This is a genomic window from Bacillus sp. FSL K6-0073, assembly GCF_038006085.1.
Lineage (GTDB): Bacteria > Bacillota > Bacilli > Bacillales > Bacillaceae_G > Bacillus_A > Bacillus_A cereus.
Map to the genome: position 1 here is coordinate 173,015 of NZ_JBBOUN010000004.1, position 115,343 is coordinate 288,357.

Below are 115,343 nucleotides of genomic sequence, written 5' to 3' on the forward strand. Positions count from 1 at the left end.
AATTTTATAACACCTCAAGCTGAAAAGTTCATGTATTTTTGACAGAAGACAGCTTATTTTTTCGTTTTGGGGGGGATTTGTATTTCTTAGCTTAATGGTGATGTGGTGCTACCTATTAGAGGATACTTCATAACCTTAGCTTAATAGCGATGGGTACTGCTCCTTTATGAAGATTTTTGCAGTTATACATTAAATCCTAACAAAGGCCATTATACATTCGCTGAAAGAGTATCAGTACATTTACTATTTTAGTTTAGTTGCATTCGGATAAATGTTCCAATCCTGTGAACTTTCAGGCTTGAATATATTTAGATAATAGCTATTATCTAATTAATTTATCATTCCAAATGGAAATAAATCAACAATTATTATCTGAATTAGTTTCCCTCAAAGATCCAAACAAGATTGTGGTTGCTGTCTGTTACTATTTTCACTTAGTTATCACGTATAATAACCAAGAATATTTTGATGGTAGTATGAATGATGTTTGAGGAATAAACAGAAAAAACAATTATGAAGTGAAAGTAATTTGAGCATGTATATCATATGCATTTAGATCTGGGGGTTTGTTTAATAAAAATATTTACGTCATCTTACACATAAGTATTAGAATATTTGCAAAATTGAAAAATATTCCAAATCCATATACACCATAATAATAAAATCTTAGGAGTTGGAGGATTTCGAAAAATTCCTAATATCATCATTAAAACTAAGAAACCTGAATTCTATATTTTTATAGATTCAGGTTATTTCATTTCTTTAGAAACCTTTGGTAGTTACATATTTGCGTAAGGAAAATTCATTTCATTATCTATACATCGATAGTTATTAAATCAGTGAAAGACACTCATTAGAGTGCATATGTTACAAAAAAATCTCCTTCATTTTACTGAGGACTTAATATTTTTTGAAATTAAATTTCAAATAAAAAAATAATAATTGAAATTAAGTTTCAATAATGCTATTCTATATTTGTAATAAAGAAAACGTTTCCGTGAAAGGATATAAATAAAAAATTTCCATGAAAAAGGGTGGTATATATGTTAGAAAATTTAACAACAGAAGCTCGTAATGATAAAACCATGAACTTAGATGAGATGTCGATAATAGAATTTCTTACAATCATGAATGAAGAGGATGCAAAAGTAGCTGACAGAGTAAAGTTGGAACTCCCGCAAATTGCAACAGCAGTAGAAGCAATTATAGAGGCAAAAAGAAAAGGGGGGCGCTTAATCTATCTTGGTGCTGGAACAAGTGGTCGCATTGGTTTGCTAGATGCTGTTGAATGCCCACCAACTTTCGGGACAGAACCTGAAGAAGTAGTTGGATTAATTGCTGGCGGTGAGAAAGCTTTTATTAAAGCGGTAGAAGGTGCAGAAGACAGTAAAGAATTAGGAATTCAAGATTTAAAGGACATTCATCTAATCAATGCAGATGTTGTAGTTGGAATTGCAGCTAGTGGACGTACCCCATATGTGATTGGCGGTTTAGAATATGCGAATTCTATTGGAGCACAAACAATAGCAGTAAGTTGTAATAAAGATTCTGCAATTGGGAAAGAGGCAAACATTGCGATTGAAGTTAATAATGGTCCAGAGGTATTAACCGGGTCTACTCGATTGAAATCTGGAACTTCTCAAAAACTAATTTGTAATATGCTTTCAACCGCATCCATGATTGGGTTAGGAAAAGTATATGGGAATTTAATGGTAGACGTCCAATTAACAAACGAAAAGCTTATAGAGCGTGCAAAACGTATTGTAATGGAGGCTACATCCTGTGACTATGAAACAGCTGAATTATATTTAGCAAAAGCTGATAATAAGCCCAAGATTGCAATTGTAATGATCTTAGCAGGTTTTTCAAAAGAAGAAGCTATACAGCGATTAGAAGAGACTCAAGGTTTTATTCGTCAAGCAGTTAAATAGCCAAAACGAGCGAGGTGTTTATCATGAGTAAATATAATAATATAGCATTAGAAATATTAGAAGCCATTGGTGGAAGTAATAATGTATTATCTTATACAAATTGTATGACACGTCTTCGAATCACACCGGTAAATCGCGATCAAATTAATGAAGAAGCTGTAAAAAAAGTTAACGGAGTTCTTGGAGTTGTTGATGATGAGACCTATCAAATTATTCTTGGGCCAGGTGTTGTTACAAAAGTAGCAGAGCAATTCAACATTGTTGTAGCGCAAGGGAAGGAAGAATCTGTTAGTTCGACAACATCTTCTGCTGAAGATTTACAAACAAAAGGTGCCAAAATAAAGGCCGAACAAAAGAAAAAGAATAATACACCTTTCAAATCTTTTCTAAGAAAAATCGGAAATATCTTCATTCCTTTAATTCCAGCCTTTGTTGGAGCGGGTTTAATTGCTGGTATTGCATCGATTTTATCAAATAATATTACGGCGGGGAATTTAGATAGTGCTACATGGCAGCAGTATGTAACCATTTTTAATGTTATTAAAAATGCAATATTTAGTTACTTGGTTATTTATGTAGGGATTAATGCTGCAAAAGAATTTGGAGCAACTCCATCTCTAGGTGGAGTCATTGGTGGGGTGACTCTTTTAACGGGAGTGACATCAAACCTTCCAATAAACAACATATTCAACGGTGAACCATTATCACCAGGACAAGGTGGGGTACTTGGTGTTCTATTAGCTGTTTGGATATTATCAATTGTCGAAAAACAATTACGTAAATTTGTTCCAGATGCAGTAGACATTATTGTTACACCAACAATTGTATTGTTAATCGTGGGATTGATTACAATTTTCTTGATTATGCCATTTGCTGGTTTTATATCAAATAATTTAATTGGTGCAATTAATTGGGTATTGGTACATGGTAGTGTATTCTCAGGGTTTGTGCTTGGAGCGGCATTTTTACCGCTTGTTATGTTAGGTCTACATCAAGTATTAATACCAATTCATATTGAAATGATTAATTCAACAGGTGCAACACAATTACTTCCTATTCTTTCAATGGCAGGTGCTGGGCAAGTTGGGGCAGCAGTTGCATTATGGGTTCGCTGTAAAAAGAATAAATCATTAACAAATATGATAAAAGGTGCACTTCCAGTTGGTGTCCTTGGGATTGGTGAACCACTTATTTATGGTGTAACATTACCGTTAGGACGTCCGTTTATTACCGCTTGTATAGGCGGAGGTATTGGTGGAGCAGTTATAGGTCTATTAGGACAAGTTGGTGCAATTGCAATTGGGCCTTCTGGTATGGCACTAGTTCCATTAATTGCAAACGGAGCATGGTTGAACTATGTTATTGGATTATTTGCAGGCTATGCTGCTGGATTTATTCTCACATATTTCTTTGGTGTACCAAAAGAAGCAATGGCGGAACAAGAATAATAGTGTGGAATTTTTTTGAAGCATGATTAACCCTTTGGGTAGTCGTGCTTTTTTCTTTCTAAAACAGTAGACTCCTTCCTCATAAACGAGAAGGTGTGAAACATCAACTTTAGATATGTGATGTATGCCGGTAGGCGTAAATGTAGGTTTTTTTGTATACTATAGATATCGGATAAGATTCAATTACAAAAACTTGTTCTCGTTACATTTACAAAAATTCGTAAAATGGTAAGTAAAACCCAGTGAGAGTAATAGGTGAATTTTTTATAGAAGAAATAAAATGATAGAGTTAAATAAAAAATGGAAAGAAGTTGGAATGATTGACGGTAAATAGTATTCGAACACAAATAGAATTAGTTCTAGATGAACTACCTGTCTCCGAGAAAAAGATAGCACAGTATATTCTTTCTCACACAAAAGAGGTAACTCAAATGACAATACATCAATTAGCGAAAGATGCAGAAGCAAGTAGTGCAGCTGTTGTTCGCTTTTGTCGGTCATTAGGGGTAACGGGTTTTCCAGACTTGAAAGCACGTTTATATGCTGAAATACAGCATATACATCATGTCGGTTATTTTGATATTGAACCTGATGAAAAAGTGCAATCGATAATTGATAAAACATTATCTAATACAGCACAAACCCTTCATGATACAGTGGGGCAATTAGAAACGAAATCTATTGAAAAAGCAGTTGAATTCCTAAAAGGCGCGGAAGTTATATACATTTATGGAGTAGGTGCATCTTTTCTTATTGCAGAGGATGTAGCGCAGAAATGGATTCGTTTAGGCAAACAAGCTTATGCAATTTCAGATCGTCATTTGTTAGCAGTTGCAATGGCTACGCAATCAGAAAATGCATTATTTTGGGGGATTTCTTATAGTGGGGAAACAAGTGATGTAATAGAGTTAATGAAAGTAGCCAAAGGGCTAGAATTAAAAACAATTAGTCTTTCTCGATTAGGAACTAGTCCAATTTCTGAGTTAGCAGACGTATCTTTATTTACGGCTCGCGCACCTGAGGCGAAAATCCGCAGTGCGGCAACTAGTTCTCGATTTGCTCAACTATTAGTAATTGATGTTATTTTCTTCACTTACTCATCATCTCAATATGAATTGACAGTAAAACAATTAGAAAAGACAAAACACACGATACAGCAACTAAATGAATAAAAGAATTTTTTGTAGGAAAATCTGAAGTTAGACACATAAGGAACGGAGAAAGTTTTAAAATGAAAATAAAACAACAAAAGTCTAAAAGTTTATGGAGAAAAAGAATGTTTATATTTTTTATAATAGTTTTAACTTTAGTTTTTGCCGGGATTAGTTATTGGAATATTTCACCAGTTCCAAAAGCATTTTTAATCAAAAAAGCTTTTGAGGGTGGAGTATTTGAACCCTTCACCAATTATGAAAATGCCTTAAAAGAAACAGTAATTGTTAAGGACATTAATTATAATTCTAAATTTCCAGACGGTACTTTAGATATTATTTATCCAAAAAATCATAGAGAAAGAACTCCTGTTATTTTTTGGGTGCATGGAGGGGGATTTGTCGGAGGAGATAAATCAGATATTACAGGCTATGCGGTAGAACTGGCAGCTCATGGTTATACAGTAGTAAATATAAATTATGCTCTTGCTCCTAAAAAACAATATCCTACACCAGTACTGCAATTAGGTGAAGCTTATGAATATATAAAAGCAAATACTAAAAAATATGACTTGAAATTAGATCGTGTATATTTTGCAGGAGATTCTGCTGGAGCACAAATATCTGGTCAATTCGTAAATATTCAAACATCTACAGAATATGCGAAGTTAGCTAGAATTGACCCTATTGTTGACCCTACAACAATAAAGGGTGTATTGTTATTTTGTGGTCCATATAGTATGTCTGGATTAGCTAAAATAGAATCAACTAAAGAAATACAAGAATTTATGCGTACTGCTGGTTGGGCGTATTTAGGTGAAAAAAATTGGGAAGGGTTAAACGAAACGAAAATAGCCTCAATTTTAGATCATGTTACAAAAAATTACCCACCAACTTTTATAACGGATGGTAATACTGCATCATTTGAAAATCAAGGGAAAGCATTAGTTTCTGCTTTACAAAGTGAAGGTGTAGTAGTAGATAGTCTTTTCTTTGATAAAAATATTTCTGGTAAGTTAGGACATGAATTTCAATTTAAAATGAATACTTCAGCAGGTCAAGATACTTTCAACAAGGTTCTTGAATTTTTAAATAAAACTAACTAGTATACATATGATTAATATAAAGATAAAGCCCACTCTATTTTTAAAATAGAGTGGGCTTTTACTATAGATTTTTCTTTGAGATTAATTGCATAGTCTTTCATTTTTGCTGTGCTACAAGTGAAAGTGTTACTTAAATACTTTAACTTTTAATTGTGCCCGTATCTATTATTTTAACATTTGTTTTAACATTTATTTTTGCCTTTGATAAAACATGTAACCAGTCTTTTTTTACTTTTTTCCATTCTTGATATTGGAAAGCTCTAGCATATAAAGCAAGGCCTAGCGGATCAATTTGGTTTTTTTGTATATCCTGTAATATGTTTTGTAATTTATTATCCAACTCTTGTTTGATTTCTTGCTCTAATTTAATTATGTTTTTCTTATTATCGAAGCGATTCGTAATTAGATTCCCATTGGTTTTTTCGATTAATGCTACATTCATGTTTACATGTATATTAAAGATAAACTTCCCTTTTTTAAAATTAACGTTTATCTTTCTTTTTGCATCTTGTACAAGAATAGAAGCGTTAGATTTTTGATTTGACTTTTTAGGAGAAAGAGCTAAGTGTAGTATCATCCGACCAGTTTTTTTTGATTTATTTAAAAGATTGAACAACTTCACATCCTTTTTAGAAATTCTAGTTAAGTATCTTCCATACTGATCTAAAAATGCAATTCCTATAGTATCAATTTCATCATTCGTTTTCTTAATTATAGGCAGTGATTGTGTTAGCCCCTCTTCATTTTTTTCCCGCATTAGTTGTTCAATTGTAGGAGAAACAGCCTGATTGTTTTGAACAGAAGAGTTTACTAATTTATTGATATAAGAGGGAAGAGCAGGTTTATCGAGGCTTTTAACTTTAAAGAAATCTTCTGCTAATCCATCAATGAGTATTACCTTAGCATTAATGTTGGAATAAGGATCTCGATAAGAAGAATCAAGTTGCCTTATCCAATTTGCTTCTTGTGCGAAATTTTTCCCAATTAAAATGATTTCAGCTTTAGATGACGTGACGAATCCTGTTAACTTTGTATCTATTTTACTTATTCCATTATATACAGTTGATGCTTGAACCCAATGTTCTACAGTATCATTTTTCTTCTGAGGATGAAAGATGGGGATACTTGTGCCTATCCGTATTTGCCCATTAGCTGTCTTATCTAGGGCAATTAAGAGAATTAAAGAGGCTTTTTCTAAGGGAACCCTCTCGTTACAACCGATTAGATACACACAACAAATTGCAATAAATATGCTTTTCCGAATCATAACTCTTCCCTCCTATGAAACCAAGTAAAAAGAATGCTGTAAAAGTAAAAGAAGATTGGTAATAGAACAAAGAAAATAAAATTTAAAATATCCATAGAAAAATATATGGATTTTAGCTCACTTACATCAGGATTAAAAAGGATAAAAAAAATAACTATTAGTAAGACAGAACTCAAAGGAAGCAATTTACTAGTTAGCTTATTTTTAAAATTTGTTATGGAATGTAAGCTGAAAAATAAATACGGATATACAGTGGTAGAAAACACTATTAAATAGTAAGCAATATATATAATCTCTAACCTTTCTAAGAAAGAAAACTGAATCCCTTTTAATAGATGAAATACAGGCCAAATGACTGTTTTTATACCTTCAGGACTAAAGTATGTATAAGAAAGAATGGTAACATATAAATAAAAGAACATCGTTCCCGTATTGGCTAGGATGATTCCTTTTATTGCCTTATCTTTTTGTTTTAGAAATGGATATATAAAATACGCAATTTCTAATCCAGCGTAAGGGGTAATGGTTTCTTTTACGCCTTGTACAACAGGATATAAGCCGTCTTTTAAGATTGGTAAAAGGTGTAGTGGATAAAAATTTTGTTGTAATGAAAAAATGAGAAATATTGGCATCCAAGCTGTAAAGAAAAAAACCACCATAGAATAATTAACAATACCTCTAATGCCATTTGCTACTAAAATAATAAAAGGAATCAGTAATAATATAACAATTTGATAAGATGGGGTAGAAGGGAAAATCCATACCTTTACAATTTCAGTTGCTTTTAATATAGTGTTAAATCCAGCAAAAAATAAATAAAAAATATATAGAATAAAAAATATACTTCCGAACCATTTTCCAAAATACATTGTAAGAATCTGTAGAAAGTTCTTATCAGGGTTTTTTTGTAATACTAAAATAATGAGTACCCCAATCATAGAAGTAACCATCCATCCTAAGATAATAGAAATCCAACCATCTGTGCTAGCGGTATTGGCAAGTGGGCTTGGCATAATCAGCATACCTGATGCAAATTGCAGTGAATGGATAAAAACAATATACTCAAATAAATTTAAGTTGCGAAATTTTACATTTTCCATATGGACCACCTTCTTTTAATGTTAGCTTTGTCGCTTTTTCTGTTTGGGTTGTCCTGTACTAGAGCGGTTAGTAAGCATGGAATTGGGAAAGCGCACAAAAGAGTCTTTTAAATTTTGTAAACGAAAAGGTGCAATAGGAAGACCGTATGGTGTACCATATGAGTTTATTGTCGAAAAATGGGCTAATAAAATCATTAACCCACTTACCACACCAACAATCCCATAACAGTAAGCAAGTAACATTATTGGAAAACGAATAAGACGAATACAGCTTGATAATTCATAGTTAGAAACGATAAAAGATGCAATGGCAGTGATAGATACAATAATAACCATAATATTGCTGACAAGTCCTGCTTGAACAGCTGCCTGTCCAATTACAATCCCACCAACAATCCCAATTGTTTGTCCAATAGGTTGTGGGAGACGTATCCCAGCTTCTCGAAGCATTTCTAATGTGACCTCCATGATGAAAGCTTCTAACAAGGGTGGAAAAGGAACTTTTATTCTTGAAGATGCAATAGAAGTGTATAAGTCTAAAGGAATTGTTTCAAAGTGAAATGAAACCATTGCTATATATAGTGCCGGTAAAAATACAGCTATAACAAATCCTAAAAATCTTAATAAGCGAAAAAAAGATGCAATGAGCCAGTGCGTATTATAATCATCAGGTGTTTGAAAAAAACCAATTAAATTCATTGGAACAATCATTACACTAGGAGATCTATCAATTAACACTGCTATTTTTCCATCAAGAATATGTTGAGAAATGGAATCAGGACGTTCACTTAAATATGATTGAGGAAAGGGAGTCCAATTTTGATCTTTTGTAAAGTTAGATAATTCTCCAATACTTAAAATTGTATCAGTTTTAATTTTCACAATCCGTTTTTCAACCTCCTGTACTACTTCTTCGTTGGCTACATCCCCTAAGTAAATTATGTATACAGAAGTAGTAGCACGTTCTCCAATTGTTAATTTCTTAATTTTTAACTCAGTAGAAGGAATATATCTACGAATTAATCCTATATTTTTAGAGGCATTTTCAATAAACCCATCATGGGAGCCTTTAATTGTAACTTCTGAAACAGGTTCTTGAATTGATCTTTCTGCCCATCCTTTTGTATTTATAAGAAGAGCTTTTTTTTCTCCCTCCATGAATAGTACACATTGTCCCTCAAGTATTCCCTTTTTAATTTCATTCCATGTATATACTGTTTTTGAATAGGTAGCAATTACATTAAAATTAAATACCTGTATGTCATCAGTTATTTCTTGTAATAGTGGTGTAATAACATGTTCTTTCAATGCAATCCCGTCTGTAAGACCTTCAAAATAATAAAGTGAAATGCTGGTTTTAGTTTTTAACTGTAGAGGATGTTCAATTAAATCCGCACAAATATCAAAAATTTCTTCCAGTGTATTCTTAACTTCTTGCAAGGTGTTTATTTTTATGTTTTCAATAATTTCATTATTTTTATTTAAGGACATGATTCACACCTTCTTTATTTATAGATATAGGGTATCTTTATTATTTTTATATACTCACATTTTATTCATAAGATTAGTTTATTTTCAGAAAGAAAATTACTTGATAATGAGGAATTGAATCAAATGGCATCGGTACTAGTGATGGAGGGAATAGAATATATTTACATGGCAGATACTCTAGATCTTTAATATTCTGCATTTCAACTCAAGTTATTTCGACAATGAGTAATAAGAGAGACTGTTCAGTAAGAAAAATGAAATATAAGGTACCTATACTTCATCCTGCAAACAAAGTAAAAGAATTCTGTACAGAGCAGAATTCTCTTACAAGAACATTTTTTAGCATTCAATTTCTTATGTAATGGAATAACATTATGTAAAAGGGTGATGTTTTTTGAAATATTTAATTTATAAAAATAAATTGATAATAAAACTAGTTTTTATAAGCTTTATGGGCGAAACTGTAGTAAGCACTATTATAGGATAATGAATTTAGGGAATGTAGTACTTTGTATATTAGTAATAGGGATTAAGTAGTAAATGTTTGAGTGGTGACAATTTGGGTCATTAATACATTTATTGATCATGATAAGAACATTTTGGAGGTGTATTATGTTAAATGGAAAATGTTCAAAGGATTTCATAATGGATGAATATTTGAGTGGTGCTGGATTAGATCCAAGTTTAATTGGCCCACGTTACCACCAATCCCATCATTTATTTTACCAACAGGACCAGTTATAGTTGGAACATTTTTTAGATCATCAGATTTAGGTAGTGTAGTAGTACTTAATGGTGGTCTTTATCCTTTTGTGACTATGGATGAATCAGTACTAGGATCGTTTAGTCTTGCAGGAGATTGATTACAACTAATGTTAGTAGAACATATTTAATAGATAGTTATGTACAATTACAGGTAGATAGTAATTCTGGAAATGCTAGGTTATTTAATAACGGAGTAGCAATAACAAAAAATATTACAAATAAAGCACGCCCAAATGTTAATTCTATTTTTTAGATTTTCATTTTCTAAATGCTGGAGATGTAATTACATTGGTAGCATTAAATTCTACTGGAGGGGTAACTTTAGATGTTGTTTCGATTAATAATCTTAACTTTTTTCAAACGTATTTAAGGTTAATATTGCTATAAAATAGTATAAATATTGTTATTTTATAGTAAATGAATTTTATTTTGGATAGGTCGGATATCGATGAGATTTTTTGTTCATGGATTTTTTAACCTTTTTATTTACAGTGTTTTGAATGTATAATTTAGTTATATAAATTGAGGATATCAAGAGAATTAGAGGAAAATCAATATTTAAAGGAATTCGAATGCAAATTAATATTTATTAGTTTACATTTATAAACAAAAAAGTACGAAGTCTTATAAAAGACTTCGTATCAATAACAGACTAAAGTACAGTTCATCGGAAACTGAAAGGGAATTTCATTTATATTATTATAATTCATTTATTCCCATTTTTGTTAATGGATTAGATGATATGTACAATTTCATATTTTATTGTCGCTATAAGCAAAGAAATATAAGTTGTTGTTGTTTTAAAAAATTTTCTTTTTATTGTCGGTGAGCTAGCTTATGTAAGATCAAATTCTTTAAGCGCCTAGATATATTTCTATTCATTATACGCAAAAAAAACAATTCAGCCAATACAGCAACTTGAACCCATATCTTCAAATGTAGTCTCATTAATTTTATCGTAAATTTAAATGAATAAACATAAAAAAGTTCTTTATATAAAATATATAAAGAACTTTTTTAAAAGGATATAACCCTTTAGGTAGATTAAGTGATGGATATTAATTGTAACATAAATATTCATCATTTAATAGAAGAGCACAAGAAAGATAAACGTAAGAGTCAATGGTAAGTGTACTGGAATGGATCAGCGGTTTATGCTGATCCATGAGCAAGGAAAGAAAAAACATAAACTTCCTGTTTATATGTTTTAAAAGAATACAATTTATTATTGTATTCTTTTTTCTATGTTTTTCTATTTTTTAGTTGTCATGAAAACATGACAACTAGTATCTTATAAACCCTTATTATTACTGGCTTTCTTCACTTTGCCCTTCACAATTTTATAGATAGGACTAAAAGTTCTGCAAGGAACAGGTCATATTTTTAAGAAAACCATACAAAAATCTTCACCCTTAATATCAAAAAATTGGTTTTATTTTAAGTTGAAAATGCTCTTTAATTGTTTATTTTTTACACTTGTAATGAAAATTTTTTGCATTAAGGGATTTAGTTTTAACGTACAGAATCTGTAAAATATTGATGATGATTCATAAAGTAACAGGTATGTATAAATAAAGTAGGTATTAATGTACACCTTTTTAAAATATGTTTCATACATATATTAAGTATCGATTTATTAAATCAAGTGCAATTAATTCAAAAAGTTGGTGGAGAAATGAATAAGTTCGATAAATGTAATCATATTCCTTTTCCATGTGCATTTCCTATTCCTGAACAAGGACCTACAGGTTCTACGGGCCCACAAGGGCCAACAGGTCCCGCTGGGACAGGAAGAGGACCACCTGGGCCAACAGGATCTACAGGGGTTACTGGCCCAACAGGACCTTCAGGTGGACCACCTGGGCCAACGGGACCCACTGGAGCTACTGGACTACAAGGGATTCCAGGAGTTACTGGTCCAATTGGGCCAACAGGACCCCAAGGAGTTCAAGGAATTCAAGGGGAACCAGGACCAGACGGACCGACAGGACCCCAAGGAGTTCAAGGAATCCAAGGGGAACCAGGACCAGACGGACCGACAGGACCCCAAGGAGTTCAAGGAATCCAAGGGGAACCAGGAACAGACGGGCCAACAGGACCCCAAGGAGTTCAAGGAATTCAAGGGGAACCAGGACCAGACGGACCGACAGGACCCCAAGGAGTTCAAGGAATCCAAGGGGAACCAGGACCAACAGGACCGAATATTCCCCCTACATTTCTTAATGTAGGTAAATTATTTACGGAAACTGTTGAATCTTTAAATTCAATAACCAATTATCAAACACCTGTATTAATAACTCAATCTACTTTATCATTTGATTCCTCAACTGGTATTGCAACAATTTTCAATTCAGGTATTTATAGTATAGAATGTTATATTTCTACTAGCTTAGAAAATACAACTACTCCAATAGTATTTGCAATTGCTATTAATGGAGTAACTAATGTGAACCAAAGTACAGGAATTCATGTTCCTGGTAGTCAAATTTCTTTAGGAATTGTTCGCAATTTAGCTGCAAATACTACTATACAATTACTAAATATTAGTAATGGACCAGTTATACTTTCTCCTGACATAATGGTAACTGGTTTAAGAAGACCAATTCTTATATTTAATATAATTAGACTTGCTTAAAAAATGTTTGTAACTATGCATAGAATTACCATTTTTACCGTTTAATTCATTCAAAAAACTTTTAAAAGGAAACTTAAAAATCTTATCGTTTAAAAATGATAAAAAGCATAAATTATTAATTTATTTATTTTAAACACAATATTAAAATAAAACATTTTATATTAATAAGGTTTACTTTATTTGTACTTTAAATGATTTTACTCCAAATAAAGTTTGTGAATCCTTTGTAATTTATCTTAAAATTATTTTCGTTATTAAGTTATAGAGTGTTAGAAGCAATCTTCGATATACTATAACTATCTATCACTAACTAATTTAAGGACTTTACCTATTAAAAACCTCTTTATATATGATGAAGTGACCCAATGAAATAAGACAAGGAAAAAACACCTCTTATACCGTATTTAATTTAAATACGAGTATACGGAGGTGTTTCTTTTATGGGAACGAGAAAATCTTATTCAGAAGAAATTAAATGGAAAGCAATCGAGCTGAAAAAACAAGGATACACAAATAAAGAAATTATGGAACAATTAGGAATTAAAAATAAAGCACAGATTAAAACTTGGATGAAGTGGCATCGTGAAGGTGAAACGTATCGTTTTAGTCGCCCTGTAGGAAAACAAAGTACGCTACAAAAGGCTAGTGAAGAAGGTATAACTGAAATCGAGAAGCTTCAGATAGAGAATCGGAAATTAAAAATGCAACTAGATATTTTAAAAAAGTACCAAGAAATCGAGAGGTGTTTGTTAAAGAAGTAGTTGTAGAAGTAGTGGAGTTGATGAAAGATGAGTACTCCATTAAAGAAATATGTATATTAATTGATATACCTCGTTCTACTTATTATCGATGGAAAAATAAAGGGAAAGATATAAAGGAAGCAAAATTAGAACAGGCTATTTTGACAATTTGTATGACAAATCACTTTCGATATGGACATCGAAAAATTTACAATGTAGGGTTAAAAGAAAGAGAAGAACCTGGATCAATGGAGAAAGTAGAATTGTTGTAGAGAATCTCTTAAATAGAAACTTTCAAGCTAACAAGCCAAATGAAAAATGGGTTACAGACATTACATATTTGCCATTTGGTACAGCGATGTTGTATTTATCAAGTATTATGGATTTATATAACAATGAAATCATTGCGTATGAAATAAGTAACAGACAAGACGTAACACTTGTCTTAAACACAGTTGAGAAGGCGATCAAACTAAAACAAAATACTCAAATTATACTACATAGTGATCAAGGGGCCGTGTATACCTCCTACGCTTTCCAAACGTTATCTAAAGAGAATGGCATTACCACAAGTATGTCCCGTAAAGGAAATTGTCATGATAATGCCGTAATAGAATCTTTTCATTCCTCATTGAAATCTGAATTGTTTTACTCCCAAGAAAAACAAATACATTCAACTTCTACTCTCAAACAACTCATTCACGATTACATTGAGTATTATAATACGGAACGTATTCAAGAAAAGTTTGTAAATGTCAAGCTAAACATGTACATTTTCGCTTGTTTAAGCATGTACAAAATCAATCATTTTCTTTGCTAAAATGATCTTTAATTCGATAGGGTTGTCCTACAATACTGACCACTGTGGCATGATGTAAGACACGATCCAGTATGGCATTGGCGAGTTTAGGGTCCTGGAATACTTCGTCCCAAGACTTGAAGTTGATATTGGTCGTTAGGATGGTACTACGCTTTTCATAACGCATATCGATTAATTGAAAGAACAATTTTGCATCCTCCGGATCAATAGGCAAGTATCCAATTCCATCAATAATAAGTAATTTATATTTTGTATAGTGCTTTAAACGAGATTCTAGGCGATTTTCAATCTTGGCACGTTTCAAATTTTGAAGTAAATCATGACATTTAATAAAATAAGTACTTGTTCGCTTTTTAGCTGCTGCTATACCAATAGACGTGGCCAAATGGGTCTTACCAACACCACTAGGTCCTAAAAATACTATGTTTTCTTGTTGCTCTAAGAAACGTAGAGAAATAAAATCTAAGATTTGTTGTTTATTAATACTCGGCTGGAATTCGAAATCAAACTCATCACCCTCCTTTCGATGGGGAAATGCGCCCATTTTCACCATAGAATGAATCATATTTTGTTCTCGTACATCAATCTCATAGTTTGTCAGATTAACCAGTGTTTCTACGAAGGATAATTCATTATTAATGCTAAAATCGACTATGTCGCCTAAATGTTGTGCCATTTGTTTTAATTTTAAATACTCTAGGTTTGTTGTTAATTGTTGATAGCTATTCTTAATTTCTATATACCTCACCAATTACTGATAAATTTTGTTTCGCCAAATTGTCAATGTTCGGATATTTTGGTAGTGACTTAGCCAATGCTTTTTTATAATGTTCTTCTTTATAATTGAGCTTAGATTGGCTGATTTTATGTTGTACAATTAACTTCATGTTATGATAAACATATATTTGATTATCATATACTTGTAGACCGACGTTCTTACCTTGATATTCAGCTGGAACTGAGTATTGATTCGATTTGTAAGATATCATGCCTGATGTATTAATTTTTACAAGTTTATGCTTAATCATATAGGAATCTCTTATCGCGCTCTTCGGGAGTGGTTGTAGGAGGTTCTTTTCCTGTTTTAGGGCAAACACGGGAATCTTACCAGTCCCTTGATGAAATGTTTGATTAATTCTTGCACATAATTTTTGCACAAATTCATGTAAATCTTTAAAAGTGAATCTTCCTTGATAAGCGTGAATTTCGTCTAGAAGTTTCATTGGCGCTTCTACTTTCCCTTTGGTATTTGGTCGCCCTGCGATACAAGGTTGTACCTTAAATCCAAAATCCTGAGCGAATTGGGCAAACTTATTGTTAATCGTTCCTGTAAAGTGTTCTGTTCGAGCTTCATCCATTACCGTCTTCATATTATCCCTGACAATTACCTTCGGTACACCACCAAACATTTCAAATGCCTCTGTCATAAATGACATTAAAACACTTTGTGATTTTGAAATATCCAAATGAAAGACTTTAAATCTCGAGTAAGACAATAAAAGTACAGCTACATTCACATATACGATATCGCCACTTTTGGTTTCAAATCTTATACTTTCTTTCCAATCTAATTGAGCTTGTTCTCCTGGAGGTGTCTCATAACGGACACCCACTGAATGACCTGATACAATACGCTTTCCCTCATCAAAATATTTTCTAAATTCAGGCTTTCTATTAATATAAGAACGAAATGCAGACTGTGAACATTTTAAACCGTGATTGTCTGTTAGATACTGCCATAACACTCGTTTGTAGTAGAAGATTTGTTTAGAATCACTAGATAAGAGAGCTGCAATCACTTCATAATATGTATCGATTTTCGATGTTTTATTTTTTGTTCCTTTTGGTGTAAAACCATTCAAATACTTATCTATGGTACGCCGATCCACATTCAATTCTCTGGCTAATTGACTTTTATTTATCTTCATTTTTAAGTTCCCCATTAGTTTTTTCAAATTTGGTAAGTCTGAAAGACTTTTAACCTCAAATTCTGTTTGAATATCTAGCTTAATATACATACTAACCACCTCAGGGTCAGTATGGAGAATCTAATTGAAAATGTACATATTTATTCAAGCGTTAATGTACATATTTAAGTTAGCATTTATAAAAAGTTAAACTACCTGTCTCCTATAGAATATAAGAAACAGGTAGCATAGGTGTTTTTTTCATGTACCAAATTCGTGGGTCAGTTCAGATTATTCAAATCGTATAATTATGGAGAAACTCGGAATTAAAAATGTTTCCCAAATTAAGACATGGATGAAATGGTATCGTACAGATCAAACGTATCGTTTTCAACAACCTGTAGGAAAACAATATTCTTATGGAAAAGGACCAAAAGAGCTCAGTGAATTAGAACAACTACGTTTAGAAAATAAGCATCTAAAAACAAAATTACTTGTATGGGGAAAGTATCTGGAAATCGAAAGGGGCTGAAACCAGAAACTGTAGTTACTTTATGGAAAAATGTAAAAACAAAAATAACGATAAAAGAATTGTGTAACGTATTAGAATTACCCCGTTCCACATTTTATCGCTGGTTACAACGAACGGAAGATTGGAAAGATGATATAGAAGAGAAAGTAAAGGACGTCTGTCTTAGGCATAAATTTCGGTATGGATATCGAAGAGTGACCGCTACTCTTCAAAAAATGGGACTGTGTGTCAATCATAAAAAAGTATTACGAATCATGAGACAAAATCACATTCTTTCAAAAGTACGTCGAAAGAAAAAGAAATATATCAATGGTGCGGAACCAATGGTAGCCCCTCATCGATTGGAGCGTGAATTCGATGCATCCAGACCAAATGAAAAGTGGTTTACAGATGTGACGTATCTCTTATTTTGGGAGCGTACCTTGTATTTATCAACGATCATGGATGCCTTTAATCGTGAAATTATTAGTTGTGTCATCAGCGAATCACAAACACTGACATTAGCGATGAAGACATTGAAACAAGCAATGAGAGGACGAAGAGTAAAAGATGTCCTTCTTCACTCGGGTCAAGGAAGTATTTATACAGCAAAAGAATTTCAAGCGTATGCCAAAGAAAACGGCATGATCACCAGCATGTCCCGGAGAGGAAATTGCCATGATAATGCCGTCATGGAAAGCTTCTTTGGTCATTTGAAAAGTGAAGCTTTCTATTCACAAGAGATAACAAAAGTATCCAACACAACTGTGCGAAAGATTGTGCTAGAATACATTCATTACTACAATTGTGTGCGAATTCAAGAAAAATTAAACCACCTATCCCCTAAAGAATTTAGGGAACAAGTGGTTTAGGTGTTTTGATTGGTGTCCCGTTTTCGGGGTTCACTTCATTTTTACCCATCCCCTCGAAAAGGGGGAATAAGAAAAAAGACCCCTAATCAAAGTGTTTTCTTGACTAGGAGTCTTCCCTTTACAGGTGATAATACAAAAAATGGCGAAGACTTATAAATTAAATTTAAAAATAACCCAAATACTTAATTTGATGGAACCTCCTCAAAATATTATTTGAAACTTCTTGTTTCCACTAACTTAGGATTTGATTTATCTGTAATATCATAAACCTTTACAATTAGATTACTACCAAATATGCCTTCGACTTTAGCTGTACCTTCTGCCTTTACATCATTATTTTCAAATTTAATTCCATTTAAATTATTTTTTTGAGAAGTTGTTAACTTATTCCAATAATTTTTTGTTTTATCACTAAAAGGGTATTGTTTCCAAGCACCCATACCATTTGGAGCCCAATATGATGCAGTTCCCTTTATTGTAGTCACAGGATTACTCCCTACACCGGTAAACGTAATATCTCCCCAAAAATTCCTTTGTTCCAATATAACGTCTGCTTTATATGTTTTTTGGGGTGGAACTTCAATGGATTGTGAAGGTGCTTCTATTGTTTTTTGCTCAGCTTTTGTTTGTGTCTCTGTAGTAGAAGAGTTGAATCCTGCGTTTACTGTTATACCGTTATTTAAGATCAATGGAATGTTAAATATGTTACTCGAACCTCCCACATTAAAACCTTTTGTTGTTGCTGTCGCTATTGATTCTGTTACACTTTTGGTATATTTAGCTGTTGAAAACTTATGGGTTTGATCAGTAGTATTCTCAAACACATTTTCTCCCATGTATTCAACGATTTTACTATCAAAGTTCAATTTATTTGTGGTATCCGTAATACTAAAATCAACTTTTGTCTCAACACTATCTGGCTTTGCCTTAAAAGTTAGTGTAGGCCAGGATTCAATTTTTGTACCTGCAATTTCATTAGTATAATAGTATGTCCCTATTTTCTTTAATTCAGATTGGACATCTGTAATACCAACTCTTACATTTTCATTAACACTAGTTGGAGTATTTTCTGCTGCTAATGCACTACCAGGTACAGATATACAAGGTATGCCAATCGAGGTGGCTAACATCAATGCTACCATAGGCTTCTTCATTTTTTTCTTCATCTTGAACTCACTCCTAATACTTCATTTTTTGAAATCGTTTTCAATTAGATTTTAACACAATATTCAGTTCTGATTTATTTTGGTATTTGAATATTTTGTGAAGTATAAAAAACGGAACGTGAAAGGCATTCTCCTACACAGTGATCAAGGATTCCAATAAGGGGTATCTTTGCCTATCCCCGAAAAAGACCTGCGGTATTATTTTTCATTTGACATACTACCGCAGGTCTTTTCGGAGCTTGGGCAAAAACATCCAAAATAAAATTACTAATTTGGGATATCATAAAATTAGGTGAAATAAAGAATTCAAATAGGGGGTAAATAGTCATGGTTTATATAAAAAAATATGTTGTAATTTTGTTAAGTTGTTTACTTAGTGTAATCTTCCCTTTAACAATACTTGCTAAAACGGAGATGAACGCAGAGCAGCGGACTTTTTTAAGTTTTGAAAGTAAAATTTCAGATCTAATTATTACTAGTATGGAATTATTAGATAACATGGAGAAAATGAATGGGAAATTGAGTGAGGAAGAATTATATAATTTAGCATTAAATGTGAGGGAGGAATTTGCAACACGTTCTAAAGTCTTGTCCCAAATTAAGGTGCCAGAAGAATTACAAAATAATATACAATCTTCCTTAGAGACGGTTAAAAAGGACTTATCAATTGGACTTACGGAATTAGAAGAGAGTATGCTCTGTTTTGCTAAATATCTTGCAGGTCGTGATCAAATTGTTTATGACGAATATATTCAAAGAAAAAATACTGGATTTCGTTACATAAATGGTGGGTTAACTTCACTATCTACGGTAGCCCTACAATTAAATATCCCAACATCCAAATCTGGCAGTATAAAAAAGGCCTGGAAAAAACATTTAAAATAATTGGTGGGATATTAATCCCCTCCAATTTAGTATCGAATGGAATCAATAGTGTGTATTTGGTATAGCCACCAAATATCATCATAATATAATTATGGTGATTGAATGTTACTTGGGTGTTTTCACATCGAGGATTTGGGCAAAAACACCCATTACCGAATTTATCAACGAAATTCCAGAATAAAGGTATCAGGATGAACATTTTACCAGTTGCCTGAAAACATATCAATTTTTATGGGCGTTATGGATTTAGTAAGCCTTCAACGGTCGTAAATTTAGAGACAATCATTAAGAACATCAATAAAGATGATATTTTAACCAGGTTAACTTAAGCAGATTTGGGCGCAGCCGAGATACATGTAATTTTTGAGTTATGGTCTTATTTTTACTTCCAGACTTGATTTTTTGAACTTATAAGTATCGTCTTATTTATTTTTATTAGTCGTTGTAGTGATGGAAGGGGCCTATTGTGAGAGTAGAAGCAGTCATTTTGTCTTATTTTCCCGAAGGATGGACAAAAACACGCGTAAAGGGACCTTCGTTTTTTAAAACAAAGATCCTTTTACGGGATATACCCTTACTAACAATCATTTCAATTATATTTTACAATTGTTTATATTATGTCACATTATATAAACAAGGTCCTCTACAATGGATAATTTGACAATCATAATTATTTTCTAAAGAAATCCATGTATTTGATTGAATAAAATTATAATTCATTCAGTTACCCATTCCCTTCTTCAAAATATCAAAAAATTTAAAAGCACCCTATAATGGGTTAATGTGGAGTTAGGGCGTTGTATACGTTACTTTATGTTCATCATATAAGTGTGTGTATAACTAAATAAGCCTTTTTTTATTTTTGGGCTACTAAAACCCCTGCTTAAAACAGAGATCCTTAAATAAGGGGATTAAGATATCAATCTCCATTTTAATCACACTATACACTTCGTTCCCCCTATTCATTCTAAAAAATAGATTGTATTAAGTATTCCTAAGAATTTTTGAGCCATTTTGGTGTACAATCGAGATACGTGTATTAACTATACTAAATAAAACCATAGACCTTATAGTTCTTTAAGTAAGGCTTATGGTTTTTTATTTATCTTCAAATAAATTATAACTATATTGATTTTTCAGAGTATTTAAAGTATTTTAAGGTGGGGGTGAATGAAGTGTACTAAGTACAGATAACAATTCTAAGTACATTGTTAATTGCTTAAGTATTGGGGGGATATTGTGAAAGTAGAACAGGTCATTTTGTCAAACGGAAAGACGCGATATATGCTAGTCGATAAGGATGGAGAGCCTATTCAACCTGTTCTTCATTATTTACGGTTCAAAGATAATAGTAATGCTGCACGAAATACCTTACGGTCTTATTGCTTTCATCTGAAATTATTTTTTGAATTTCTAGAGCAAGAAAAATTGGATTACCGTGAGATTGGTATTGATCAGATGGCATCCTTTATGGGGTGGCTACAAAATCCATATGGGAACAATAAAGTAGTATCTATTTCCATTTCGCCCCTACCAAGAAAGCCAAGAACAATTAATACTGTTTTAGCTACTGTAACAGGGTTTTACGATTATTTAATGCGTCATGAGGATTATTCTATTCAATTATCAGAACGCCTAAAAAAACAAATAACCGGCTCTCGTAGAAATTTTAAAGATTTCTTATATCATATTAACAAAGATAAAAAATTCACAGCTCATATTCTCAAAGCTAAAGTACCAAAAGAAAAACCGAAGGTTATTTCTAAAGAACAAGTTACAAAACTAATTTTCTCCTGCTCAAACATACGTGATCGCTTTCTTATCCAATTATTATGGGAAAGTTCTATGCGAATCGGTGAAGCTCTTTCCCTGTGGCTTGAGGATTTCAAAGTTGATGCAAGAAAGATTCATATTTGTGATCGTGGCGAACTTGAAAATTTCGCGGAAATTAAAACTGTATATAGTCCAAGAATAATTGATGTATCTGAAGAATTAATGGATCTTTATTTTGAATATATAGCTGAAATACATACAGATGAAGTAGATACTAACCACGTTTTTATTAAGTTATCAGGAGAGAATAAGCACCGCCCTTTAGAGTATACGGATATTGTATCTTTATTTAATCGATTAAAACAGAAAACAGCTATCCATGTAACACCTCATATGCTTCGCCATACTTCACTGACCGAATTACGAAAAGCTGGATGGAAAGATGAACATTTGATGAAACGTGCGGGACATGCCCATATTCAAACCACAATTCAAATGTATGTTCATCCAAGTGATGATGATCTAAGAAAAGATTGGGAACGTGCACAAGAGAGAATGAAGATAAATTCACAGAAAGGTGATAGTTAGAAATGAGTATAATGGGAGCAGCAATCGTAAAGGAAAAGCAGGAAGAAATCAACGATTTCTTAATAGGCTATTGGGAAAATGATATATGGAGTGCCGATTATTCAGCCTTTGATGAGTTTCGACAAACCATCTGGGATAAGACATATAAAAAAATTGATTTTTCTTGTTTTAAATCCAAGATTAAAGCTGAAATAAAGTTTTTTATTTTAAATCGTTTGAAGGTCGATGATGTACGTTTATATCAGACGGTAATTAAACGATATGCAGCATCATTCAAACACATTGCAGAGTTATTAAATCAGTTCTATCCCTATATCAAAAGTATTATTGATATAGATTTAAACAGAGCAATAATTCAACTTCGTTCTATGTTAGTTCAAAAAGGATTAAAAATTCGAGAGGATGGCTCACTTACCAAGTATGAAACCTTCTTAAAAGTGATTTATTTATTTTATAAAGATTATTATGATGAACGTGATGAGTTTGAAAAAGACATTTGGGATATCAGGAAAATAGCAAAGTCAAAAGTGGTTGAACATGAAGCACATTATCTATTAAATTTTACAGCTATTCCAAGCCCGTTTCGTAACATGATTAAACGTTACATCAAGTTTCGAATTCAGTATGTATCTCACGGACAAAGTTGCCTTGATATTCGTTCTATCAGTCTTTTTTTAAATTTTATATATGAAAAATATCCAAACTGGAATGATCTATCCTTATTATCTCGCAAGGATATGGAAAATTACCGAGACTGGCAGAGGATAGAACAAGAACTGCATCAAAAAGCACAACGGAATTATTTAATAACTCTACGAGTTTTTTTGGAAACCATAGAAAAATTACAATATATAGAATCTCCTAAAATACCAGCATCTTTACTATTATTTAAGGAAGATATTCCCCAACTTCCAAGACGTACTGAAAACGATATTAAATATATCCCGGAGGGAATCCTTCAACAATTAGAAAGCCATTTAGAGCACCTTACTCCTAAAGAATATATTCCCGTAGTAATATTACTTCGAGCAACTGGTTGGCGTATCTCTGATATTCTCACCCTTCATTATGATACCTGTTTAGAACAAACAGCACAGGGCTGGTATTTGTGTGGTGATATTATGAAAACACAAGTCTTAAATCATCGTGTACCTATTACAGACGATGTAGCAGCTATTGTACAAACAGTAATAGAGTGTATGAAGAAAAAAAGCAACCTGGACAATAATCCAAAAAAATTCTTATTTGTTCGGCTTTCTGGTAAACGAAAAGGTCGTCCGCCAGAATCTCGTAGAATTCAAAATAGTTTAAATAAGCTTGCCAAGTCGAAAAATATTATTGATGAGAAAGGAAACGTGTTCCATTTTAAGAGCCACGCCTTCAGGCATACTAAAGGAGTTGAATTGATTAATAATGGAATGAATATCTTACATGTCCAAAAATGGTTAGCCCATGCTTCACCGGAAATGACTCTTACCTATGCGAAAATATTAGATACAACACTAAGAAAATCATGGGAAGACGCTACAGCAAAAGGTTTATTTCGAATAAATGATTTTGGCAAACCAGTAAAAGTACATCCTTCGGATATTGAAAATGAAGATATAATTGAATGGGAATATATTCGTTCGAATTTAGATGCAGTCAGGATGCCACTGGGTTATTGTACAAAACCGATTAAACAGCCTTGCCCTACGCAATCCGATCCCTGTTTATCTTGTCGTAATTTATGTACAACTCCAGAGTTTGCAAGAGAATATGAACGTCAAATAAAAGATACAGAGGCCGTTATAGAACGTGGGAAGACTATAAATCGTCCTGTATGGATAGAAAAGAATCAGGAGAAATTAGAGCGTTTAAAACCAATATATGAACTTCTAATACAAGGTAAAATTCATCATAAAGCTGGAAAAAAGGGACGAGAATATGATCGAGAGGAATTTAGTGTATATGGCCACAAATAACTATAAAAATACCAAAGGTATTAAAGACTTCTCAAAACTCAAAAGTGAATTAACTTTAACTAAAGTCAATCAAGCTATTCAAATGTTAATAAAAAATAAAGAAAAAATTAATTTTAATAGCGTTTCAACGACAGCCGGAGTATCAAAATCATACCTATATAATCATTTAGATATCCGTGAACGTATAAATAAACTTCGTGAGCAACAACAAGGCCTATCTTCTCCTAAGCAAGTTAAACGCGAAATAACCGATACCAATAAAGATATATTACTCGCCGCTAAAAACAAACGTATTAAACAATTGGAGGACGAAAATAAAAAATTAAAAGAAGAAATGATGCGCCTACGAGGTAAGATTTATGAAGGATAATTTACCTTACGTTGAATATATGTATTCAACGTAAGGACCCTATCAAATTAGGGTTTAAATTTTCTTAGTTAAGATAATATACGTATCTCGGCTGTACCCCTATACGGTTTCTCAACACTCTGAGAAAGAAGTTTTTGATACATGATTATATTATAAAGATAACACTCAAATTAAGAATATCATATTTATCAGAACTAAAAACACGATTTTTCCCTTTGTAAAACGGAAAAATCGTGTTTTTAGTTTAAGAGTAGAAAAATTATAATAGTATATGTATTTTATAAAGAAAATTTGATAATTGTATGCATTTTCCAAACCAGGTGTAAAATAAAAAATTCTATTCTTCCTATTCATTTTTCTATTTTGATGAGGATAAAAAATAGGGCGCCAATACATAGTGGCGCCGTTAATTAGGGGGAAAAAATTTGAATACAAATCAATTACCAAATCGATTCATCTTAATGGTCTCATATATTTGTTAAGAAAAACACATATATTTCTCCCTTTGCTAAAAGGAGAAATATATTGATTTTTGTATACCATTGTAGTTTATATGACAATTCAAAGTATCCTGACTACATAATTATCCCCTGACATTTACTAATAGTAGATTATTTATAGAGGATAAATGTACCTGAGGAATACGATAAACCGGCGGGTGAAGATGCAAGATTAGGAGGAGTGTTTTGGTTTAACGCTTGCATTGTCATTCTGTTTTTCTAGGTTTAAGATGACAATTTGAAAGGGAAGTTTTTTTCTCAAAACAATTTTTCTTTGCACTCGTTATTTTTCCCGTTATGATTTTTTCGGTTTTGTTGCAAAGTTTCTTAACAGATAATTCTAACGTTAAATGGGGGGTGAATAAAATGTCGAATTTTATCTAAATTTGTTGTTTTTTCGTTTTTTTATGCTAATCTTATAATTACAAAGAGAGAATAAACAGAAAACCTTGTGAATTAAATTTACGGAATATTTAGCGTTGTTGATTAGTTTCTTAATATTAGAATTTTTCTAGCAATGTTATTTTTTCAAAGATTAACTGTTTTTTGACTTATGTATAGGAATCACCACCTTTAATATTAAGCGAACATAATTTCTTGGAACTCTTATTCTGTTATTACGTTAGCCTTAAAGAAGGTACGAGTACTTCGTCAACGAACAGAATCAGTTTATACGGTTCTGTTCTTGTTTATATATAAATACCAAAAAAGGAAGTGAATTTTATTGAAAAAGATAAGAAGTCTAGGAAATAAGTTAGTACTGCTATTAATGCCCTTTTTCATGTTATTTCAGATTTTCCAATCTCCTATTGTGGCTTATGCTGCTGAAAAGGATACAAGAGGTGATGCCATACTTGATTTTCTATATACTTTATCTTTTGATGACAAAGGACAATTACTTTACAACGGAAAAGTTGTCCCTACAAAAGAAAGTGATTTAGAGTTAGTTAAACAAGCAATGGACTTATCTAAATCTAAATCTATTAACGATTCGGTTGTAAATTCATTAGAAAGTTTCGAACACCGAGCAAATGATGAATCATATGTGATTTTTGAGGGTACGATTGACGGAAAAGACCTGAAAATCGAATTTATACGTCGCATACCGTATGAGCGGTGGGATAGTGGTAAGATGACATATGCGTCGGAATATAAAATAAATGGACACTTGGCTTTCTGTTTAAATCATCCACTTCGAACACCATCCGAAGGTTATCAAATGCCTTACCCTGATAGTAATAGCATAAGAAACCTAGATGAAGTTACAAAAGCGTTATATTATGGTATCGGTGGGCCAGGGAGTATCTTTGGAGATTATGATAAACTAAGTCAAAGCGAAAAAGATAATGCTATCATAGCAACATCTTTATTAACATCTGCTTTTCTAAATGAAGGTGATGATATTGACGGCTTTGACTACGATAGTGTAAACAATGTAACTTACTATGACCTTGTTGACAGAGGCTATGGGTTCAGTGATCGTAAAGAGTATAAAGATCTTTTGAATAAGGTTAAAAACTCAACAATATCACCTTACTCGAATATTATGTTTTCAAATGAAACACCAACAGTTAAATATGATTCTGATAAAAAAATCCAATACACAGACGAAATCGAATTCAAAGCATTTTCAGAGAACACTATTACATTCACTTTGCCACAAAGTGTTTCGTTGATTAACCACACTGACAATAAGACCTATACAGGAAAAGTTACATTAAAGGGTGGAGATAAATTTCATTTTGAAGCAACATTCAATAGCTCAGCGACATTAAATACTGGAAAAATAAGAGGTTCGCTTCCTGATTTTACACCTTGGATGACTAAATCAAACACTCTAGAAGATGGTTTTAGGGTACAGCCATTAGGTGGATTAAATATTTATCTTGATCCAGCGAATTTAACAAGTCTAAAAGTGAAGTTTGAATCTCGTGAGGGAACTATGGAAATCACCAAAGAAGATGCGGCTGATGGCAATGTGAAAATTCCAGACGCTGAATTTACTATTTACGATAAAGGTGGAAATGAAGTAGTAAAAGGAAAAACCGATGAAAATGGTATAGCGACCTTCCCAAATTTACCTTTTGGTGAATACACATACAAAGAAACAATTGCACCGAATGGTTATGTGCTTAACGAAGAAGTCTTTTCCTTTGAAATTAAGAATGATGGAGAAATAATTAAACATACAGTAACCAATAAGAAAATTACGGGAACTATGGAAATCACCAAAGAAGATGCGGCTGATGGCAATGTGAAAATTCCAGACGCTGAATTTACTATTTACGATAAAGGTGGAAATGAAGTAGTAAAAGGGAAAACCAATGAAAATGGTATAGCGACCTTCCCAAATTTACCTTTTGGTGAATACACATACAAAGAAACAATTGCACCGAATGGTTATGTGCTTAACGAAGAAGTCTTCTCCTTTGAAATTAAAAAAGATGGAGAAATAATTAAACATACAGTAACCAATAAGAAAATTACGGGAACTATGGAAATCACCAAAGAAGATGCGGCTGATGGCAATGTGAAAATTCCAGACGCTGAATTTACTATTTACGATAAAGGTGGAAATGAAGTAGTAAAAGGGAAAACCAATGAAAATGGTATAGCGACCTTCCCAAATTTACCTTTTGGTGAATACACATACAAAGAAACAATTGCACCGAATGGTTATGTGCTTAACGAAGAAGTCTTCTCCTTTGAAATTAAAAAAGATGGAGAAATAATTAAACATACAGTAACCAATAAGAAAATTACGGGAACTATGGAAATCACCAAAGAAGATGCGGCTGATGGCAATGTGAAAATTCCAGACGCTGAATTTACTATTTACGATAAAGGTGGAAATGAAGTAGTAAAAGGGAAAACCAATGAAAATGGTATAGCGACCTTCCCAAATTTACCTTTTGGTGAATACACATACAAAGAAACAATTGCACCGAATGGTTATGTGCTTAACGAAGAAGTCTTCTCCTTTGAAATTAAAAAAGATGGAGAAATAATTAAACATACAGTAACCAATAAGAAAATTACGGGAACTATGGAAATCACCAAAGAAGATGCGGCTGATGGCAATGTGAAAATTCCAGACGCTGAATTTACTATTTACGATAAAGGTGGAAATGAAGTAGTAAAAGGAAAAACCGATGAAAATGGTATAGCGACCTTCCCAAATTTACCTTTTGGTGAATACACATACAAAGAAACAATTGCACCGAATGGTTATGTGCTTAACGAAGAAGTCTTTTCCTTTGAAATTAAGAATGATGGAGAAATAATTAAACATACAGTAACCAATAAGAAAATTACGGGAACTATGGAAATCACCAAAGAAGATGCGGCTGATGGCAATGTGAAAATTCCAGACGCTGAATTTACTATTTACGATAAAGGTGGAAATGAAGTAGTAAAAGGGAAAACCAATGAAAATGGTATAGCGACCTTCCCAAATTTACCTTTTGGTGAATACACATACAAAGAAACAATTGCACCGAATGGTTATGTGCTTAACGAAGAAGTCTTCTCCTTTGAAATTAAAAAAGATGGAGAAATAATTAAACATACAGTAACCAATAAGAAAATTACGGGAACTATGGAAATCACCAAAGAAGATGCGGCTGATGGCAATGTGAAAATTCCAGACGCTGAATTTACTATTTACGATAAAGGTGGAAATGAAGTAGTAAAAGGAAAAACCGATGAAAATGGTATAGCGACCTTCCCAAATTTACCTTTTGGTGAATACACATACAAAGAAACAATTGCACCGAATGGTTATGTGCTTAACGAAGAAGTCTTTTCCTTTGAAATTAAGAATGATGGAGAAATAATTAAACATACAGTAACCAATAAGAAAATTACGGGAACTATGGAAATCACCAAAGAAGATGCGGCTGATGGCAATGTGAAAATTCCAGACGCTGAATTTACTATTTACGATAAAGGTGGAAATGAAGTAGTAAAAGGAAAAACCGATGAAAATGGTATAGCGACCTTCCCAAATTTACCTTTTGGTGAATACACATACAAAGAAACAATTGCACCGAATGGTTATGTGCTTAACGAAGAAGTCTTTTCCTTTGAAATTAAGAAAGATGGAGAAATAATTAAACATACAGTAACCAATAAGAAAATTACGGGAACTATGGAAATCACCAAAGAAGATGCGGCTGATGGCAATGTGAAAATTCCAGACGCTGAATTTACTATTTACGATAAAGGTGGAAATGAAGTAGTAAAAGGAAAAACCGATGAAAATGGTATAGCGACCTTCCCAAATTTACCTTTTGGTGAATACACATACAAAGAAACAATTGCACCGAATGGTTATGTGCTTAACGAAGAAGTCTTTTCCTTTGAAATTAAGAAAGATGGAGAAATAATTAAACATACAGTAACCAATAAGAAAATTACGGGAACTATGGAAATCACCAAAGAAGATGCGGCTGATGGCAATGTGAAAATTCCAGACGCTGAATTTACTATTTACGATAAAGGTGGAAATGAAGTAGTAAAAGGAAAAACCGATGAAAATGGTATAGCGACCTTCCCAAATTTACCTTTTGGTGAATACACATACAAAGAAACAATTGCACCGAATGGTTATGTGCTTAACGAAGAAGTCTTTTCCTTTGAAATTAAGAATGATGGAGAAATAATTAAGAATACCGTAAAAAATGAAAAGATACCAGAAGATGTTAAAGAAAAAGAAAAAGCTAATCCATCGGATTCTGATTTACCACAAACAGGGCAAAATTCAACTCTATCAATTATGATAGGGGGATTGGTATTATTCAATGTAGCTGCAGGTTGGTTCATCTATAATAGAAGAAAAAGCTACTAATTAATCCAATCTATTAAAAAACATTTAAAAGAGCAGTAGAGTTACTGCTCTTTCTCATTGAGGGGAGAAAATGGATGCGTAAGGTCGATTTAGACAACCGTTCGCAGGAAAGACGGAAAAAGAAAATTAAAATAAATCTCATTATGGTGATTGTATTATTAGTGAGTCTAGCGTTGATGGCATACCCAGTAGGGGAAGATTTTGCAGTGCACTATTTGACACAAAAAAATCTTCAACAACTAAACGAAAATCAAAGAACTATGGATAAAGAAAAATCAAAAGAACAACAACGGAATATGGATCAACGAGACATCGATAAAAAAGAAATAACGTATAATTTTGCTGATGTTACTCCTATTTCTATGATGGACATCGTAGAAGCAATCAATAAGAAAATGCCCGTGGCTGGTACAATTAAAATTCCAAGTGTAAATATCAACCTGCCGATTATTGAAGGTGTATCAAATAGTTCGATGGTAACAGGTGGCGGAACTTTAAAGCCAAGCCAAGTGATGGGAAAAGGAAATTATGCTCTTGCTAGTCACAACATGAAGAATTCGAAGTTGTTATTTGGGCCACTAGAAAAAATATCAATCGGGACAAAAATCTATCTATCCGATGGGAAGGACACTTATGAGTACGTTGTTACAAAAAAAGAAGTGATAAACCCGAGCCAAACCGATGTCATAAAGGATAAGGACGGAGAATCATTGGTTACGCTGATTACTTGTACGAACAATGGTAAAAAACGAATAGTTGTAGTTGGCAAACTAGTTAAATAATTTAAAGAAGGTGGAATGAAATGGCTGAAAAATCAACCAAAGATCCTTTTCAAGACGAGATCTCAATAATCTTAAAAGAAGTGTAAATGTCAAGATAAACATATACATTCCCGCTTGTCTAATGACAGCCCTTGTTGGGCACGTTATAACGGTTCTGTTGCAAAGTTTTCTAAGCGAAGTTAAAATTTAAAGAAAATGACTCGAGGAGCATGATATATGAGATATTTTAAAGGAAAACAATTCAAGAAAGACATTATTTTGGTAGCCGTTGGCTACTATTGTCGTTTTTCTTTAAGTTATCGCGATGTATCTGAAATTTTGAAAGAACGTGGTGTATCGGTTCATCCCACACCCATCATGTGATGGGTTCATGAATATGGAATTCTCATTTATCAGATTTGGAAAAAGAAAAACAAATCTGCACAACTATCTTGGCACTTAGATGAAACCCATATCAAAGTGAAAGGTGAATGGCGGTATCTCTATCGAGCAATCGATAAAGATGGACACACATTGGATATTCAACTTCGCAAAAGACGAGATTATCAAGCGGCATATGCTTTTATGAAAAGACTAGTGAAAATATTTGGAGAACCAACGGTTCTCACAAAAAATAAGGAGCCCGCGTTATTTTGCGCGTTTAACAAATTAAAAAACAAGGCTTCTGCAAGAATACCACTCACCGTACAATCAAACATTTGAATAATCTCATTGAACAGGATCATAGGCATATCAAGCGACGTTTTGCCAAATCAGCAGAACTCCAAAGTTATTCGTCATGCTTCACGTACCTTGAAAGCCATTGAAACCGTTCACGCTCTATATAAACGAAAACGAAGTTTGCAACAACCAAACTTCGTTTTTTCAACGTACAATGAATTACATCAATTATTAACGAGCGCATAAAATCTATCTGCAATCTTACCAACTTTTTATCTACTAAGAATCTTTGCAACAGAACCTTTCAAACCAATGACAAATCAAGTTTAGAGTATCCTTGCCCATTCTCTGAAAAAAAGGGAGATACAAAGTATTCAAATAAATTATCATTAAACGTTTTGGCTTATCTGGATTAGGTGGTACTAGTAAAACCAACTTAGTTATAATCATAGCAAGTTTTCTTAGTTCATTCGAAAGATTGACTTGGCTAAACGGATTTTCACATAAAAGTTCATTTTGTTACATTTTTTCTTCTTAAATTCTATTTCAAAAATAATTTTCCACAATATCAAACTTCTATCTTTTTTGACAACGATTGTTCATTGATTGATATTTTATGTATTATAAAATTTTTCAAGTTATAGTCAAAATAACCAATTAACTTTTTGTATAGTTGGTACTCTAATCATTTTTTATATTCTAATAATGATCTATTTCAAGGAATGATTGGGGATAAGGATAGCAACTTCCTTTCATATTTTGGTTGAATGAATATTTTATAGGTGCAGTTTTCTAAGGTATATCTTCAGCTCTATTTTTTTAATAAATCAATATTTATTTTAATTAACGAAATACTCTGAACTCGTTTTCGAAATAGACATTATATCATAAATATTAGTATGCAACTATTCATATTTATATAAATAGTTTAAAGGTAAGTGTATATTTAATTTTGTAATTATATTTATATTTTACTTATATTAAAGGAGGAAAATTTATGAAAAAAACTGTTGTAACATTGTTTGCTGCAGGAACAATGTTAGGTGCGCCTTTTTCAACTGTATTTGCAGAAGAACAAGTATCCCAAAAAGAAGTAATGGATAAAATGGAAGTGCAACAAAAAAATTGGAATGAGGAACAAGGAAGTCCATCATTTCTTTCAGGTGAATTATCTGATAAGAAGGTAGAAACTCAAAAAGCAGTGAAAGAGTTTCTTGAAGAAAATAAAGAATTATTTAGGGTAAATCCACAAACGGATCTAACACTAAAAGAAGTGAAATCTGATGATTTAGGTATGAAACATTATGTTTATACAAGGTCTGTAAATAAAGTACCTGTTGATGGTGCACAATTCATTGTTCATACAGATAAAGAGGGTAAGGTAACCACAGTAAATGGAGATGTTCATCCGGCTGCTGCAAAAAGTTTGAAAGGTAATACACAAGCAAAGATTACAAAAGAAACAGCTCTTTTAAATGCTTGGAACCATATTAAACTTACAAAAAATGATACATTAGTAAAAGTAGATGGAAATACATTAGACCAAGTGAAAGAAAACTTAGAATCTACGAATGAAAAAGCAGATTTAGTTGTATACGAAAAAGACGGAGGGTATTTTCTAACGTTTAAAGTGCAATTGCAGTTTATCAAACCTTACGGAGCTAATTGGCAGATTTATGTGAATGCGGAAAATGGAACAATAGTAGATTCATATAACGCAGTTACAGATGTAGAGAGTGCGCAAAAAGGGTATGGACGTGGAGTATTGGGGGATCGAAAAGAATTGAATACAACATTTGATAGTGTAAAGAGAAAATACTATCTAAAAGACACAACAAAGTCTATGAATGGAGGCTATATTGAAACATTTACGTTAAATCATAGTGATGCAGATTATGCAGTTAACTATCGTCTACTTGATGCTGATAATGCTTGGATAAATAAAGATCAGGGTCCTGCGGTCGATGCTCATTATCATGCTGGAATAGTCTATGACTACTACCAAAATATTCACAATCGTAACAGTATTGATGGGAGAGGGGGAAAAATTCGTTCTGGCGTGAATTATGGAGTGAATGTAAACAATGCATTTTGGAATGGACAGCAAATGATTTATGGAGATGGAGATGGAAGTGAATTCATTCCACTTTCTGGTTCTCTTGATGTCGTCGCACATGAATTAACTCATGCCGTGACACAGTATTCAGCAGGTCTTCGATACGTAAATCAATCAGGTGCATTAAATGAATCTTTCTCTGACGTATTTGGGTATTTTGTTGACCCTGCAAATTGGGATATAGGAGAAGCTGTATATACGCCTGATATTTCTGGAGATGCACTTCGTAGTTTATCAAATCCCGAAAAATATGGACAACCTTCTCATATGAGAGATTATCAAATACTTCCGGCGACTAAGGAAGGTGATAATGGAGGGGTACATATTAATAGTGGAATCCCGAATAAGGCTGCATATCTAACAATCGATGCTATTGGTATAGAAAAAGCAGAAGAAATTTATTATCGTGCGTTAACAACATATTTAATGCCAACAAGTGACTTTAAACAAGCTCGTACAGCTTTATTGCAATCTGCAGCAGATTATGATGGTTATGATAGCGCAACATATAAAGCGGTAGAAACGGCTTGGAATCAAGTGGGAGTAGAATAACATAAAATTCATCTATAAAATTTAATTATAAAAGGACCTAATTCTTTCTATATATAAGTAATATTATTCCCTTTAGGTAGACAGTGTAAAAAGGACTATGTGAATACATGGATGTTACACTATTACTTAGAGGGAATTTTCATAACTAAAAAAGCTCAACATTTAATACATATTCAGAAGAATTAAAGTTATTTAAACGGAGAAGGAAGTTACGATATGATAAAGAAAAAATATCAGATTAGAAGCTCTATTCAGCTTGAAAATTGGGTAGAAAAATATAAAGAATATGGTGAGGAGTACGGATACTCGTGGGAGAAATAATAGAATGAAAGGGGTTCTGTTGCAAAGTTTCTTAAACCTAGTTACAATCTAGAAAAAAGAGGCGAGGAGAATCACACATGCGATATTTTAAAGGGAAACAATTCAAGAAAGACATTATTTTGGTAGCCGTAGGCTACTATTGTCGTTTTTCTTTAAGTTATCGCGATGTATCTGAAATTTTGAAAGAACGTGGTGTATCGGTTCATCCCACAACCATCATGCGATGAGTTCATGAATATGAAAATCTCATTTATCAGATTTGGAAAAAGAAAAACAAATCTGCACAACTATCTTGGCACTTAGATGAAACCTATATCAAAGTGAAAGGTGAATGGTGGTATCTCTATCGAGCAATCGATAAAGATGGACACACATTGGATATTCAACTTCGCAAAAGACGAGATTATCAAGCGGCATATGCTTTTATGAAAAGACTAGTGAAAATATTTGGAGAACCAACGGTTCTTACAACAGATAAGGCGCCCGCGTTATTTTGCGCGTTTAACAAATTAAAAAAACAAGGCTTCTGCAAGAATACCACTCACCGTACAATCAAACATTTGAATCCTCTCATCGAACAGGATCATAGGCATAGCAAGCGACGTTTTGCCAAATCAGCAGGACTCCAAAGTATTCGTCATGCTTTACGTACCTTGAAAGCCATTGAAACCGTTCAAGATCTATATAAACGAAAACGAAGTTTGCAACAACCAAACTTCGTTTTTTCAACGTACAATGAATTACATCAATTATTAACGAGCGCATAAAATCCATCTGCAATCTTACCAACTTTTTATCTACTAAGAATCTTTGCAACAGAACCTTAATTTTAATATTGACAATAGATAGGCGTAAATTGAACATAAGAAGCAAAACGAAAAATTTAAGTAGCTGATTGAACATAAGTCCGATATTGTACTGGGCTTATGTTCTTTAGTTTTTACTCAATTCTTTTATGGAAGGCATTTTTCTGTATAAAAAATAGGCTCCATTAATGGAGCCCCAAACGAACTAAAAGAAAGAACAGACATACAATAATATATCATGATTTTCAGCTGATAAAAATTCAATTTTCACTTTTGAAAAGAGTAAAAAAACGTTAAAAATCTCACAGATGTATTATTATATTTCATGCGTTAGTATTATGTCATTAAACCTATTAGATTGGAAAACAAGTCTCTTATCGAACTATTTGAGAAATACTTCCTTTTTAAATATTAGGTTAGTTTCATGTCATTTGAATATAATGGTGTTAAAAAAATTAGCTCGATTCCTAAAAAAATAGACATGTTGATTAACAGTAGGAAAGCAATTATTACTCTGGGGTCCATCTGCTATATCGATTATATAACAAAAAATTTGTATAAGTATATAACGACTTCTTTAAACTATTCACCATTTAACGTCTTTATTTTGGTAACCACAACTTGAATATAATTGACTAGAAACAAATATTTATGTGTTAACTAGACTTTGCTTCTTATACCATTTTTCTTTGTAATCCAGTATATTTCGAAGGTGTGACCAAGATACTTTACTAATTACTTGTGCAAGTTTCTTGAATTTAGCACATTCCATATTTGTATATCCCAATACCAATTACATTCTGCCTTCTAATGGATAGTAATTCAAGTAATCTTTTTTGAATTACTAATATGTTTGTGGCTCTGTCAATTTCAGACATTGTATATTTGATTTCCGGAAACGGATGTTCCTTGCGGAAAAAAGTGCGTTTTGTTGCCAATAACTTGCTTTCTTATATACGAAACAATTTCTTGTATGTAGCTCTGTTAGGACTAAAAGAAGATATTATTTTTCGGAAATTCAGCCTCGATTATAAAAGATGAAATTTATCTACCACTTGAATCCTGACTAATAATAGCATTTAGAATACCTCCTATTACTACACGACTTTTTTAAAATTCAAAACTTTGACTTTAAGTAGTCTAATTCAATTTTCTATTATAGTAATATTCCCATTTGTTTGCTTTTGTGTGTAAGATTGAGTCCTATTCCGTTTTGACTTCAATCGCGGGGGCACGTCCTGTTTCTTAAAAAAGTATGAAAAATGACCTCTTATCTTCTTTTATATGGATTAAAGCGCAATGTTATCTACTTCTTTTAACCATATCCTATATTTTTGCTATTTATAATTGAGTAAGCTCAGTAGATTAAGAATGATAGATTAATTCTTTCCCAGTTTATTTGTATGTATTATTACATATAGTAAGGAAGTAATTCTATTAAAATTGATTACATCCAATAGTTTTGGCAGTTAAGATGTCTTGTCTTTTATTTGATTAGATACGAAGTTTATATGATTTATTCATTAATATGGATTGTACTTCACTTTTTTGAGGAATATGAGCCTTCTGTAGGAAAATGATAAACTAAGTAGGCATTATTTAATGTGTCTCAATGCAAATAATTATTCATTTAGCTTAGTGTAAAATTTTGTAGATTAGATTAATACGCGTATTGTTCGAATTTATTTTATAACAATATTGTAACTACTCACCACTTCACTTCTTTTCTGGCTGTTTGAAGTAAGTTTCTAAGGAATTAAATGGATATATTAGTAATCTATAGTGCCGATCAAAAAATCAGCCACTAACCTAAGGAAATTTCAAAACATAATACATGTTAATAATGGGGTATAAATATATAATTCCATTAAAATAGAGAAAATTACGGAAATATATTTTAATGCGTATTTATACTTCTCGGTCTTTTATGGTTGCAGCGAGAGCATTATGGGTTTCTTGTATAGTTGTTGAAACGATTATTAAATTACGAGTTTACTATATTGTGACTTGCACATGCATCCGGAAGGAGGGTTTCTTTCGTATAATTCGCACAAAAAATATTGCGTACAAAATGAACTTATATCGTCCAGTTTTGCAAAAAACAAAAAATAAATTTGACAACGGAACTTTTTATCGTTTTTCTTTTGAATCTAAATGATAGTCTTATAGAGGATAATTTTTAGAAAGGTGTGATGTGATTTGTTAGAATTAAGTTTTAGGGATATTGCAATATTTCTAGGCGATGAGTTAATTCCATCTTCAAATATTCAGAAAAAGTTCCGAATTTCATGGTAAAAATAATTTATAGATTTCATTTACTATTTTCACATGTGGGGGTTGATATGAAAAAATGAAAGGTAAGATAACATGAATCTATATTTTAAAAAAATCATAGCATTATTGATAATGAACATTTTGATAATGAGTACTAATTTAAATACTGTTTTTGCAGTAACAAAATCAAAAAATGTTCAATCAATAACATCTAACTCGGAAAACGTAAGTGATGTCGAAATGAAACCTTCAACTGATCAGAAAGGGAATACAGAAAAAGTCGATCTAGAATCTAAGACAAATAATATAGTAGAAAATGGAGAAAAAAATGGAGTTTCATCATCGTCAAAAAACCAGGAGTTTTTACCAATTGAAGGGAATTTTGAGATTCCAAGTAAGGCAAATTCTGTTGCTGAAGGTGATACAGTCCATGTAACCAATAATAATACGGGACAATTAGGTGCAGTTTGGTCTAAAAAGCAACTTGATATGACTCAAAACTGGAAAACCGAGATGAGTATACAATTCGATTCATTAAATCTTTTGAATGTTGCAGATGGTATGGCTTTTGTTCTTCATAATGATCCAAGAGGAATAAATGCAACAGGAGATAGTGGTCAATCACTAGGTGTGTGGAAGACATCTCCTGCGGGATCGACACAGGATTATATTGATAATGGATGGGCTATCGAATTTGATTTCTATCACAATGGAGATGGATTAGATGCTATTATCAACGAGAATTTTGGATATATGCATATAGCAAATTCAATGACCCGTTCAGAGTTTGATGGTAAAGGTATGGTGCATAAAAACCTACAATATATTTATTACTTAGTAATGCATGGACAGCATAAATTAGAAATTCAGTGGGATGCAAAATTTAAAAATCTAACGTATCGATTTTTAAATGAAATGGGAAATGTATCTTGGGAGGAAAATGTACATATTGATCCCATGGTGGTTTTTGGTAGTAATAATGTATTTTGGGGTTTCACAGGTTCAACTGGTGCAAAAGCAATGCATCAAACTATAAAATTTAAATCAATACCTCAGACAATTCAAGCAAAAACCAAAAGAAAGACGTTTGTCTTAGGTGAAAAAATTAAAATTACAGACGATAATATAAGTGAATTTCTTACAATTGAGAGTGGTGATAATGTAAAATTAAAAGATTCATCATATTCATTCTTTGCAAATGTTGTTGGTGATAATCAAAGTATTCATATCGATTTAGTAGACAAGTATGAGAATGAGAAAGAATATGTTATTCCTGTTAATGTTTATTGGGGAAACTCAATTTTATTAAGAGGCGATAATGACTATTCAATAGGAGCCTTTACAATAGACCATGATGGGAAGTCAAATTATATATCGGCTGCAGAGGGAATAGCTCGTGGAGATAAAGATGGGAATGTACATTCTCAATTTGCTGATAAACAATATTTTTGGATTGGACGTAAAATTCCAAATCAAAGTACTCAAAATCTAAATGACATAAAAACAGATATTGTTATTACCGCACTAGGAAATGAACTTGCAAAAGAAAAGATCCAATCTTTTAATAGTGGTACACAGCGAATAGATGTAAATTCAGGTGACATTATTGAAGTATGGCATGCCGAATCAGGAAAGAGAAATGTATTAATAGTTAATGGTGAAGAGACTGTGCAGCATGCAGGACTGAAAAACGTGTATTATGAAATATCAAAAACTACATTTACCCCCTTACATGTTAATCAGCTAACTCCTAAAAAAGTTAATATAAAAAATGGGACTTCTAATCAAGAATTGATAGAAAAATTAGGAGATAGCATTGATTTGAAAGGATATGAGAATATTAGGGTTGAACGTTTTAAAGATAAACTTCCCGATACAAAGAAAGATGGAGAACAATTAATAGATGTTGTGGTAAGTGAAACACTAAAATCAGGGAAAAAAGTAGAATATATTTATACTGTTACATATATAGTGAATCCTGTTGTAACCGAGAACATATATAGTAGTGACGGGAATTTGTTAGATACAATACAAACAGAGCTAACATATGGAGTAGATTCATTTTCACCTGAACCCAAAAATCGATTTGAACACGATGGAATACATTATAAATACATTGGCTGGTTAGCAGGAGATCAAAAACCCGGTGAAGGTGTCCCTCAAGCAGGTAAACCAAATACTGTAAAAGAAACGACAACGTTCAATTATATATTTTTGGACATGAAAAAATTGATTAAAGTTACGATTCCAATTGAAATGATTTTCTCCTCAAATGATAAAGAGACAGGAAACATTCAATCTAATAATTATTATATCGAAAATCATTCTGATGAAGTAAATTTGAATATAAAATTTGTTTCAATGGAAACAAAGGAAAATGCAGGAATAAAATTATTAACACCCTCTGATAAAAATCCAAGTTTAGGGATTGAAGAATCAATGCGGTTAAATTTAGTAGCAGATGGCATAGAAAGAATAAATAGTCTTAATGAAATAAGTGGAATTACAGAAATTGGAACACTGAACCCAAAAGACAAATTAATGATAAATTTTACAGGAACGTATTTTGGAAAAATAACAAAGGATAAAAAAAATACGAATCATAATTTAGTTTTTAAATTTAGTGTAAATTAATAATATACTCAGGGAGTTAATTATGCTAAAAGGTAATATTCACAAGAAAAATAAAAAAAGGAATTTACTTATTGTTTTTTTTCTCACCTTTCTAGGTGCTTTAACAATCTATACACTAAATACTAGATTTGCACCTGAAATCATTGCGGGAGATTTTTTGCCAGATGAAAAGGTAACACAGAAAATAGATAAGAATAAAATAGCGCAAGAAAAGGTTGATGCTTCACAATTTACCTTAAGTATCTATCCAGAGGCAATTTTTGAAGAAAAATCAGGAAAAGGATTCCTTCATATTAAAAATGAATCAAGTAATGTTTATCCAATAAACGTAAAAATAAAAATTGATAATACAAATGAGATCATTTATGAAACAGGTGCCATATATCCTGGAAATGAAGTTAAACAAGTAACTTTAGAAAAAAAGCTAAAAGCAGGTAAATACAAAGCCACAGCGGATGTTGATATATTTGATCCGAAGAGTAAAAAGAAACAAGGAACAACTCAAGCAGAAATGCAGATTATTATACAGAACTAGGTAATAAATATTAAATTTATTTAAATAGTAAAAACAGAAAAGAGGAATTAATATGAGAGTACAAAAAAAATTAGCAAGTATTGTTTTATTAGGTATGATGGCAATGGGAGGCGGAGTAAATACGTTCGCAGCAGAAGGTGAATATCAAACGATAGAAGGTCAAACAGAGGCAAATATTACAGCTAAGGGTGTTATTGGCGAAGCAGATAATACAGATCCTGGTGAAGCTATTCCAGAAGGAGATAACAAATGGATTAATGTAACACTACCAACAGATGTTGTATTTTTCTCTGATGAAAAAACAGAACATAAAACAATTGTTTCGCCAGAAAATTATAAAATTATCAATAACTCTGGTAGACCTGTAAAAGTATTTTTAAAAGGTTTTACTGGTAAAGAGGACACGGCAGTAAAAACCTTGAATCTTGTTTCGAAAATTGAAGGAGATTTTGAAACAAAAGAATTAATTAGGGATAATAAGATAGCTGTAACTCAAGAATCTGAATTAGTAAAGTTAGCAAATAACGAAGGGAAGTTAGATGAAAAAGATGCAAATAAAGAAGTAAGTTTCAAATTTACTGGAAATGTTGATGAAACGTTACTTGGAGAAGAAAAACAAAATGTCGAATATAAAATGACATTAAAGTTCAAAGCTCTAAAAATGGATGGGACCGAAGTTGAGTAAGCAGTTGGCATTAAAAATGAAAGGTAGAAGGACACATAAGAAAGCATTAATGAAACAATTGTTCTTTAGCATGTGCTTCATATTTATTCTTTTTGAAACAAATATTTCATACGCATCAGAAATATTAAATCACCAAACAACAAACACAAGAGTATATGGTATACTGGGGGAAGATACAAACAATAATAATGAAGTAGAAGAAAATCAACTCCATCCAAAAGAAGAAATATCGACTATAATAATAAATCCAGATAAAAAATTACCTGAAACCGGTGGGTACTTCTCTTTTATCTCAACCTTATTAGGAACAATGTTAATATTTTTAGGTATTTTAATGTCTATAGCGAAATGTATTAATAAAAAACGTAATTGTTCAGAAGCGATAAGATAGAAAATCTGGCATGATTATTTAAAACCAATTATACATAAAGGGAAAATTCAAATAATAAAAACCGCTTTAGATCAATATTAAGTGAACCCGTATAGTGATATATGAAAAAAACACCTCCTGAATTCGCATACACTGTGAACTGACCCACGAATTTGGTACATGAAAAAAACACCTATGCTACCTGTTTCTTGTATTCTATAGGAGACAGGTAGTTTAACTTTTCTTGAATACGTTCCGTATTATAATACTCAATGTAATCGTGAATGAGTTGTTTGAGAGTAGAAGTTGAATGTATTTGTTTTTCTTGGGAATAAAACAATTCAGATTTCAATGAGGAATGAAAAGATTCTATTACGGCATTATCATGACAATTTCCTTTACGGGACATACTTGTGGTAATGCCATTTTTTTTAGATAACATTTGGAAAGCGTAGGAGGTATACACGGCCCCTTGATCACTATGTAGTATAATTTGAGTCTTTTGTTGCAGTTTTATCGCCTTCTCAACTGTTCTTAAGACGAGTGTTACGTCTTGTCTGTTACTTATTTCATATGCAATGATTTCATTGTTATATAAATCCATAATACTTGATAAATACAACATCTCTGTACCAAATGGCAAATATGTAATGTCTGTAACCCATTTTTCATTTGGCTTGTTAGCTTGAAAGTTTCTATTTAAGAGATTCTCTACAACAATTCTACTTTCTCCATTGATCCAGGTTCTTCTCTTTCTTTTAACCCTACATTGTAAATTTTTCTTTTGCATTATTTTTTGTACAGTTTTTCGATTTAGGTGATAATTATATTTTCGTTTCAATAAAGCAGTAACTTTTCGATGTCCATATCGAAAGTGATTTGTCATACAAATTGTCAAAATAGCCTGTTCTAATTTTGCTTCCTTTACATCTTTCACTTTATTTTTCCATCGATAATAAGTAGAACGAGGTATACCAATTAATATACATATCTCTTTAATGGAGTACTCATCTTTCATCAACTCCACTACTTCTACAACTACTTCTTTAACCAACTCCTCTCGATTTCTTGGTACTTTTTTAAAATATCTAGTTGCATTTTTAATTTCCGATTCTCTATCTGAAGCTTCTCGATTTCAGTTATACCTTCTTCACTAGCCTTTTGTAGCGTACTTTGTTTTCCTACAGGGCGACTAAAACGATACGTTTCACCTTCACGATGCCACTTCATCCAAGTTTTAATCTGTGCTTTATTTTTAATTCCTAATTGTTCCATAATTTCTTTATTTGTGTATCCTTGTTTTTTCAGCTCGATTGCTTTCCATTTAATTTCTTCTGAATAAGATTTTCTCGTTCCCATAAAAGAAACACCTCCGTATATTCGTATTTAAATTAAATACGGTATAAGAGGTGTTTTTTCCTTGTCTTATTTCATTGGGTCACTTCACACGTATGAAAATTCAGTGGAGGTGTTTTTTTGTTTTAATACGAGTGTTCATCATCCAGAAGGAATAATATGGAAAGTAGATGAGATGACAAAGCACAATAAAGCATTTAAATTCCGTTTGCATCCAACAGAAGAACAAGCATATCTTATGCGTAAAACCTTAGGTTGTGTACTTTTTGTGTATAATAGAATGTTAGCTGAACGAAAAGAAGCGGATGAAAAATACAAAGATGATAAGGAGCAACTAAAGAAACAAAAGCCTCCAACTCCCGCGAAATATAAAGCAGAATTTGAGTGGTTAAAAGAAGTGGATTCATTAGCTTTGGCAAATGCTCAACTAAACTTGCAAACTGCCTATAAGAATTTCTTTAGTGGTCATAATGACTTTCCAACATTCAAAAGTAAAAAAGACAGAAAATCTTATACATCGAATGTAGTAAACGGAAATATCATGTTGCTGAATGGTCATATCAAATTACCAAAACTGAAAATGGTACGTATCAAACAACATAGAGAGATACCACAAGATTATAGAAACAAGTCATGTACAATTTCTTTGACACCTACTGGTAAATACTATGTGTCCATCTTGACTGAATATGAAAAAGAGATTGTACGAAAAGAAGTAGAAACAGTAGTGGGGTTAGACTTTGCGAAGGATAGATTATACGTTAGTTCCGAGGATGAGAAAGTCAATTATCCTAAGTTCTATCGTAACATGTTAGAACGATTAGCAAAGGTACAACGAATATTATCAAGGCGCAATAAAGGTTCTGAGCGTTGGCATAAACAACGTATTCGTATAGCTTAGTTACATGAGAAAGTAGCTAACCAACGTAAGAATTTCCTTCATCATGAGTCTAAAAAGTTAGCTGATCATTTTGATGTCGTAGCTATTGAAGATCTAAACATGAAAGGAATGTCGCAAGCACTTCATTTCGGAAAAGGTGTCACTGATAATGGATGGGATATGTTCACTTCTTTCTTAGCTTATAAATTAAACGAACAAGGAAAACAACTTGTGGAAATAGAATAATGGTTTCTTTCCACCAAAACATGTAGCAATTGTGGAAATATAACTTTGTCTGAACGAATCTATTCGTGTATATGCGGTGTAAATCTCGATAGTGATTATAACGCAGCTATCAATATCAAAAATGAAGCAATACGCCTATTAGCATTAGGATAAATAGCAATAAAGAAACCTTTGGAACAAGGGTGTTAGCTCGGCTGTCTAAGGACAAATTCGTTAGCTATCAAAAGTAATGATTAACCGAGTAGCCCCCACTTCAAACAGTCCGTTAGGACGTTAAGTGGCGGATAGTTCACTTTATTGTTAAGTTCTTGTAAGTTACTTGTTTGGATTGTATCCTCAGTTTGATTTTTAATCTCTTCGAAGCTGTTTTTATTTTTAGACATGGCTATACTCCTTTGTAGAAACAGTAAAGTATACTTATTATTATTATTATTATTATTATTATATAGTTAAATTTTATTCATTAGATAAATTTCATTAATAGATCCCCTCCACATCACCATCAAGATAAGAAAAGCTAATACCCCCAAACGAAAAATCGTATCTCCAAGAGAAACTTTCATTTTTTTGTTACGGAGTGTTATAAAATTCTAAATTTAATGGGCATTGGGGTGAGTAAATATTATGCAGAAATATCATAAAAATTAAGTAGAAATGAATTATACAGTGAAAACTATACGAAGAAATATAACTTTGATTCAAACTTGTCAAATTTCAAATGTATCTAGCACTTCATTATATAGAAAGCTATCGTAAGGGAAATATGATCATTCCCTATTCCATTTATCCATTAAGAAATTCTTATTTCAATAAAAGAGGTGTGTCGATATGTCATTAACATCTACTGTATTAAATATATTATTCAAAAAGGGGGATGCTAAAAGGGATAGAGGGTTAACTACTCCAGAAAATATCGAAAGATTTGACAACCTTAATTATTATGGAAATATAAGTGAAGAACATTTGCTTGATGTGTATTATCCAAAGGATACGGAAAAACTTTTGCCATTAATTATATCGATTCATGGTGGCGGTTGGGTGTATGGGAATAAAGAGGCTTATCAATTCTACTGCATGAATTTAGCCCAGTACGGGTTTACGGTAGTAAACTTCAATTACCGTCTTGCACCAAAGAATACATTCCCAGCAGCTCTGGAAGATGTAAATTCAGTATTTCATTGGGTAAAGAACAATTCTACAAAGTTTCATATGGACTTAAATAATTTGTTCATTGTAGGTGATTCAGCAGGAGCACAGATAGCAAGTCAGTATGCAGCAATCATTACTAATTCAAATTATGCAAAACTTTTTGACTTCAAAATGCCAAATATAAAAATAAAGGCAATGGGATTAAATCACGGAATGTATGATCCTCTGGATAGATTAAAAAACAACGATACGAAAAAATGGTACAGGAATCTTTTAAATGCTTTGATGAAGGACTACCTTGGAAAGGAATTTCACAAATATGAAAAGGAAATGGATTTCCAGTCAAACATTACGTCATCTTTTCCTCCTTCTTTCGTGACTTGTAGTGTTAATGATAGAGTGGTTGGGATTCAACCTGTTTTCCTTAGTAAATTAAAATCTGCAGGGATTCATTATATTTACAAAGAATATGGCCATGAAGACAAAACAAGCGGTCATGTATTCCATCTAGACTTTAGAAAAAAAGAAGCAACGATACTTAACAATGAACAAATAGAATTCTTCCGCCAATACATAGGAAAGCGAGTGGATGTCTAGTAATTCAAACAAATTGAAGATGTCTTGAGTTGAATCATAGTCTTTTAACAAAATAAATCAGATCACCAGAAACCGAGGGCTTACGAACATTAGCCTTGGTTTGAAAAATCATAGAACCGTAGGAATCCACGGGGATAGCTTGGTCAATAAGTACGCTCTATTCCCAAGAATCTCCCACTTCAATCAGACCGTAAGGTCAATAAGTGGGGGGGATTCAAAACTTCATGTACTAAGTACAGGTGATCTTAAATCAAAAAAATTGTTTAATTCTTTTTGTTTTTTCTGTAATACCAGCTGTCGTATTTTGAACATTGTAGAAAAACAAAGTGAAATAGCGGTTCACTGTCTATAAAGATAACATTCTAGACGCACTTGCTAAACATTATGATAATAATTGATACCTAAAAGAGAGATTCATGTTTTAAATACAAAATTTACTTGCCAACGTAGAGAATAAATCTTGTGAACATGTCCCATTGGAATAAATCCTAATGGAATTTTGGTACTATAAACATTAATTTCTGTTAAACGTTTAATTTTTTCGAAGTATGTAATCCTATATTCTTTTCTCAATAGAATTTTGTTTCCTACGTTTATGAACTTGAGTTAATTTAAATCTTTATATGACAAATTGCGAGGAGAAATCTTGCTTTCCAACATAGGTATTTTGAATTCCATAAGTATCTCCTGTTATTTTGATGTATGACATTTCCAAGGTCAAGTAAAGCACATAAAGATTGCATTTTTTACTGTCCCATTTTGAAAGAATTTAGGGGATTTACTCTCTCTTAATTACTTTATTAACATATTATTATGTAAACGATTGTCATTTTATTAATCTCATAAATATTCGAAACGGATTGTATAATGAAATCTTTATATTTATAGGTTTATTAAACTTATAATTTTAATATCGATGCGATTCTTTACGTAGATTAAATCATATATTTAATTAACATCTTTGATATCTTGAGTTTTTTGGTCTATTATATTTCCCTACAATTTCACTAGTAGATACTTAGTTTTGTGAGGAAAGTATTATCATAATATATTTGAAAATAAATGTACATTATACCTACTTGACTAATTAACAGGTTACATTCAAATAATTCCGTGTATAAAGCATTTTTTGAAATGTATTTCCCTTTTAATTTTGATATAATCACAACGTAAAATAGCTTAAATTAACTGATTAAATATATCAACAAATGTATTGTTAAGATTTGTTGATATAAAATATTCTTATTTTATCTATAAATACTATTTTGTTATTACCTTTATTGATTTGATTAATAATGAATAAAAGTAATATATAAATTATTAAAGAGTAAATGAGATTTTATTCTGTAAAAATAGTCTCTATTAAATTGTAAACAGGGCGGGAGTTGTTGTATTTAGGGTGATTAATATTTATAGCTTTCACATAAGGATTTGTACAATAAATAATTTTATGTCAAAACGTGTTACTTGTTTGTTAGGAGGGATGAAATGAGGGATTTTTTCAAAGATAATTACAATAATAATGAGTCTAATAGAAAGTTAATGAACTTAATAAGTGAAATAAGTGAATACAAAGGGAAATTAGTCGCGTATCAAGAACAATTGCCTCATATATTTCAGGATTTAGAGGAGAGTATATCCTGTCAATACGTAAAAAATTTTAATGATATTTATGTGAGGAAGAAAGTTACAAATATAAGGTTAAAGGAATTATTATTCTATGATGCTGTACCTCAAACTGTCATTGAAGATTCAGTTTTTTGTTATCATCGAGCACTTTCCTTAATACAAAAAAAAACTTGTACATTATCGGTAAATCCAGATACCATACTAGAATTACATTTCCAATTATTTAATTATATTACCTCTGATACTGCAAAATGGCGTAAGAAACCACTTTCCATCCTAGGAACTCCGGAAAACGGAATTCCTACTATTTGTTACCGCCCCCTACCGCATACACTTATTCCACAGACTATGGAACAATTATGTAATCAATATAATTGTTTAATTAGTAGTAAAGAGATTCACTCACTAATATTGATAGCGCGTTTTATGCTGAATTTTTACTGCATAGTTCCTTTTAACCAAGGAAATGAAAAACTAGCGCTCATGCTAATAAAATTATTATTAAGAAAAAGTGGAAATACATTTGTGAAGTATATTTGCTTAGATAAATATTTTGAGAAGAATGAAGTAGAATACTATGATTCACTTTATAAATCATCTGTTAATTGGTACTATAATGAACATAATACTAGCTTTTGGCTACAAACGCTTTTAATTATTATTTTAGAGGCCTTTCAAGATTTGTATGATACAATTTTAGATTCCATATACAAGCATACAAAATTTGAACGTATTCAAAATTTTGTTCTCAAACAAAATCAAACTTTTACTAAGGAGAATATCCGTGATATATATCCAGATATATCTAAGAGTACTATTAATAAAGCATTGGCTAATCTACACGTATTAGGTCAAATAAAGTTAGTTTCAAAGGGAAGAACTGCTCATTGGTTGAAAGTTTAGTTGACAATATGTATGATTTAGGTCTATTGAAGGATAGTTTACGTTGAAAAATTCATTTATTCACACTGTTCCTAATTAGCTCGGTCTCGTTCTGCTGCAGCTTCTATTCACAACGGGGAAGGTGTTACAATTTAGACTTTATAAAATAATCTTACATCTTCTGTATTTAATGCGGGAATTTTAAAAACATCCAACCGAAATATTTGTTGGTGTTAAACACTTGCATAGCTACTAAAGAGGGAATTTTTATGGCTAATAATGATAAGATAGCACCTACCAATTGTTTCGAATTACTTTAGGTTTTTCTTCAATAGATTTTATAAAAAACTAAATGCTATATATTCAGGAGTTAAAAATATGCAAGCAAAAGAAAAGAGAATAAAAATTTTAGATTTACAAGATTACCATTGTAAAAAATGTGATTTTTATGGAAAGAGTTATAAATATTGTATAAATAAATGTGAAATTGGGAAAGAAATATACCAGTTAGGAATTAAGTTGTTTGAAAAAGAAGCAAACGATAAAATAAAAAGAAGGGAAAAGTGGAAGGAACATTGTCGTAGAGCAGTGGTTATGAGAGAACAAGGTATGTCTTACTATCAAATTTCTAAAATTTTGGATTGTGATAGTGGGAGTTTGTATAAGTATTTAAAGAAAAGTGATTTTTATAACTAAATCTCACATATTTTATCATAAAAAAGGGAATAAGGAGAATGTGTGAATAATCAATACCTCATAGAGATTATTGTACACTATCATAAAGTTGAGAAAACAAGTCATTACCAAAATGAATAAGTATAATTTTTTGTAATTAGTTAACAAAAAAATTTGGGAACGTACAAATTTTAAGTTGAAAGATGTGTGAAGTAATGACTTTAATTATACTTTGTTAATATTACAGTTGAGAAGATAGTAACAAATCATGAAAAAAATCGAATTTAAATTTATATATTTAGTCTTAATAGGGTAATCATTAAGACAATACCGTTAGATGTCCTTTAAAAAAATTGCAACTTTCAATGTTTACAGAACCTTAAATAGTTGTTTTGTATTTATATTCTAAGTTAAACATTTATAAATATTGCTTTTCTTACGGTTAGTCAAGCAATATTTATATGGAACATCTGGGTATGAAGGTGCTTATTTATAAATGGTGGAAGAAATCTTCTGCAAAATGAATATAGCTTGGTCCAATTGAAGAGAGCTGCGGAAACAGTCAGTCTTCAAATAAAAAATGAATTTAAACAAAGGCATTCCCTAGGGGGGGCTTTGTTATGATTAAATATTAATTTCTCGAGGAATTAAATATTAAAATTCAAACCACATATGTGTAAATGTCCAAGACATAATAAATAAACTTAATTTTTTAATAGGGATAAGATTTGAATAGAAGTAGCCACTTTCCTGTCTAAAAAGGATCTATTTTTATTTCTTCATACAACTAGTAATGAAAAGGAGAATTATTCTACCAATATTAATTTTACATTAAAACCGTGTTTAATTGATAATTAAGTTGTGTTATAATATACATAAAAATTAAACGTTATATTGTGAGGTACTTAATGCATTCAAACACATTTATATATCATATGACTCATTATAGGAATTTATCAAAAATATTATCTTCAAATGGTCTCGTCTGTGTCTCTAACATCATGAATAATGGACAAACATATTGTAATATTGCTAATAATGAAATACAAAATAGACGAGCTTCTTACTCAGTTCCAGTAGAACCTTTTGGAACATTGCATAATTATGTTCCATTCTATTTTGCTCCTAAATCACCTATGTTGTACAGTATTTATAAAGGTAATGTTATACAATATACTGAGGGACAAGAGCCTCTTATTTATCTTGTATCGTCAGCGCAAAAAATTAAGCAAAATGGGGTTCCTTTTTGTTTTACTGATGGGCATGGGATAATGCATTTCACTGAGTATTACAATGATCTTAAAGAATTGCACAATGTTGATTGGGATATAATGAAGAGTAAATATTGGCATGACACGATTGAAGACAATGATAGAAAGCGTAGAAGAATGGCAGAATTTCTTGTTTATCAATATGTCCCGCTTGATTGTATTATAGGAATAGCAGTTTATAGTCAAAAATATAAGGAAGAAATTGAAAAAATATTAACTGTACATAATGTTTCTTTACCGATTGAATTAAGGTCTAATTGGTATTATTAAGGTGGTGGCAGAAAATGATTAAAATAACAAAAGGAAATTTGTTAGAAGCTGATGCACAAGCTTTGGTGAATACAGTTAACACAGTCGGTGTAATGGGAAAAGGTATCGCCCTTCAATTTAAGCAAGCATTCCCTGATAATTTTAACGCTTATCAGAAAGCATGTAAAATTAATCAGGTTCAGCCTGGGAAAATGTTTATATATAAAACACACCTTTTAGGGTCACCAGAATATATTATAAACTTTCCGACTAAAAGACACTGGAAGAATAAATCGAGAATTGAAGATATTAAGAGTGGACTTACCTCTTTAAGAAATGAGATTATTAATTATAATATAAAATCCATCGCCCTACCTCCTCTTGGATGTGGTAATGGGGGCTTGGATTGGAGTGAAGTAAAGCCCTTAATTATAAAGTCATTAGAGGATTTAAATACTGCAGTTTATCTATATGAACCTTCTGGACATCCAGATTCATATAGCATGAAAATAGGTACAACTAAGCCAAAAATGACAAAAGCAAGAGCTCTTTTACTATTATTAATGGAGCAATATAGAGCTCCGGGATATCACCTTTCGCTCCTCGAAATACAGAAATTAGCTTATTTTTTACAAGAGTGTGGCGAGCCTCTACGTTTAAACTTTGTAAAAAATATATATGGTCCGTATGCAGAAAACTTAAATCACGTTTTAATTCGTTTGGAAGGACATTATATTCGTGGTTACGGTGATCGAAATTCTAAATCTGAAATTAACTTGTTTGAAGATGCAATATTAGAAGCTAAAGAATTTATTTCTAATGACAAAAAATCTTTAAAAAGGCTTCAAGAGGTAAAAAATTTAATAGAAGGATTTGAAACTCCGTATGGTATGGAACTTCTAGCTACTGTCCATTGGTCTATCAAATACGGAAATAATTCAATAATGGATTTTGATAAGATTATAAATTATATCCATAGTTGGAATGAACGTAAAAAACACGTATTTAAAAATAATCATGTGAAAAAGACAATGCAACATCTAGAGATATTTATGTAATAAATTAATGCCTTTTAAAGTTTATTTAAATGGGATTTCAATTTTAAGTTACTTTCATATGACTATCAATTAAAATTGTATTTAATGTAAAATTAGACAAATTCAGACAAAACAGTACAATGATTATAAAAAGTCAATGTACTGTTTTGAAGTTTGAGGTGAAAAAATTGAGTAATCGAGAAAAACAAGTGTATCAAGCACGTGTAGAACGTCATAAAGAAAAAATGCCCTGGTATATTATTGAATATATTGAGGAGAAAACGAACCTCTCCCCTGCTACTTTGTATGGATATTTAATTGAATATGAAATGTTTTTACAATGGTTGATCTCCTCTCGTCTTGCTACAGCAGATGGTGAAGTTGTAACGAGAATACATGAGGTACCAATTGAAACATTGGAGCACCTCCCTCTTAAACAAGTAAAAAGGTTTAAAAGTTATTTAGAGAGACAAGGTAATAAAACCAAGGCAGTTATACGGACATTTTCGGCTCTAAAGTCATTATTTAACTACCTAACAAGCAATACTGAGGATGATAATGGAGAATGTTACTTTTATAGAAATGTTATGGCCAAAATGGAAATTCATAAGGAAAAAATTGACGCTGCAGCGAGAGCAAAAGAAATTTCAGAAGTTATTTTCCACAATAATGATGATATTAAATTTATGCGCTTTTTATCTAATGAATATGAGCAAATGCTGCAAGAAAACGCTCCTGGTAAATTAAGATTCTTTAAACGTGATAGAGAGCGTGATATTGCAATTCTAAGTTTAATCTTAGGTACAGGCCTTCGAGTCTCAGAAGCAGCTAGTTTAACTATTTCAAGTATTAATTTGCGTACTCGTTATATTAAAGTCGTACGCAAAGGAGATAAAAAATCATCTATTTTAGCAACACAAACAGCCCTTGATGATGTTCAAGAATATCTTAAAGTACGTGCTGTCCGTTATAAGTGTCCTGATGATGAAGATATTCTATTTGTAACGAATTATAAAGGCTCATATGCGCAAATTTCTGTTAATGCAATACAAAAACTTACAGAGAAATATACTAGAGCATTTGACGAAAAAAAGAGCCCTCACAAGTTGCGCCATACATACGCAACTAATCATTATAATGAAAACAAGGATCTTGTTTTGTTAGCAAACCAAATGGGACATAATTCAATGGAAACAACATCTTTGTATACAAATATTGATGATTCCAAACGCCGGGAGGCTATTGAGCGTTTAGAAAAACGTCAACTAGAAGAAACAATTGATGAGGATATTTGAAAAAGCTATTTCTAAATGAAGTGACCCCTAAAAGTTAGACACGGTTATTTCATTAGGCAGCTTGATAAAAGTGAGTCCGGTATTGCACCGGGCTCATTTTTAATTTTGCCTTTATCCGTTTTGTATTATAATAATCTATATATTTTTCTAATTCTATTTTGAAGTGCTCTACACTTTCAAACTCTTTTATGTAGAGAAACTCAGACTTCATGATTCCAAAGAAATTCTCCATTACTGCGTTGTCATAACAGTTGCCTTTACGAGACATACTTTGTACGATACCTCTTTCTTGTAATGCGTGACGGTACTGTTTCATTTGATAATGCCACCCTTGATCTGAATGCATCAGTAGTTGGTGATTTTCAGGTAAACCTTCTAATGCTGTCTCTAACATTTCTGAAACAAGTGAATACGTCGGTCTAGAGCCAATTGTATAGGTAATGATTTCACCATTATACAAGTCTAATACAGGTGATACATACAGTTTCTCGCCGAATAATTTAAATTCCGTAATATCGGTTACCCATTTTTCATTTGGCGTATTTGCCGTAAATTTACGTTCTAAAATATGGGGTGCAATTTTACCAACTGTTCCTTTATAAGATTTATATTTTTTCATACGTATAAGGCATTTTAAACCTAACTCTTTCATAATTCGTTGCACTTTTTTATGATTCACTATTTGATTACGATTGGCTAATTCATCACGAATACGACGATATCCATAACGACCTTCGTGTTCATCATAAATCGCTTTAATTTCTATTTTTAAATCGGCATCTGGATCAATTCTATCCATTTGTTTTACATAAAAATAATAGGTGCTTCGAGGGATACCCGCTAACTGTACTAATTCTTTCACTTGAAACTCACGCCTTAATTCATAGACTACTTGTGCCTTGTCTTGTTTGGTGATTTTTCCTTGTTTTGAACTAAGGCATTCAACTTTTTTAAATACGCATTTTCCATACGTAAGCGTTCTAATTCAGCTTGTAACGCTTCAACTGAACCTTCTGCCGGAATTTTTTTCGTATCATGTTTTGTGTTTTTATTTTTCATGGATGGACGCCCCTTTTTCTTTGGTTCAAGGGCATCTAAGCCACCTACTTCAAATTGCTTCTTCCATTGATAAACCGTTGTAAAAGAAGGAATCATGAATATAGCCGCTGTATCCATTAACGATATACCCGATTGAGCCATAAAATTTAGTACGTCTAGTTTAAACTCTACGGTGTAATTTGTATAGACCTCGTGTAAACCTTCTTCTCCATGGAGTTCGTATAAGCGCAACCAGTATTGAAATTGTGCCTTTGTAATATGCATCTGTTTTGCATATTCTGTTTGAGAAATTGTTTTTGGATTAAATCTTTGGACGAACTTTAACTTTGACTCCTTCGTAAATTTTGTCATACAAAAAACTGCACCTTCAATTGTTAGACTGTGTCTAACAATTGGGGTGCAGTTCAAAATGAAATAGCTTTTTCAAATATTAGTATAAATCTACATACTATAAATAAGAGTATGTAGATTTATACTAAGTAAAGATGTATTTTATTTAGAGTTACTCTTGTTTTGCTTGAATTCCATATATCTATCTTCTATTGTGTCAGTATTAATATATATTGCATGAACTTCTGATTTATTTATATGACGTGTTTGTTCTTCAATTTGAATTAGCATCTTTTTCAGCTCATCAATTTCAATTCTTTGTTGCGCTAAGATATTAGTTAGTTGAGAATGACTTTTTGTTGATGAAACCCTATTTTCTTTATCTGCCACTGAAGCAAAAAGTAATCCAGCATACATAATGGAAACAGCTAAGTAATCTGACATCCCTCCCTTAGTCATAAAATAAATTGATAGAGCTATACAAAAAAATGTAGCAATTGTAAAGAACCGTTGGTCCTCGAAATGTTTTCACTAGTCTTTTCATAAAGGCATATGTCGCTTGATGATTTTTTTTTGCGAAGTTGAATATCCAATGTGTGCCCATTTTTATCGATTGCTCTATTGAGATAACGCCATTCTCCTTTGACTTTTATATATGTCTTATCCAATTTCTAAGATACTTGTATTCTTTTATTTTTTCTTCCAAATTTGATGGCTAAGGTTTCCGTATTCATGAACCCAGCGCATGATGGTTGTTGGGTGAACTGAGATTCTATGTTCTTTTAAAAATTCAGAGACATCATGATAACTTAAAGAAAAATGAAAGTAGTAACCGACGGATATTAAAATAATATCTTTCTTGAACTATTGTCCCATTAAAGTATCTCATTTGTGTTTCTCCTTACGATTTTTTCTAGAGTTTAGCCTCATTTAGAAAACTTTGCAACAAAATCCTTTACTATTCGAGTTTTCATGTTAATTAAATTATGTTTAATAATATTAAGATTTATTTATATATCCTCTGAATGAACTTTTTAAATATTTATTTGGATATAAATCATTAATCATTGCGTATGGACTTCCATTCCAGTATCTTACTACTGGTGTCCATAGTCTATGCCTTTTTAGCCACTTCATTGTGTATTGCTGAAATAATTGATTATCTGTCAGCTTTTCTTTTTCTTCAATTGTCCACTGTAATGCATCCAGCGCTTTCTCTCTCGTCCAAAAGCCACTAGGTGTCACCTTAAATTCCCATTCTTTAAATTGATTCGGATATAAATCATTAATCATTGCATATGGACTATCATTCCAATATAATTGACAGGCTCCTCTCAATCCTAATTGAGCTAGCCATTTAATTTCGTATATATTCTTCAACTGATCCGGATTTAATTTTTCTTTTTTTTCAATAGTCCATTTCAGTGCTTGTAACGCTTTTTCTTTCGTCCAAAACTTATTAGGTGCCTTAGTAAATTCCCATTCTTTAAATCGATTTGGATATAAATCATTAATCATCGCATACGGGCTTCCATCCCAGAGCACCCTTAAAGGTGCACTTAGTCGCCGTTCATTTAACCATTTTTGCCCATAAATTTGCAAGAGTTTTTGGGGTGATAATTTCTCTTCTTCTTCAATTATCCATTTTAATAATTGTAAGGCCTTTTCTTTCGTCCAAAAATTTAACGGCGTCATTCTAAATTCCCATTCTTTAAATTGATTCGGATATAGATCATTAATCATCGCATATGGACTATTGTCATATTTATGCTTCAATACGCCACGTAATCGATATTTCGCAATTACTGTGTTATTCCAATTCTGTTTTATCTCTTCTTCGTTCCAATTTAAAATGTTTGTTACTAAATACCTTGTTACTCTTTTAGCCATTTCATTGTTTTCATCTAAATTCCAAGTATTTCGTGGGAATCTATTTCTTTTTCCATCTAATATCTCCTGATAGATGTCCTCTATAGTAATTGTGTCCATGTTCATCCCATAACCCTTCTATAACAATATGTTTATATATAGTTAAAATGATTTTAAAAAATCATTGATATTGGATAATATAAGTTTTTAATGGTTTGCAACCTGTGCTATGAACCAAACATGAATATAATTCTGCATACATGTTACGTTAACAACTTTTATTTAACTATATATAGTTAAATGTATTTATATAGAAATGTATTCTTCTGTTCATTTTCTTTCGTTATAAAGGAATATGGTCGACCGTTTTTCGAATTTTTCACAAAAATATGTATTGTATCTATTTTAAGAAAATACCACATACGTAGTGAATCATCTGAATTATAGATGATTCGTCAAATAAGAGGAATAATCACTTACTATAATCATAAAAAATGGAGTGAAATACTATAGAACATGAGCCCGGTACAATACCGGACTCATGTTCTATCAGCTACTTAAATTTTGTATTTTGCTTATTGGGGCTAATTTACGCTTATAAATATCTATTTATTATCAACATTAAAATTCATATTTCCCTCTTTAAATCTGTTATATTTCAAATGCACCTGAATTAAGAATGTATTTATTATGAATAACTTCCAACTCTATGGTAAACTTCTATTTCTCTTCCATCATCTGTAACAGCATATATAGTAACGTTTTTTGATGGAGAATTTATATCTATTCCCATACCATCATTATATTCTAAGATGTTTACCATAAGACTTCCATCCGATTTTAATTCATAACTATTTAATGTTTTATCGAAAGACCATTGAGGAATGGCTCCCACATATTTTACTCTATACTTTGTTACATAATTTTGAAAAGGAGATATATTTTTAAAGACTACATTATCTAAACGCATGTTCCAGGTATCTAATTTTTCACTATAATCACTATACTTTGCTTTAATATCGTCATTGGAAAAATCTTTTGGTTTCATGGCTGCAACTTCAGTAAGTAACACATCATCCCAATGTAAATTAGAAGCGTTTTTTATATATATTTTATCAATCGGATTTCTCTCTGAGTTTTGTATTAAGATATCAACTTTTTGGTAATCATCGTTGCTTAATTTTACTTTCTTACTTACTATTGTAGATTTTTCACCTTGCACTTCAATGGTAGGCTCTAAATTACCATAATAATGTTTTATATACATACTAAGATAGTAACTAGTATTTTTCTTTAGTTTACTTTTTGCTGGTGAAGATAAATCTAAATATGACGTACTAGAAATATTGGCATATGAATGTTTCCCAGTATTAGAAACTGTATCAAAAACGGCAGTTGAATGCCAGTCTCCTAAAGGTCCCTTGTATGACCCCTGCTCCGCGCCATCATAGAGAGTAGCCATTTTGATCGTAAAATTCATCCTTGGTGTCAATTTCACATCATATAACTGATTGACATCCTTGAACTTTCCGGTTGTATCATTGATTTGTTTCTTCACTTCTTTTGCCGTATTCTCATCCAGATACATCATTACACTCGCTTCATAGATGGGTTGCTCATCAAAATACAACAATCCATCGACTTCTTTTATCTGATCGGGATATGAAAGCTTCAGTGCTTCTTTTAACGTTAATTCTGGTGTTTTATCCTCTGGGTACGTATAATCCTTTGCGGCCACTCGTTTCTCTGCCACACGTTTTCCATCATCCACGATAATAGAAGCAGTTTTGGCTTCAATTTGTTGTGTCACACCATTCCATGTCCCTCCTGTCACAATATTACCATGTGTATCTCTCACTTTATAGACGCCGTCTGTTTGATCTGTTTCTAACATAACGGGTGTATTATTTAACAGTTGATCTACCTGTTGCTTATTCAATGTAATCGGATGTGAGTTAAAATCATCCATCGATGTGATCGCGATTCCATTTTGACCTTGTTTCGGAAAACTTTGTCCTGGTGAGATACTTAAGGCGGTCGTATTGGATTTTGCTGTTATCGTTGCGACGGTATCTTTATTTAATACAAAACTCGTTGTCGGCTTTACATCATAAATGGCACCTGTTCCCACATTGTTGTATCGTACATTCGCATTCAAATACCCCGCTGAAGCTGTATTAAATTGCGAAGTATTTCCTGTAGATGTTCCCCATTCTTGTGCAACTGTTTCAGAATGTTGATAGTTTACACTCACGCCAAAAGATAGGCCTAATGCTCCTCCACCAGCTTCTATCGAAGCTCCTTCTGTATTCGTATACGACCAATTCGTAGATGAATGAGACTCGACGCTGTTTGATAAGTTTTCATTTGGAGATAATATCACCTTTTCCATGCTGACATTCACGCTTGGAAATGCAGCTACTAATGGATTAAAAGTTTCTTTTGCATTGGACAAATCTAGATCTCTTGCTGCTTTTTCATAATCTGTATAAGGATCTCCAACCGTGTTAGTATCGAGTGGGTTTGAAACAAATTTCGTATACCCTTTACTTGCTAGTGAATCATCCCATTTGACGGCGATTTTATTTTGGATGGTATACCCATTTTCTTCCCAAATGTCCGGAATAGAATCTCCATCTGTATCCGTGTCTTCATCCCTAGTACCCTTCACTTTTTGAGTAATAAGATTTGTTTTTGTTGCTTTCGTTAGAAATTCTTGTGTTTCTTTTTTATTAAATTCAGGGTTTCTTAATTCATCTAGTTGGATTTGATGTGACTGTTGCTGAGTATCTATTTTAAAAAGCTTCAGATTTTTAAAGGTTTGACTAGCCGCATTAAATGGTTCATTAGCCTGATATTCTATTTTGATAGGAACAAACTGTCCTTTTTCTAAATGGACAACTTGTTTTTCTTTCCCATTATTAGAAATGACTTTCCCATCGATTTCTATCATCGTATGTTCATCATCTGATAAGCTAAATGTAAAATCACCTGTTTCTTTGCTTTGAATTAAACCGACCCAACGAATAGACTGAAAGTCTTGTTGTTTTTGATTTAGTAATGTATTTGCTGTTTGTTGATCATATACAAGAGTATTCCCGCGCGTTGGTGCAAATACAGTAAGATCATTAAAATTTTTCCCTTTAAAGTAATAGCCAAGTAACCCTTTTCGATCTACTTCTTTCTCTTGGTTTACCTGAGCTACAGGCGTCTGTTTTGTTTGACTAGCTGCGTAAGCAGAATTCATATCTCCATTAAAAAGCATAGGGGCTAATAGCGTACAAGTTACAACGCTTGCTATTTGTTTCTTCATCTAGTTCATCTCCTTATTTTGTTACTAATGTCGCATCGACTACATATCTCTTAACGCCTTTAATAACGACTTCTGTTATTTTATTAATGTGGTATTTACTATCTTTATCTAGAAGAATTTCTTTTTCACTTTCAAATCCACCAATGGCACTTAAATACGCGCCCGTACTTCCTTTCGGAACTTGTAATCGTAAAATGATTTTTCTTGACCCAAAGGCAGCAAGACGTTCACTCGATAAGCTTGTACTCATATATCCTTTATCTTCTTTTATGGTATTTAAAAATTTCTCTTCAAAATCTTTTATTGAAGGTAAAGGATCACTTATTTGATAACCAAATTCCGGCATACCACACCATCTATATACAGTAATATTTTCTGGGATTGGCTTCTTTTTTAAAGCCTCAGAAATCTCTTTGATTTGTGTATCCAGTTTTTCATTTCCACTACCGCCTTGATTTCGTAAATAATCATTAATTTCTTTATAATCTTGTCTAGCGTAACCTTCTAAAGCTTCTCTTTGAGAATTCGTTAGATCTTTAGCCCAGTCCTCATAATTTTTCTTTCCCCAGCTATGTGCTTCTGCATTGATATCATTTTTAAAGTCGAGGCTCTTTTTTAATGTTCCTTCAACTTGTAAACACTCATATCCTTTTTTCACTACTTTGGATATATTTTCTATGTGAAGTACATACCCATTATCAATAAGCATTTTGTACTCATTGTTACTTAAAATCACACCCGCTTTTGTTGGTGTCGTAGTACCTTTTCCACTCGGCACTGTAACCTTCAGAATGACTCTCTCTTTACTGGAAACCGGCTGCGCGGTTAAATGCGTATCTAAATAACTATCAAACTTAATATCTTGTCCTGAAAATTGTTCTTTAAACTTTTGATAGGATTCAGAATTAATTGTATTCCCTTCAGTTAAAGGTTTATTAAATCCAATCATTGCTGGTTCCACATTTTTATAAGTGGTTATGGAATTTGTGAGATTCGCTTTCTCAAACATCTTGTCAATTTCTTTTAAATCTTTCATTTCATCTTCAAATGAACCGGCCATTGAAAAAGTAATTTCTTTATAGTTTGTTCTTATGTTGTTTTTATCACTTAAAAAATCATTCATTTTTCCTTTTTCAGTATTCGTTAGTTTCCATTCTTTTTCTCTTTCTATCCCCCATTCTTTCGCTTTTTCTTTATCTTCTTTAAAGTCCACTACATTATCGGTGATTTTAATAGAATAACCTGGATTATCTACCATTTCGCTTTTGTGAGCATAAGTAGTTTGACCCGAGATAGGTATAAACAATAAAGTAGATACACAAATAAAGCATGTACAAATATTTTTTTTCAACATATTCCCCACCTCACTTTAATTGACAGAAAATTCATCTCATTAATCTTCCATTCCAACTTATTATGGCTAGAACACTTCTTTTTGAATGTGTATTACATGATCGTATCCATTGGTTCATAAATCAACTCCTCTCTTTATTACTATCAATTATAGGTATATTCTTTTATCATCTCCTAACACTTTATTTCGTTATATTTAAAATAGATAGATATAACGCTTATTTTTAATTATAGGCTTCTCTATCATTTTTTGTTATTTCAATTATTACGCTTTAAAGGTGGAATATTATTTATATACCAAAAATCTATATAATAATATAATAGAAATAAATGATATAATAAGTGACAGTTTATAACAAAAAAAAGTCCTTCCCCCGCTCTCAGTATAGAGCGATTCGTAAAGGACATTTTATATACAATTACGTTATTGATTCACATAATATTGGATGTTAGAGAAATCTCGTTCTGTGAGGATAGGCTGAATCTGAATCACTGGATTCGATTTCAAGTGTAAAGGGAGTGTCGAGATCACAAAATCTATACATTGCACTTCTGCTAACTCATTCTCTCTTATCTGTTCTGCGGAAGAAAAAGATATAAATTCTATCTTTCCACCGAACTTTTCTTTTAAAACAGCTATCATATAATTTTTCCAACAATCTCGTTCTTTTGTAATGATTAGCACTTTTTTTGAAGTGTTTTTATTTTGAATTCGGGATGCTTCGATCTGTAATACAATATTTACGATTTCTTTATTTGGGACATAATCAGCGATTTGATGTTTTTGTACCCATGTATGATAGACTTCCTTCACTTGAAGAAATGTTTGGTTATATTTTTGCTGTATATACATATGGACTGTTTCTTCTTTTGGTTGAATGTAAGAATAAACAGGAAGAAAATAGAGAGTCTTTCTAAAATGGAGAATGAGCGTATAAATAAATTCTTCATCTTCGATAAAGCTAGACCCGAATCGCTCATCTAACATATGTATAAAATCTTTTACAATTCGATACACTTGTATTTCTTGTTGATGAAAGATTTGCATTTCTTGCTTTTTTTCCTGGATTGGACCTATATAGCTGTAATTTAAACTTTTTAGTACAATGGTTAAAATAATTTTTTCATACGTTGAAAAGCGGAGATGAAAATCCTGTTTTGTCTCTTCAACCAATACGGATACATGATGATATAACGGTGTATCTAGATTGAATTTTGAAAAAGGGGGTATCCATTCTACTGTATACCCTTGCTTCTTTCTTATTACTAGAATTGCGATAAAATAAGAAAGTTGATGCTTGCTATCTTCAGTAAAAAGAATATTTAGTTGTCTTTCTATTCTTTTTATAAATGTATAGATAATCTCATGGCTTTGTTGAAAGGGCCATTCCCCGTTTAAATACACACTTGTATACAATTTCGTAAACAAATAAAGAATTTTTGCTTCACTACCCATTATTCTAATCGGTTTTTTTCGGATTTCTAATCCCAAATGACGGATTTCATTGTCTATTTTTTTTACAACTTTCGCAATTTTATTCGGTTGGACATATAATTTTTCAACTAATCGATGAACAGTTACAGTTTTATCGCGCAATAATTCACCTAATATCTGGAAAACCAAAGATTCTCTAAGAAAAAAAGAAATCATCTCTTGAACAGATGCGTGGTATGGGATTTCCACCTGTACTCCATACCCTTTCTTTATCTTAATGTGCCATGTTGGGGGCAAAACCTCTGTTAGATGGACTAAATCATTTTTGATTGTTTTATGTGAAGCACGTATACATTGTGAAATTTCAGTATAGGTATACCATTTTTTTCTTTCGATATCAACTCTAATATTTGGATTTTCCGTTTTATATCCGGCTCATTTTCCGTTAAAAATTCTTTTATCTCCATTTTATCCTCCATATATGAGTAAGAATCATGTTACATTGAACAACAGCATGTTTTTTATCTTAAAAGGTATTGAATGATAAGCTGAAGAGAAAGGAGTCTACTTAATTTAATACAAAAATTTGCTTTGAATAGTAAAGCACCCCCTGATTCAGAAATATTTAAAAATAGATTTCCAAGGTATCTATTCAGTTGATTGAATATAAAATATAATAAGAAAATTAAAAAGGTGTGTTTATCCCCTCTTTAAAAAGTCATGCGGGGCACAACAAGGTTCCACAATATTGGAGATATAACCCTCTCACTTGTTTACTTATTCACATAATCGTTGTCGTACCAGTTATTATTGAAACAATCGAAGAGTTATGCTGTTTCAAACTTACCTATCCATTACACGAGCAATCGACTTCTTTATTCCTTATAAAGACATTCTTACAAGCAAATAGCCTTAGTCTGTTCAAGATCGTCTTTCTTAATGTATTTACTTTCCAATCATTGGAATGATTTTTATCCAAGAAGTGAATACTTTTTGAAAGATAGTCACTAACTCTGGATCGAATTGCGTACCTGCTCCTTCTATAATCTGATTGTACGCTTCTTTTGGTGCCAATGCTTTTCGATACATCCTTGTGGATGTCATGGCGTCAAATGCATCCGCAATCGCCACAATTCTTGCACTTAATGATATCTCCTGTTTTTTTAAGCCGTTCGGGTATCCACTTCCATCCCACTTTTCATGGTGAGAAAGAATAATGGAGGAATCAACAGGAAGAAAAGGAAACAGTTTTACTACTTGTATGCCTCGTTCTGGATGGGTCTTCATCACATCATATTCTTCTTCCGTGAGAGAAGAAGGTTTATTTAAAATTTTATTTCGTATTCTCATTTTCCCGATATCATGTAGTAAACAGGAATGATAAAATTTGTTCAGAGCATCTGAATTATATTCTTTTGTCTCCTTCGCCAATATGGTGGCATATATAGCTACCCTTTTACTATGATCTTTTGTATACGGGTCTTTCAGACCTAATAGATAGAAAAGCAATACAATCACCTCTTTTGCCCTAGTTGTATTCCGTTTTTTCGACATCCTGTCGCATCATCAAAAAACAACAAAATAAAAACACCTTGAAACAATATATATATAAATGAAACATTTTTAAATCATAATCTATACAGGTTATCATTTGTTTTCCCTAGGTTTTGTGCATAGTCTACCACGGCTCAAAAACAAGATGATATTTCATTTATATATGTCTGAAAAGGTGTTGCAACTACTTCACATTTTAAATTCATATCCTATCACATAGGATATGAAACTACAATCCGCCTACAAATTCTTCTTTTGGGCTTTTTGCTTTATAATTATAGCAAAGGAATCGACACAGTTCATTTCATAAAACGCCTTATAATCGGTATGATTTGAATACTTCTGTGTACTATTTTACAAATGAAAGAAAGTGTCTACTCATGCGTTCTCTTTTAAATAACAATTTACGCAGACAGTTACAATTTTTAGAACTATTATATGAACAAGATGGCTGGCATACGTTAGGAGTTTGTTCACAAAGACTGAATTGTTCAGAAAGAATACTGAGAGAGGATATCAAATTAATTAATCAAGAATTTCAACCTTTTCAGATTGACACATCTATAAAAGGGATTATGTTAACCTATCCTTCTCAGTATTCTATTGATTTTATCTATCAAAAGGTCTTATCTGTAAGTCCTGAGTTTTCCTTTATCGAACGAATATTTTTTGATGAGAGGTATGACATAGAAACAATCGCGGAGCAATTATTTCTTAGTGTCTCCACCCTCAGGCGGATTATCACAAAATGGAATGTGTATCTCGCACAATATGAGATATACATTTCAACCAATCCTTGTAAAATCATGGGGAATGAACAAAACATTAGGAGTATTATGGTTCATTATTTTTATGAAAAATATGGGGTGACTCATACTCCTTTTGAAGACAATCAAATACAAGTACTGGATCAACTCTTTTTGTATGTCACCCAAACAAATCAGATACAGCTTAATTTTCCAGATCTCATACGGATTCGGTATTGGACAATGGTGAATGTGATTCGTTTACAACACCAACATATGAAAACCATTTCAGTAAACTTTTCAAATCCTTTGGATGGAAGTATTTTTGAGAACAGCTCATTTTGTCAATTGTTCCGGGATACCTTTTCTCTTGATTTTACTCATGAGACTGTTTATCAACTCTTTTCTGTTTTTTTAATCATCAGTATGCATTTACGTATGAACAATTAGAAACTATGGTACAACAAAAATCAAATGATGCATGGAAAATCGTTCCTGAAATTCTAAGATTATTGCATAGACTCTCAGACAAACTACAAGTTCCTCTCCAAAATGAACAAAAAATCATTTTGGAGTTATACAATTTACAAACTATGAATTATGGACGTAGTTATATTTTACATGATAAAAGACGTTTCTTTTCCGAACATCATTCTCACGAATTCTCATACTTTATCTTGCTTTTAAAAGAAGAATTAACTCACTTTCAATTTCATGAACAGTTCAAATGGAACACGCATTTTTTTACAGAAACACTATATATTTTAATCATACATTGGACAAACTTATTACAAGCCTTAAAACAGAAGGTTCCTGTTCTTCATGTCGGCATTTTCTGTGATGCAGATCTGGAACACACTCTCTTTATTCATAATATTATGCAGTATCAATTTGGACATTTTATTCAATTATCTATGATTGATGTATTACATATCAGCTCGTTTAAACAAGTTTCAAAAAACTATGATTTAATTATCACAAATATTTCAGGTTTCACAGACATACCCACACCAGTCATTTGCGTGAATACGATTCCTTTATCACAAGACCTCAATCAAGTACAAAAGGTAATATTCACTCTTATTCACGAGAAACTTTCAAAAGAGTTTGATATATAAAGAAAAAATAATATGGTAAGGTAACGATGTCTTCTCTATAACATGTGTAATCCGAACGATACAAACGTATGATGTATGCGAAAAAAACTTTTCCTATAAAAAAACCCTCCAGATGAATCCTGTATCTGGAGGGGTACTACTATTACACTACGTCCACAATCAATTCTACACTTTCTATATAGAACATACCTTCGGTCTCACTCATCTCAATCCACACTTGATCTGTATATGGAATAAATTTTATTGTTTTTGTGATATAGCCAGTTTGATCATTGTACATATCATTTGTGTTATATCCGTTGGTTTTCGATACTTGCGTATTATACGCATTATTTGTATCAGAATCGCTTGCACTAAAAGTAAGCGTTTCTGTTTGATTTCCACCATCACGGATACTTACATATCCATTTCCTACCCCTTCTTTTCTCGCAGTTACTCGTAACACATACCTTTGATTCGGTTGAACTGTAAACTGTTGCGAAACTTGCCCATCCCAGTTTGGAATGACTAAGACAGACGTATTGTTGATTTTTTGTACATTCACACCAGATGCTGTATTCCAATTACTTAATTCATTTCGAAAATCTCCATTTGTTATAGCATTTTGTTGATCATACAAACTCCACGCTTGTTGGAGTCGATTTGTTAACTCTGTAAACTTCGTATAGTTCATCCCTTGTATTTCTGGAAACATTTCGTTATACACATAAGGAATGGACTGTGTCAGGTTTTGAGCCGCAGTAAGATCTGTAATCTCTACATTCGGATTCAATTGCTGATCTTGGTAATCTACATATAAACGATCTACCGCTTGTTTTGCTGCCATATATTTTCTATCTGTTTCTTCACATCTTTTTGGCATTTGAAGCTTCCACTGTTGTTCTTCTCTTTGCAAGCGTTCTAATGCGTCTCCTGACAAAGGCCCCTCTTCGACCAATTCAAGATTTCCAAGTGTTGCGTATCCCTCTGGGTCCGTAATCTTAAATCCAACCCATATTCCTGCATTTTCATTGTAATCCAGCTCTCCTATATCGATAGGGAGCGAGAACTCATGTGCATCACCAGAACGGTTTTCTCCTTCTAAACGGCTATTCACATACTTTTGTTCGCTGCATCGATTGATACTGCCATCAGAGTTTACAGGAGATACATCTGGCAATAAATCATCTGGTACATTCTTTACAATTCGATTCGTTTGGTGACGAATCGTATAAATTTCTAATCCTTGACTACTTCCCACAAATCCTCTCAGTCTATATCTTGTGTATGGTTTTAATACACCTTCATCAATTTTTTGATACAAATACGTTGGATACGTTTCTGTATCAATTTCTCTCGCACCTGGTAGGCGTAGATAACGTCCTTTAAATACAGCATCCCCTTCTACAATCTCAATTCCCGTACTTGCCGTCCATCCATTTTCTCCGTTTATCTCTTGGAAATCTGGATCTTGTAGTAAGTTACGTGCCCCACTGAGGCGTTTTGCCTCTCTCACCGCATCAAATAACAATCGTTTTTCATTTGGATACAAATCATCTGATAGGCATTCCACTAAATTGGCCGCTTGATTTACTTCATAATCCGTTACGCCTGGCTTTAATCCATCTTTTGTACTCGTAAACAAGGCATTCACTGCTTTCTTTGCCGCTTCTAAATCTTGTTCCGCTTCATATGTCTCATCTACTGGGATAAATTCGATTCGATCTATATAAACTTCTTGACCGGAGCTAAAATTCGTAACGTTTATACTTATTGTATTTTGTGTTTGCGGAAATTGGAAATCACTAGTGAAACTTGCGTATTTAAATGTGTTATACGTTAAAGATGTCCCATTATCCATAGTTTTGTTAAATCTACCTTTTCCTAATAATGTGCCATATTTAAAATATAGAGAAATGTCAACATCTGTTGTAGAGGCATAGCGAATTCTTGCACGATATCTTTGTGATAACGACCCATTTACTGTAACCGTAAAGGTCCCTAATCCGCTAGGGTTATCTCTTTTTAGAAGATCTCCTCCTGTAAATCCAGGACCCTGTACTACGGAACTCCCTAAATAATATTCGTCTCCCTTTACCGCTGGAATTTGAGTGATTTTATCCGGATAAATTGTATTGTTTAAATCTGCACTAACATGTGTCCAAACAAATACAGGGAAACTCCCATAGGATTTAGCACTAATTTTAGAGAAAGAATGGGAGGTAATATGAGATAATCTATGACTATAGCTTTCAGCTACCGGTACAGTTCTATCTAGAGGTATTTCATCATTTGATTCATAAACCTGTGTACACCCTTGTAGAGTTGTATGTGTTTTTGAATATAAATACGCTGTTGTTGATGAGGTTCCCCTTTTTACCATATGGAACCAAGATTCCGGCACACCATATGCCTTTTGGTAGTAATTAGCTAGGTTTGCCGCAGTTGAATTAATTTCAAAAATATCCCTATCCTCAAGTGCAAATGAATTCTTTTCTGAAGTAATTCGACCGTAATTAACGCCTATTAACCTTGAATTATTCGTTTTATGATATTTTAGGTAATGTCCTGACCAGTAGTTTATATACGCATTATTATTTAACGCAATACCCCCTCTACTTGTATTAATTTCTACTGAGCTGAGTATATCAAACAGATGCGGTGAACGAATTACGTCTTTTTCAACTTCAGAAAAAAGAATACCACTGTGGGTTGACCAAGGGTTGCAGAATCCAGTACTTGTTACTATGTTAAATGCTATCGGATCTGTATACACATCCCGTGTAAGTTGAGCTGTTGTTTCGATTGGATACATATGTGTGTCATAGTTTGGAAATAACGCCACCAAATCTAATACCAGTAATGTCATCTCTCTACGGAACTGATGATAATTCAGCCAACTTTTAGAAGTGGTACCTTTCAATTTATCTAAGCCGATTTTATACCAATTTACACAATAGTCTGAATATTCAGCGGTAAGTTGTAATTGACGATTATAAAATCTAGAAATTTCACTCGGTGTAAATCCCCACTCTTCTCCAAAAATAGAAGCATCTCTTAATAACAATAAATGTAGGTTCACAGTCTGTGCATATACCGCTAATAATAGTACTTCCTGTCCGGATACTGCAAAAGATGGAATTGAACTAACAAAGTCAAGATCTAAAGCTAAAAATTGATTAGAAACAACACTTCTAGCTCTTGTATCATTGCGATTTTCCAGCCAATCTTCAAGTGACTGCTGATATATGATATGATCCCCTTATAGTAGACAGTTGAAAGAAAGGTACTTTACTGTTTATTATGGAGGGGATTTTTTATGGGGAAAATTAGAAGAACTTTTTCAATTGATTTTAAAATGAAAGCTATTGAATTGTACTTACATAGAGGAATTGGAAGCAAGTTAATTGGAAAGGAATTGGGAGTTACATATTCAGTTATAGATAGATGGATTAAAAAATATAAAAATGAGGGTATTCTGGGCCTACAAGAAAAACGTGGAGGATCCAAACAAACAAATGAAATAAGTCAAGATGCTAGAATACAACGATTAGAAGCGGAAAACGCATACTTAAAAAAGCTATTAGCTACGAAAAGGGGGATGAGGTCAAAAAAAGTAAATCAGTAGAATATGAGGTCATTCATACCTTAAAACAGAATTTTTCAATTGTATTGCTTTGTGAAATTGCAGGTGTTTCAAGAAGTGGATATTATAAGTGGGAAAAAGGAATCAACGATTCCACTGAAAAGATGAAAGAGGACCAATTTATCATGTCTAAAATAGGAGAATGCGAACGAGATCCAGATATAAATGGTAGCTATGGTTACCGAAGAATTTGTATATGGCTCAAAAAGTATTATGGTTTACAGGTAAATCACAAAAGAGTATATCGTTTAATGAGGAGCATGGGGCTACAAGCTAAGATTCGAAAGAAAAAGTGGAGGCATTTTGGCTTAAAAGAACAATGCGTCGTGTCGGAAAATCTGTTAAACAGAGAGTTTTCAACTACAAGACCAAATGAAAAATGGGTTACAGATATAACCTATCTTACCTTTAATACTAAGCGCATATATCTTTCAGTGATACTAGACCTTTACAATAACGAAGTTGTGGCCTATCAAATGAGCGAATACAACAATTTAAAATTAGTTACAGATACAGTCAATAAAGCCTTGAGAAAAAGAAAAGTCCACGAAACAGTATTACATAGCGACCGAGGTTATCAGTATACGTCAAAAAAATATAACCAATTACTTAAAAAGAACAAAATAACTGTAAGTATGTCTAGGAAGGGAAATTGTTACGATAATGCATGTATAGAGAGCTTTTTTAGTCATTTTAAGGCAGAATGCTTTTATAGACATACGTTTCATGAAAAGGCAGAAGTTTTTAAGGCTACTAAAAGATATATGAGCTATTACAATAACAAAAGATTTCAAAAAAGATTAAACAACCTTATTCCTATTGAATTTGGAACTAAGGCTGCTTAATGAAAAGGCATCTAATCTATTACTGTCTACTTGACAGGGGTAAGACCAATACATCCAAAGCATCTCCTAGCCCTTTTAATTCAGCAAGAGTCTTATCTTTTACATATTTTTCTATTTTTTGATCAACGAGTTCTTCCACTCGTTCCATAATTTCTCCCCATATATCTACGCTCTTTGACGGCCATAATTGACCAACAATGAAACTATAGAAACTAGCTATCTGACTAGCAAATGGAACCCCTAAAGCTCCTAGTATTCGACCAACAATGCCAATTCCAGTTTGAATCGTGGATGAACTAATAAACGTCTCCGGATTTCCAAATAATTCAGGATTCTCCCCCCCCAGACATTTTCAGATAATCTTTATAATTCATATTTTGTAACGCATCTGTTGGCTCATTCGCAAAAGGGTATCTGTTAGAATCACTGGATACAGATGTAGAAGGTGTCGCATCTATAATTTCATATTCATTTTGATTATTTGGACTCATCTATTTTCCTCCTATACATACACAAGATACAAAGATTTTTTACACTTTCTTTTGAGTAGCATATACGATAGATTCCTTTTGTTCTTACATGACAAACTCTTCTAGATACTCTTTTGATTGTCTATCCCCTCTCTGTCACTCTCCCTCCTCATTACCATGATAAGAATATTCTTCTGTAGATGATAAAATTCCTGTTAGATAAAAAAAAATTACGGTTTTTCTTGGAACGAATTATTGTATACTAATCAATGTTGCGATGTTTTTGGGAATGCTATGCAGATGAATCTTTTTTGTTTGTATTGTAATTATGCATAATCAAAATAAAAAACACCCGATATTTGAGCCGTTTGTGGGTTTTCTTCCATTAATTTTATCGATACATCCCGTACCTGAATATGATGGCCATCTATCACATAATACGGTACATGATCAACACTATATTTTAAAATATGATCCACATATACCGTTTCTTGACAACTTAAAAATATGGATGTGTCTCTACCACTTGTGGTATATACATGTTCTATATTAAGTGGCTCAATGGAAACGTTCACGATAAAAGGTAAAACACCTTTGATCTTTAAGACATGTAAATCTATCTCCACTTGCCCACAATCCTCTACGTCAATCGTTCGTTTACACATTTCTTTTGCCATAGATAAATGACTTACATCATAGACAAGTTTCGGTGTATTGGGTTTTTGAATTTGAAAACCTATTGGAATGGAAACCATACACTGAAAGGGAACTGTATGGTTTTTCTTCCCCTTACGATTAGAAACTTTTACATCCGACTGATCTTGTCCTTCTTCCATTTTTCTGTGCACCTCCTATCAAATCAACGGAGTCTTTTCGAATCATTTCAAAAATGACCCCCCATCTATCTTTATGTACCGGGCATTATTGATATGATGATTATTTTCGCACATAGCTATATATTGCTTTTTTATTTGACATATGATAAATCATTCGCTCTTCTTATACTGACAAAATTCTCTCACCAAAGGTAGGAATAACGATAGTTTCAAAAAATATATACATAAAAAAGATAGGGCGTGCAACATGTGAAGGAATTTCAATGAGTACTCATGCAAGGAACCCTATCCTTTGGTCAATTTGACCAAAAAGGTGCCTCTGTTACTTCAATTCGACCTCGTACAATATACGCAAGATACGTACTTAATAATTTGGCATCCGATGCATCATAAATCAAGGGATTGAATTTCTTATTTGGATTTTCGTCAATCTGTCTCTATAAAGAACTTAAAAAAATGCCTAAAAAAGAACATATAAAAAGGCCCCAACAAAATTGTTAGGGCCTTTTCACGATACTTTCTAGGGATTTCGCAAAAACTAACGAAAGTACATCTATTATAACAGGTTTATTTTCATAGTATTCAAAAAAAAACCAAAGATGTGTGCATACATCTTTCAAATACCATGATTCTTTTCTACCAGATACATGCAGAAAATACACATTACGATGCGTACATAATATGTGGATAAACTACGTTAACAATGAGACGCTTTCGTCATTTACTGTCTTTTTTCAATGTGAATCCCTTGTAGACTGGTTTGATTTAATTGGTGTTTTTCATCAAACCATAATAAAAAAGAATCTTTTATTAACAGGAAAATTCCACTTTTTTGTAACTTGCCTCCAAAGGAACTGACCCATATACAATCCCCACGTTTTATATACTGACAAAGATGATTCTTCTCACCTTTTTTCCTACAATTGTTACACTCACATATTCTTTCTTGTTTCATACGCCTTCACCCTCTAATAAAAAATTTTACCACTCCATTAAAATAATACGTCCATCTCATACCTCTATAGGTATGCAAGGATGACATCTTGGCCACCTTCTTCAAACAAGCATCCTTCTATGTTAGATGTGTCTTAAAAGGATGTCCCTTGTTAACTTCTTTTCTATTTCTATAGCGTCTTCTCTATACAATAGCCTATGTCGATCATTCTTCATTGGAATAGGCTTTTGCCTATTTGACATCAAATTTACCTGTGACAAAAGGAGAATTTGATGTGTTTTTCTTTTCGAATGTGTGAGATTATAAATAAGAGTCGATAATGTTAATTGAATTGTATCCGAAATTTTTTCTCCCTTATTAACAGCGCTAATATGTATTAGCGCTCAGAGTATCGGAAACCCACAGAGATTTCCGATACTCTACATTCTTTTTGAATTTTAGCTAACGCAGATAAAAATAAAGATCAAATTTGAAAGATTAACCCTTTATCTGAACCTATCCGTTCAGATAAAGGGTTATTTTTTAAAATTTTACAAATTATATCAAACTAATCCTACATAAAGTACTACAGCTTCAACCTCAAACCAAAATTCATCAATTTAACTCACCCACATAAAACTTAGTTTCTTTCTATTTAAATTCACCTACAATTTCTTCAAAAATATTTAAGGAAATGAATTATCTATTATCCTTTTAGCCAAGAAGACTCCCTCCTAGAGAAACTAGATGGGTTACAACCCAATAAGTAAGTTGGAAATGAATTGGCTTCGGACAAGGGGTATGAATCTAACCTAATTATTCGACATATTTAAAGTGTTACTGGACAATTTCTCATTATCACTTCACTACCTATCAAATATACATTTATCGTACGATAAATGTATATTGAAAAAACTAGATATCAATAAAGCACAAGCAACTTGAATCATTGAACTGCTCACCACTTAACGTCCTTACGGACTTTTTGAAGTGGGAGATTCCTGCGAACACCGATGTATCCACCGGTTATCTTAGCAGGCTCTACCCGTAGTCCCTACGGTGAGAACATAAGTATCTTGTACGTTGACGCCTCACACTCCCTACTTTAGCTTGGTTTTCGCAACTTTGGCAAGCATGGGGCGATAGAACGTTGAAGATTTTACGGTTGGAACGTTTTTCTGCAACCAACCTCATAACTTCAGTTTTCGAAGAGCAATCTGTACAAGTAAATGATAGCAAACATATTGGCTTATGCCAACCGACATTCATCTCCCACCTAAAATTGGTGTTTCACACCTTCACATTTTTGAGGAAGGAGTCTTCTGCCAGAAAACGATTTTCGTTTTGTATTCAATCATTTTCTCTCTCGATGGAATAATGCATACAAAGAAATAGAAAAAAATTTAACCTTTGGTAAAATACTCTGCTAAACTTCCTGTCCTAAAGAACGAATTTGTTTGGCTATAAGAAAAGTAGATAGTATTACAAATCAATTGTCTGTTTGCAACCTTACAGGTCTTTATTCACCATTTTCAAAAACAAACGAGAAAATTGCCGTTAAAGGAAATAAAATTAAGTCCAAAACTAGGACTTATTAGAAAAATGTTTAAACAATAATGTAGCTGCCTAAAATAAAAAATGCTTCCTTACCTGAATAATAGAATATATACAGGTAAGGAAGCATTTTTCAATATTACTTACTAGGTCTCCAACAACTAGTGGTTTTTGCAAAAAATCCCCCTAAAACTTATTTATTTTTTGAGAAAATAATATAACTAGGATCATAATAAACCCATTGATTATCTCCTATCCTAAACCATCCATTTTGTTCTTTGTATACGGTATACTTCTCATTTTTGTTTAATTTACGAATTACTTCATAATTGGTTCCGGGTCCTTTTCTTAAATTAACTCCATTTCCCATTACAGTAACAACACCTATCGTACTGTTATTACTTCCGTCATGTATTACATTCAGCATTCGATTTAAAAACGCTGCTGCTTCTCCACGAGACGCTGTTCCCTTTGGCATAAATTCATTTTTTTCATTTCCTTTTACAATTCCTAATCCATAAACACGTTGTACAGCTTCTATGTCAAATGCTAAATTTTGATCAATAAAGGGTAATACTATTTGTTCTCCAATTATACCTTTGTATTGTAATGCTCGATCTATCATAATAACTACTTCATCTCTTTTAATCGTATCATTAGGTGCAAATAAATTATTTCCTTGTCCTCTAATAATCCCTGCTGCTGCGGCTCGATTAATTCCATCAATCAATGAAGGATTTGCAGTATGAATATCTGAAAAATCCGATGTACCTGCAGGTAAATTTAGAGCTCTGGTAATAAGAGTAGCAAATTCTCCACGAGTCACAAGACGCTCCGGCCAATACGAGCCTTGCCCATCTCCCAACATAATTCCTTGGGCCGCTAACTCACGAATATCTTTCTCATACCAGCTACCTGTTATGTCATCTTTATTATTGGAATTAAAGTAGGCTTGTGTACCGTTTAAAAAATCTTCCCAGCCATTTCTATTAATCATTTTTGATGGGCAAATTTTTCCACTCCACTTTTGGTGTTTTACTACATGATCTAAAGAAATATTCAATTCTTTCATCAAATAAGCAGTTAATTTACGAGCATTATCTACTGCTTTATTATAATTCCCATCACTATTTACTGCAATTTCAATTGCTATCGATTGTCTGTTTCCAGTTCCGTTTGTTCCATCCCCTGCATGCCATCCATTTTCATCTAACGGGAGATGCTGGTAAATCTCTTTATCATCCACTGTAAAATGCCACGAAGCTGCACGATCTGTATTTCCTGTTGCTTGGTTATATAAATATTGTGCATGATTTCGTGCGCCTGCACCTGGGCTTTCATTATCTGTTTCATGAATTGTAATATATTTTGCATTCATTGCATACCCTGGACGAATACTCTCATTCCCTCTTGGGACAATCCATTCTGTAAAAGGTACATCATATACTGTATTTGCACTCAACTTTGATTTTGCAAGCGAGGATTTCGTTCCCTCAAATTTAACACCCTTAGATTTAATCCATTTTACCCCATTTTCAGTTTGCACTTGAAACCATTCCCCTGCTTGTACAATCGCTTCCACAGTTTTTGGTTGCAGGGTACCATTTTCTTCAAGCCCATCAAATGGTGAAGAATATATCTCTATTTCTTCATTGATTACTATATTTCTTGAATCATTCGGTAAAGTATAAATCTCCCTTTCTACAATTAAATTTTCACTATTATAAACCCAACCATTCCCTGAACTTGTTTCAATATAATACCAATCTCCCTTCTTTTTCGTCGATTTTGTAACTTGATTTGGAATTTGGGAGATTACACTTGACTGTACATTGGGAGATTCATATAAATAGGTTTGTTTTTGAATATTTACAAGAAAATCTCCTTTTATTTCACCATTTGCATCTACCTTTACTCCTTTACCATTTTCGTACTTCATGTTATTCTCAATATTCTCTATTACTTGCATATCTGAGGGTGTTTCACCCAATTCTGCTATTCCGTTTCCTATTGGGTCTGCAAATGAAACAGTTGGAACCATTACTACTTGTAATGTCATAATTATTGCTAAAACATTGCTAATTTTTTTATTCATATCTTTACTTAACACGTTTTATACTTCTATGTGTCGTGTTAACCTTTCCCCCTTTGCTGGTTAATTTATTCTTGTTAACTTACAAATTCATGTTATTTTTTAATGTCCAATATTTCTTACCATTTGTAATGAAAGAAAATTCAATCCATCCATTTGGATCTTCTCGATATGGGATTATTTGTACTCCAGTAGTTAGTAATCCCACCTTATTTTCTTCGATATTTGGCTCACTTTTTATTTGTAAGTCAAATGGATATGGTACATGATAGTACAATTCCGGATTTAAGATTGTAGCTACTGAATCAGTTGAAAATATCTTATATGGTATCTCATTTGATAATGCGTTAACATCTAATGTGTTTATGTTTTTAGGCAGCTCTGTAGCAAATTTATAGTCTTCTAACTTAAATCCTTTTATACGCTCCATAATACTTGCAATTTTTTCAGACCATTTTGGGTCTGATGCATACTTTACATTCATCCCCGCTAATGTTGGCCCATTATAATAAGCACCGTCTTTTTCCAAGTAACTTTTCCTTACATAGTTTGCATTATAAGAAATACTATCACTATAAGTCGGTAAATATATTGCGTTCTTAAACGGATCAACATCATATGCACGTAATCCAAACAAATTATGTTTTCGATATGCAATTTCTGATTTTCCATAGCCTGATTCTAAAATCGCGTGTGAGGCTAAATAAAGCGCACTGACCCCATGCTCGTATTGCGCACGTACAAAATCTTGTCCGTGACCAATTAGCGGGCTATCTGCATGATATTTCGCAATATAGTTATCTATCTCTTTGCCGCTAACATTTGCAGCTAATTTTAAATCTAAATCTATATATGAAGTAGCATTTATATTATTCTCATCACTTTTCACATTCATTACGCGATATAAGAATTGAGCATACTGTTCACGTTTTACAATCATGCCTGGTTCAAATTTTCCATTTCCTGTCCCTATTGTAATTCCGTTTGATTGCAAGGCACTTATTGCATCATTTGCCCATAAATTTGTTGGTACATCACTAAATGTATGCTCTGTTTTTACTTCCAATCGAAAAGCTTGTTTTAGAACTTGAGCCATTTCAGCGCGTGTTAAGGAATCCTTTGGTCTAAAATTACCATGTTCATCCCCTCTAAAAATTCCCATCTCGGTTAAAGTTAAAATTTCATTTGGAAACATTGTTGAACCCTCATTCACATCATGATATGGGTTGTTATTCTCTTTTTTTAATTCTAGGTTTAATGCACGATATATTAATGCTGCTACTTGTTCTCGTGTTACATCATCCCCTAAGCCAAACTTTCCATTGTCATATCCAGCAATAATCTTTTTATTTGCTAAATCCATAATTGCTTCATAAGCCCAGTGAGTATTTTGTACATCTGGAAATTCAACCTTTTTGTTATTCCAACTTACTGGACTGCTCTTGGTATCCGCAAAAGAAATAATTGGAATCGTTACCACCTGTAATGCCATTGCGATAGATACAAAATTACATAATCCTTTTTTCATAGTCATCTTGAACACGATTTCTATTAATCTAAACCATGCTTTTCCTTTCACATTTTTAGTTTTACTAATTATTAAAACTCTTAATTTTTAGGCTTAAACTACCAAAAAAAATTTAATAATTTATTACTAAATTTCAACATTTTTTTATCATTTTCCGACAGAAGACTCCTTCCTCAAAAATGTGAAGTTGTAAAACACCAATTTTAGGTGGGAGATGAATGTCGGTTGGCATAAGCCAACATGTTTGCTACCATATACTTGTACAGATTGCTCTTTGAAAAATGAAGATATGAGGTTGGTTGCAGAAAAACGTTGCAACCGTAAAATCTTCAACGTTCTTTCGCCCCACGTTTGCTGAAGTTGCGAAAACCAAGCTATAGTAGGAAGCGTGGTGCGTCAACGTACAAGATACTTATGTTTTCACCGTAGGGACTACGGGCAGAGCCTGCTAAGATAACTGTTGGATACATCGGTGTTCGCAGGAATCTCCCACTTCAAACAGTCCGTAAGGACGTTAAGTGGTGAGTAGTTCAGATAATTACCCATAAGCATATTTCTCATAAATTGAGCTAAGATTATATTTCCTCTCTAAACTCATCCTTTGCTCGTCTTCACACCAGTAAAATAAGATATCGTGAATTGTGGCATAACGTTTATTTTTTAAAAATAGCCTCATGAATGATGGCAAGCAATCATGTAATTGTACAAATAGATAATTTCTTAGAATCTCTTCCTTGTATTTGACACCTTTACAAACATACATTAATTCTTCAAAATAATATAAATGTTGTGGAACCTCAATCATTTCAAAAAATGGTACATATGATAATAGCTTTCCAATAAAGTTTTCATATTGATTCATTAATTCTTGCGTCATATGTTTCATCATTTCTTTAATTACGTACAAATAATCATCTACATGCTTTGTCTTTAATGGATTCAATCGATCCGTAATCTGAGAAAGTACAGCTTTCTGACAAGCCATAACAGCCTCACTAGGTCCATAATAAGATAAAAAATCTATGCATTTACGATACTTTGTTAACAAGTCATATTTATATAAATCATACAAAAACACATTACAGTAAACTGCTAAATTCATTATATTATTATTTAATTGTTCTTTTGATAGTGTTTTTGCCTGCTTACACATGTAAAAGAATTTTAGTTCCAACACTTCTTTACGCAAAAGTAGACTGCTATAATTATTGATACATTTTTCATTAAATTTAATTCTTTCCCATATTTGAACAGCAGCACTATCCAATTGACCTACACGGTACTTAATAATTAAATAATTTAAAGCAACCACTTGTGTTAAAAGGTCCCAAGTTTCATATTGCATTGAAGTTTGTACAAAATCATCTAATCCTTGACTTCTCATAAATTCATTTGCTTCTTTATACCATCCAATCTCCTGACATAAACGGATAATACGTATTAAAGTAGGAATACTATCTTTATGAAATTGTGGTAACTCTTTAACTTTTTTCATCCCAAATATGATAAAAGGGATTAAATTTTCTTCCTTATAAAACTCTTTTTCTTTCCACAATAAAATCGTTCGCCTTTTCTTGCCTCCTTTTGGATAACAAGGTACAAGTAAAGAAAATAGTTCGGCAAAATTCTTTGGTTCCATATACACATCTGTAACTAAATCCCACTTAAGATTATATTCTCTAAACCTCAAACTACCCCTCCTTCCAAACTGGTTCTAATAGTAATATAGATTTACTCATCAAGTATCAGAAATACTTCTCACTTTCCCTATTAAAATGAATAAGCTATTATTTAATATTATTTGTATCGTAATCCGCTCTCAATTATAAAACTAATATTAATAATTTCCATCCAAAAAACTTCCTTTGTAAAGTGGAGTAATATTCACAACATATTTTCTTAAACGATGTCAAACTGCGCACACTAACCAATTACAAAAAATAGGTTACATAGCAGAACTTTAATATCTTTGCTTGTAATGTCTAAAATATATAAAATATTTAAATATTAAAAATAAATAATTAACTTAGTTACTAATACTTTATTTAGCAGAAAACTTCATCCAATCTTACAAAATAAATCCTTGCTATAGTAATAATGATGGAAAAAGGGGTTGATTAATTAGTTAGTAAATGTATTCTTTCATTTTTTATTATATATAATCAAAGAAATTGAATCTCAACTTATACTAGTCAATAAATTAAATACATTTTATATCTAACTAAGGTATGCGCAACAATTTTAACTGCAAAATCACCAGTTACATTTCTTTTTTATTTAATTATTTTTTACCATATGGGAAAGCACATGCAAAGAGGAATAAAAACACTCCCAAGAATATAGGAGATTAATTAAATTACATCAAAACTAAAATTATACAAGGTTAAGATATAATTGGTCTGAATAATTTACCATTTATCAAAATGTTAATAAATGGTAAATCCCCCGATTTATCTAGTAAACGGGCTTAGTCACATCGCTATCAAGCTATAATTTTAGATTATCCCCAAAATGAAATATTTATCTTTCTATAGTGATCTATGAGCCTTTAACTCATTTTTTCGTTTTGGAGAACAAAGAATTTCTTAGCTTGATGGGCATGTGGCGAGACTCCTAAAACACCTATAAAATTTTACATCTAAAAAATGAAAATATGCATATTTTTAAATCAAATAACATAATTGTAAATATATAGGTTACAATAGATGTGTAGACACCCTCAGAATCACAAACAAAAGTATATATTCAAAACACTGTAAATAAAGAAATTAGGACATCTTTAAACAAAAAATATATCCAAACTAATTTTTTATATAAATACGATTATGATAGCTGTATACACAAAATTAAGGAAACTACTTATTAACGTGAAAATATTTGCATAAAATGAACATGTTTTCATACTAGAGAATGAGCATTAATCCCCAATAGTATGAATATGTTAAATTAATGCATTATTTTCTATTTAAAAGAGGATAGCTACACTATAAATTTTCATAAAATGTTCAACATATATAATGGAGTTGATACAGTGAATCTATTAAAAAAGGATATTAACAAAGTTGAAGAAATATGCTTGGGATTTGGTGTAAGTTTGGAGCTGATAGAAGCTGTTATTAGTAAATTGGGTTTTCAACAATGGCCTAAAAATAGTGAAGATAACCTGAGAATGCTTTATCAGTCATGGTGCAAAAATGTTCCGCAAGATAATATACATAAAAGGATTTATTTTGGAAATCAAATGTCAGGTCCATTACCAATTGGAAATCCTTCAGAATTCTTTTCGAATTTTTTAGAACATTCAACGGGAGGGACATGTTGGGGACATTCAATCGGTTTATACAGTCTGATAAAAATTTTAGGATATGATGTGCGCGCTGCGGCAGGATCGATGGTAGGGCTTACTCCACCAGAAAATGGTCCAAGTCATGGCACGGTCATTGTTACAATTGAAGATCAACAATATTTGGTAGATGGTATTTTAATGATTGAAGATATTGTCCCTTTATCCCAAGAACGTCCTTCAATCGGAGGATCTCTACCTTTTACAATCAAGGTATGTCCGAATTTTAATGATTTGTGGGATATTGTATTTCGAACGGGTCACAGTGAGAAAGAACTTACCTGTAGGTTAGAGATTGATAATGTCGAATTTTCATATTTACAGGAGCGTTGGGCAAATACTCGAAACTATAGCCCATTTAATAGTAGTTTATTTATTCGTAAAAACATTGGGAAAAAGGCTGTTACACTTAGTCGAAATAAACTTTTTCATTTAAATGAAGCTGGTAATATTACAGTTGAGGAAATAGTAACGAATCTAGAAAAGAAACGAATTTTAATTAACATATTTGATTTGAGTGAGGAAATTGTTAATGCAATACCGTTGGATGACCCTTAAAAAAATTGGACTAGTCAACATTTACTGAACATAAAGGGTTCTGTTGCAAATGTTTAGCTTCCTCTTTAAAATTTTGCAACAGAGCCATAAATATTGGTTTGGGACTTATATTTAAAGGTAAAGCATCCAAAACGTTTGCTTTTTTCTTTGTTGTATAGAAATTATACAATAAACGTATTTAGAGGTTAATTTAGGCATAATGAAGGCCAAGCATATATCATATATTGAAATGTAGGACGATCAACGTGTTCTATTTAATCCTCAGTTAACGCTTCTTTTCCCATTAAGAGTATCTCTTGCTATGGATGCTCTCTTTTTATTGATAAAATTTGACACTTGAATGTGGTTATAAACATGTAATAGCGATTATCTTAGGCCTACTGTGATTGGTTTAGCGTCTTATTTGTTGTTAAGGAAAGATAAGCGATATTAAAGTTACGGTTCATCTATATACCACTTGCATTATTCGAATTCATCTTTGCCGGATTCTAAGTATTGTACAGAAAATAAAAATAAGGTTATGAATCGAAAAAGCAATTAACTAGATTAATTGCTTTATTGAACTCGTTTTGCGATTTCTCTAAACAAACACAACGAACAAAAATAGAGCTAGTTAATAAGTCGCTGTTTTTAGGTGTATAGTTGAAGATAACTACAATTTATTTTTTTATGTATATGTTATTCAAAATATAGATTTAAAACGTTTTATCGTTTTCCGACAGAAGACTCCTTCCTCAAAAATGTGAAGTTGTAAAACACCAATTTTAGGTGGGAGATGAATGTCAGTTGGCATAAGCCAACATGTTTGCTACCATATACTTGTACAGATTGCTCTTTGAAAACTGAAGATATGAGGTTGGTTGCAGAAAAACGTTGCAACCGTAAAATCTTCAACGTTCTTTCGCCCCACGTTTGCTGAAGTTGCGAAAACCAAGCTATAGTAGGAAGCGTGGTGCGTCAACGTACAAGATACTTATGTGTTCACCGTAGGGACTACGGGCAGAGTCTGCTAAGATAACTGTTGGATATATCGGTGTTCGCAGGAATCTCCCACTTCAAACAGTCCGTAAGGACGTTAAGTGGTGATTAGTTCAATCATTGGTTTTTGCAAATGCTCAACTACACTTGCAAACCACCTATAAGAATTTCTTTAATGGTTAAAATGACTTCTCAACATTCAAAAGTAAAAAAGACAGAAAGTCTTATACAACGAATGGAGTAAAAGGAAATATTATGTATCCATCTTGACTGAATACAAAAAAGATTGTACAAAAAGAAGTAGAAACAGTTGTTGGATTAGACTTTGTGATGGATAGATTATACGTTAGTTCTGAGGATGAGAAACCCAATTATCCTAAGTTCTATCGTAACATGTTAGCCCAATTAGCAAAGACACAACGAGTATTATCAAGGGACAATAAAGGGTATGAGCGTTGGCATAAATAGCATAAAACAACCTCTGAAATAAGGGAGCTAGCTCGACTGTCTTAGAACGGATTGGTTAGCTATCAAAAGTAATGATTAACCGAGAAGCCCCACTTCAAACAGTCTTTTAAGACGTTAAGTGGCGGGTAGTTCACTTTTCATAAAATATAATCGAAACTTATATCCTTCCTATATAAAAGTGACTAAATACTTATACTCCTAAAATTTATCGATATAATCATCTCATGACAGTTAGTTTCGTTATTATAAATATATTATAATCGTAATGATGAATTACTGACTATTAAGTAAGCTTGCCCTTGAATTTTTTAGCAACACCTTAGACATGCATTCTTCCAATTCATAAAGGGTATAACAAACTATCTCAACATTCAAAGCAGAGAAACCATTTAAATCATGACTTACTTTTACTATACAATAAATTATTCATAATTTATGAGTTTTTGATTAAGATAATTGTAACGTTTATTTTTCATTGGGACATAAATAATTTACCCATTCCGCTATATTCGTTTTCTCTAAAATTATTGATCCGTATTTTTTCTACAATTAATGCTTTTTTATCGCTAATTCACATAAAATATACCAAGTCTATTAATTTCTTCAAAATTTATATTTAATAACTTACTTGAAACATTTTCAACAAAATACTTCTCCATACATTTTTGAATGTATAAATCACCGAAAATCTCATGAGGATCATCAACAACATAATTTTTCCCCTGAAGTGCATTACAGTATATACAAGTATTCGCTATGTATATGGAATTAATTGTTTTACTATACTTTAGCTGAATTGATGGATATTTACTAGTTAGGTAGTTATCGGCTGATTTAATATCTCCGATACCGGCAAATACTAATGCAGTAGTATTTCCTAAGCTTTTTAATAATTGATAATGTAAATAGTATGAATAGACGTCCGTATTCTTTCTGCATTTCCAACATTTCTTTTTCCATTTGTAAATATTTATTCCATTTTCTTTTATGAAAGATAGTATAAACTTAGATTTAGATAATTTAGATTTACATTTTGGAAAATTAGTGCATCCGCCAAATTCACCATAATCACTTGAACGTAGGATATAAAAACCGTTACAATCATTACATTTCACTTTATTATATCCCAAGAATGTTTCATTAGTTTTTAAAAAATTATTCATAGGTATTTCCTCCATTTATTCTATGATGTGATATCTCACCGTCCATATATTTTAGTGCACCCCCATTTACAGATTGGGATACTACTTTTTTAAATATTCAACCTGTGCCATATAGTAGTCACGTTCCTCCTCAATCCTTTAGAAATGAATGCGCTTCCTTTTAGAAGATTTGATATACCTTTCATTCCATCATTTCTTCCACGAGTATCTGTAATTACACCAAATTCTTTATATTTTTTCATCCAATTTTTTAGTTGTGTAGAGCTTCTAACCTGATATTTTTCCTTTATCATATTGTAACTTTCTTCCCCGTTTAAATAACTTTGAACAGCTAATAACTTTAATTCTTCTGAATATGTATTAAATGTTGAACCTTTTTTAGTCATAAAAAACCCTAGTCCTTTTTATTATACATTAAATTAGTGTATCAACCACTGTGATCTCCTACTGAAAGACCTTGAATCACTTCGTAAGATTGTAGGTTCTTCGCTGTATTCGTTATACCTTTAGTCAAGGTTATAGGGTTAACTATTTCCATTAACCCCAATACTGTTTTTCTATTTTAAGGCTCCTTCCTCAAAAAAATTTTCATTTTGCTTGCAATTCTAAATGGAAATACTTACTCGCCGCATGATGATTCTTTTCATCATAAAATTTTGCTCCCAGTGTCTCATAAGACTCTTGAACATCTTTATTCAATCCTTCTCTTTAGAAGTAATCAATTCCTGCTAACATTACCGTTTCGAGTATTTGAGTAGGTGAAGTATTGTTCAGCTCCTGTAAAATGAGATATCAATGTATGAACTCTTCTTGATTTAGTTTCTTACTAATATTTAAACCGTTCTCAATGAGTTCTGCTGTGACATCTCGCTCGTTCAGTTTGTAAATGTTCCAATGCCTTTGCATACATAGCTTTGTAATGGTTTGGGGGCTTTCCAATGACTTCAGATAAATAACGAATTGCTAAAGAGGAGAGGTTTTGTTTAGAATACATCCAACCCAAGTTTTGAAGCACCATAATAATAAACTTTTCTTCTCCGACTTTTTGGGACTTGTCCATTGCAGCTGCAAAATGTTCCTCTGCTAATGACCACTCTTTTAAATTTATACAAGCTAACCCCAACAAGTTCTCACAAAAGCCGACATTACTCTCATAATCACCATGGTCTAAAAACATTTCTTTTGCCCTTGTTATGTACTGAAAAGAGACTAGCGAATCTCAAATATCAAAATGGAATGCACCTAACTTATAATAAAGTTCAGCTTTCACAACTTCATCATTGAAAAGCTCTAATAACTTTTCGGCTTGATCAAAGTGTTCTTTTGCAACCTTATAACTACCAGTTCCACTAGCATGGATAGCTATAAAGAAATGTTAATAATAATTTAAAGTGTTGTTAGAAGGAATCTCAAAAGATTCTACTTTATCAAAACCACTTTTAGAAACACCTAAGTAATCAATTACATATTGATGACGAAAATCTAATAATAATTATTATAATTATAAGTTCCGATCTTCTATGTTTTGAATTTTATCATCAATTTCTTCTTTTAAACGATGCGCATTACTTATACGCCGTGCACGAATTTCCACATACAAATCATTTAATAAGCCCAGAATCTGTTCATTTCCATTGACTGCTATATTCATAATCTACTCACTGATTACTAATTATCACACATTATTTTCATAATATAATAATATAATTGATAATTTTATAGTCTTGTTTCCGAATATACACCTAAGAAATACAGGGATTTTCAACCATTTTATCAAGAATACTGTAAAACAAGAACCGCAAAATGAAATGAGATTCTTGTTTTACTATCTAATACTCTTCTATAAACCTAACAATGCATCTTAGGATGTCTTTTCTTTATAAATTAAAAGTAACATAGTATTTAAACCTATATGTTCACACAAGATTTCATGTATTTAATTCTGTTAACATATAAAATTTCAGTTTGGATTTTCTTATCCCAATCAAGCCCTGAAAATGAAAGTTTAGCCTTTCATTTCTTTGTACATTTAGAGTAAAAGGGGATGTGTACTTCCCCTCCATCAAACTATTAGTTAAATTCTCAATTAACTTATATACTATCGTTAAAATATATAGATGTTATAATGTTAATTGTATAAACTTAAGTAATGGCACGTATCTAAATATATAATGCGTTTATTTAGATACTCCTAAAATTCTAACAGTACATAAAATTAAGGAGTGAACGTAATTGAAACTAACAAATGCCACTTTAGAGATGGATTCTAATGGGAATATTCGTAAAGAAAATAACACGGTTACAATCATTGTACAGCCAGACATAGGTAACTCAGTTCGTCTATTTTGTAAGATTAATCCAGTACAAAATAACATTATTGCTTTTAACACGGCTATTATGGGTATTGTCTGTCCTTGTTGTAATTCAAACACATTTTCATGTTCTACACTTTATAACAAAAGACATAAGTTACTTCGTGAAGCCTATGAACTTTTAAAAGAAAACCCTACTATTCGTTTTAAATTACTATATGACCAATTCGGAGAATTAACAGTAAAATAAATTTAACCATACAGCAGTTGGCTATTCAATAACATATATAATGTAACAAAAAGTCTTCAGTTTACAATAATTTAATCCATCAAACTATTCGTTAAAAGTGTATTTAACGAACAGTTTGATGGATTTCATAGAATTGAGTATAGTAGAGGTATCATATATTGATACCTCTCTTCTTTTTCAAAAACTAGTATGGTATCCATATATGTAATCAAGCTATTTATTAAAATAGTATTCTAGCACAAAAATTCGAATGGTTAGTTTAAATATCGGTTTAAGTATTAGTTTAAAAATTGATTTACATTATTTGATTTGAGGTGTACAACATGAGTAACCAAGAAAAAGAAAAGTTTAAAATACTAATTGATAAGCATAAAAGTAAAATGCCCTGGTATATCATAGAGTATGCAGAAATGAAAACAGCCCTCTCCCCCGCTACATTATATGCTTACATTACTGAATTTGAAAAGTTTCTAAAATGGCTTATAAGTAATCGATTAGCCGTTGAAAACGGTAAGGTGGTCACTAATATGTGTGATGTACCAATTTCAACACTAGAAAATCTACCATTAAATGAAGCTAGAACTTTTCAAAGATATCTCCAGGGAGAAGGTATTGAGACAAGAGCTATAAACAGAACTTTCTCTGCTTTAAAATCCCTATTCAAGTACTTAGCTCAAAATACAGAGAATGAACAAGGGGAAAATTACATCTCTCGTAATGTAATGGAGAAAATTGAACTGCATAAGGAGAAAGTAGATGCAGCAGCAAGAGCAGATGACGTTGCAAACATGATATTTAATGAAAAAGATGATGTTGCTTTTCTTCAATTTCTAGCAAATGATTATGGGGAAATGTTGAAAGATATATCACCAAAAAAATATAGTTTTTTTCAGCGTGATAAAGAAAGAGACATAGCCATTATAAGCCTCATTTTAGGCACTGGACTTCGAGTTTCTGAGGTAGCTAGTCTTACTATATCTAGTATAAACTTCCGTCAGGGGAAAGTAAAAGTGACGCGTAAAGGCAATAAGAGATCTTCCGTATTATCTACTCGCTCTTGCTTAGATGATATTCAGGAGTACATTAAGGTTCGTCCTGGTAAATATAACTGCCCTCAAGATGAAGACTTACTTTTCGTAACAAATTATAAGGGGAAATATACACAGTTAACTGTTAGAGCTATACAGAAGTTATGTGATAAATATTCAAGTGCATTTGATGAGAAGCGTAGCCCTCATAAACTACGACACACATATGCTACAAATCACTATAAAGAAAACAAGGACCTAGTATTATTACGTGATCAACTTGGCCATACTTCTGTTGAGGTTACTAGTATCTATACAAATATTAATAATGAGAAGAAACGTGAGGCTGTTGATCGTTTAGAACAAAGGTTATTCAAGAAATAATAATAAAAAAGACACCGATTTTGATATGATCCCCTTATAGTAGACAGTAAAAAGAAAGCACATTAATCTGTTTACTATGGAGGGGATTTTTCTATGGGCAAAATTAGAGTAACTTATGATATAGAATTTAAGAAAAAAGCAGTAAATTTATACTTGAAAGAAGGAATGGGATACAAAACGGTTGCTAAAGAATTAGGAATTGATCACTCGGTAGTAAGACGTTGGGTGAAACACTTTGAAGCTGAAGGTATCAAAGGACTAGAAGAAAAACGTGGTAAAACGAAAGGTCCAGGTATAGGTAGACCAAAAAACAATCCAGAAGATCCAGAAGCTAAAATGAAACGATTAGAAGCGGAGAATGCAATGTTAAAAAAGCTCTTAGGGATGTAAAAGGAGGAGTGGAATCTGTACCAAAAACGAGGAAGTTTGAAGCCATCAAAGGGCTATCAGAAAAAGGTTATGCAGTTACCATTCTATGTGATATCGCTGGAGTAACTAGAGGTGGGTACTACAAATGGATTAAGCGACAGTTGACGCCTTCTGAAAAACAATTGGAAGATACCGAAATAAAAAAGAAGATATTGGAGTGTCATAAAAAACTTAAAGGGATTTATGGATACAGGAGAGTACAAGTTTGGCTGAAAGCCACTTATAACCTTCATTTTAATCACAAACGTATACAAAGGTTGATGGGTGAACTAGGTATCAAAGCTATTATTAGGAGAAAACGACCTTATTACGGGAAGAAAGAAGCTTATGTGATTTCAGATAACCATCTGAACAGGGATTTTCAAGCTTCCAAACCAAACGAAAAATGGGTAACAGATATTACCTATTTGATTTTCAATGGACAGAGATTGTACTTATCCGCTATTAAAGACCTATACAACAATGAAATTGTTGCCTATGAAATTAGCCGTAGAAATGACCTAAAACTAGTACTAGACACACTTAAAAAAGCAAGAAAAAAACGAAACGTGAAAGGGATTCTCCTGCATAGTGATCAGGGGTTCCAGTACACATCTCGTCAATATAATCAACTACTCAAAAAATATCAGATGAAGGCTAGTATGTCCAGAAAGGGAAACTGTTGGGACAATGCTTGTATAGAAAGCTTCTTCAGTCACTTTAAGTCAGAGTGTTTTCATTTATACTCTTTCCGCACAGCTGATGAGGTTAAGTTTGCTGTGCGCAAATATATACACTTTTATAATCACCAAAGGTTCCAAAAGAAACTAAATAACCTGAGTCCATATAAATATAGAACTCAGGTTGCTTAGTTGTGTTTTTTGAATACTGTCTACTTGACAGGGGTCACTTCATTTTATGGTGTCTTTTTTGGCACTATAGATACGTTTTGGTTTGGAATAAAGTTTAGTTAAAATTTAGCTGCAAACGTTAGTTTTATAAATAGAAGAAGCCCACGTGTTTGGAATAAAGATTAATCAAAAAGTGTGGGTTTAATTTTGACATGATGAAATTTTTATAAAAAAGATTGATCAAAAGTAAATCATAAAATGTGTCACAGTGAATAAAGTTTATATATTGTTCAATTATGCCTATTTGAGTCAATTTATCTCTAAAAATTTCAATATCATTCTCATCGTAATAATAAACATGCCATTCTGTATTTCCATTAACACGTTCCTTAACTTCTTTAAAATATGGAAAATCCACATCACCTAAAGAATGTCCAATTATAATTACTCTTTCAACAACATCAAAATTCAATGAAGATAGTTTAAACATATAACTATTTATATATTAATATGTTTTAGAACAATAGTCAGTTAAGACATTATATATTGATGCCATTTGTTCATCAAATCTATTTTGATAATCTATATACTTTTCGTTAAAGTAATTTATTCTAGATGAATTTGAATGCCCTAATAGGGGTACCGCCACATCGCTATCCAGCTAAGAAATACAAATACCCCCAAAACGAGAAAATTGACTTCTTCATGTGAAAATGTAAATTTTTTTGTTTTGGGATGTTATAAAATTCTTAAGTTGATGGGCATGTATAGTGCCCCCTTACAAGCACATTCACAAGTACATTTAAAAAAGTCTATATACATTAAATATAACAATTGGTCTTGTAAAACCAGTCGCTGCTATTTGAGGAGCAAGTATAACTGATTCGTTACTAATATTCACTAATTGTATAGTAGTATTCGCAGCTAAATTACGAATAATTCCCAAAGAAATTTGACTACCAGGAACGAAAGTACCTGTACTTTGGGAAAAATCATTTGCTCCATTAATAGTGATTGCAAATACCATTGGAGAAGTTGTATTTACTAAACTAGTAAGAATATGATATTCTAATTTATAAGTACCCTCATTAAAAATTGTTGCAGTACCACTTACAGTATCAAATGATAAAGTTGACCTAGTTATTGCTGAAATTGTTCCAAAATTAGTTATTGGCTGTAAAGATAAAACAGTTTCAGTTGATGACTTAGCTGTATTAAGAAATGTAGGTGGAATATTAGGCCCTGTTGGCCCTTGAATTCCCGGTTCCCCCTGAATCCCTTGAACCCCTTGAGGTCCGGTTGGGCCTTCTAGTCCCGGTTCCCCCTGAATCCCTTGAACCCCTTGAGGTCCGGTTGGGCCTTCTGGTCCCGGTTCCCCCTGAATCCCTTGAACTCCTTGAGGCCCTGTTGGACCTTCTGGTCCCGGCTCACCCTGAATTCCTTGAACCCCTTGAGGTCCGGTTGGACCAAATGGACCAGGAATCCCTTGTAATCCCGTAGCCCCAGTGGGGCCCGTAATGCCTGTTGGTCCGGTTGGTCCTGGTGGCCCGCCTGAAGGTCCGGTTGGTCCGGTTGGTCCTGGTGGTCCTGGTGGCCCGCCTGAAGGTCCCGTTGGTCCGGTTGGTCCTGGTGGTCCTGGTGGCCCGCCTGAAGGTCCTGTCGGGCCAGTACTCCCTGTAATACCCGTTGGCCCTATTATACCTATTCCGGTTGCACCTGTTGGTCCTATATCCCCTTGAGGACCCGGCTCTCCTTGAATCCCTTGAACCCCTTGAGGTCCTGTTGGGCCTTCTGGTCCCGGTTCCCCCTGAATCCCTTGAACCCCTTGAGGTCCTGTTGGGCCTTCTGGCCCCGGTTCCCCCTGAATCCCTTGAACCCCTTGAGGTCCTGTTGGGCCTTCTGGCCCCGGTTCCCCCTGAATCCCTTGAACTCCTTGAGGTCCAGTTGGTCCCCGTGGTCCTTGAGGTCCGATTGGTCCTGTTATACTTTCACCTGTTCCTGCGGGTCCAGTTGGGCCTTGTGGACCCGTAGGACCTGTTGGACCTTGCTCAGGAATAGGGAATGCGCACGGGAAAGGAAGATTATTACATTTATCGAACTTATTCATTTTTTCACCTACTTTTTAAATTAATAGAAATTGATTTAATGGATTGATACTTAATATATTTATGAAATGTATTTAAAAAAGTTCTACATTAATACCTACCTTATTTATACATACCTGTTACTTTATGAAGCATTATCAATATTCCACAGATTTTGTACGTTAAAACTAAATCCTTTAATACAAAAAAATTTCATTACAAGTGTCAAAAATAAATACTTAAAGAGCATTTTCACCCTAAAATAAAACCATTTTTTTGATGTTACGGGTGAAGATTTTTGAATGTTTTTTTTAAAATACGACCTGTTCCTTGCAGAACTTGGGGTGCACCTCAATAGGCTTTTTTACTTTTCAAACTTCACATATTCACCTGAAACCCATTGGTCGCCACCAACATTATACCAACCGTCTCTATATCCCCAAGACTGATATCTTTCGCTTTGGTACACATTTTTTACAACACCAATACCATCATTTGAAGGTTTAGAAGGTGCTGGTGCATTTTCTCCTGTATAACGAATGTATGATGAATCATTATATACCCACTGATCGCCACCTAAGTTTAGCCACCCATTTGACTCACCCCATACTTGGTAGCATTCTCCTTTACCTAACTTACGAATAACTGCATATCCAGTTCCAGGTCCTTTTCGTAAATTCACGTTATCGCCGTTAATATAAGCAACTACTGTACCGTCGTTTGAAGGTGGAGTAGGTTTTTGTATTACTGGGTTATTACTTCCGTTATATGCATTTTGGACTCTTTCAATAAAGCTATTCCAACGTTCTTCTGCTAACATACGATAAGGACAATACTTTCCACTCCATGATTGGTGTGTGCGAACTTTACTAATTGGAATATTGTATTGTTTCATGAGTTGGGCTACAACGATAGCCGCATTATCTTCTGCTTTATAATATCGATCTCCACCGTTTAAAGAGTAGCAGATTTCAACTCCAATAGATTTACGATTTCCGTTACCACCACCATCACCGCAATGCCAAGTGTTACGTTCTAAAGGAATTCCTTGTACAGCTTCTTTATCATCTACCGCAATATGAAAAGAGACTTGATTATCATTACGAATCATATATGCTACTTCATTTGCCGCTGTAGCATCGTTATAAGTATTGTGGATAGTAATGAATTCTGGATTCATCGTATAGGGGCATTTTGTACCATATTTACTTGGGTCAACTAAATTTTTTCTAATTTCCATTACTCAACATCTCCTTTTAAAACTGAAGTGAAAAGTTTTATTATGTTGGTGATTATCCCAATAGCAGAGGTTATTACGCCCATAATAGCGGGGAAAACCGCCTGGACAATCGACAAAATAAATTGAATCGCCGGGATCACTACGCCTTTTATTATTGTTGCTAGAGCTTCAAGTATCGCAGTGACTACAGGAATCGCCGCTTGAATTATAGAAACTATTACCGGGAAAACCGCCTGGACTATTTGCAAAATTAAAGGAATAACTGTAGTCGCTATTATAGAGATTACCTGACCTAATAATTGAATAATCGGAATCGCAACGGAAATCGCAGCAGCAATAATCCCAGCTATTACTGGGAAGACCGCTTGTACCGCCTGGAGAATAATCGGAATTATTGATGTCGCTATGATAGATAGGACCTCTCCAAATCCTTGAATCAGCATTCCTGCTATACTAAACACCGTCTGGATTACTTGTAAAATAATAGGGAATGCCGTTTGAAAAGCTTGAGCGAATATCGGTAAAACTGTAGATGCTAGCTCAGTAAAAATTTGAGCTACTTGTTGTATAGCCTCTGTTATCAATGGCATAATTTCTATTGTCGTATCAGCAAACTCTGAATCTACTACACCGTGTATATGTATAACATTCCGTCTTGAAATATTGTAAATATCCTCCAAAGTAGTGGTGTAATTAAAGTGGTTCTGTTGCAAAGATTCTTAGTAGATAAAAAGTTGGTAAGATTGCAGATGGATTTTATGCGCTAATAATTGATGTAATTCATTGTACGTTGAAAAAACGAAGTTTGGTTGTTGCAAACTTCGTTTTCGTTTATATAGATCTTGAACGGTTTCAATGGCTTTCAAGGTACGTGAAGCATGACGAATACTTTGGAGTCCTGCTGATTTGGCAAAACGTCGCTTGATATGCCTATGGCTCTATAAGATTCCTTACCTTCAAGATAGTCCTGAATAGCTTCTAATTTAAATTCTAATGAAAAATTTGCCATAAAAAACTACACCTCCAATTGTTAATTGTGTCTAACAATTGGAGGTGTAGTTCATGTATGCGAATTCAGGAGGTGTTTTTTTCATATATCACTATACGGGTTCACTTAATATTGATCTAAAGGGATTTTTGTTATTTAAAATTTCCCTTTATGTACAATTTGTTTTAAATAATCATGCCAGATTTTCTATTTTATCGCTTCTGACCAATTACGTTTTTTATTAATACATTTCGCTATAGACATTAAAATACCTAAAAATATTAACATTGTTCCTAATAAGGTTGAGATAAAAGAGAAGTACCCACCGGTTTCAGGTAATTTTTTATCTGGATTTATTATTATAGTCGATATTTCTTCTTTTGGATGGAGTTGATTTTCTTCTACTTCATTATTATTGTTTGTATCTTCCCCCAGTATACCATATACTCTTGTGTTTGTTGTTTGGTGATTTAATATTTCTGATGCGTATGAAATATTTGTTTCAAAAAGAATAAATATGAAGCACATGCTAAAGAACAATTGTTTCATTAATGCTTTCTTATGTGTCCTTCTACCTTTCATTTTTAATGCCAACTGCTTACTCAACTTCGGTCCCATCCATTTTTAGAGCTTTGAACTTTAATGTCATTTTATATTCGACATTTTGTTTTTCTTCTCCAAGTAACGTTTCATCAACATTTCCAGTAAATTTGAAACTTACTTCTTTATTTGCATCTTTTTCATCTAACTTCCCTTCGTTATTTGCTAACTTTACTAATTCAGATTCTTGAGTTACAGCTATCTTATTATCCCTAATTAATTCTTTTGTTTCAAAATCTCCTTCAATTTTCGAAACAAGATTCAAGGTTTTTACTGCCGTGTCCTCTTTACCAGTAAAACCTTTTAAAAATACTTTTACAGGTCTACCAGAGTTATTGATAATTTTATAATTTTCTGGCGAAACAATTGTTTTATGTTCTGTTTTTTCATCAGAGAAAAATACAACATCTGTTGGTAGTGTTACATTAATCCATTTGTTATCTCCTTCTGGAATAGCTTCACCAGGATCTGTATTATCTGCTTCGCCAATAACACCCTTAGCTGTAATATTTGCCTCTGTTTGACCTTCTATCGTTTGATATTCACCTTCTGCTGCGAACGTATTTACTCCGCCTCCCATTGCCATCATACCTAATAAAACAATACTTGCTAATTTTTTTTGTACTCTCATATTAATTCCTCTTTTCTGTTTTTACTATTTAAATAAATTTAATATTTATTACCTAGTTCTGTATAATAATCTGCATTTCTGCTTGAGTTGTTCCTTGTTTCTTTTTACTCTTCGGATCAAATATATCAACATCCGCTGTGGCTTTGTATTTACCTGCTTTTAGCTTTTTTTCTAAAGTTACTTGTTTAACTTCATTTCCAGGATATATGGCACCTGTTTCATAAATGATCTCATTTGTATTATCAATTTTTATTTTTACGTTTATTGGATAAACATTACTTGATTCATTTTTAATATGAAGGAATCCTTTTCCTGATTTTTCTTCAAAAATTGCCTCTGGATAGATACTTAAGGTAAATTGTGAAGCATCAACCTTTTCTTGCGCTATTTTATTCTTATCTATTTTCTGTGTTACCTTTTCATCTGGCAAAAAATCTCCCGCAATGATTTCAGGTGCAAATCTAGTATTTAGTGTATAGATTGTTAAAGCACCTAGAAAGGTGAGAAAAAAAACAATAAGTAAATTCCTTTTTTTATTTTTCTTGTGAATATTACCTTTTAGCATAATTAACTCCCTGAGTATATTATTAATTTACACTAAATTTAAAAACTAAATTATGATTCGTATTTTTTTTATCCTTTGTTATTTTTCCAAAATACGTTCCTGTAAAATTTATCATTAATTTGTCTTTTGGGTTCAGTGTTCCAATTTCTGTAATTCCACTTATTTCATTAAGACTATTTATTCTTTCTATGCCATCTGCTACTAAATTTAACCGCATTGATTCTTCAATCCCTAAACTTGGATTTTTATCAGAGGGTGTTAATAATTTTATTCCTGCATTTTCCTTTGTTTCCATTGAAACAAATTTTATATTCAAATTTACTTCATCAGAATGATTTTCGATATAATAATTATTAGATTGAATGTTTCCTGTCTCTTTATCATTTGAGGAGAAAATCATTTCAATTGGAATCGTAACTTTAATCAATTTTTTCATGTCCAAAAATATATAATTGAACGTTGTCGTTTCTTTTACAGTATTTGGTTTACCTGCTTGAGGGACACCTTCACCGGGTTTTTGATCTCCTGCTAACCAGCCAATGTATTTATAATGTATTCCATCGTGTTCAAATCGATTTTTGGGTTCAGGTGAAAATGAATCTACTCCATATGTTAGCTCTGTTTGTATTGTATCTAACAAATTCCCGTCACTACTATATATGTTCTCGGTTACAACAGGATTCACTATATATGTAACAGTATAAATATATTCTACTTTTTTCCCTGATTTTAGTGTTTCACTTACCACAACATCTATTAATTGTTCTCCATCTTTCTTTGTATCGGGAAGTTTATCTTTAAAACGTTCAACCCTAATATTCTCATATCCTTTCAAATCAATGCTATCTCCTAATTTTTCTATCAATTCTTGATTAGAAGTCCCATTTTTTATATTAACTTTTTTAGGAGTTAGCTGATTAACATGTAAGGGGGTAAATGTAGTTTTTGATATTTCATAATACACGTTTTTCAGTCCTGCATGCTGCACAGTCTCTTCACCATTAACTATTAATACATTTCTCTTTCCTGATTCGGCATGCCATACTTCAATAATGTCACCTGAATTTACATCTATTCGCTGTGTACCACTATTAAAAGATTGGATCTTTTCTTTTGCAAGTTCATTTCCTAGTGCGGTAATAACAATATCTGTTTTTATGTCATTTAGATTTTGAGTACTTTGATTTGGAATTTTACGTCCAATCCAAAAATATTGTTTATCAGCAAATTGAGAATGTACATTCCCATCTTTATCTCCACGAGCTATTCCCTCTGCAGCCGATATATAATTTGACTTCCCATCATGGTCTATTGTAAAGGCTCCTATTGAATAGTCATTATCGCCTCTTAATAAAATTGAGTTTCCCCAATAAACATTAACAGGAATAACATATTCTTTCTCATTCTCATACTTGTCTACTAAATCGATATGAATACTTTGATTATCACCAACAACATTTGCAAAGAATGAATATGATGAATCTTTTAATTTTACATTATCACCACTCTCAATTGTAAGAAATTCACTTATATTATCGTCTGTAATTTTAATTTTTTCACCTAAGACAAACGTCTTTCTTTTGGTTTTTGCTTGAATTGTCTGAGGTATTGATTTAAATTTTATAGTTTGATGCATTGCTTTTGCACCAGTTGAACCTGTGAAACCCCAAAATACATTATTACTACCAAAAACCACCATGGGATCAATATGTACATTTTCCTCCCAAGATACATTTCCCATTTCATTTAAAAATCGATACGTTAGATTTTTAAATTTTGCATCCCACTGAATTTCTAATTTATGCTGTCCATGCATTACTAAGTAATAAATATATTGTAGGTTTTTATGCACCATACCTTTACCATCAAACTCTGAACGGGTCATTGAATTTGCTATATGCATATATCCAAAATTCTCGTTGATAATAGCATCTAATCCATCTCCATTGTGATAGAAATCAAATTCGATAGCCCATCCATTATCAATATAATCCTGTGTCGATCCCGCAGGAGATGTCTTCCACACACCTAGTGATTGACCACTATCTCCTGTTGCATTTATTCCTCTTGGATCATTATGAAGAACAAAAGCCATACCATCTGCAACATTCAAAAGATTTAATGAATCGAATTGTATACTCATCTCGGTTTTCCAGTTTTGAGTCATATCAAGTTGCTTTTTAGACCAAACTGCACCTAATTGTCCCGTATTATTATTGGTTACATGGACTGTATCACCTTCAGCAACAGAATTTGCCTTACTTGGAATCTCAAAATTCCCTTCAATTGGTAAAAACTCCTGGTTTTTTGACGATGATGAAACTCCATTTTTTTCTCCATTTTCTACTATATTATTTGTCTTAGATTCTAGATCGACTTTTTCTGTATTCCCTTTCTGATCAGTTGAAGGTTTCATTTCGACATCACTTACGTTTTCCGAGTTAGATGTTATTGATTGAACATTTTTTGATTTTGTTACTGCAAAAACAGTATTTAAATTAGTACTCATTATCAAAATGTTCATTATCAATAATGCTATGATTTTTTTAAAATATAGATTCATGTTATCTTACCTTTCATTTTTTCATATCAACCCCCACATGTGAAAATAGTAAATGAAATCTATAAATTATTTTTACCATGAAATTCGGAACTTTTTCTGAATATTTGAAGATGGAATTAACTCATCGCCTAGAAATATTGCAATATCCCTAAAACTTAATTCTAACAAATCACATCACACCTTTCTAAAAATTATCCTCTATAAGACTATCATTTAGATTCAAAAGAAAAACGGTAAAAAGTTCCGTTGTCAAATTTATTTTTTGTTTTTTGATATAATTTTATTTTGTACGAATAATACGAAAGAAACCCTCCTTCCGAATACATGTGCAAGTCACAATATTGTAAACTCGTAAATTAATAATCGTTTCAACAACTATACAAGAAAACCATAATGTTCTTGCTACAACTATAAAAGATATAAATATTCATAAATATACATGTCTAGAATTTAATCATTTTAGCCAAGAAGACTCCTTCCTCAAGGAACGTGAAGGGTCACAGTCCAGTGAGTAGGTGGGAGATGAATTGGCTTCGAACAAGGGATGGCAGGAAGCCATCTTAATTGTTCGACATATAGAAAGTATTACTCTACTATCTATCGAATGTACGTTTGGTGTATAATAGTCATATACGGAAATGGAGGTAAACCAAATAATGATGAATAAAGCCTATAAGTTTCGTATCTATCCAAATCAAGCACAAGCAATTCTAATCAACAAAACGATTGGGTGTTCTCGCTTTGTATTCAATCATTTCCTATCCTTATGGGATCACGCATACAAAGAGACAGGAAAAGGCTTGACCTTTGGTATATGTTCTGCCAAACTACCTGCCATGAAGAAAGAGCTTGTTTGGTTAAAAGAAGTGGATAGTATTGCGATTCAGTCGTCTGTTCGCAACCTTGCGGATGCGTATACGCGCTTTAAATCTAAGAAGAACAACGTACAATCTTACACCACAAAACAAACAAATAAAAACATTGCCGTTGTAGGGAACAAAATAAAGTTGCCGAAACTAGGCCTTGTTCGATTTGCCAAAAGTCGCGAAGTAGAGGGGCGTATTGTAAATGCTACAGTTAGACGGAACCCTTCTGGTAGATATTTTGTATCACTATTAGTTGAAACCGAAGTACAAGAACTTCCGAAAACACATTCTTACATTGGAATAGATGTAGGACTAAAAGATTTCGCTATTTTGTCAGATGGAACACACTATGAAAATCCGAAGTTTTTCCGATCATTAGAAGAGAAATTGGCGAAAGCACAGCGTGTTCTTTCTAGAAGAATGAAAGGATCTTCTCGCTGGAATAAACAACGAGTAAAGGTAGCTAGAGTTCATGAATACATATCAAATGCTAGAAAAGATTACTTGGACAAAATTTCAACTGAAATCATCAAAAACCACGATGTTATCGGTATAGAGGATTTGCAAGTATCGAATATGTTAAAGAATCATAAGTTAGCAAAAGCAATTAGTGAAGTATCATGGTCGCAATTTCGATCAATGTTAGGATACAAAGCAAAATGGTATGGCAAACAAGTCATTGTCGTATCGAAAACATTTGCTTCCAGCCAATTATGTTCTTGTTGTGGATATCAAAATAAAGACGTTAAAAATCTAAACCTACGTGAATGGGACTGTCCTTCTTGCCGTACACACCATGATAGGGATATTAACGCAAGTATCAATCTAAAGCATGAAGCGATAAGGCTTCTAACCGCAAGGACTGCGGGGTTAGCCTAATCAATTAGAGTTCGATAGAACTCTTTACTTAGGAATCCCTCACTTCTAAACGAAGTGAAAGTGGGGATAGTTCAATGTGTGGAATAATATATACAAATGAACAGGATTTACCCCTCATTTTGCTCTGATGAGCTTAATTATATATAGTAAAATGATAGTATATGGTTAAAAGAAGTAGAAAGTATTGCGTTTCAATCCACATTAAAAAATATGGAAGGTTATTTTTTATAATTTTTTAAGAAACAGAACGATTTTCCACGATTGAAGTCAAAACAGAATAAAATTCAATCCTACACACAAAAGCAAACTAATAGATTAATTATTGCAATTGAAAATAGAATTAAACTACCTAAAATTCATAGTTTTGAAGTTTGAAATACCGTGAGGTAACAGGAGGGATTCTTAATACTACTGTTAGACGAAATTCAATTGGTAAATAATTTGCATCTTTATTAATTGAGACACCATTTTCAAAAAATAAAATCTTCTGATGGGATTGGTATCATAATAAAAGATTTTGCTATATCTCAAACGGAGCCACATACATTGTTTCGTACATTAGAAAGCAAGGTAATGGCAGCACAGCACAATTTTTCCGAAAGAAAGATATGGCTCTTCAAAATCGAATATACAATGTTTGAAAGTAGCAAAAGCCCATGAACATATCAGTAATGTAAGAAAAGATCACTTGGGTTAATATCTATCAAAAGGCCTGATGTAATTGTTATTGAGGATATACAAATAAGTAATATGCTAAATACGAAGAACTTGCCAAGGTATTCAGTGAAGTATTTTGATTACAATTTGAATACAAAGTAAAATTATATAGGAAGTAAGTTGTAGTTACCAAAATAAAGGCGTTAAGTAATGAGTAGGTTTTAAGTATTAGTCTACTTCAATAAACTAAAACTAACCGATTAGTTGAAGAGGAAGTACTCTTTTGAGTACTTCCTCTTCGCATGGTTCGATAAGAGACTTGTTTTCCAATCTAATAAGTCTGATGACATAATACTAGCGCATGTAACATTATAATACAGTTTCGAGTTTTTTATAGATGTTATTCTACACTTTTCAAAAGCAAAAATTTCATTTTTATCAGCTAAAAATCATGCTATCTTATTAAGTGTCTGTTATTTGTTTTAATTCGTTTGCGGCTCCATTTATGGAGCCTATTTTTTTATACAGAAAAATGTTATCTTATAATGAGTATTTTCATAATAAACCAGCTAAATTAATTCACATAAAAAATTGCAGAAATTACTTGTATTCATTGAACTACTCATCGCTTAACAGTTCTAACGAATTATTTGAAGTGGGAGATTCATAGGTACTGAAACCTTGCGGTTAAGAGACACATTGATTCGTCTCTAAGATTCAAACCTGCATAAAAAATCTAAATCTTCGTAATGTGTGTCCATTCCAATCAACTTAAGGAGTGAGACTATACTTGGAGTTAAAAGCACATTTCTATACTCTCATGTTAGTGAAGATGGGTGATGTTTTTTTATGAATATGCCAAAATTTGTCTTTATTTGCCGAAGAATTATACTATTACATATATATATATGTATATATATGTAATAATTTATTGATTTCTAATGATAAACATTGTACGGCATAACCCTTAATTGCAGGCAAATACTCTTTTAAATCCTTAAGAAATCTATAATCCAAGCTTTTCAGGCAGATTACATACACACGTTCTTGTTTGTATATTTTCTCTTTTTTGAACGGATAAAATTTGCTGTAAGCTTAATTCTTATAGCCTTTTCTTTCGTGCAAGGCTTTTAATTTCTTGTTTTGAAGCATCGCCTTATTAATAAAACCACCAATTTATTGCAAACTATCCCCTTAATGAATATTTCTTCTTAATAAAACTGTAATGATAAGCTCAAAATTCAAATTTTCACACCTTCTTAAAGTAATATATCATTTATAATTAATATTAAGACTTAATTATTTTATAAAAATATATATTATTAAATTTCACTATGTTTTTCAACATTGAACCTATTCACTCATATATATAAGTGAGCTAAATCAAGGGATAGCTTTTTTGAAGATGATACTAAATTCTATTTTAATGTTTAAACATATTACTCCCTAAAACTAATAAGGGGTACAGCCAAGATACGTGTATTAACTATACTAAATAAAACCATAGACCTTATAGTTCTTTAAGTAAGGCTTATGGTTTTTTATTTATCTTCAAATAAATTATAACTATATTGATTTTTCAGAGTATTTAAAGTATTTTAAGGTGGGGGTGAATGAAGTGTACTAAGTACAGATAACAATTCTAAGTACATTGTTAATTGCTTAAGTATTGGGGGGATATTGTGAAAGTAGAACAGGTCATTTTGTCAAACGGAAAGACGCGATATATGCTAGTCGATAAGGATGGAGAGCCTATTCAACCTGTTCTTCATTATTTACGGTTCAAAGATAATAGTAATGCTGCACGAAATACCTTACGGTCTTATTGCTTTCATCTGAAATTATTTTTTGAATTTCTAGAGCAAGAAAAATTGGATTACCGTGAGATTGGTATTGATCAGATGGCATCCTTTATGGGGTGGCTACAAAATCCATATGGGAACAATAAAGTAGTATCTATTTCCATTTCGCCCCTACCAAGAAAGCCAAGAACAATTAATACTGTTTTAGCTACTGTAACAGGGTTTTACGATTATTTAATGCGTCATGAGGATTATTCTATTCAATTATCAGAACGCCTAAAAAAACAAATAACCGGCTCTCGTAGAAATTTTAAAGATTTCTTATATCATATTAACAAAGATAAAAAATTCACAGCTCATATTCTCAAAGCTAAAGTACCAAAAGAAAAACCGAAGGTTATTTCTAAAGAACAAGTTACAAAACTAATTTTCTCCTGCTCAAACATACGTGATCGCTTTCTTATCCAATTATTATGGGAAAGTTCTATGCGAATCGGTGAAGCTCTTTCCCTGTGGCTTGAGGATTTCAAAGTTGATGCAAGAAAGATTCATATTTGTGATCGTGGCGAACTTGAAAATTTCGCGGAAATTAAAACTGTATATAGTCCAAGAATAATTGATGTATCTGAAGAATTAATGGATCTTTATTTTGAATATATAGCTGAAATACATACAGATGAAGTAGATACTAACCACGTTTTTATTAAGTTATCAGGAGAGAATAAGCACCGCCCTTTAGAGTATACGGATATTGTATCTTTATTTAATCGATTAAAACAGAAAACAGCTATCCATGTAACACCTCATATGCTTCGCCATACTTCACTGACCGAATTACGAAAAGCTGGATGGAAAGATGAACATTTGATGAAACGTGCGGGACATGCCCATATTCAAACCACAATTCAAATGTATGTTCATCCAAGTGATGATGATCTAAGAAAAGATTGGGAACGTGCACAAGAGAGAATGAAGATAAATTCACAGAAAGGTGATAGTTAGAAATGAGTATAATGGGAGCAGCAATCGTAAAGGAAAAGCAGGAAGAAATCAACGATTTCTTAATAGGCTATTGGGAAAATGATATATGGAGTGCCGATTATTCAGCCTTTGATGAGTTTCGACAAACCATCTGGGATAAGACATATAAAAAAATTGATTTTTCTTGTTTTAAATCCAAGATTAAAGCTGAAATAAAGTTTTTTATTTTAAATCGTTTGAAGGTCGATGATGTACGTTTATATCAGACGGTAATTAAACGATATGCAGCATCATTCAAACACATTGCAGAGTTATTAAATCAGTTCTATCCCTATATCAAAAGTATTATTGATATAGATTTAAACAGAGCAATAATTCAACTTCGTTCTATGTTAGTTCAAAAAGGATTAAAAATTCGAGAGGATGGCTCACTTACCAAGTATGAAACCTTCTTAAAAGTGATTTATTTATTTTATAAAGATTATTATGATGAACGTGATGAGTTTGAAAAAGACATTTGGGATATCAGGAAAATAGCAAAGTCAAAAGTGGTTGAACATGAAGCACATTATCTATTAAATTTTACAGCTATTCCAAGCCCGTTTCGTAACATGATTAAACGTTACATCAAGTTTCGAATTCAGTATGTATCTCACGGACAAAGTTGCCTTGATATTCGTTCTATCAGTCTTTTTTTAAATTTTATATATGAAAAATATCCAAACTGGAATGATCTATCCTTATTATCTCGCAAGGATATGGAAAATTACCGAGACTGGCAGAGGATAGAACAAGAACTGCATCAAAAAGCACAACGGAATTATTTAATAACTCTACGAGTTTTTTTGGAAACCATAGAAAAATTACAATATATAGAATCTCCTAAAATACCAGCATCTTTACTATTATTTAAGGAAGATATTCCCCAACTTCCAAGACGTACTGAAAACGATATTAAATATATCCCGGAGGGAATCCTTCAACAATTAGAAAGCCATTTAGAGCACCTTACTCCTAAAGAATATATTCCCGTAGTAATATTACTTCGAGCAACTGGTTGGCGTATCTCTGATATTCTCACCCTTCATTATGATACCTGTTTAGAACAAACAGCACAGGGCTGGTATTTGTGTGGTGATATTATGAAAACACAAGTCTTAAATCATCGTGTACCTATTACAGACGATGTAGCAGCTATTGTACAAACAGTAATAGAGTGTATGAAGAAAAAAAGCAACCTGGACAATAATCCAAAAAAATTCTTATTTGTTCGGCTTTCTGGTAAACGAAAAGGTCGTCCGCCAGAATCTCGTAGAATTCAAAATAGTTTAAATAAGCTTGCCAAGTCGAAAAATATTATTGATGAGAAAGGAAACGTGTTCCATTTTAAGAGCCACGCCTTCAGGCATACTAAAGGAGTTGAATTGATTAATAATGGAATGAATATCTTACATGTCCAAAAATGGTTAGCCCATGCTTCACCGGAAATGACTCTTACCTATGCGAAAATATTAGATACAACACTAAGAAAATCATGGGAAGACGCTACAGCAAAAGGTTTATTTCGAATAAATGATTTTGGCAAACCAGTAAAAGTACATCCTTCGGATATTGAAAATGAAGATATAATTGAATGGGAATATATTCGTTCGAATTTAGATGCAGTCAGGATGCCACTGGGTTATTGTACAAAACCGATTAAACAGCCTTGCCCTACGCAATCCGATCCCTGTTTATCTTGTCGTAATTTATGTACAACTCCAGAGTTTGCAAGAGAATATGAACGTCAAATAAAAGATACAGAGGCCGTTATAGAACGTGGGAAGACTATAAATCGTCCTGTATGGATAGAAAAGAATCAGGAGAAATTAGAGCGTTTAAAACCAATATATGAACTTCTAATACAAGGTAAAATTCATCATAAAGCTGGAAAAAAGGGACGAGAATATGATCGAGAGGAATTTAGTGTATATGGCCACAAATAACTATAAAAATACCAAAGGTATTAAAGACTTCTCAAAACTCAAAAGTGAATTAACTTTAACTAAAGTCAATCAAGCTATTCAAATGTTAATAAAAAATAAAGAAAAAATTAATTTTAATAGCGTTTCAACGACAGCCGGAGTATCAAAATCATACCTATATAATCATTTAGATATCCGTGAACGTATAAATAAACTTCGTGAGCAACAACAAGGCCTATCTTCTCCTAAGCAAGTTAAACGCGAAATAACCGATACCAATAAAGATATATTACTCGCCGCTAAAAACAAACGTATTAAACAATTGGAGGACGAAAATAAAAAATTAAAAGAAGAAATGATGCGCCTACGAGGTAAGATTTATGAAGGATAATTTACCTTACGTTGAATATATGTATTCAACGTAAGGACCCTATCAAATTAGGGTTTAAATTTTCTTAGTTAAGATAACGTGTAAAAATAAGTCATAGGATTACTTTTATTTCCAACTCAATTTTATTCAACTTATAAGAGGGATTATTTCTACTATCGGATGAGTGTTTTGTGAATAAATTACACAATTACCGAAAAAATTATATATGGGATTAACCATACTTACCTATCAACTGAGGATAGAAACGTATGTTAAATCAAGCTTTCTTTATAGCAAATATTTGTTTCACTTGCTATCTTTCACTGATGTAATTTTCAAGTCAAGCTTGTACAGCTTATTTTAAAACTTTTATGCTTTTAAATGTATTCCATCACCTACCTCATTAAATATTCGGCGATTTCTGTTTTCCAAAATTCTATAGGGTGTTCATGGGCATTCGTGTTATGAAGACTCTCTCTAGTATATCTAATCGAAATATCTATATCTTTATGGACTAAAAATTTAACTATATTGAGATCCACTTTTTTGGCAGCTACTCGTAACCAGATCCCAAAAGAAGTCTTTGTATTTATAATCTTGGTATCATTACCAATTAATTATTTTACGTTATTAATATTACCAATTTAAATTACATTTCTTATTTCTCTATTTACATTTTTTTATCCGAAATAACCTCTCCTTAAATGCATTTATCATTAATTGGTCAACCTTCTAAATCTGACGAATCATTTCCCTTTTTATGTAAATTGAAGGTTTTTTTAAGTGAACACGAAAAAAAAGACCTCTCAAAATCGCTTACAAACCGCTTTGGTAGATTTGGTAATATAATTTGATTTAAAAATAAAAAAGCTTCTTATAATCAAAAATAGACCCGTTAAAAGAACTTCGTTATTTTAACGGGTCTATTTTTGTTGAATATTCTATTCTTCTATATCTTCTTTTACTTCTGCGGTTAAAATGTCTTCAGCAAACTTCTTGTAGCCATTATACCCTTTCTTTTCGGCCTTTTTCTTTATCGCTCCCAATACCTTTTCATCAAGGTATAGACTTAAATGCTGCTTTTTTTCTTTCGACTCCTCTTTTGATCTATTTTCAATTCTTTCTTTGAAAATTTCCAAATCGGATTTTAAGTACAATCGTTCAGTAGATTTCCCCTTAGCAATCTCTTTAAAGGGCAATATCCCATCTTTAGCCGCATTATGAACGTAAGTCTTAGACTTATTTAGAAATTCAGCTGCTTCTTTTAATGTTAAAGAGTCTCTGTATAATTCCTCTAACCTTTTTACATCTTCTTGCTCAAAACGATATCCGCCATCTGCTTTCCAGGTAGCCAGATTGATAGGTTCGATCTGTTTATACTTAATTAAATAGCCTAATTGATTTTTTGTTAAACCTACCCTATCGTAGTCCATTTCTCACCTCATCCGAAACTCTCACTCTAGCTGTTGTTTGAATTTTCTTAGTTGATACTTTGTTAAACCTGTTTCTTTTACTACATCTGTGATTGAGTACTCCTTATACTGCAAATACTTAAATGGATTTTCCATATAACGTTCTCGTACCTTATTAAAGGTACTCTTTTTCGACAAAAAATTCAATTACTCTCCTTTCTCTCGTATGGAATTGAAAATGGGACAACCTTTACAATGTTTGTAGTTTCTCTGTTAGGTTCTGGTGCCAAAATAGTGGGATATGAAAGGAGAGTAAAAGTTTCCTAACAGGATGGAACGTTATGCTGTTAAACCAAAGCGTTCATTAATTAGATATATTTGCCTTTGGACAGACTTCTCCCCTTGGAGAGTTTGTCCTTTTTTGACCATATGCATAGCTTCTATTCCAGCAATCATTTTTGTAGCTGTATGCAATGATTTCAATCCGAGCATATTCCGAATCCGTTTTTTGATAAACCGGTGGTCTTGTTCAATGATATTGTTTAAATATTGCTTTACACAAAGTGGCATACCTTGTGGTATGCACTGTTCGTTTTTTAGTTCCCTTATCGCAACAGGATAGGCTTTATCTCCGTCCGCAGTTATAGAATGAGGTCCTGTGGCATAGCAGCTTTGGCATCGCGTTTACTACTCAAATAAAAATAAATTGTGTTTTCTTCGGAATCAATCGCACGATATAAGTACATGTTTTCTCCTTTGATTTTGATGTAGGTTTCATCTACTCTCCAAGAGTCATTCGTTCGTTTCAAATGTTTTCGAATATGCTCATTTAATTCAGGTCCATATTGATGAAACCATCGCATAATAGTTGTATGAACCAAGGATAATCCTCTTTCTTCCATCATTTCCACCAAATCACGAAGACTGAGGTTGTACCGTAGGTAACAACGTACTGCTAATACAATGATATCAGGCTGATAATGTTTCTATTTGAATATATTTTCTTTTTCCATACTGATCACCCACTTTTTTAAGTAGTAGTACCAGTATGGTCAAGTTTGAAAGACCATTTTCAAATCGTTTAGCTTTTCCCTTTCTATGATTGTAGCGGTTTTATTTTAGGCTAGTTCAATACCACCGAAATAAGTAGCCAGGGGCTTTTTGTTTTCTCTCTCAATTGCGACATGAAGCACCTTATATTCCCATTTTTTGTTTTCGATACCGTTTTGTATTTTTTAAAGACTTTGTTGATGGTAGTTTTGTGCTTATTTGCTAATGTTCTTGCGAGAGAGAGTTCCATACCATAACTCGTTTTACGTTATGGAGTTGATGAGCATTGTAGGCAAGCAGATAATATTAGGAAAATCCTCTAAATTCTGCTTGAAACTGGCTAACAATATCATAATCAGAGTTTGTAGTTCTTTCTTTTCTGTCGATAGGTTGTCCTTTTGCCATATATTCGCTCATCTTAGCCTTCATTTTGTCCTCTGGTACCCTTAGTCCAATTACCCCATTAATTATTCTTTGACCACGTCAATCATGATGTGTATTGCAATGTAAAAATCAAAGTTTAAACAAAGAAAACAGTTTTATAAACAATCTAATTGGAAGTATAAGTAAGTACCTGACCTATTTTTACACGTTATCTTAATTAAGAAAATTAAAAAACGAATTTAAAAGGGCCCTTACGTTGAATACATGTACTCAACGTAAGGGCGGATTATGTAAAATGACAATAAAGTTATTTAATTTTTAATGTGAAATACTTCACTGCACTTAAAAATACAACAATAAAGTCGTTTAGATCTAAGTGTTATTGCACAATCGCGCCCTATTGTTGAATATTATAATTGTTTTTTTATTACCTTGATGCCGATGTGGCGGGGTCCCATCGCTATCAAGGTAAGTAGTTCATTGTTCCCCAAAAAGAAAAGACGTTATTTTCTCTGTATATTTCTACAGAGAGAATAACGTTTTTCATAGCTTTTTCTATTCATAATAAACTCCAATTTCTATGGATGTTTTTATAAGCAGTTCAACTTGGTTTCAAGCCAACGCCTTATTTTAAACACTGACCTTATTGACTACTTTAACTTCTGTAAGAAGGATGTCCCATGCTGTGGAGCTCTCACATTAAAATATTCGGCTACTGTGGCTGCAACATCCGCCATTGTGTTTCGCTCACCAATCTCTCTATTCGATAATCCTTTGAGAGATATTAACAGAGGAACTCTTTCTCTTGTATGATTACTATGACCAATTGTCGGATCATTACCGTGGTCGGCCATTACAATCATGATATCATCTTCAGTTAGTAAGGGAAGAATTTCAGCTAATTTGCGATCACTTAACTCTAATCGTTCTGCATATCTCGCAGAATCTTCAGCATGTCCCGCTAAATCAGTTTCTTGAATGTTTAAAGCAATGAATCCATCTTTAATATCCTTAATTTCAGCGATTGTTTTGTTCCATAATGTTTCTGAATCCACACCTGGAAATACCCGTTTACTTTTCGTCTGTATAATATCAGCTACTTTTCCTAGTAAAGATACGGTAATACCCTCATAATCAAGAATTGTGGGTATCTGTACTTCTGGATCAATCCCATAACCTAAATGAATAACTTGATATCCATTATCGTAAACACCGGATTCTGGGGCATCTACTCCAGCAAACTTACCTTGCTTTATTTTTCTTGCCGATAATAAGTTATCTAGCTTAATATTCAGACCACCAAATGTAATTACTCTCGACACTTTGACTACTTCTCGTACTGTTTTTCCTAATTGAACGACTTCTTCAAAAGACATTAAATCGAAACAGGAAGAAACATTATATACTTGTCCTAAATCAGTTTCCAGATTATCACCAACAGTTGCACATTCATTTACAACGAGAATTTTTGGTTCATTCTTTTCTCCTACTTTTCTCACGAAATATCCGCTGACTTCTAAATGCTCTTTGACAACATCAATAATCTCATTAAAAGGTTGATTCAAAGGAATTTTCGGAGTTGTTCCCATGATTTCTTGATGACCTAAAAAGGAATCAGCGCCTTGATGAGCTAGGTTTGCTGTTCCCCAGACTGCTTCTGAAGAATAGTGAAGTAGTTCTGACTCTTTACCAATCGTATTCATTAAACCTAGCTTCTCTAATGTAGGTAATTGTACAGTTGGATGTTCATGAATAATATGCCAAGCTGTATTACTTCCCACATCATGAGGACGTACTTCCTTTGCATCATTCATATACCCAACACCTAAGCTATCCAATACGATTATTATGAATTTACCCAATTTACTCACCTTCTTAGTAGTTTCCCCTGGCTATCGTATATTCCAACTATTTCTGGTTTACCGCTTTGAATTCCTTTTACTACAGCAACCTCGCTTCTGGTTACAAACACTTGCGTTCTAAATGACATAATGGCAGTCAGGCCTATTGGCCATTGCTTTTCTAATTCCAAATAGTAATCAATACTTTCATTAGAAAAAAAACCAGACTTAGCCATTGAACGGGTCATTCCATCCGTCAGCAGAACTTGATCCAAATGTCCACGGCGATAATAGCCTCCACCAAAGATATAACTTTGACCATTGAATTGATGTGATACTTCACTTACATAAACCATGGCTGGTTTTTCCACTAAATTTTCAACCGCATGCAATGGTGTTGTTCCCGTCAAGGCATGTCCAGGTTCCCCTTGCGTACCTCCAATTTTTCTAATAAAAGGAATCGTATAGGAACAGGTTGCTGAAGGAACATTTAATTCCGTTAAGTCAAAGCCATTCTCTATAAGAAGTTTTTTTGCACAATTAATTGTTTGGACATTTTGAGTTTTCTTTAAGTCTAAATCATTACCTGAATACAAGAAACATGGAAAGGAAGTTATTCCTTTTATTTGCACATGCTTTAGTTCACGGAAATATGGTATTAAAGCTTCTAGCTCGTCTAATTTAAAGCCACCATATTGCCCTTCGTACAGTTCGTCATCATTACTTACAACCCGTAATAAAACATTCTGTATAATACCTATTTCATTAGCAACTGTTTCAATTTGTTTTAATTTATCTAGTGAATACACCGTAATATACTTTGTGCCGTAATGCATAACTTTCTTTAAAAGATGTTTCGGTATTTGTACAAGATGTCCAACATTTCCAAGTGGAATATCATTTTCCATCATGACTAACGCTTCTCTAAAGTCAACAACAACAGCATGCTTTATACCATTTTTAACTAAAGCCTTTGAAACATATGGATTACGCCCAAATTGCTTCGTCATAAAAAATAATTCAATACCATTTTCTTCTGCAGAAGAAACCATTTTTCTTGCATTTTCTTCAATCATATCTAAATCTAAAATATACGTATCTGGTAAAATAACGCCTTGTTGATGAAAAGAAACGGCCGCATCTATCAATTGTGGATTCCGTTCAATTACTTTTTTTAAAAACAAAAAGAACGCCTCCCCTATCGATTACTCAATAAAGTAATAATATGCAAGTATAAGAAATTAAGCTCATTTTCATGGAAAGAAATAGGTGATAGTTCCGCAATCTCTGCCCATTGCTGTTTGGCTTGTTTTGCATTAGGATCTAATTCAATTTGTTCGGCAACTAGGGAATCCATCGGATCAACCGCTTCCCCTTTTCTTTGTCTTTCAGTAGCCATGGCTAAATGAGTGATGAATCCATCTGCCTCATCATCTTCTTTAATGATATTATTATTTTTCAATAGACTTATAGTTGCTTGTGCATATCCATAAACAGATTCATCTATCGTGTTGGAATCCCGTAATACAACTAATTTTTCTTGAATCATGCTGGTACCCCTTTCTAATATCGCGGTGTCATTTTTCCTTCTTTAACTTGTTTTTGAATATCTAATAGTGTCACTATCGAAATATATTTCCTTATAATAGTTTCAATTAACTGATTACCATCTTGGCAAATAATAACCGCTTCTGTCATTCCCTCGAATTTTCTTGAAGTAGGAATGGCTTGATAGTTTATATCTTTATAATTCCGCTCGACTATTTCATCGTAGTTCCATACACCTGCATCAATCTGATTTTCTTGAAGTGCATATATTAATTGATTTGATGGCATTTCAACTAGCTCCACATTTTTCCCTTGAATTAAAAAGTTAGTTAGTTCTTGTTGGTCAAGAGAATCGTGGTCAATCCCTACTCTCATTCCATCTTCTAGTGTCGAAGCGTCATTGGCTAATAACAAAATGTGCTTAGATAAATAAGACCTATTTCCAAACTCCATCACAACCTTAATCTTTGCATCAGAATCGACTGCCTTCTCAGCTGCATACTTTGATACAACTGCGAAGTGATAAATTCCTTGTTCAACAGCCTGAATTCGATCCTCTGACCCTCTAATATACGCCATATTCAACTTAATGTTATAGCTTTTAAATGTTAAATATAAACCAGTTGCAAGGCCCTCATATAGCTTCGAGTATGGAAGTGGCATTGTCGCTGACAATTGATTGGCGAAAGCATAATCTTGCAGTATCGCATAATTTATATCTGTAATATACGTTCCTAAATGCCCTCTACTTTCTGTTTGAATGGCCTGATTTTCTTTCAAAAAAGCAATCGCATTCTGAACAGTTCCTCGAGAAATAGAGTATTCTTTTTGAAAATCACTAATAATCGGCATTCGGTCATGAATATTTAATGTTAATAGCTCTGCGGCAATTGCTCTAATAACAACGCCTCTTTTTTGATATAAATCATCTTTACCCATATAACTTTCTCCTTTTTTCTTATATATCTAAGTTTTTCACTCGTTTAATAGCTGTGTCTAATATACGTAGTACAGTTCCACTCCCCGAGCGATTTGGATTAATACGTATCATATTTTTCGATGCTTCTGGATTGGCAGCCCTAAATGTTCCCGATAGTCGGTAGAACAAAGGTGAGAATTCATACTTAGACTCCGCACCAACTGGATTAGGTAATCCACCTAATTTTTCCGCTTCTGTCAACACATCTGAAGCAATCGGCTCTTTTAATTCTACAATAATTACCTTTGATTGTGCGTTCGCAATATAAGCCTCTTTAACACCTGCAAGCTCTCCTTGATTTAATCGAGCACACACATCTTCTGAAACAGTTGCCGATATTGCTAATGATACAGGTGCATAAATCAATCCTCGTACAACATCAATCGCTTCAAATCCTTGTACTTGTAATCCACCAGAATAATTTTCTTTTCTAAGCTTTTCAATATAATTCTTATCACCTATTATACACCCAACACCTTCAGGACCTAAAAGCTTAAATGTAGAAAAACAAGCTAGAGACGCCCCTAATTCTGAGCCGATTTTTGGAACTTTAGCTACTGCATAATTGTCATCTGTAATAATTGGCAAACTAGGATTAATTTGTTTCATACATTGAATAACTTCACCAATATCGTAAGCGTCTTCAGGCTTTTGTCTTGTAAATTGAACCAGCGCCGCATCAATTTGATGCTCTTTTAAAATCTTTCTTACTTCATCGAGATTATTGAAATCTGCTTCAACTGTTTTTAAGCTCATCATCTCAATTGATGTCTTAGTAGTTGGGTAGATTGGAGCTTTATGAACAAGAAGCGTGTTCGTTGGTTTCATTACTGCATGTAAAGCTAAACGGATGGCCATTGTTCCAGCACCACGAACAAGCATGGCTGCCTCTGCTTCAAAGAAGTTCGCTAATACCTTTTCGACCTTATACGTTGTCTGTGGCTGATTTAACCCAGGAACAACTCCTAAATCTCCTCTTGTTAAGATTTCCGATCCTTTAAATTCTTTAGTAACTGAATCAACTAATTTAAACTGAAGCTGAATGGCTTCTTCAATAATTAAACTTTTTAACGGATAAGTTTTCATATGAATAACTTCCTTTACTTTTGTTAGATATAAAAGCGTTGTGGATTTTCAATCAGCATTTTATTAACAAATTCTCGAGAAATCCCTCCTGCTAAAATCATTGGGATAAACTTTTCCAATAAGAATGTATAACCTGGCCCACCTAGGTATTTCAATTGAGATTTACGAGTAATATCCATTGATAGAAATACTTTATCAGTAAGCCCTTCTGCTTCAATTGCTTTTAACATCTTCAGTCTTGTCCAATCTGGCATATAGTTTTCTTTACCGACTGTATCAAATTCTACATACACACCTTGTCTAAGGAGATGAAGAACATAATCAGTATCACCAGTTAAATCAACATGACCGATAACTACTTTTGACAAATCTACGTCTCTCTCCTTAAAGAATTCAACCTGCTCGTGTCCATACGTTCCGAGCGTACAATGTGTTGTAATTGGTACACCTGTTTCTTTATGAGCAATAACAGCTGCCTCAAATACTTTTCTTTCACGCTCTGTCATATGCCCTTTACTTGTGCCAATTTCACCGATGACACGTGCTTTTATATCCGTTTCATCGATTCCAACTGTAATTTCCTTAATCAGTATTTCAGCTAATTGTTCAATCGAATGCTTTGAGATATAATTAGGTAAAAACTTATCTTGATACCATCCTGTTGCTTGGACAATATTTATTCCAGAAGCTTCAGCAACTTTTCGTACATAATCAGGATTTCGTTTCATCCCTCTTACCGTTACATCGATAATATTTCGTACACCTAGTTGATACAATTCTTTAAATTCTTGAATTGTTTCTTCAAAACAGTTCAAATTACAATCGTCATTGTTTTTCAATCCTGATAAATCAATTGTTGTATGTTCATGAGCTAATGTAATTCCATTTACTAATGACATATTTTCATCTCCATCTATTTTATAAACCTGGTGGTGTCATTAATCCCAATAATACAAGTACGTTAGAGATGATTCCTACTAACAATGCTCCAATTGGTCCAATTGCTAAATCAACAAATTTTTTCTTAAATGTATTATTTAGTACGTATAATCCGACTACAAATAGTGCTCCCCATGCAGGTGCAATAGCACTTGCCGCGATTATACCGCCAACAAGTAAGGCAATTTCTAAAACTTTTGTAATAGCTGTTCTGATTTGATCCCCTGCATCACGCATACCTGGGAATTTATCTAAGAAGACCGAGAACTTCGTTAATAGCATTACTTCCATCGTCATCCAAATTCCGCCAAGTACAAATCCTAAAATAGGATTTCCAAAGCTAGCAGAAATCGAACCGATTACAAAAACCATCTTAATTCCAGCTGGTGAATACGTTCCTGTCGCAATACCTGTTGTAACAACTAACGGTATGAAACCAATAACACGAGAAAATTCAGTAAGAGCTGCTGAACTAAATTGCACTTCTTGATATAATGGAGCAGAAAGTGCTGATTCAGTAACAATTACTAAAGATGCAGCTAGTGCAATCAACGCTCCAGATAGAGAAAATAAATACCAATATTTTTTGATTTCTAATACTCTTGCTGCAAATAAGCTGGCTAATTGCACTTGAGAGTTATTTTTTTCTCTAGAATCTGTCATTGCGAAG

The 115,343-nt window shown here is 32.6% G+C and carries 73 protein-coding genes and 18 pseudogenes (1 of these 91 cut by a window edge); 43 read left to right on the forward strand and 48 right to left on the reverse strand.

Annotated elements, in window-relative coordinates; genetic code table 11:
- Window positions 1-1,043 precede the first annotated feature (1,043 nt).
- The 4 genes from murQ (at window position 1,044) to MHB52_RS34960 (ending at window position 5,636) form a co-directional block, all read left to right on the forward strand.
- Window positions 1,044-1,931 (forward strand): N-acetylmuramic acid 6-phosphate etherase, encoded by an 888-nt coding sequence (murQ, locus tag MHB52_RS34945; RefSeq protein WP_061664845.1) that lies wholly within the window; start codon window positions 1,044-1,046, stop codon window positions 1,929-1,931.
- A 23-nt stretch (window positions 1,932-1,954) separates the two neighbouring features.
- Window positions 1,955-3,379 (forward strand): PTS transporter subunit EIIC, encoded by a 1,425-nt coding sequence (locus MHB52_RS34950; protein ID WP_061664846.1) that lies wholly within the window; start codon window positions 1,955-1,957, stop codon window positions 3,377-3,379.
- A gap of 320 nt (window positions 3,380-3,699) precedes the next feature.
- Window positions 3,700-4,551, forward strand: a complete 852-nt coding sequence (locus tag MHB52_RS34955; RefSeq protein WP_061664847.1) for a MurR/RpiR family transcriptional regulator — start codon at window positions 3,700-3,702, stop codon at window positions 4,549-4,551.
- Window positions 4,552-4,610: 59 nt separating this feature from the next.
- Complete coding sequence (locus MHB52_RS34960) at window positions 4,611-5,636, forward strand: alpha/beta hydrolase (RefSeq protein ID WP_061664848.1); 1,026 nt, start codon at window positions 4,611-4,613, stop codon at window positions 5,634-5,636.
- 139 nt (window positions 5,637-5,775) lie between these two features.
- On the opposite strand, the gene MHB52_RS34965 is transcribed toward MHB52_RS34960, so the two are convergent.
- From MHB52_RS34965 to MHB52_RS34975, 3 genes are read right to left on the reverse strand one after another with little or no spacing between them, the layout of a single operon-like run.
- On the reverse strand, window positions 5,776-6,903 hold the full coding sequence (locus MHB52_RS34965; RefSeq protein WP_061664849.1) for a Ger(x)C family spore germination protein: 1,128 nt from the start codon (window positions 6,901-6,903) through the stop codon (window positions 5,776-5,778).
- A complete protein-coding gene (locus tag MHB52_RS34970; RefSeq protein ID WP_061664850.1) occupies window positions 6,900-8,003 on the reverse strand; it encodes a GerAB/ArcD/ProY family transporter in 1,104 nt (367 codons plus the stop codon). Before MHB52_RS34970 ends, MHB52_RS34965 begins: the two co-directional genes overlap by 4 nt.
- A gap of 21 nt (window positions 8,004-8,024) precedes the next feature.
- Entirely contained in the window at window positions 8,025-9,494 is a 1,470-nt protein-coding gene (locus tag MHB52_RS34975; RefSeq protein WP_061664851.1) for a spore germination protein, read from the reverse strand.
- A gap of 2,440 nt (window positions 9,495-11,934) precedes the next feature.
- On the opposite strand from MHB52_RS34975, the gene MHB52_RS34980 reads away from it, so the two are divergent.
- Both MHB52_RS34980 and MHB52_RS34985 read left to right on the forward strand, forming a co-directional pair.
- Entirely contained in the window at window positions 11,935-12,894 is a 960-nt protein-coding gene (locus tag MHB52_RS34980; RefSeq protein WP_340769144.1) for a collagen-like protein, read from the forward strand.
- Between the two features lie 440 nt (window positions 12,895-13,334).
- Window positions 13,335-14,454: pseudogene (locus tag MHB52_RS34985) on the forward strand (IS3 family transposase).
- Here the strand turns inward: MHB52_RS34985 and istB are convergent.
- On the reverse strand, window positions 14,435-15,187 hold the full coding sequence (gene istB / locus MHB52_RS34990; protein WP_061663605.1) for an IS21-like element IS232 family helper ATPase IstB: 753 nt from the start codon (window positions 15,185-15,187) through the stop codon (window positions 14,435-14,437). The pseudogene MHB52_RS34985 and the gene istB overlap by 20 nt on opposite strands.
- Entirely contained in the window at window positions 15,183-16,472 is a 1,290-nt protein-coding gene (gene istA, locus MHB52_RS34995; protein ID WP_061663604.1) for an IS21 family transposase, read from the reverse strand. The genes istB and istA overlap by 5 nt, the downstream gene beginning before the upstream one ends.
- Window positions 16,473-16,653: 181 nt before the next feature.
- Between istA and MHB52_RS35000 the strand changes: the two are divergent.
- Window positions 16,654-17,744, forward strand: a pseudogene (locus tag MHB52_RS35000) (IS3 family transposase); the annotation flags it as partial.
- A gap of 209 nt (window positions 17,745-17,953) precedes the next feature.
- On the opposite strand, the gene MHB52_RS35005 reads toward MHB52_RS35000, so the two are convergent.
- On the reverse strand, window positions 17,954-18,910 hold the full coding sequence (locus MHB52_RS35005) for an ETX/MTX2 family pore-forming toxin (RefSeq protein ID WP_061663532.1): 957 nt from the start codon (window positions 18,908-18,910) through the stop codon (window positions 17,954-17,956).
- Window positions 18,911-19,237: 327 nt separating this feature from the next.
- Here MHB52_RS35005 and MHB52_RS35010 point away from each other — a divergent pair, with 327 nt between their 5' ends.
- The 14 genes and pseudogenes from MHB52_RS35010 (at window position 19,238) to MHB52_RS35075 (ending at window position 41,595) form a co-directional block, all read left to right on the forward strand.
- Window positions 19,238-19,795, forward strand: coding sequence for a hypothetical protein (locus tag MHB52_RS35010; protein ID WP_061663533.1), 558 nt, complete (start codon window positions 19,238-19,240; stop codon window positions 19,793-19,795).
- 149 nt (window positions 19,796-19,944) lie between these two features.
- Window positions 19,945-20,124: pseudogene (locus MHB52_RS35015) on the forward strand (hypothetical protein); the annotation flags it as partial.
- Between the two features lie 910 nt (window positions 20,125-21,034).
- Window positions 21,035-22,156, forward strand: a complete 1,122-nt coding sequence (locus tag MHB52_RS35020) for a tyrosine-type recombinase/integrase (RefSeq protein WP_000862013.1) — start codon at window positions 21,035-21,037, stop codon at window positions 22,154-22,156.
- 2 nt (window positions 22,157-22,158) lie between these two features.
- A complete protein-coding gene (locus tag MHB52_RS35025) occupies window positions 22,159-24,120 on the forward strand; it encodes a tyrosine-type recombinase/integrase (protein ID WP_061664311.1) in 1,962 nt (653 codons plus the stop codon).
- Window positions 24,107-24,490: a DUF6262 family protein gene (locus MHB52_RS35030; protein ID WP_000224740.1), complete on the forward strand. Its 384-nt coding sequence runs from the start codon at window positions 24,107-24,109 to the stop codon at window positions 24,488-24,490. The genes MHB52_RS35025 and MHB52_RS35030 overlap by 14 nt, the downstream gene beginning before the upstream one ends.
- A 1,224-nt stretch (window positions 24,491-25,714) precedes the next feature.
- Window positions 25,715-29,818 (forward strand): annotated as a pseudogene (locus MHB52_RS35035) (SpaA isopeptide-forming pilin-related protein); the annotation flags it as partial.
- Between the two features lie 95 nt (window positions 29,819-29,913).
- Window positions 29,914-30,621, forward strand: a complete 708-nt coding sequence (locus MHB52_RS35040) for a class A sortase (RefSeq protein WP_061663668.1) — start codon at window positions 29,914-29,916, stop codon at window positions 30,619-30,621.
- Between the two features lie 216 nt (window positions 30,622-30,837).
- Window positions 30,838-31,527: pseudogene (locus MHB52_RS35045) on the forward strand (IS6 family transposase).
- A 751-nt stretch (window positions 31,528-32,278) separates the two neighbouring features.
- Entirely contained in the window at window positions 32,279-33,949 is a 1,671-nt protein-coding gene (locus tag MHB52_RS35050; protein WP_061663662.1) for a M4 family metallopeptidase, read from the forward strand.
- 398 nt (window positions 33,950-34,347) lie between these two features.
- A pseudogene (locus tag MHB52_RS35055) lies at window positions 34,348-35,037 on the forward strand (IS6 family transposase).
- A 2,460-nt stretch (window positions 35,038-37,497) separates the two neighbouring features.
- Window positions 37,498-39,984: an L-type lectin-domain containing protein gene (locus tag MHB52_RS35060; RefSeq protein WP_340769151.1), complete on the forward strand. Its 2,487-nt coding sequence runs from the start codon at window positions 37,498-37,500 to the stop codon at window positions 39,982-39,984.
- Between the two features lie 22 nt (window positions 39,985-40,006).
- Window positions 40,007-40,519: a hypothetical protein gene (locus tag MHB52_RS35065; protein WP_061664856.1), complete on the forward strand. Its 513-nt coding sequence runs from the start codon at window positions 40,007-40,009 to the stop codon at window positions 40,517-40,519.
- Window positions 40,520-40,571: 52 nt separating this feature from the next.
- The gene (locus tag MHB52_RS35070; RefSeq protein ID WP_061664855.1) at window positions 40,572-41,204 is read left to right on the forward strand and encodes a hypothetical protein; all 633 of its coding nucleotides are present in this window, start codon (window positions 40,572-40,574) and stop codon (window positions 41,202-41,204) included.
- Entirely contained in the window at window positions 41,197-41,595 is a 399-nt protein-coding gene (locus MHB52_RS35075) for a hypothetical protein (protein WP_061664854.1), read from the forward strand. The genes MHB52_RS35070 and MHB52_RS35075 overlap by 8 nt, the downstream gene beginning before the upstream one ends.
- A 172-nt stretch (window positions 41,596-41,767) precedes the next feature.
- Here MHB52_RS35075 and MHB52_RS35080 read toward each other — a convergent pair.
- A protein-coding gene (locus MHB52_RS35080) for an IS3 family transposase (protein WP_197227684.1) occupies window positions 41,768-42,933 on the reverse strand; the annotation gives its coding sequence in 2 pieces (ribosomal slippage) (window positions 41,768-42,636 and window positions 42,636-42,933; 1,167 coding nt in all).
- Window positions 42,934-43,105: 172 nt separating this feature from the next.
- On the opposite strand from MHB52_RS35080, the pseudogene MHB52_RS35085 reads away from it, so the two are divergent.
- Both MHB52_RS35085 and MHB52_RS35090 read left to right on the forward strand, forming a co-directional pair.
- Window positions 43,106-44,209 (forward strand): annotated as a pseudogene (locus MHB52_RS35085) (RNA-guided endonuclease TnpB family protein).
- Between the two features lie 675 nt (window positions 44,210-44,884).
- Window positions 44,885-45,802, forward strand: coding sequence for an alpha/beta hydrolase (locus tag MHB52_RS35090; RefSeq protein ID WP_061663087.1), 918 nt, complete (start codon window positions 44,885-44,887; stop codon window positions 45,800-45,802).
- Between the two features lie 215 nt (window positions 45,803-46,017).
- On the opposite strand, the pseudogene MHB52_RS36925 reads toward MHB52_RS35090, so the two are convergent.
- Window positions 46,018-46,588 (reverse strand): annotated as a pseudogene (locus MHB52_RS36925) (IS4 family transposase); the annotation flags it as partial.
- A gap of 702 nt (window positions 46,589-47,290) precedes the next feature.
- On the opposite strand from MHB52_RS36925, the gene MHB52_RS35095 reads away from it, so the two are divergent.
- The 5 genes from MHB52_RS35095 (at window position 47,291) to xerS (MHB52_RS35115) (ending at window position 52,840) form a co-directional block, all read left to right on the forward strand.
- Window positions 47,291-48,334, forward strand: coding sequence for a Fic family protein (locus MHB52_RS35095; RefSeq protein ID WP_061663088.1), 1,044 nt, complete (start codon window positions 47,291-47,293; stop codon window positions 48,332-48,334).
- A gap of 357 nt (window positions 48,335-48,691) precedes the next feature.
- Window positions 48,692-49,009, forward strand: a complete 318-nt coding sequence (locus MHB52_RS35100) for a zinc-finger domain-containing protein (protein WP_061663089.1) — start codon at window positions 48,692-48,694, stop codon at window positions 49,007-49,009.
- Window positions 49,010-49,896: 887 nt separating this feature from the next.
- The gene (gene darT / locus MHB52_RS35105; RefSeq protein WP_061663090.1) at window positions 49,897-50,529 is read left to right on the forward strand and encodes a type II toxin-antitoxin system toxin DNA ADP-ribosyl transferase DarT; all 633 of its coding nucleotides are present in this window, start codon (window positions 49,897-49,899) and stop codon (window positions 50,527-50,529) included.
- A 14-nt stretch (window positions 50,530-50,543) separates the two neighbouring features.
- Window positions 50,544-51,566, forward strand: coding sequence for a type II toxin-antitoxin system antitoxin DNA ADP-ribosyl glycohydrolase DarG (darG, locus tag MHB52_RS35110; protein WP_061663091.1), 1,023 nt, complete (start codon window positions 50,544-50,546; stop codon window positions 51,564-51,566).
- A 167-nt stretch (window positions 51,567-51,733) separates the two neighbouring features.
- Window positions 51,734-52,840: a tyrosine recombinase XerS gene (gene xerS / locus MHB52_RS35115; RefSeq protein WP_061663092.1), complete on the forward strand. Its 1,107-nt coding sequence runs from the start codon at window positions 51,734-51,736 to the stop codon at window positions 52,838-52,840.
- Between the two features lie 52 nt (window positions 52,841-52,892).
- On the opposite strand, the gene MHB52_RS35120 is transcribed toward xerS (MHB52_RS35115), so the two are convergent.
- The 8 genes and pseudogenes from MHB52_RS35120 to MHB52_RS35155 all read right to left on the reverse strand — a co-directional run bounded on the left by MHB52_RS35120 (window position 52,893) and on the right by MHB52_RS35155 (window position 63,753).
- Window positions 52,893-54,250, reverse strand: a protein-coding gene (locus MHB52_RS35120) for an IS3 family transposase (protein WP_140159033.1) whose coding sequence is annotated in 2 segments (ribosomal slippage) — window positions 52,893-53,794 and window positions 53,794-54,250 — 1,359 coding nt in all. Because the reading frame shifts where the segments join, the coding sequence is not laid out codon by codon here.
- A 141-nt stretch (window positions 54,251-54,391) separates the two neighbouring features.
- Window positions 54,392-54,673, reverse strand: a complete 282-nt coding sequence (locus MHB52_RS35125; protein WP_061663095.1) for a hypothetical protein — start codon at window positions 54,671-54,673, stop codon at window positions 54,392-54,394.
- 58 nt (window positions 54,674-54,731) lie between these two features.
- Window positions 54,732-55,118, reverse strand: a pseudogene (locus MHB52_RS35130) (IS6 family transposase); the annotation flags it as partial.
- A 110-nt stretch (window positions 55,119-55,228) separates the two neighbouring features.
- On the reverse strand, window positions 55,229-56,224 hold the full coding sequence (locus MHB52_RS35135; RefSeq protein WP_340769171.1) for a DUF4046 domain-containing protein: 996 nt from the start codon (window positions 56,222-56,224) through the stop codon (window positions 55,229-55,231).
- Between the two features lie 562 nt (window positions 56,225-56,786).
- A complete protein-coding gene (locus MHB52_RS35140; protein WP_061663306.1) occupies window positions 56,787-59,411 on the reverse strand; it encodes a binary toxin-like calcium binding domain-containing protein in 2,625 nt (874 codons plus the stop codon).
- Window positions 59,412-59,424: 13 nt separating this feature from the next.
- Window positions 59,425-60,765 (reverse strand): ADP-ribosyltransferase, encoded by a 1,341-nt coding sequence (locus tag MHB52_RS35145; RefSeq protein ID WP_061663305.1) that lies wholly within the window; start codon window positions 60,763-60,765, stop codon window positions 59,425-59,427.
- A gap of 423 nt (window positions 60,766-61,188) precedes the next feature.
- Window positions 61,189-62,415 (reverse strand): helix-turn-helix domain-containing protein, encoded by a 1,227-nt coding sequence (locus MHB52_RS35150; protein ID WP_340769259.1) that lies wholly within the window; start codon window positions 62,413-62,415, stop codon window positions 61,189-61,191.
- Between the two features lie 729 nt (window positions 62,416-63,144).
- Complete coding sequence (locus MHB52_RS35155) at window positions 63,145-63,753, reverse strand: HD domain-containing phosphohydrolase (RefSeq protein ID WP_080451567.1); 609 nt, start codon at window positions 63,751-63,753, stop codon at window positions 63,145-63,147.
- A 380-nt stretch (window positions 63,754-64,133) separates the two neighbouring features.
- On the opposite strand from MHB52_RS35155, the gene MHB52_RS35160 reads away from it, so the two are divergent.
- Entirely contained in the window at window positions 64,134-64,949 is an 816-nt protein-coding gene (locus tag MHB52_RS35160; RefSeq protein ID WP_253703348.1) for a helix-turn-helix domain-containing protein, read from the forward strand.
- A gap of 5 nt (window positions 64,950-64,954) precedes the next feature.
- Window positions 64,955-65,617: a hypothetical protein gene (locus MHB52_RS35165; protein WP_253703345.1), complete on the forward strand. Its 663-nt coding sequence runs from the start codon at window positions 64,955-64,957 to the stop codon at window positions 65,615-65,617.
- Window positions 65,618-65,759: 142 nt separating this feature from the next.
- Here MHB52_RS35165 and MHB52_RS35170 read toward each other — a convergent pair whose 3' ends face one another.
- A complete protein-coding gene (locus MHB52_RS35170) occupies window positions 65,760-68,849 on the reverse strand; it encodes an insecticidal delta-endotoxin Cry8Ea1 family protein (RefSeq protein ID WP_340769261.1) in 3,090 nt (1,029 codons plus the stop codon).
- Window positions 68,850-68,915: 66 nt separating this feature from the next.
- On the opposite strand from MHB52_RS35170, the gene MHB52_RS35175 reads away from it, so the two are divergent.
- Window positions 68,916-69,224 (forward strand): helix-turn-helix domain-containing protein, encoded by a 309-nt coding sequence (locus MHB52_RS35175; protein ID WP_061663669.1) that lies wholly within the window; start codon window positions 68,916-68,918, stop codon window positions 69,222-69,224.
- Window positions 69,179-70,087 carry an IS3 family transposase gene (locus MHB52_RS35180; protein WP_253703436.1) on the forward strand — a complete coding sequence of 303 codons (909 nt, stop codon included), beginning with the start codon at window positions 69,179-69,181 and terminating at the stop codon, window positions 70,085-70,087. The genes MHB52_RS35175 and MHB52_RS35180 overlap by 46 nt, the downstream gene beginning before the upstream one ends.
- Before the next feature lie 19 nt (window positions 70,088-70,106).
- Here MHB52_RS35180 and MHB52_RS35185 read toward each other — a convergent pair whose 3' ends face one another.
- The 4 genes from MHB52_RS35185 to MHB52_RS35200 form a co-directional block, all read right to left on the reverse strand.
- The gene (locus MHB52_RS35185) at window positions 70,107-70,235 is read right to left on the reverse strand and encodes a hypothetical protein (RefSeq protein WP_340769180.1); all 129 of its coding nucleotides are present in this window, start codon (window positions 70,233-70,235) and stop codon (window positions 70,107-70,109) included.
- A gap of 178 nt (window positions 70,236-70,413) precedes the next feature.
- Complete coding sequence (locus MHB52_RS35190; protein WP_154698641.1) at window positions 70,414-70,578, reverse strand: hypothetical protein; 165 nt, start codon at window positions 70,576-70,578, stop codon at window positions 70,414-70,416.
- Window positions 70,579-70,883: 305 nt separating this feature from the next.
- The gene (locus tag MHB52_RS35195) at window positions 70,884-71,393 is read right to left on the reverse strand and encodes a hypothetical protein (protein ID WP_061663284.1); all 510 of its coding nucleotides are present in this window, start codon (window positions 71,391-71,393) and stop codon (window positions 70,884-70,886) included.
- 721 nt (window positions 71,394-72,114) lie between these two features.
- Window positions 72,115-72,348, reverse strand: coding sequence for a hypothetical protein (locus tag MHB52_RS35200; protein ID WP_061663283.1), 234 nt, complete (start codon window positions 72,346-72,348; stop codon window positions 72,115-72,117).
- Window positions 72,349-73,667: 1,319 nt separating this feature from the next.
- Between MHB52_RS35200 and MHB52_RS35205 the strand changes: the two are divergent.
- Window positions 73,668-73,926 (forward strand): annotated as a pseudogene (locus MHB52_RS35205) (IS200/IS605 family element RNA-guided endonuclease TnpB); the annotation flags it as partial.
- Window positions 73,927-74,074: 148 nt separating this feature from the next.
- Here MHB52_RS35205 and MHB52_RS35210 read toward each other — a convergent pair.
- From MHB52_RS35210 to MHB52_RS35220, 3 genes are all read right to left on the reverse strand, one after another.
- Window positions 74,075-75,976 (reverse strand): S-layer homology domain-containing protein, encoded by a 1,902-nt coding sequence (locus tag MHB52_RS35210; RefSeq protein WP_061663286.1) that lies wholly within the window; start codon window positions 75,974-75,976, stop codon window positions 74,075-74,077.
- Window positions 75,977-76,055: 79 nt separating this feature from the next.
- Window positions 76,056-77,501 carry an S-layer homology domain-containing protein gene (locus MHB52_RS35215; protein WP_061663285.1) on the reverse strand — a complete coding sequence of 482 codons (1,446 nt, stop codon included), beginning with the start codon at window positions 77,499-77,501 and terminating at the stop codon, window positions 76,056-76,058.
- Window positions 77,502-78,039: 538 nt separating this feature from the next.
- Window positions 78,040-79,140, reverse strand: a complete 1,101-nt coding sequence (locus MHB52_RS35220; protein WP_154698628.1) for a DUF3965 domain-containing protein — start codon at window positions 79,138-79,140, stop codon at window positions 78,040-78,042.
- A gap of 1,392 nt (window positions 79,141-80,532) precedes the next feature.
- Between MHB52_RS35220 and MHB52_RS35225 the strand changes: the two genes are divergently transcribed.
- Both MHB52_RS35225 and MHB52_RS35230 read left to right on the forward strand, forming a co-directional pair.
- Window positions 80,533-81,402, forward strand: coding sequence for an arylamine N-acetyltransferase (locus MHB52_RS35225; protein WP_253703276.1), 870 nt, complete (start codon window positions 80,533-80,535; stop codon window positions 81,400-81,402).
- Between the two features lie 1,089 nt (window positions 81,403-82,491).
- Window positions 82,492-82,845 (forward strand): annotated as a pseudogene (locus tag MHB52_RS35230) (RNA-guided endonuclease TnpB family protein); the annotation flags it as partial.
- Window positions 82,846-83,414: 569 nt separating this feature from the next.
- Here the strand turns inward: MHB52_RS35230 and MHB52_RS35235 are convergent.
- From MHB52_RS35235 to MHB52_RS35245, 3 genes and pseudogenes are all read right to left on the reverse strand, one after another.
- Window positions 83,415-84,011 carry a topoisomerase DNA-binding C4 zinc finger domain-containing protein gene (locus tag MHB52_RS35235; RefSeq protein WP_061663062.1) on the reverse strand — a complete coding sequence of 199 codons (597 nt, stop codon included), beginning with the start codon at window positions 84,009-84,011 and terminating at the stop codon, window positions 83,415-83,417.
- Window positions 84,012-84,100: 89 nt separating this feature from the next.
- Window positions 84,101-84,397 carry a transposase gene (locus MHB52_RS35240; RefSeq protein ID WP_253703280.1) on the reverse strand — a complete coding sequence of 99 codons (297 nt, stop codon included), beginning with the start codon at window positions 84,395-84,397 and terminating at the stop codon, window positions 84,101-84,103.
- 171 nt (window positions 84,398-84,568) lie between these two features.
- A pseudogene (locus MHB52_RS35245) lies at window positions 84,569-85,662 on the reverse strand (response regulator aspartate phosphatase).
- A gap of 581 nt (window positions 85,663-86,243) precedes the next feature.
- Between MHB52_RS35245 and MHB52_RS35250 the strand changes: the two are divergent.
- The 4 genes from MHB52_RS35250 (at window position 86,244) to MHB52_RS35265 (ending at window position 89,265) form a co-directional block, all read left to right on the forward strand.
- Window positions 86,244-86,573: a hypothetical protein gene (locus tag MHB52_RS35250; protein ID WP_253703283.1), complete on the forward strand. Its 330-nt coding sequence runs from the start codon at window positions 86,244-86,246 to the stop codon at window positions 86,571-86,573.
- 323 nt (window positions 86,574-86,896) lie between these two features.
- On the forward strand, window positions 86,897-87,985 hold the full coding sequence (xerS, locus tag MHB52_RS35255; protein ID WP_061663063.1) for a tyrosine recombinase XerS: 1,089 nt from the start codon (window positions 86,897-86,899) through the stop codon (window positions 87,983-87,985).
- Window positions 87,986-88,078: 93 nt separating this feature from the next.
- Window positions 88,079-88,375, forward strand: coding sequence for a transposase (locus MHB52_RS35260; protein ID WP_000516529.1), 297 nt, complete (start codon window positions 88,079-88,081; stop codon window positions 88,373-88,375).
- An 8-nt stretch (window positions 88,376-88,383) separates the two neighbouring features.
- The gene (locus tag MHB52_RS35265; RefSeq protein ID WP_000446736.1) at window positions 88,384-89,265 is read left to right on the forward strand and encodes an IS3 family transposase; all 882 of its coding nucleotides are present in this window, start codon (window positions 88,384-88,386) and stop codon (window positions 89,263-89,265) included.
- A 781-nt stretch (window positions 89,266-90,046) separates the two neighbouring features.
- On the opposite strand, the gene MHB52_RS35275 is transcribed toward MHB52_RS35265, so the two are convergent.
- From MHB52_RS35275 to MHB52_RS35315, 10 genes and pseudogenes are all read right to left on the reverse strand, one after another.
- Complete coding sequence (locus tag MHB52_RS35275; protein ID WP_340769191.1) at window positions 90,047-91,351, reverse strand: collagen-like protein; 1,305 nt, start codon at window positions 91,349-91,351, stop codon at window positions 90,047-90,049.
- Window positions 91,352-91,692: 341 nt separating this feature from the next.
- Window positions 91,693-92,568, reverse strand: a complete 876-nt coding sequence (locus MHB52_RS35280; protein ID WP_061663601.1) for an N-acetylmuramoyl-L-alanine amidase — start codon at window positions 92,566-92,568, stop codon at window positions 91,693-91,695.
- 8 nt (window positions 92,569-92,576) lie between these two features.
- Window positions 92,577-93,182: pseudogene (locus MHB52_RS35285) on the reverse strand (phage tail tape measure protein); the annotation flags it as partial.
- Between the two features lie 3 nt (window positions 93,183-93,185).
- A pseudogene (locus MHB52_RS36930) lies at window positions 93,186-93,281 on the reverse strand (AbiH family protein); the annotation flags it as partial.
- A gap of 6 nt (window positions 93,282-93,287) precedes the next feature.
- Window positions 93,288-93,503, reverse strand: a pseudogene (locus tag MHB52_RS35290) (hypothetical protein); the annotation flags it as partial.
- Window positions 93,431-93,577, reverse strand: a complete 147-nt coding sequence (locus MHB52_RS35295; protein ID WP_154698666.1) for a hypothetical protein — start codon at window positions 93,575-93,577, stop codon at window positions 93,431-93,433. The pseudogene MHB52_RS35290 and the gene MHB52_RS35295, both read right to left, overlap by 73 nt.
- 186 nt (window positions 93,578-93,763) lie before the next feature.
- On the reverse strand, window positions 93,764-94,162 hold the full coding sequence (locus MHB52_RS35300) for a hypothetical protein (RefSeq protein ID WP_340769195.1): 399 nt from the start codon (window positions 94,160-94,162) through the stop codon (window positions 93,764-93,766).
- A complete protein-coding gene (locus MHB52_RS35305) occupies window positions 94,155-94,787 on the reverse strand; it encodes a hypothetical protein (protein ID WP_061664855.1) in 633 nt (210 codons plus the stop codon). Before MHB52_RS35305 ends, MHB52_RS35300 begins: the two co-directional genes overlap by 8 nt.
- Window positions 94,788-94,839: 52 nt before the next feature.
- Entirely contained in the window at window positions 94,840-95,352 is a 513-nt protein-coding gene (locus MHB52_RS35310) for a hypothetical protein (protein ID WP_061664856.1), read from the reverse strand.
- A gap of 22 nt (window positions 95,353-95,374) precedes the next feature.
- The gene (locus tag MHB52_RS35315; protein ID WP_340769151.1) at window positions 95,375-97,861 is read right to left on the reverse strand and encodes an L-type lectin-domain containing protein; all 2,487 of its coding nucleotides are present in this window, start codon (window positions 97,859-97,861) and stop codon (window positions 95,375-95,377) included.
- Window positions 97,862-98,571: 710 nt separating this feature from the next.
- Between MHB52_RS35315 and tnpB the strand changes: the two genes are divergently transcribed.
- From tnpB to MHB52_RS35335, 4 genes are all read left to right on the forward strand, one after another.
- On the forward strand, window positions 98,572-99,660 hold the full coding sequence (gene tnpB, locus MHB52_RS35320) for an IS200/IS605 family element RNA-guided endonuclease TnpB (protein ID WP_340769198.1): 1,089 nt from the start codon (window positions 98,572-98,574) through the stop codon (window positions 99,658-99,660).
- Between the two features lie 2,339 nt (window positions 99,661-101,999).
- On the forward strand, window positions 102,000-103,121 hold the full coding sequence (locus tag MHB52_RS35325) for a tyrosine-type recombinase/integrase (RefSeq protein WP_000862013.1): 1,122 nt from the start codon (window positions 102,000-102,002) through the stop codon (window positions 103,119-103,121).
- 2 nt (window positions 103,122-103,123) lie between these two features.
- Window positions 103,124-105,085 (forward strand): tyrosine-type recombinase/integrase, encoded by a 1,962-nt coding sequence (locus MHB52_RS35330; protein WP_061664311.1) that lies wholly within the window; start codon window positions 103,124-103,126, stop codon window positions 105,083-105,085.
- On the forward strand, window positions 105,072-105,455 hold the full coding sequence (locus MHB52_RS35335) for a DUF6262 family protein (RefSeq protein ID WP_000224740.1): 384 nt from the start codon (window positions 105,072-105,074) through the stop codon (window positions 105,453-105,455). The genes MHB52_RS35330 and MHB52_RS35335 overlap by 14 nt, the downstream gene beginning before the upstream one ends.
- Window positions 105,456-106,375: 920 nt before the next feature.
- Here the strand turns inward: MHB52_RS35335 and MHB52_RS35345 are convergent.
- The 11 genes and pseudogenes from MHB52_RS35345 to MHB52_RS35395 form a co-directional block, all read right to left on the reverse strand.
- Window positions 106,376-106,867, reverse strand: a complete 492-nt coding sequence (locus tag MHB52_RS35345; RefSeq protein WP_061663110.1) for a helix-turn-helix domain-containing protein — start codon at window positions 106,865-106,867, stop codon at window positions 106,376-106,378.
- Between the two features lie 21 nt (window positions 106,868-106,888).
- Window positions 106,889-107,119: pseudogene (locus tag MHB52_RS35350) on the reverse strand (hypothetical protein); the annotation flags it as partial.
- Between the two features lie 66 nt (window positions 107,120-107,185).
- Window positions 107,186-107,814, reverse strand: a pseudogene (locus MHB52_RS35355) (IS6 family transposase).
- A 153-nt stretch (window positions 107,815-107,967) separates the two neighbouring features.
- A pseudogene (locus MHB52_RS35360) lies at window positions 107,968-108,406 on the reverse strand (group II intron reverse transcriptase/maturase); the annotation flags it as partial.
- A gap of 524 nt (window positions 108,407-108,930) precedes the next feature.
- A complete protein-coding gene (locus tag MHB52_RS35365) occupies window positions 108,931-110,151 on the reverse strand; it encodes a phosphopentomutase (protein WP_253703303.1) in 1,221 nt (406 codons plus the stop codon).
- Window positions 110,148-111,305, reverse strand: coding sequence for a YhfX family PLP-dependent enzyme (locus MHB52_RS35370; protein WP_061663112.1), 1,158 nt, complete (start codon window positions 111,303-111,305; stop codon window positions 110,148-110,150). The genes MHB52_RS35365 and MHB52_RS35370 overlap by 4 nt, the downstream gene beginning before the upstream one ends.
- 14 nt (window positions 111,306-111,319) lie before the next feature.
- Window positions 111,320-111,670: a PRD domain-containing protein gene (locus MHB52_RS35375; RefSeq protein ID WP_061663113.1), complete on the reverse strand. Its 351-nt coding sequence runs from the start codon at window positions 111,668-111,670 to the stop codon at window positions 111,320-111,322.
- A 14-nt stretch (window positions 111,671-111,684) separates the two neighbouring features.
- Window positions 111,685-112,608: a GntR family transcriptional regulator YhfZ gene (yhfZ, locus tag MHB52_RS35380; protein ID WP_061663114.1), complete on the reverse strand. Its 924-nt coding sequence runs from the start codon at window positions 112,606-112,608 to the stop codon at window positions 111,685-111,687.
- A gap of 19 nt (window positions 112,609-112,627) precedes the next feature.
- The gene (locus MHB52_RS35385; protein WP_061663115.1) at window positions 112,628-113,734 is read right to left on the reverse strand and encodes an aminotransferase class V-fold PLP-dependent enzyme; all 1,107 of its coding nucleotides are present in this window, start codon (window positions 113,732-113,734) and stop codon (window positions 112,628-112,630) included.
- Window positions 113,735-113,757: 23 nt separating this feature from the next.
- Window positions 113,758-114,633: a phosphotriesterase family protein gene (locus MHB52_RS35390; RefSeq protein WP_061663116.1), complete on the reverse strand. Its 876-nt coding sequence runs from the start codon at window positions 114,631-114,633 to the stop codon at window positions 113,758-113,760.
- Between the two features lie 19 nt (window positions 114,634-114,652).
- Window positions 114,653-115,343, reverse strand: partial view of a YhfT family protein gene (locus tag MHB52_RS35395; RefSeq protein ID WP_061663117.1) — the 3' portion only. It continues 617 nt past the right edge of the window; only the last 691 of its 1,308 coding nucleotides appear in the window; its start codon lies beyond the right edge, outside the window; the stop codon is at window positions 114,653-114,655.

What these genes read in the sequence shown, in the direction of transcription:
- MHB52_RS35090 (WP_061663087.1), top strand. Translation starts at nt 44,885, where the DNA reads ATGTCATTAACATCTACTGTATTAAATATATTATTCAAAAAGGGGGAT.
- MHB52_RS35145 (WP_061663305.1), bottom strand. Translation starts at nt 60,765, where the DNA reads ATGTTGAAAAAAAATATTTGTACATGCTTTATTTGTGTATCTACTTTA.
- MHB52_RS35275 (WP_340769191.1), bottom strand. Translation starts at nt 91,351, where the DNA reads ATGAATAAGTTCGATAAATGTAATAATCTTCCTTTCCCGTGCGCATTC.
- MHB52_RS35140 (WP_061663306.1), bottom strand. Translation starts at nt 59,411, where the DNA reads ATGAAGAAACAAATAGCAAGCGTTGTAACTTGTACGCTATTAGCCCCT.
- yhfZ (WP_061663114.1), bottom strand. Translation starts at nt 112,608, where the DNA reads ATGGGTAAAGATGATTTATATCAAAAAAGAGGCGTTGTTATTAGAGCA.
- MHB52_RS35150 (WP_340769259.1), bottom strand. Translation starts at nt 62,415, where the DNA reads ATGATTTCTTTTTTTCTTAGAGAATCTTTGGTTTTCCAGATATTAGGT.
- MHB52_RS35060 (WP_340769151.1), top strand. Translation starts at nt 37,498, where the DNA reads ATGAGTACTAATTTAAATACTGTTTTTGCAGTAACAAAATCAAAAAAT.
- MHB52_RS35025 (WP_061664311.1), top strand. Translation starts at nt 22,159, where the DNA reads ATGAGTATAATGGGAGCAGCAATCGTAAAGGAAAAGCAGGAAGAAATC.
- MHB52_RS35335 (WP_000224740.1), top strand. Translation starts at nt 105,072, where the DNA reads ATGGCCACAAATAACTATAAAAATACCAAAGGTATTAAAGACTTCTCA.
- tnpB (WP_340769198.1), top strand. Translation starts at nt 98,572, where the DNA reads ATGATGAATAAAGCCTATAAGTTTCGTATCTATCCAAATCAAGCACAA.
- MHB52_RS35220 (WP_154698628.1), bottom strand. Translation starts at nt 79,140, where the DNA reads ATGGAACCAAAGAATTTTGCCGAACTATTTTCTTTACTTGTACCTTGT.
- MHB52_RS35185 (WP_340769180.1), bottom strand. Translation starts at nt 70,235, where the DNA reads ATGGAACGAGTGGAAGAACTCGTTGATCAAAAAATAGAAAAATATGTA.
- MHB52_RS35155 (WP_080451567.1), bottom strand. Translation starts at nt 63,753, where the DNA reads ATGTCGAAAAAACGGAATACAACTAGGGCAAAAGAGGTGATTGTATTG.
- MHB52_RS35260 (WP_000516529.1), top strand. Translation starts at nt 88,079, where the DNA reads ATGGGCAAAATTAGAGTAACTTATGATATAGAATTTAAGAAAAAAGCA.
- MHB52_RS35305 (WP_061664855.1), bottom strand. Translation starts at nt 94,787, where the DNA reads ATGAGAGTACAAAAAAAATTAGCAAGTATTGTTTTATTAGGTATGATG.
- darT (WP_061663090.1), top strand. Translation starts at nt 49,897, where the DNA reads ATGCATTCAAACACATTTATATATCATATGACTCATTATAGGAATTTA.
- MHB52_RS35005 (WP_061663532.1), bottom strand. Translation starts at nt 18,910, where the DNA reads ATGAAGAAAAAAATGAAGAAGCCTATGGTAGCATTGATGTTAGCCACC.
- MHB52_RS35050 (WP_061663662.1), top strand. Translation starts at nt 32,279, where the DNA reads ATGAAAAAAACTGTTGTAACATTGTTTGCTGCAGGAACAATGTTAGGT.
- MHB52_RS35310 (WP_061664856.1), bottom strand. Translation starts at nt 95,352, where the DNA reads ATGCTAAAAGGTAATATTCACAAGAAAAATAAAAAAAGGAATTTACTT.
- MHB52_RS35240 (WP_253703280.1), bottom strand. Translation starts at nt 84,397, where the DNA reads ATGACTAAAAAAGGTTCAACATTTAATACATATTCAGAAGAATTAAAG.
- MHB52_RS35280 (WP_061663601.1), bottom strand. Translation starts at nt 92,568, where the DNA reads ATGGAAATTAGAAAAAATTTAGTTGACCCAAGTAAATATGGTACAAAA.
- MHB52_RS35125 (WP_061663095.1), bottom strand. Translation starts at nt 54,673, where the DNA reads ATGTCAGATTACTTAGCTGTTTCCATTATGTATGCTGGATTACTTTTT.
- MHB52_RS35175 (WP_061663669.1), top strand. Translation starts at nt 68,916, where the DNA reads ATGGGGAAAATTAGAAGAACTTTTTCAATTGATTTTAAAATGAAAGCT.
- MHB52_RS35315 (WP_340769151.1), bottom strand. Translation starts at nt 97,861, where the DNA reads ATGAGTACTAATTTAAATACTGTTTTTGCAGTAACAAAATCAAAAAAT.
- MHB52_RS35330 (WP_061664311.1), top strand. Translation starts at nt 103,124, where the DNA reads ATGAGTATAATGGGAGCAGCAATCGTAAAGGAAAAGCAGGAAGAAATC.
- MHB52_RS35095 (WP_061663088.1), top strand. Translation starts at nt 47,291, where the DNA reads ATGAGGGATTTTTTCAAAGATAATTACAATAATAATGAGTCTAATAGA.
- MHB52_RS35165 (WP_253703345.1), top strand. Translation starts at nt 64,955, where the DNA reads ATGGTACAACAAAAATCAAATGATGCATGGAAAATCGTTCCTGAAATT.
- MHB52_RS35160 (WP_253703348.1), top strand. Translation starts at nt 64,134, where the DNA reads ATGCGTTCTCTTTTAAATAACAATTTACGCAGACAGTTACAATTTTTA.
- istA (WP_061663604.1), bottom strand. Translation starts at nt 16,472, where the DNA reads ATGTATATTAAGCTAGATATTCAAACAGAATTTGAGGTTAAAAGTCTT.
- MHB52_RS35135 (WP_340769171.1), bottom strand. Translation starts at nt 56,224, where the DNA reads ATGAACATGGACACAATTACTATAGAGGACATCTATCAGGAGATATTA.
- MHB52_RS34960 (WP_061664848.1), top strand. Translation starts at nt 4,611, where the DNA reads ATGAAAATAAAACAACAAAAGTCTAAAAGTTTATGGAGAAAAAGAATG.
- MHB52_RS35040 (WP_061663668.1), top strand. Translation starts at nt 29,914, where the DNA reads ATGCGTAAGGTCGATTTAGACAACCGTTCGCAGGAAAGACGGAAAAAG.
- murQ (WP_061664845.1), top strand. Translation starts at nt 1,044, where the DNA reads ATGTTAGAAAATTTAACAACAGAAGCTCGTAATGATAAAACCATGAAC.
- MHB52_RS35200 (WP_061663283.1), bottom strand. Translation starts at nt 72,348, where the DNA reads ATGAAACAAGAAAGAATATGTGAGTGTAACAATTGTAGGAAAAAAGGT.
- MHB52_RS35295 (WP_154698666.1), bottom strand. Translation starts at nt 93,577, where the DNA reads ATGGCAAATTTTTCATTAGAATTTAAATTAGAAGCTATTCAGGACTAT.
- MHB52_RS35195 (WP_061663284.1), bottom strand. Translation starts at nt 71,393, where the DNA reads ATGGAAGAAGGACAAGATCAGTCGGATGTAAAAGTTTCTAATCGTAAG.
- MHB52_RS34980 (WP_340769144.1), top strand. Translation starts at nt 11,935, where the DNA reads ATGAATAAGTTCGATAAATGTAATCATATTCCTTTTCCATGTGCATTT.
- MHB52_RS35235 (WP_061663062.1), bottom strand. Translation starts at nt 84,011, where the DNA reads ATGAATAATTTTTTAAAAACTAATGAAACATTCTTGGGATATAATAAA.
- darG (WP_061663091.1), top strand. Translation starts at nt 50,544, where the DNA reads ATGATTAAAATAACAAAAGGAAATTTGTTAGAAGCTGATGCACAAGCT.
- MHB52_RS35100 (WP_061663089.1), top strand. Translation starts at nt 48,692, where the DNA reads ATGCAAGCAAAAGAAAAGAGAATAAAAATTTTAGATTTACAAGATTAC.
- xerS (WP_061663063.1), top strand. Translation starts at nt 86,897, where the DNA reads ATGAGTAACCAAGAAAAAGAAAAGTTTAAAATACTAATTGATAAGCAT.
- MHB52_RS35030 (WP_000224740.1), top strand. Translation starts at nt 24,107, where the DNA reads ATGGCCACAAATAACTATAAAAATACCAAAGGTATTAAAGACTTCTCA.
- MHB52_RS34975 (WP_061664851.1), bottom strand. Translation starts at nt 9,494, where the DNA reads ATGTCCTTAAATAAAAATAATGAAATTATTGAAAACATAAAAATAAAC.
- MHB52_RS35390 (WP_061663116.1), bottom strand. Translation starts at nt 114,633, where the DNA reads ATGTCATTAGTAAATGGAATTACATTAGCTCATGAACATACAACAATT.
- MHB52_RS35215 (WP_061663285.1), bottom strand. Translation starts at nt 77,501, where the DNA reads ATGAAAAAAGGATTATGTAATTTTGTATCTATCGCAATGGCATTACAG.
- MHB52_RS35065 (WP_061664856.1), top strand. Translation starts at nt 40,007, where the DNA reads ATGCTAAAAGGTAATATTCACAAGAAAAATAAAAAAAGGAATTTACTT.
- MHB52_RS34950 (WP_061664846.1), top strand. Translation starts at nt 1,955, where the DNA reads ATGAGTAAATATAATAATATAGCATTAGAAATATTAGAAGCCATTGGT.
- MHB52_RS35210 (WP_061663286.1), bottom strand. Translation starts at nt 75,976, where the DNA reads ATGAATAAAAAAATTAGCAATGTTTTAGCAATAATTATGACATTACAA.
- MHB52_RS35375 (WP_061663113.1), bottom strand. Translation starts at nt 111,670, where the DNA reads ATGATTCAAGAAAAATTAGTTGTATTACGGGATTCCAACACGATAGAT.
- MHB52_RS34965 (WP_061664849.1), bottom strand. Translation starts at nt 6,903, where the DNA reads ATGATTCGGAAAAGCATATTTATTGCAATTTGTTGTGTGTATCTAATC.
- MHB52_RS35070 (WP_061664855.1), top strand. Translation starts at nt 40,572, where the DNA reads ATGAGAGTACAAAAAAAATTAGCAAGTATTGTTTTATTAGGTATGATG.
- MHB52_RS35190 (WP_154698641.1), bottom strand. Translation starts at nt 70,578, where the DNA reads ATGAGTCCAAATAATCAAAATGAATATGAAATTATAGATGCGACACCT.
- MHB52_RS34970 (WP_061664850.1), bottom strand. Translation starts at nt 8,003, where the DNA reads ATGGAAAATGTAAAATTTCGCAACTTAAATTTATTTGAGTATATTGTT.
- MHB52_RS35010 (WP_061663533.1), top strand. Translation starts at nt 19,238, where the DNA reads ATGGTTTATATAAAAAAATATGTTGTAATTTTGTTAAGTTGTTTACTT.
- MHB52_RS35385 (WP_061663115.1), bottom strand. Translation starts at nt 113,734, where the DNA reads ATGAAAACTTATCCGTTAAAAAGTTTAATTATTGAAGAAGCCATTCAG.
- MHB52_RS35345 (WP_061663110.1), bottom strand. Translation starts at nt 106,867, where the DNA reads ATGGACTACGATAGGGTAGGTTTAACAAAAAATCAATTAGGCTATTTA.